Annotated in this window: 97 protein-coding genes, 1 tRNA gene and 1 pseudogene (2 of these 99 cut by a window edge); 59 read left to right on the top strand and 40 right to left on the bottom strand. The window is 71.5% G+C overall.

Annotated features, from left to right (window positions below; translation table 11 throughout):
* A protein-coding gene (locus BM290_RS28990; RefSeq protein WP_093619080.1) for a capsular polysaccharide synthesis protein crosses the window boundary here: on the top strand, window positions 1-458 show its 3' end. 1,399 nt of this gene lie to the left of the window's left edge; only the last 458 of its 1,857 coding nucleotides appear in the window; the start codon falls outside the window, past its left edge; the stop codon is at window positions 456-458.
* 23 nt (window positions 459-481) lie between these two features.
* Here the strand turns inward: BM290_RS28990 and BM290_RS28985 are convergent, their stop codons facing one another.
* From BM290_RS28985 to BM290_RS28970, 4 genes are all read right to left on the bottom strand, one after another.
* Window positions 482-2,071 (bottom strand): LamG domain-containing protein, encoded by a 1,590-nt coding sequence (locus tag BM290_RS28985; protein WP_093619079.1) that lies wholly within the window; start codon window positions 2,069-2,071, stop codon window positions 482-484.
* 908 nt (window positions 2,072-2,979) lie between these two features.
* Window positions 2,980-3,051: transfer RNA gene (locus BM290_RS28980), tRNA-Arg, on the bottom strand.
* A 105-nt stretch (window positions 3,052-3,156) separates the two neighbouring features.
* Window positions 3,157-3,798 (bottom strand): DUF305 domain-containing protein, encoded by a 642-nt coding sequence (locus BM290_RS28975; RefSeq protein WP_239143759.1) that lies wholly within the window; start codon window positions 3,796-3,798, stop codon window positions 3,157-3,159.
* A gap of 2 nt (window positions 3,799-3,800) precedes the next feature.
* Window positions 3,801-4,595: a thioredoxin-like domain-containing protein gene (locus tag BM290_RS28970; protein ID WP_093619078.1), complete on the bottom strand. Its 795-nt coding sequence runs from the start codon at window positions 4,593-4,595 to the stop codon at window positions 3,801-3,803.
* An 86-nt stretch (window positions 4,596-4,681) separates the two neighbouring features.
* Between BM290_RS28970 and argS the strand changes: the two genes are divergently transcribed.
* The 5 genes from argS to thrC are packed head-to-tail and all read left to right on the top strand — an operon-like array spanning window position 4,682 to window position 10,492.
* The gene (gene argS / locus BM290_RS28965) at window positions 4,682-6,343 is read left to right on the top strand and encodes an arginine--tRNA ligase (protein ID WP_093619077.1); all 1,662 of its coding nucleotides are present in this window, start codon (window positions 4,682-4,684) and stop codon (window positions 6,341-6,343) included.
* A 3-nt stretch (window positions 6,344-6,346) separates the two neighbouring features.
* Window positions 6,347-7,732, top strand: a complete 1,386-nt coding sequence (gene lysA, locus BM290_RS28960) for a diaminopimelate decarboxylase (protein ID WP_093619076.1) — start codon at window positions 6,347-6,349, stop codon at window positions 7,730-7,732.
* Window positions 7,729-9,027 carry a homoserine dehydrogenase gene (locus BM290_RS28955; protein ID WP_093619075.1) on the top strand — a complete coding sequence of 433 codons (1,299 nt, stop codon included), beginning with the start codon at window positions 7,729-7,731 and terminating at the stop codon, window positions 9,025-9,027. The genes lysA and BM290_RS28955 overlap by 4 nt, the downstream gene beginning before the upstream one ends.
* The gene (locus BM290_RS28950; RefSeq protein WP_093619074.1) at window positions 9,027-9,395 is read left to right on the top strand and encodes a VOC family protein; all 369 of its coding nucleotides are present in this window, start codon (window positions 9,027-9,029) and stop codon (window positions 9,393-9,395) included. Before BM290_RS28955 ends, BM290_RS28950 begins: the two co-directional genes overlap by 1 nt.
* A 47-nt stretch (window positions 9,396-9,442) precedes the next feature.
* The gene (thrC, locus tag BM290_RS28945; protein WP_093619073.1) at window positions 9,443-10,492 is read left to right on the top strand and encodes a threonine synthase; all 1,050 of its coding nucleotides are present in this window, start codon (window positions 9,443-9,445) and stop codon (window positions 10,490-10,492) included.
* Window positions 10,493-10,631: 139 nt separating this feature from the next.
* On the opposite strand, the gene BM290_RS28940 is transcribed toward thrC, so the two are convergent.
* Window positions 10,632-11,078, bottom strand: a complete 447-nt coding sequence (locus tag BM290_RS28940) for a MarR family transcriptional regulator (RefSeq protein ID WP_239143760.1) — start codon at window positions 11,076-11,078, stop codon at window positions 10,632-10,634.
* 152 nt (window positions 11,079-11,230) lie between these two features.
* Here BM290_RS28940 and BM290_RS28935 point away from each other — a divergent pair, with 152 nt between their 5' ends.
* The 5 genes from BM290_RS28935 to BM290_RS28915 all read left to right on the top strand — a co-directional run bounded on the left by BM290_RS28935 (window position 11,231) and on the right by BM290_RS28915 (window position 20,333).
* Entirely contained in the window at window positions 11,231-14,503 is a 3,273-nt protein-coding gene (locus BM290_RS28935) for an efflux RND transporter permease subunit (RefSeq protein WP_093619071.1), read from the top strand.
* Between the two features lie 62 nt (window positions 14,504-14,565).
* Window positions 14,566-15,822, top strand: a complete 1,257-nt coding sequence (locus tag BM290_RS28930; protein WP_093619342.1) for an MFS transporter — start codon at window positions 14,566-14,568, stop codon at window positions 15,820-15,822.
* 20 nt (window positions 15,823-15,842) lie between these two features.
* On the top strand, window positions 15,843-16,787 hold the full coding sequence (gene thrB / locus BM290_RS28925) for a homoserine kinase (RefSeq protein WP_093619070.1): 945 nt from the start codon (window positions 15,843-15,845) through the stop codon (window positions 16,785-16,787).
* 295 nt (window positions 16,788-17,082) lie between these two features.
* On the top strand, window positions 17,083-19,038 hold the full coding sequence (gene rho / locus BM290_RS28920; protein ID WP_093619069.1) for a transcription termination factor Rho: 1,956 nt from the start codon (window positions 17,083-17,085) through the stop codon (window positions 19,036-19,038).
* 134 nt (window positions 19,039-19,172) lie between these two features.
* Window positions 19,173-20,333, top strand: a complete 1,161-nt coding sequence (locus tag BM290_RS28915; protein WP_093619068.1) for a nitric oxide synthase oxygenase — start codon at window positions 19,173-19,175, stop codon at window positions 20,331-20,333.
* Here the strand turns inward: BM290_RS28915 and BM290_RS28910 are convergent.
* The 3 genes from BM290_RS28910 to BM290_RS28900 are packed head-to-tail and all read right to left on the bottom strand — an operon-like array spanning window position 20,317 to window position 22,888.
* The gene (locus BM290_RS28910) at window positions 20,317-20,937 is read right to left on the bottom strand and encodes an RNA ligase family protein (RefSeq protein WP_239143761.1); all 621 of its coding nucleotides are present in this window, start codon (window positions 20,935-20,937) and stop codon (window positions 20,317-20,319) included. The two genes, BM290_RS28915 and BM290_RS28910, sit on opposite strands and share 17 nt — an antisense overlap.
* 1 nt (window position 20,938) lies before the next feature.
* The gene (locus BM290_RS28905) at window positions 20,939-21,835 is read right to left on the bottom strand and encodes a phosphatase domain-containing protein (protein WP_093619067.1); all 897 of its coding nucleotides are present in this window, start codon (window positions 21,833-21,835) and stop codon (window positions 20,939-20,941) included.
* A gap of 6 nt (window positions 21,836-21,841) precedes the next feature.
* Window positions 21,842-22,888 carry an RNA ligase gene (locus BM290_RS28900; RefSeq protein WP_093619066.1) on the bottom strand — a complete coding sequence of 349 codons (1,047 nt, stop codon included), beginning with the start codon at window positions 22,886-22,888 and terminating at the stop codon, window positions 21,842-21,844.
* A gap of 196 nt (window positions 22,889-23,084) precedes the next feature.
* Here BM290_RS28900 and rpmE point away from each other — a divergent pair, with 196 nt between their 5' ends.
* Together rpmE and prfA are read left to right on the top strand one after the other, a co-directional pair.
* Entirely contained in the window at window positions 23,085-23,309 is a 225-nt protein-coding gene (rpmE, locus tag BM290_RS28895; RefSeq protein WP_093619065.1) for a 50S ribosomal protein L31, read from the top strand.
* 79 nt (window positions 23,310-23,388) lie between these two features.
* The gene (gene prfA / locus BM290_RS28890; protein ID WP_093619064.1) at window positions 23,389-24,477 is read left to right on the top strand and encodes a peptide chain release factor 1; all 1,089 of its coding nucleotides are present in this window, start codon (window positions 23,389-23,391) and stop codon (window positions 24,475-24,477) included.
* Here the strand turns inward: prfA and BM290_RS28885 are convergent.
* On the bottom strand, window positions 24,464-25,834 hold the full coding sequence (locus BM290_RS28885) for an outer membrane protein assembly factor BamB family protein (protein ID WP_093619063.1): 1,371 nt from the start codon (window positions 25,832-25,834) through the stop codon (window positions 24,464-24,466). The genes prfA and BM290_RS28885 overlap by 14 nt on opposite strands.
* Window positions 25,831-27,327: a GGDEF domain-containing protein gene (locus tag BM290_RS28880; protein WP_093619062.1), complete on the bottom strand. Its 1,497-nt coding sequence runs from the start codon at window positions 27,325-27,327 to the stop codon at window positions 25,831-25,833. The genes BM290_RS28885 and BM290_RS28880 overlap by 4 nt, the downstream gene beginning before the upstream one ends.
* Before the next feature lie 115 nt (window positions 27,328-27,442).
* Here BM290_RS28880 and prmC point away from each other — a divergent pair, with 115 nt between their 5' ends.
* The 4 genes from prmC to BM290_RS28860 are packed head-to-tail and all read left to right on the top strand — an operon-like array spanning window position 27,443 to window position 30,487.
* On the top strand, window positions 27,443-28,282 hold the full coding sequence (gene prmC / locus BM290_RS28875) for a peptide chain release factor N(5)-glutamine methyltransferase (RefSeq protein ID WP_239143762.1): 840 nt from the start codon (window positions 27,443-27,445) through the stop codon (window positions 28,280-28,282).
* A 24-nt stretch (window positions 28,283-28,306) separates the two neighbouring features.
* Window positions 28,307-28,951, top strand: coding sequence for an L-threonylcarbamoyladenylate synthase (locus BM290_RS28870; protein WP_093619060.1), 645 nt, complete (start codon window positions 28,307-28,309; stop codon window positions 28,949-28,951).
* A gap of 1 nt (window position 28,952) precedes the next feature.
* Entirely contained in the window at window positions 28,953-29,549 is a 597-nt protein-coding gene (locus tag BM290_RS28865; RefSeq protein ID WP_093619059.1) for an arsenate reductase/protein-tyrosine-phosphatase family protein, read from the top strand.
* Window positions 29,546-30,487: an L-threonylcarbamoyladenylate synthase gene (locus BM290_RS28860; RefSeq protein WP_239143763.1), complete on the top strand. Its 942-nt coding sequence runs from the start codon at window positions 29,546-29,548 to the stop codon at window positions 30,485-30,487. The genes BM290_RS28865 and BM290_RS28860 overlap by 4 nt, the downstream gene beginning before the upstream one ends.
* Window positions 30,488-30,517: 30 nt before the next feature.
* Here the strand turns inward: BM290_RS28860 and BM290_RS28855 are convergent, their stop codons facing one another.
* Entirely contained in the window at window positions 30,518-31,978 is a 1,461-nt protein-coding gene (locus BM290_RS28855) for an SDR family oxidoreductase (RefSeq protein WP_093619058.1), read from the bottom strand.
* Window positions 31,979-32,059: 81 nt separating this feature from the next.
* On the opposite strand from BM290_RS28855, the gene BM290_RS28850 reads away from it, so the two are divergent.
* From BM290_RS28850 to BM290_RS28790, 14 genes are all read left to right on the top strand, one after another.
* Entirely contained in the window at window positions 32,060-33,370 is a 1,311-nt protein-coding gene (locus tag BM290_RS28850) for a serine hydroxymethyltransferase (protein ID WP_239143764.1), read from the top strand.
* 169 nt (window positions 33,371-33,539) lie between these two features.
* Window positions 33,540-33,962 (top strand): hypothetical protein, encoded by a 423-nt coding sequence (locus BM290_RS28845; protein ID WP_093619338.1) that lies wholly within the window; start codon window positions 33,540-33,542, stop codon window positions 33,960-33,962.
* 280 nt (window positions 33,963-34,242) lie between these two features.
* A complete protein-coding gene (locus BM290_RS48640; RefSeq protein WP_239143765.1) occupies window positions 34,243-34,404 on the top strand; it encodes an AtpZ/AtpI family protein in 162 nt (53 codons plus the stop codon).
* A gap of 15 nt (window positions 34,405-34,419) precedes the next feature.
* Window positions 34,420-35,208 carry a F0F1 ATP synthase subunit A gene (gene atpB, locus BM290_RS28840; protein ID WP_093619057.1) on the top strand — a complete coding sequence of 263 codons (789 nt, stop codon included), beginning with the start codon at window positions 34,420-34,422 and terminating at the stop codon, window positions 35,206-35,208.
* Window positions 35,209-35,286: 78 nt separating this feature from the next.
* A complete protein-coding gene (locus BM290_RS28835; RefSeq protein ID WP_093619056.1) occupies window positions 35,287-35,520 on the top strand; it encodes an ATP synthase F0 subunit C in 234 nt (77 codons plus the stop codon).
* 25 nt (window positions 35,521-35,545) lie between these two features.
* On the top strand, window positions 35,546-36,091 hold the full coding sequence (locus BM290_RS28830) for a F0F1 ATP synthase subunit B (protein ID WP_093619055.1): 546 nt from the start codon (window positions 35,546-35,548) through the stop codon (window positions 36,089-36,091).
* Window positions 36,091-36,912, top strand: coding sequence for a F0F1 ATP synthase subunit delta (locus BM290_RS28825; RefSeq protein WP_093619054.1), 822 nt, complete (start codon window positions 36,091-36,093; stop codon window positions 36,910-36,912). The genes BM290_RS28830 and BM290_RS28825 overlap by 1 nt, the downstream gene beginning before the upstream one ends.
* A gap of 75 nt (window positions 36,913-36,987) precedes the next feature.
* A complete protein-coding gene (gene atpA, locus BM290_RS28820) occupies window positions 36,988-38,550 on the top strand; it encodes a F0F1 ATP synthase subunit alpha (RefSeq protein WP_093619053.1) in 1,563 nt (520 codons plus the stop codon).
* 2 nt (window positions 38,551-38,552) lie between these two features.
* On the top strand, window positions 38,553-39,485 hold the full coding sequence (locus tag BM290_RS28815; protein WP_093619052.1) for a F0F1 ATP synthase subunit gamma: 933 nt from the start codon (window positions 38,553-38,555) through the stop codon (window positions 39,483-39,485).
* On the top strand, window positions 39,485-40,927 hold the full coding sequence (atpD, locus tag BM290_RS28810; RefSeq protein WP_093619051.1) for a F0F1 ATP synthase subunit beta: 1,443 nt from the start codon (window positions 39,485-39,487) through the stop codon (window positions 40,925-40,927). Before BM290_RS28815 ends, atpD begins: the two co-directional genes overlap by 1 nt.
* Before the next feature lie 185 nt (window positions 40,928-41,112).
* Window positions 41,113-42,168: an LCP family protein gene (locus BM290_RS28805; protein WP_093619337.1), complete on the top strand. Its 1,056-nt coding sequence runs from the start codon at window positions 41,113-41,115 to the stop codon at window positions 42,166-42,168.
* Window positions 42,169-42,250: 82 nt separating this feature from the next.
* The gene (locus BM290_RS28800; RefSeq protein WP_093619050.1) at window positions 42,251-42,532 is read left to right on the top strand and encodes a F0F1 ATP synthase subunit epsilon; all 282 of its coding nucleotides are present in this window, start codon (window positions 42,251-42,253) and stop codon (window positions 42,530-42,532) included.
* An 8-nt stretch (window positions 42,533-42,540) separates the two neighbouring features.
* The gene (locus BM290_RS28795) at window positions 42,541-43,008 is read left to right on the top strand and encodes a DUF2550 domain-containing protein (RefSeq protein ID WP_093619049.1); all 468 of its coding nucleotides are present in this window, start codon (window positions 42,541-42,543) and stop codon (window positions 43,006-43,008) included.
* Window positions 43,009-43,310: 302 nt separating this feature from the next.
* Window positions 43,311-44,126 carry a PhzF family phenazine biosynthesis protein gene (locus BM290_RS28790; RefSeq protein ID WP_093619048.1) on the top strand — a complete coding sequence of 272 codons (816 nt, stop codon included), beginning with the start codon at window positions 43,311-43,313 and terminating at the stop codon, window positions 44,124-44,126.
* A 178-nt stretch (window positions 44,127-44,304) separates the two neighbouring features.
* Here the strand turns inward: BM290_RS28790 and BM290_RS28785 are convergent, their stop codons facing one another.
* Complete coding sequence (locus BM290_RS28785; protein WP_093619047.1) at window positions 44,305-44,688, bottom strand: VOC family protein; 384 nt, start codon at window positions 44,686-44,688, stop codon at window positions 44,305-44,307.
* Window positions 44,685-45,263 (bottom strand): cob(I)yrinic acid a,c-diamide adenosyltransferase, encoded by a 579-nt coding sequence (locus BM290_RS28780; protein WP_093619046.1) that lies wholly within the window; start codon window positions 45,261-45,263, stop codon window positions 44,685-44,687. Before BM290_RS28780 ends, BM290_RS28785 begins: the two co-directional genes overlap by 4 nt.
* A 42-nt stretch (window positions 45,264-45,305) precedes the next feature.
* Here BM290_RS28780 and murA point away from each other — a divergent pair, with 42 nt between their 5' ends.
* Window positions 45,306-46,592, top strand: a complete 1,287-nt coding sequence (gene murA / locus BM290_RS28775) for a UDP-N-acetylglucosamine 1-carboxyvinyltransferase (RefSeq protein ID WP_093619045.1) — start codon at window positions 45,306-45,308, stop codon at window positions 46,590-46,592.
* A 4-nt stretch (window positions 46,593-46,596) separates the two neighbouring features.
* Here the strand turns inward: murA and BM290_RS28770 are convergent, their stop codons facing one another.
* Window positions 46,597-46,932 carry a hypothetical protein gene (locus BM290_RS28770; RefSeq protein WP_093619044.1) on the bottom strand — a complete coding sequence of 112 codons (336 nt, stop codon included), beginning with the start codon at window positions 46,930-46,932 and terminating at the stop codon, window positions 46,597-46,599.
* Between the two features lie 118 nt (window positions 46,933-47,050).
* Between BM290_RS28770 and BM290_RS28765 the strand changes: the two genes are divergently transcribed.
* Complete coding sequence (locus BM290_RS28765) at window positions 47,051-47,899, top strand: 3-hydroxyacyl-CoA dehydrogenase family protein (protein ID WP_093619043.1); 849 nt, start codon at window positions 47,051-47,053, stop codon at window positions 47,897-47,899.
* A gap of 515 nt (window positions 47,900-48,414) precedes the next feature.
* Here BM290_RS28765 and BM290_RS28760 read toward each other — a convergent pair.
* The 4 genes from BM290_RS28760 to BM290_RS28745 form a co-directional block, all read right to left on the bottom strand.
* Window positions 48,415-49,167: a hypothetical protein gene (locus BM290_RS28760; protein ID WP_093619042.1), complete on the bottom strand. Its 753-nt coding sequence runs from the start codon at window positions 49,165-49,167 to the stop codon at window positions 48,415-48,417.
* Window positions 49,168-49,322: 155 nt separating this feature from the next.
* Window positions 49,323-51,785, bottom strand: a complete 2,463-nt coding sequence (locus BM290_RS28755) for an FtsK/SpoIIIE domain-containing protein (RefSeq protein ID WP_093619041.1) — start codon at window positions 51,783-51,785, stop codon at window positions 49,323-49,325.
* Window positions 51,786-51,823: 38 nt separating this feature from the next.
* Complete coding sequence (locus tag BM290_RS28750) at window positions 51,824-53,161, bottom strand: hypothetical protein (RefSeq protein ID WP_239143766.1); 1,338 nt, start codon at window positions 53,159-53,161, stop codon at window positions 51,824-51,826.
* Complete coding sequence (locus BM290_RS28745) at window positions 53,158-53,778, bottom strand: DUF4126 domain-containing protein (RefSeq protein WP_093619039.1); 621 nt, start codon at window positions 53,776-53,778, stop codon at window positions 53,158-53,160. Before BM290_RS28745 ends, BM290_RS28750 begins: the two co-directional genes overlap by 4 nt.
* A gap of 71 nt (window positions 53,779-53,849) precedes the next feature.
* Here BM290_RS28745 and nucS point away from each other — a divergent pair, with 71 nt between their 5' ends.
* Complete coding sequence (gene nucS, locus BM290_RS28740; protein ID WP_093619038.1) at window positions 53,850-54,509, top strand: endonuclease NucS; 660 nt, start codon at window positions 53,850-53,852, stop codon at window positions 54,507-54,509.
* A gap of 51 nt (window positions 54,510-54,560) precedes the next feature.
* On the opposite strand, the gene BM290_RS28735 is transcribed toward nucS, so the two are convergent.
* The 6 genes from BM290_RS28735 to BM290_RS28710 form a co-directional block, all read right to left on the bottom strand.
* Window positions 54,561-54,947, bottom strand: a complete 387-nt coding sequence (locus tag BM290_RS28735; RefSeq protein ID WP_093619037.1) for a hypothetical protein — start codon at window positions 54,945-54,947, stop codon at window positions 54,561-54,563.
* A 2-nt stretch (window positions 54,948-54,949) separates the two neighbouring features.
* A complete protein-coding gene (locus tag BM290_RS28730) occupies window positions 54,950-58,540 on the bottom strand; it encodes an ALF repeat-containing protein (protein WP_093619036.1) in 3,591 nt (1,196 codons plus the stop codon).
* A 133-nt stretch (window positions 58,541-58,673) separates the two neighbouring features.
* On the bottom strand, window positions 58,674-59,144 hold the full coding sequence (locus tag BM290_RS28725) for a hypothetical protein (RefSeq protein WP_093619035.1): 471 nt from the start codon (window positions 59,142-59,144) through the stop codon (window positions 58,674-58,676).
* Window positions 59,145-59,271: 127 nt separating this feature from the next.
* Window positions 59,272-60,759, bottom strand: coding sequence for a DUF6297 family protein (locus BM290_RS28720; RefSeq protein WP_093619034.1), 1,488 nt, complete (start codon window positions 60,757-60,759; stop codon window positions 59,272-59,274).
* Window positions 60,756-61,406, bottom strand: coding sequence for an ABC transporter ATP-binding protein (locus tag BM290_RS28715; protein WP_093619033.1), 651 nt, complete (start codon window positions 61,404-61,406; stop codon window positions 60,756-60,758). The genes BM290_RS28720 and BM290_RS28715 overlap by 4 nt, the downstream gene beginning before the upstream one ends.
* Window positions 61,407-61,423: 17 nt before the next feature.
* The gene (locus BM290_RS28710) at window positions 61,424-62,917 is read right to left on the bottom strand and encodes an aldehyde dehydrogenase family protein (protein ID WP_093619032.1); all 1,494 of its coding nucleotides are present in this window, start codon (window positions 62,915-62,917) and stop codon (window positions 61,424-61,426) included.
* A 53-nt stretch (window positions 62,918-62,970) separates the two neighbouring features.
* Between BM290_RS28710 and BM290_RS28705 the strand changes: the two genes are divergently transcribed.
* Window positions 62,971-63,297, top strand: a complete 327-nt coding sequence (locus BM290_RS28705) for a hypothetical protein (RefSeq protein WP_093619031.1) — start codon at window positions 62,971-62,973, stop codon at window positions 63,295-63,297.
* Between the two features lie 10 nt (window positions 63,298-63,307).
* The gene (locus BM290_RS28700; protein WP_093619030.1) at window positions 63,308-64,087 is read left to right on the top strand and encodes an alpha/beta hydrolase; all 780 of its coding nucleotides are present in this window, start codon (window positions 63,308-63,310) and stop codon (window positions 64,085-64,087) included.
* On the opposite strand, the gene BM290_RS28695 is transcribed toward BM290_RS28700, so the two are convergent.
* From BM290_RS28695 to mce, 4 genes are all read right to left on the bottom strand, one after another.
* Window positions 64,084-65,184, bottom strand: coding sequence for an AI-2E family transporter (locus BM290_RS28695; protein ID WP_093619029.1), 1,101 nt, complete (start codon window positions 65,182-65,184; stop codon window positions 64,084-64,086). The genes BM290_RS28700 and BM290_RS28695 overlap by 4 nt on opposite strands.
* 80 nt (window positions 65,185-65,264) lie before the next feature.
* Window positions 65,265-66,686, bottom strand: a complete 1,422-nt coding sequence (locus BM290_RS28690; RefSeq protein WP_239143775.1) for a Laminin subunit beta-1 — start codon at window positions 66,684-66,686, stop codon at window positions 65,265-65,267.
* Between the two features lie 232 nt (window positions 66,687-66,918).
* Window positions 66,919-68,238, bottom strand: coding sequence for a coiled-coil domain-containing protein (locus BM290_RS28685; RefSeq protein ID WP_093619027.1), 1,320 nt, complete (start codon window positions 68,236-68,238; stop codon window positions 66,919-66,921).
* Between the two features lie 279 nt (window positions 68,239-68,517).
* Window positions 68,518-69,045, bottom strand: a complete 528-nt coding sequence (gene mce / locus BM290_RS28680; RefSeq protein WP_093619026.1) for a methylmalonyl-CoA epimerase — start codon at window positions 69,043-69,045, stop codon at window positions 68,518-68,520.
* A gap of 81 nt (window positions 69,046-69,126) precedes the next feature.
* On the opposite strand from mce, the gene BM290_RS28675 reads away from it, so the two are divergent.
* Both BM290_RS28675 and meaB read left to right on the top strand, forming a co-directional pair.
* Window positions 69,127-70,311, top strand: a complete 1,185-nt coding sequence (locus BM290_RS28675) for an acetyl-CoA C-acetyltransferase (RefSeq protein ID WP_093619025.1) — start codon at window positions 69,127-69,129, stop codon at window positions 70,309-70,311.
* Entirely contained in the window at window positions 70,308-71,315 is a 1,008-nt protein-coding gene (gene meaB / locus BM290_RS28670) for a methylmalonyl Co-A mutase-associated GTPase MeaB (RefSeq protein ID WP_093619024.1), read from the top strand. The genes BM290_RS28675 and meaB overlap by 4 nt, the downstream gene beginning before the upstream one ends.
* Here meaB and BM290_RS28665 read toward each other — a convergent pair.
* Window positions 71,312-71,893: a PadR family transcriptional regulator gene (locus tag BM290_RS28665; protein WP_093619023.1), complete on the bottom strand. Its 582-nt coding sequence runs from the start codon at window positions 71,891-71,893 to the stop codon at window positions 71,312-71,314. The genes meaB and BM290_RS28665 overlap by 4 nt on opposite strands.
* A gap of 53 nt (window positions 71,894-71,946) precedes the next feature.
* Here BM290_RS28665 and BM290_RS28660 point away from each other — a divergent pair, with 53 nt between their 5' ends.
* The 4 genes and pseudogenes from BM290_RS28660 to BM290_RS28645 form a co-directional block, all read left to right on the top strand.
* A complete protein-coding gene (locus BM290_RS28660) occupies window positions 71,947-73,149 on the top strand; it encodes an FAD-dependent oxidoreductase (RefSeq protein ID WP_093619022.1) in 1,203 nt (400 codons plus the stop codon).
* Window positions 73,150-73,316: 167 nt separating this feature from the next.
* The gene (gene icmA, locus BM290_RS28655) at window positions 73,317-74,990 is read left to right on the top strand and encodes a coenzyme B12-dependent isobutyryl-CoA mutase large subunit (protein ID WP_093619021.1); all 1,674 of its coding nucleotides are present in this window, start codon (window positions 73,317-73,319) and stop codon (window positions 74,988-74,990) included.
* Between the two features lie 122 nt (window positions 74,991-75,112).
* Entirely contained in the window at window positions 75,113-76,063 is a 951-nt protein-coding gene (locus BM290_RS28650) for a tetratricopeptide repeat protein (RefSeq protein WP_093619020.1), read from the top strand.
* 29 nt (window positions 76,064-76,092) lie between these two features.
* A pseudogene (locus tag BM290_RS28645) lies at window positions 76,093-77,007 on the top strand (arginase family protein); the annotation flags it as partial.
* A 2,327-nt stretch (window positions 77,008-79,334) separates the two neighbouring features.
* Here BM290_RS28645 and BM290_RS28635 read toward each other — a convergent pair.
* A complete protein-coding gene (locus tag BM290_RS28635; RefSeq protein WP_093619018.1) occupies window positions 79,335-81,242 on the bottom strand; it encodes a penicillin-binding transpeptidase domain-containing protein in 1,908 nt (635 codons plus the stop codon).
* Window positions 81,243-81,407: 165 nt separating this feature from the next.
* On the opposite strand from BM290_RS28635, the gene BM290_RS28630 reads away from it, so the two are divergent.
* Window positions 81,408-86,279, top strand: coding sequence for an NAD-glutamate dehydrogenase (locus BM290_RS28630; protein ID WP_093619017.1), 4,872 nt, complete (start codon window positions 81,408-81,410; stop codon window positions 86,277-86,279).
* Window positions 86,280-86,678: 399 nt separating this feature from the next.
* Here BM290_RS28630 and BM290_RS28625 read toward each other — a convergent pair whose 3' ends face one another.
* Entirely contained in the window at window positions 86,679-88,364 is a 1,686-nt protein-coding gene (locus BM290_RS28625; protein ID WP_093619016.1) for a glycoside hydrolase family 3 N-terminal domain-containing protein, read from the bottom strand.
* A 170-nt stretch (window positions 88,365-88,534) separates the two neighbouring features.
* On the opposite strand from BM290_RS28625, the gene BM290_RS28620 reads away from it, so the two are divergent.
* The 3 genes from BM290_RS28620 to BM290_RS28610 all read left to right on the top strand — a co-directional run bounded on the left by BM290_RS28620 (window position 88,535) and on the right by BM290_RS28610 (window position 91,557).
* Complete coding sequence (locus BM290_RS28620; RefSeq protein ID WP_093619015.1) at window positions 88,535-89,713, top strand: ROK family transcriptional regulator; 1,179 nt, start codon at window positions 88,535-88,537, stop codon at window positions 89,711-89,713.
* 78 nt (window positions 89,714-89,791) lie between these two features.
* Window positions 89,792-90,667: an ABC transporter ATP-binding protein gene (locus BM290_RS28615; protein WP_373871087.1), complete on the top strand. Its 876-nt coding sequence runs from the start codon at window positions 89,792-89,794 to the stop codon at window positions 90,665-90,667.
* On the top strand, window positions 90,667-91,557 hold the full coding sequence (locus BM290_RS28610; protein ID WP_093619014.1) for a ribokinase: 891 nt from the start codon (window positions 90,667-90,669) through the stop codon (window positions 91,555-91,557). Before BM290_RS28615 ends, BM290_RS28610 begins: the two co-directional genes overlap by 1 nt.
* A 16-nt stretch (window positions 91,558-91,573) precedes the next feature.
* On the opposite strand, the gene BM290_RS28605 is transcribed toward BM290_RS28610, so the two are convergent.
* Genes BM290_RS28605 through BM290_RS28585 form a run of 5 tightly spaced genes read right to left on the bottom strand, consistent with a single transcriptional unit; the run spans window position 91,574 to window position 94,936 of the window.
* On the bottom strand, window positions 91,574-92,497 hold the full coding sequence (locus tag BM290_RS28605; protein ID WP_093619013.1) for a methyl-accepting chemotaxis protein: 924 nt from the start codon (window positions 92,495-92,497) through the stop codon (window positions 91,574-91,576).
* Window positions 92,494-93,036: a PAS domain-containing protein gene (locus BM290_RS28600; protein WP_093619012.1), complete on the bottom strand. Its 543-nt coding sequence runs from the start codon at window positions 93,034-93,036 to the stop codon at window positions 92,494-92,496. Before BM290_RS28600 ends, BM290_RS28605 begins: the two co-directional genes overlap by 4 nt.
* A 51-nt stretch (window positions 93,037-93,087) precedes the next feature.
* A complete protein-coding gene (locus BM290_RS28595; RefSeq protein WP_093619011.1) occupies window positions 93,088-94,047 on the bottom strand; it encodes a methyl-accepting chemotaxis protein in 960 nt (319 codons plus the stop codon).
* A gap of 51 nt (window positions 94,048-94,098) precedes the next feature.
* Complete coding sequence (locus tag BM290_RS28590) at window positions 94,099-94,455, bottom strand: DoxX family protein (RefSeq protein ID WP_239143768.1); 357 nt, start codon at window positions 94,453-94,455, stop codon at window positions 94,099-94,101.
* A gap of 19 nt (window positions 94,456-94,474) precedes the next feature.
* Window positions 94,475-94,936 (bottom strand): DUF6232 family protein, encoded by a 462-nt coding sequence (locus BM290_RS28585; RefSeq protein WP_093619009.1) that lies wholly within the window; start codon window positions 94,934-94,936, stop codon window positions 94,475-94,477.
* 82 nt (window positions 94,937-95,018) lie between these two features.
* Here BM290_RS28585 and BM290_RS28580 point away from each other — a divergent pair, with 82 nt between their 5' ends.
* On the top strand, window positions 95,019-95,792 hold the full coding sequence (locus BM290_RS28580) for an enoyl-CoA hydratase/isomerase family protein (RefSeq protein ID WP_093619008.1): 774 nt from the start codon (window positions 95,019-95,021) through the stop codon (window positions 95,790-95,792).
* A 42-nt stretch (window positions 95,793-95,834) separates the two neighbouring features.
* On the top strand, window positions 95,835-98,093 hold the full coding sequence (locus BM290_RS50120) for an Hsp70 family protein (protein ID WP_239143769.1): 2,259 nt from the start codon (window positions 95,835-95,837) through the stop codon (window positions 98,091-98,093).
* Window positions 98,094-98,101: 8 nt separating this feature from the next.
* Here BM290_RS50120 and BM290_RS28570 read toward each other — a convergent pair whose 3' ends face one another.
* Genes BM290_RS28570 through BM290_RS28560 form a run of 3 tightly spaced genes read right to left on the bottom strand, consistent with a single transcriptional unit; the run spans window position 98,102 to window position 99,224 of the window.
* Window positions 98,102-98,458, bottom strand: a complete 357-nt coding sequence (locus BM290_RS28570; RefSeq protein WP_093619007.1) for a PLD nuclease N-terminal domain-containing protein — start codon at window positions 98,456-98,458, stop codon at window positions 98,102-98,104.
* A 38-nt stretch (window positions 98,459-98,496) separates the two neighbouring features.
* Window positions 98,497-98,850 carry a DUF202 domain-containing protein gene (locus BM290_RS28565; RefSeq protein ID WP_093619006.1) on the bottom strand — a complete coding sequence of 118 codons (354 nt, stop codon included), beginning with the start codon at window positions 98,848-98,850 and terminating at the stop codon, window positions 98,497-98,499.
* Entirely contained in the window at window positions 98,850-99,224 is a 375-nt protein-coding gene (locus BM290_RS28560) for a YidH family protein (RefSeq protein ID WP_093619005.1), read from the bottom strand. The genes BM290_RS28565 and BM290_RS28560 overlap by 1 nt, the downstream gene beginning before the upstream one ends.
* A 413-nt stretch (window positions 99,225-99,637) precedes the next feature.
* Here BM290_RS28560 and BM290_RS28555 point away from each other — a divergent pair, with 413 nt between their 5' ends.
* From BM290_RS28555 to gatA, 9 genes are all read left to right on the top strand, one after another.
* On the top strand, window positions 99,638-100,414 hold the full coding sequence (locus tag BM290_RS28555; RefSeq protein ID WP_093619004.1) for an electron transfer flavoprotein subunit beta/FixA family protein: 777 nt from the start codon (window positions 99,638-99,640) through the stop codon (window positions 100,412-100,414).
* A 20-nt stretch (window positions 100,415-100,434) separates the two neighbouring features.
* On the top strand, window positions 100,435-101,367 hold the full coding sequence (locus BM290_RS28550) for an electron transfer flavoprotein subunit alpha/FixB family protein (RefSeq protein ID WP_093619003.1): 933 nt from the start codon (window positions 100,435-100,437) through the stop codon (window positions 101,365-101,367).
* A 268-nt stretch (window positions 101,368-101,635) separates the two neighbouring features.
* Complete coding sequence (locus BM290_RS28545) at window positions 101,636-102,811, top strand: cysteine desulfurase family protein (protein ID WP_093619002.1); 1,176 nt, start codon at window positions 101,636-101,638, stop codon at window positions 102,809-102,811.
* 9 nt (window positions 102,812-102,820) lie between these two features.
* Entirely contained in the window at window positions 102,821-103,909 is a 1,089-nt protein-coding gene (gene mnmA, locus BM290_RS28540; RefSeq protein ID WP_093619001.1) for a tRNA 2-thiouridine(34) synthase MnmA, read from the top strand.
* Complete coding sequence (locus tag BM290_RS28535; RefSeq protein WP_093619000.1) at window positions 103,902-104,900, top strand: methionine synthase; 999 nt, start codon at window positions 103,902-103,904, stop codon at window positions 104,898-104,900. Before mnmA ends, BM290_RS28535 begins: the two co-directional genes overlap by 8 nt.
* A 69-nt stretch (window positions 104,901-104,969) precedes the next feature.
* Window positions 104,970-107,342, top strand: a complete 2,373-nt coding sequence (ligA, locus tag BM290_RS28530) for an NAD-dependent DNA ligase LigA (protein ID WP_093618999.1) — start codon at window positions 104,970-104,972, stop codon at window positions 107,340-107,342.
* A gap of 125 nt (window positions 107,343-107,467) precedes the next feature.
* Entirely contained in the window at window positions 107,468-109,498 is a 2,031-nt protein-coding gene (locus BM290_RS28525) for a putative bifunctional diguanylate cyclase/phosphodiesterase (protein ID WP_093618998.1), read from the top strand.
* Window positions 109,499-109,523: 25 nt separating this feature from the next.
* Entirely contained in the window at window positions 109,524-109,823 is a 300-nt protein-coding gene (gene gatC / locus BM290_RS28520; protein ID WP_093618997.1) for an Asp-tRNA(Asn)/Glu-tRNA(Gln) amidotransferase subunit GatC, read from the top strand.
* 3 nt (window positions 109,824-109,826) lie between these two features.
* On the top strand, window positions 109,827-111,290 hold the full coding sequence (gatA, locus tag BM290_RS28515; protein WP_093618996.1) for an Asp-tRNA(Asn)/Glu-tRNA(Gln) amidotransferase subunit GatA: 1,464 nt from the start codon (window positions 109,827-109,829) through the stop codon (window positions 111,288-111,290).
* 37 nt (window positions 111,291-111,327) lie between these two features.
* Here the strand turns inward: gatA and BM290_RS28510 are convergent, their stop codons facing one another.
* Window positions 111,328-112,770, bottom strand: a complete 1,443-nt coding sequence (locus BM290_RS28510) for a M1 family metallopeptidase (protein ID WP_093618995.1) — start codon at window positions 112,768-112,770, stop codon at window positions 111,328-111,330.
* 95 nt (window positions 112,771-112,865) lie between these two features.
* On the opposite strand from BM290_RS28510, the gene gatB reads away from it, so the two are divergent.
* The gene (gene gatB / locus BM290_RS28505) at window positions 112,866-114,365 is read left to right on the top strand and encodes an Asp-tRNA(Asn)/Glu-tRNA(Gln) amidotransferase subunit GatB (protein WP_093618994.1); all 1,500 of its coding nucleotides are present in this window, start codon (window positions 112,866-112,868) and stop codon (window positions 114,363-114,365) included.
* Window positions 114,366-114,734: 369 nt separating this feature from the next.
* On the top strand, window positions 114,735-115,343 hold the 5' portion of the coding sequence (locus BM290_RS28500; RefSeq protein ID WP_143133993.1) for a hypothetical protein. It continues 477 nt past the right edge of the window; the window shows 609 of its 1,086 coding nt (coding positions 1-609); it begins with the start codon at window positions 114,735-114,737; the stop codon falls past the right edge of the window.

The following is a 115,343-nucleotide window of genomic DNA, read 5'->3' as shown; positions in this document are numbered from 1 at the left end:
GGGTCGACGCCGCCTGCCTGGTCACCGAGCCGCTGCGGCCGCACATCGACCGGGCACTGGCCAAGGGCAGCGTGTTCGCCTTCACGTACACCGGCCCGTACCTGGTCAACTGGTTCCTGGCGAGCCGCCCCGACAGCTACGTCATGCACCTGTGGCGCGCCGCGTCGTTCCTGTGGTGGGAGAAGCGCGGCGAAATCGTCGACGTGCTCCTGCACCACCACATCTTCGAGATGCTGCACCGGCTGGACGACCGGTTCCGCACCGAATGGGACGCCGGCCTGCGGCTCAACGCGACACCCCCGCACGCGCTGCAGTCGGTGCTGCTCCGGCCGTACGACCCGGAGATGTTCCAGACCATCATGGAAGGCGCTTTCGTGCACAAGCTGCGCCACCAGCTCTCCCCGGCCGCCGGCGGCAGCGAGTCCTACCTGGCCCGCATCATCCGCGGCGACCACTGACCCGCTGCCGTCGGCGTCGACCGTCAGACGGACTGCCCCTGGAAGAGGCGCTGCACGTCCAGATCACTCAGCGCGCCCTGGTACGCGTTGACGTCGTCGACCTCCCCGAAGAGCCATCCGGCCGGCCCGGCCGGGGTGGTCGCCCGGCCGACGAGCAGCGAACCGGCCGCCTGACGGAACTGCCAGGCGGCGCCCAGGTCGACGGTCCCGACCGGCGTTCCGTCGACGTGGAGCCGCGCCTGCCGGCGGGTGGCGTCGACAACGGCGACGAGGTGGTGCCCCCGGTCGAGGTCCGCCGCGGGCGCGCTCGCCGAGACGGTGGCGGAGCCGTCGGTGAGACCGAACACCCAGCGCCCGCCGTCGGCCGGCTCGAACCCCAGGTGGAAGGCGCTCCTGTCCCCGTCGTCCTGGGAGATGACCGTCTGTGCGCCGCGCGCCGGGTCGAGGCGTACCCGGGCCGACACCGTGAACGACTGGCCGGTGAGCAGAACCGGCCCGTCCTGCCACACCGGGTTCGCCGGCCGGCCCACGTTGACCTGGCTATGGCCGTATTCGCGGGTCGCCTCGCCGTAGTGCGGGTCGGAAGGGTCGTCGACCCAGTGCGTGTCGTCGAGTTCGAGCGCGTTGCCGCCGCCGTTCGACACGACGTCGGCGCCCCGCGTCAGGGTGAGCTGCCGATCGAAGGCGGTGCTGTCCGGCGCCGAGCAGAGCGTCGGATCGAGATCCTCCTCGTAACACGGCGTCGCACCCTCGAAGCTCCACCGCCCGACCAGCCACGGCGTCAGCAGCCCCGGTTGATCGAAGCCTCCGGAGGCCGGATCGGACGCGAGCCAGCCGGTGAAGTCCTGCCCGGCCAGCACCCGGTCGTAGATCCGGACCTGCGCCACGTTGCCCTGCCACCAGCCGGTGTCACCACGGCCCAGCCGGAACTCCCCGGCCGGGTCGTTCACCGCGGTGACCCTGCTCACGGTGGCCTCGGCCGTCCCGTTCACCCAGAGGGTGAGGGTCCGCGCGTCGGCGTCGTGCGTCACGGCCAGATGCGTCCACAGCCCGGCCCGCGGCACCGAGACCGACCGCGCGACGGCCACCCGGCCACCCTTGCCGGCCTTCGACGGCATCCGGACCTGCCACCTGTTCGTGGCCTTGTCGTAGCCGACCGTGAGAGTGTCCCGGCCCGCTCCCGCCTTGCCGGCCAGGGTCCGGCTGACGGAGGTGTCGGTGAGCCGTACCCAGGCGGTGAACGAGAACGTCGCGGCGGTGCTGAGCGTGGCGGGCGCCGCCGACAGGTACGACGACCTGCCGTCGAGCGACACCGTCCCGCTCCCGAGAATCCGGGCGTCGTCCTCCCAGCCGATGTTCGTGCCGGTCAGCGGAGTGTCGTCGAGCGCGGGCTGCTGATCGGAGAGCGCCTCCTCCGGTCCCGAGGTCCACGGGTGGGTCTCCAGCCCCCAGATCGCTCGCGGCGACGCGGGCGGACCGGCAAGGGTTGCCGCGGGCGGCGCGGCACTGGCTGCGGTGGCAGTGGCGAGAGGGAGAAGCAAGGCGGCACAGGCCACGGCGAGGCGCGCCGTGATCCCGTGATCAGTACCGGACAGGAGATGGTGGGTTCTCATAGGACCTTCCCCGCGAAGATCGACAGAAGCGCCCCGACACAATCAAGGTCATCGAGTCGTCGGCCGCATCAGTGTGGCAGCGCCCCGCACGTGCGGGGCGCTGCCATCCGCTCACTGACGTCGATCCCGGAAGCTCCCCACGGTCCGCCGCGCAGCACTATCCGGACCAGTCCGCCGAACCCCGCAAAACCGGCCGTGGCACGGCTCGCCGGACGGCTCGCGGCCCAGCGTCCGGCACAACCGCGCGCGGCACGGCCGCCGGACGGCTCACGGCCCAGCGTCCGGCACAACCGCGCAGCGGCTCCCCGCGGCCGATCGCGGTCCGGTGCTGGCACGGCAGTAACCAGCATCGGATCGTGGCCCGGTAAAAGACGCGTGGCGTGCGGCATCAGCTGTGGCGGATTCGCGGTCTCGGTGGGAGACGGCCCGTGTGGCAGTGATCGCAGGTGGAGAGGCCTGGTTGACGGCGCGAGTCGCGCGGCGGTATCCGGCACCGCGTCGCGGCCCGGCGACGGCATGGGCTTTGCCGGCCCGGCGACGTGGGCTGTGCGGCGGTGGCCAGCAGCGGACCGTGGCCTGGCGGCGGTGTGGGTTGTGGCGGTGGCCAGCCGTGGACCGTGACTTGGCGGCGGTGTGGGCTGTGGCGGTGACCGGCAGCGGATCGTGGCCTGCCGAGAGGCGCCGGCCCTGCGGTGGATCGTGGTCCGGCGAGGCTGGTCCGTGGGGCGGTAGCTGCAGCGGACAGTGTGGCGATGACCGAGGTGGATCGTGGCCCCGAAAAGGCGCGGCCCCGCGGCAACCACCGCTACTGGCCGTGACGTGGGGTCTGGGGCCTCGGGCCCCAGGGCAGAAATGAAAGAGCGACCCCGGTCCGCGTTTCCCAGCGGACAGAGATCGCTCATCGCTTGTGCCCCCGGCAGGATTCGAACCTGCGCTTTCGCCTCCGGAGGGCGACGCTCTATCCCCTGAGCTACGGGGGCTCAGTGATGATGAGCCTAGCAGCACCCCCTGCGACCCGGCCAACCGGTATCGCCGAAAACGGACGGGCCGCCGGGAAAACCCGGCGGCCCGTCGATAACGCCTGGTCAGGAGGCGGCGCCGAGCTTCTCCTGGAGGGTCTTCATGTCGGTCATCTCGCGCTGCTGGCTGTTGATGGTCAGCTGTGCGGCTTCGACGACCTCCTTGTCCTTGCTCACCTCGGCGACCTCCTGGGCCATGTGCACGCCGCCCAGATGGTGCTTGATCATCATCTGGAGGAACAGGCGGTCGCCCTCGATGCCGGTGGTCTCGCGGAGTTTCTTCATCTCCTCGGGGGTGGCCATGCCGGGCATCAGGCCGTTGATCACGGCGCCGGCGCCGTCCGGCATCCAGGCCATGGCGGGCTGGTTGCCGGTGGGCTGGAGGTCCCACTCGCGGAGCCAGGCCTGCATCATGCCGATCTGGCCCTGCTGGTTGAGGGCGATGTCGACGCCCATGGTCCGCACTTCGGGGTCGGACGCCTGCGCATACGCGATGAGGCCCATCTCGACGGCCTGGGTGTGGTGGGTCGTCATGTCCCGGGCGAAGCCGGCTTCGGCGGAGTCGTCGGCGGGCAGACTCTCGCCGTGCGGCACCAGGAAGCCGATGGCGACGCCGAGGACGAGCCCCAGCACCAGCGCCACCGGGATCCAGTAACTGAACCGGGAAGGCGCTGGGGCGGGGGTGTCCACGGAGACGGTGGCGGACACGGTCAGCCCTGCGGGGTGCTGCCGGTGACGGAGACGCCGCGGTCGCAGAGAGCGGTCGGGCCCTCGATGGAGGCGTTGACCCGGAGCGCCTTGACGAACTCGTCGATCCGCGGGTCGTCGACCGAGTCGACCTTGAGCTGGTAGCCCCAGGCCTGCAGGGAGACGGCGTTGGTCAGCCCGGGGAACGGGCTCATCATCGCCTTCTCCTTGCCCTCGACCTTTGCGGCCAGGGTGGCGACCTGGTCGGCCGGCAGGTCGGGGCGGTAGGCGATCCACACCGTGCCGTGCTCCAGGCTGTGCACCGCGTGCTCGTTGGGGATCGGCTCGGTGTAGACGACGCCGTTGCAGTTCTCCCAGCTCGGGTTGTGCTCACCGGCGACCGGCGGGGACTGCTCGTACTTGAGGACGCCGCTCTTGTGCTGGCTGCCCTTGACCAGGTCGGGGTTGGTCTCGCGGTAGTTGACCAGGCCGGTGATGGCGGCGGCCCGCTCCTCCCACGGCACGGCCTTGTCCTTGTCGCTCTTGACGGAGGCGAAGACGCCCCAGCCGATGATGCCGACGGCGACGACCACGACGAGGCCGGCGACGGCGATCGGGCCCCAGTTGCGCCCGCCGCTCACCTTGACCGGCGTGACCGGCTTGCGACCCTTGCCGCCCTTACCGCCCTTGCCGGTGGGGCGGGACCCGCCGGGCTTGCCGGCGCCGGAGCCGCCGGAGGGCGGCTTGCCCTGGCCTGTGGTCTTGCCGACCTTGACGGTGGACGGGACCCGTTCGGGCCCCGGGGTGCTCATGCTCATCGTGCCTCGTCGATTCGTCAAAAAGGGAAGGGGCGGGGCTCGGGTGGCCGCCGAACGCCGAAGTCTACCCCCGATAGCATGGCTGAGTGACTCCCGCCAACCTTGCTGACACCGTTCTCTCAGCCGCTCGTGCCGTATTCGAGACGCGCGGACTCGACGTCGCGCTGCTGCCCGCCACGACGACGGTGGAGCGGCCGCGCAACCCCGAGCACGGCGACTACGCCTCCAACCTCGCCCTGCAACTGGGCAAGAAGGCCGGCGTCGCCCCGCGCGAGCTGGCCGCGGCGCTCGCCGAGGAGCTGGGTGGCCGCGAGGGCATCAAATCGGTGGAGATCGCGGGCCCGGGCTTCCTGAACATCCGTCTGGACGCGGCCGCGACCGGTTCGATCGCCAAGCTGGTGGTCGAGGCGGGTTCAGCCTATGGGCGTAACACCGCCCTCGCCGGGCAGAAGGTGAACCTCGAGTTCGTCTCGGCCAACCCGACCGGCCCGATCCACCTGGGCCACACCCGCTGGGCCGCCGTCGGCGACTCGCTGCGCCGCGTGCTGTCGGCCGCCGGCGCCGAGGTGACGAGTGAGTACTACATCAACGACGCGGGCGCCCAGGTGGACCGGTTCGCCCGTTCGCTGTTCGCGGCGGCCAACGGCGAGCCCACCCCCGAGGACGGGTATGTCGGCGAGTACGTCACCGAGATCGCCAAGGTGATCACCGAGGCCGATCCGGGCCTGGTGGGGCAGCCGGCCGAGACCGCGCTGCCGGTCTTCCTGGCCCGTGGTTACGAGCTGATGCTCAAGGAGATCCGGGAGAGCCTGGAGCGCTTCGGCGTGCACTTCGACGTGTGGTTCTCCGAGCAGACGCTGCACAACGGCGGCGCGGTCGAGCACGCCATCGAGGAGCTGCGCAAACAGGGTCACATCTTCGAGGAGGGTGGCGCGGTCTGGCTGCGGACCACCGACTTCACCGACGACAAGGACCGGGTGCTGATCCGGTCCAACGGTGAGAAGACCTACTTCGCGGCCGACGCGGCGTATTACATCAACAAGCGCGAGCGTGGCTTCGACCGTTGCATCTATCTGCTCGGCGCCGACCATCACGGCTACATCGGCCGGCTCAAGGCGATCGCAGCGTGCGCCGGCGACGACCCGAAGCAGAACATCGAGATCCTGATCGGCCAGCTGGTCAACCTGGTCCGTGGCGGGCAGCCGGTGCGGCTGTCGAAGCGGGCCGGCAACATCATCACGCTGGACGAGCTGGTCGAGGCGGTCGGGTCGGACGCCGCGCGGTACTTCCTGGCCCGGTCGTCGACCGACTCGGCGCTGACGATGGACATCGAGGAGATCACCCGGCACGCGCCGGACAACGAGGTGTACTACGTGCAGTACGCCCACGCCCGGATCTGCTCGCTGCTGCGCAACGCCGCGGACATCAACCTGACCCGCGGCGACGACCTCGACCCCGCCCTGCTGTCGCACGAGCGGGAGAACAACCTGCTCAAGACGCTGGGCCAGTTCCCGGCCGTGGTGGCGACCGCCGCCGAACTGCGCGAGCCGCACCGGATCGCGGTCTTCCTGGAGGAGCGGGTCGCCCCCGACTACCACCGGTTCCAGGAGGCGTGCCGGGTGCTGCCCTACGCCGGCGACGAGCCGACCGATCTGAACAGAGCCCGCCTGTGGCTGGTGGAGGCCACTCGTACGGTGCTCGCCAACGGTTTGGACCTCCTCGGGGTCTCCGCGCCGGAGAGGATGTAGGGCATGCGCGCACACGAGGCCGGGGCACTCCACGGTGACCTCGGCAGTCGCGGGCCGGCCTGGCTGCGTACCCCCGAAGATGTGAACGCCCTGGTGCCGCAACTGTGGCCGCGGACCGTGACCAGGACGGACGCCGGGGATCTGCAGATCGGCGGCGTCGGCGTCGCCGATCTGGCGGCCGACTACGGCACGCCGGCCTACCTGCTCGACGAGGACGACCTGCGGGCCCGCTGCCGGGACTTCAAGGCGGCCTTCGCCGAGGCCGACGTCTACTACGCCGGCAAGTCGTTCATCTGCAAGGCCGTCGTCCGGGTGATCGACGAGGAGGGGCTCTTCCTCGACGTCTGCTCCGGCGGCGAGCTGGCGGTGGCGCTGGCGGCCGGTTTCCCTGCCGAGCGGATCGGCTTCCACGGCAACAACAAGTCGGTGTCCGAGCTGCGCCGGGCGCTGGAGGCCGGGGTCGGGCGGATCATCGTCGACTCGTTCCACGAGATCGCCCGCCTGTCCGAGCTGGCCACCGAGCTGAACAAGCGGCCCGGTGTGCTGATCCGCGTCACCGTGGGTGTCGAGGCTCACACCCACGAGTTCATCGCGACCGCGCACGAGGACCAGAAATTCGGGTTCTCGCTGGCCGGCGGGGCGGCGTTCGCGGCGGCGGCGCAGATCCTCGACGAGGGCGTGCTCGACCTGCGCGGCCTGCACTCGCACATCGGCTCGCAGATCTTCGACACCAGCGGGTTCGAGGTGGCCGCCCGGCGGATCCTGGAGCTGCAGGCGCAGATCCGGGACGCGCGTGGCGTGGAGCTGCCGGAGCTGGACCTGGGCGGTGGGTTCGGTATCGCGTACACCACGCAGGACGACCCGTCGACGCCCGGTGACCTGGCCAAGCGGATCAACAAGATCGTCGAGTCGGAGTGCGAGCTGGCCTCGCTGCGCAAGCCGCACCTGTCGATCGAGCCGGGGCGGGCCATCGTCGGGCCGGCGGTCTTCACCCTCTACGAGGTGGGGACGGTCAAGGACGTCGACGGCATCCGGACGTACGTGAGTGTGGACGGCGGGATGAGCGACAACATCCGGACCGCGCTGTACGACGCCTCCTACTCGGCGACGGTGGCCAACCGGCGCAGTGACGCGGAGCCGCTGCTCGCCCGCGTTGTGGGAAAACATTGTGAGTCCGGGGACATTGTCGTGAAGGATGAATTCCTGCCCAGCGACGTGCAGCCCGGAGATCTTCTCGCGGTCCCCGGGACCGGCGCGTACTGCCGGAGCATGGCCAGCAACTACAACCACGTTCCTCGGCCACCCGTGGTCGCGGTTCGCGACGGCGCCGCCCGCGTCATCGTGCGCCGGGAGACCGAGGACGACCTGCTTGCATTGGATGTCGGATGAGCCCCGCCAAATCCGTCCGCCTGGCTCTGCTGGGCTGCGGCATCGTTGGTTCCGAAGTGGTCCGTCTGCTGCACGAGCAGCGTGACGACCTGACCGCCCGGATCGGCGCCCCTCTCGAGATCGCCGGCATCGCGGTGCGGCGCCCCGGCCGGGAGCGCGGCGATCTGCCGGTCGACCCGTCGCTCTTCACGACGGACGCGCTGGGCCTGGTCAAGCGCGACGACGTGGACGTCGTGATCGAGGTCGTCGGTGGCATCGAGCCGGCCCGGACGTGGCTGACCGAGGCGCTGCGGGCCGGCAAGAGCGTGGTCACCGCCAACAAGGCGCTGCTGGCCGAGGACGGCGGGGCGCTGCACGACGCGGCGGCCGACGGCGGCGCGGATCTCTACTACGAGGCCTCGGTGGCCGGCGCGATCCCGCTGCTGCGGCCGCTGCGTGAGTCGCTGCACGGTGACCGCGTGACCGCGGTCACCGGCATCGTGAACGGCACGACCAACTTCATCCTCTCCTCGATGGCGTCGACCGGCGCGGGTTTCAACGAGGCTTTGGAGGAGGCGACCGAGCTGGGGTATGCGGAAGCCGACCCCACCGCCGACGTGGAGGGCTTCGACGCCGCCGCGAAGGCCGCCATCCTCGCCTCGCTCGCCTTCCACACCCGGGTCACCGCCGCCGACGTGTTCCGTGAGGGCATGACCGGGGTGACCGCCGGCGACATGGCCAGCGCCAAGGAGATGGGCTGCACGATCAAGCTGTTGTGCATCGCCCGGCGCACCGCCGAATCGGTGAGTGTCCGCGTGCACCCGGCGATGATCCCGCTGACCCACCCGCTGGCGAGTGTCGGCGACGCCTTCAACGCGGTGTTCGTCGAGACCGAGGCGGCCGGTCCGCTGATGTTCTACGGCCGGGGCGCCGGTGGCCGGCCGACCGCGAGCGCGGTGCTCGGCGACATCGTGGCGGCCGCGCGTAACCGGCTGACCGGCGCCCGCGCGCCGAGCGAGAGCAACTACGCCGAGCTGACGGTCCGCCCGATCGGCGAGTCGCTGACCCGGTACCACATCAGCCTCGACGTGGCCGAGAAGCCGGGCGTCCTGGCCACCGTGGCCGGTGTCTTCGCCCAGCACGAGGTGTCGATCGCCACGGTCCGCCAGTCCGGCCGGGCCGACGACGCGAAACTGGTCATCGTCACGCACAGCGCGCCGGACGCGGCGCTGGCCGCCACCGTCGAGGCGCTGTCCCGGCTGGACATCGTCCGGTCGATCGCGAGCGTGCTGCGTGTCGAGGGGGGTGCCGGCTAGTGCTCGACCACGTGGGCTTCCAGTGCCGGGACCTGGCGGCGAGCGCCGCGTTCTACGACGCGGTGCTGGCGCCCCTGGGCGGCTCCCGGTTGATGGACTTCAAGGTCGCCATCGGGTACGGCACCGACCACCCCGATTTCTGGATCGGTGAGCTGAACGAGGGCGAGGGTTTCGTCGAGGCCCACATCGCTTTCACCGCCGTCGATCGGGCCGCTGTCGACGCGTTCCACCGGGCCGCCGTCGCGGCCGGGGCCGAGGTGCTGCACGAACCCCGCCTGCACCCGGAGTACCACGAGCACTACTACGGCGTCTTCGTCCGCGATCCGGACGGCAACAACGTCGAGGCCGTCTGCCACCGTCCTGAATAATGGCCTGCAAATCCCGAAGACTGACATGCGAATGAAGGAGTACGGCCATGTGGCGGGGCTTGATCGAGGCATACCGGGACCGGCTGCCGGTCTCCGAGGCCACCCCGGTGGTCTCGTTGCACGAGGGCAACACGCCGCTGGTGCCCGCGCCGGTGCTGTCCCAGCGGATCGGCGCTGACGTCTACCTGAAGGTGGAGGGCGCCAACCCGACCGGCTCCTTCAAGGACCGGGGCATGACGATGGCCGTCTCCAAGGCGGTCGAGGAGGGCGCCAAGGCGATCATCTGCGCCTCCACCGGCAACACCAGCGCCTCCGCCGCGGCGTACGCCGCACGCGCCGGCATCACGTGTGCCGTGCTCGTCCCGCAGGGCAAGATCGCGCTCGGCAAGCTGGCCCAGGCCCTGGTGCACGGCGCCCGCCTCCTGCAGGTCGACGGCAACTTCGACGACTGTCTCGCGCTGGCGTCGAAACTGTCCCAGGACTACCCGGTGGCGCTGGTCAACTCGGTGAACATCTTCCGCCTGCACGGGCAGAAGACGGCGTCCTTCGAGATCGTCGAGGCGCTCGGCGACGCGCCGGACATCCACTGCCTGCCGGTCGGCAACGCCGGCAACATCTCCGCGTACTGGATGGGCTACCAGGAGGACTTCGAGGCCGGAAACAGCTCGAAGCTCCCGAGGATGTACGGCTTCCAGGCCTCCGGCGCCGCCCCGATCGTGAACGGCGCGGTGGTCGAGCACCCGTCCACGATCGCCACCGCCATCCGGATCGGCAACCCGGCCAGCTGGACCAAGGCGCTGGACGCCCGGGACGCGTCGGAGGGCCTGATCTCGGCGGTCACCGACCGGGACATCCTGAACGCGTACCGGCTGCTGGCCCGGGAGGTCGGTGTCTTCGTCGAGCTGGGCAGCGCGGCCAGCGTGGCCGGCCTGCTGCAGCAGGCGGAGGCCGGCCGGATCCCGGCCGGCTCGCGGGTGGTCTGCACGGTGACCGGGCACGGCCTGAAGGACCCGGAGTGGGCGATCTCGACCGCCCCGTCGCCGACCGTGATCCCGAACGACGCCCTGCTCGCGGCGAAGGCGCTGGACCTGGCCTAACGCCTCCGGCCTGACGCCTCCGGCCTAACGCCTCCGGCTTTCTCCGGTTTCCGAATCGGCCGCAGCATGATCTGTAAGACTGAGGGTTGTTCAGGACCCACCTTGAGGTCCGGGTCGCGGAAGGCCGTCGACCGCGTCTCTACCGTCCTGAACAATCCTCACCGGCTGCGGCCTCTTCGGCTGCCTGGGATCCCGCCTCACGGACCAGCAACTCCATGGCCTGGGCCACGATCGTCAACTCCTCCGCTGAGAGTCGGCTGAGGAGTTCGCGCTGCTTCGCCACCCCTGCCGTGATGATGCCCTCGATGAGTTCGGTGCCCGCCTTCGTCAGTCCGATCCGGCGAACCCGCCGGTCGTTCACATCCTCCGTGCGCGTGATCAGGTCCTGCACGACGAGGCGGTCGACCATGCCGCTGAGCGCCGCGGCGCCGACACCGAGCATCCGGGCGAGCTCCCCGCCGGCGAGTGTGCCGTGCCGGGAGAGCAGCAACATGATCTTGAGTTGCGACATCGTCAGGTGTGACGAGAAGAGCGGGTCCGACCGGTCGTCGGCGAACAGGTGCTCGAGCTGGATCGACGAACCCATGATGTCCGCGATGAGCTTCTCTTTCTGGCCCAGCGCCTGCTCCTTTTGTGACGTTCCTGTTGCAGGACGGTACCAGGGGGCCCGGTGAAAAACCATTTGTTCGCGTCATGCAAACTATCAATATCGACCGAACGATTCTCGGGGGAGCGCCCATGTCAGCTCTGACACGGCTCAGCCTTGCCAACCGAGGTCTCGTCGCCCTGATCGCCGTGGTGATCAGTGGCTTCGGGCTCTATGCGATCCCGTCCCTCAAGCAGCAGCTCTTCCCCTCGATCGAGCTGCCCGCCGCGTTCGTCAGCGCGGTGTTGCCCGGAGCCTCGCCGGAAACGGTCGAGGAGCAGGTGACCAAGCCGATCGAGGACGCGGTCAAGGGCATCGACGGCATCGACACCGTCACGTCCACCTCCCGCGAGAACGCCGCCAGCGTCGTCGTGATGTTCGAGTTCGGCACGGACATCGAGTCCGCCGTCAACCAGGTCACCACCTCGATCAACCGCATCCAGGCGCAGCTGCCGGAAAATGTGGATCCCCAGGTCTTCGCCGGCGGCACCGACGACATCCCGGCGATCGTGCTCGCCGCGTCCGGCGGCTCCGACGAGTCCGACCTGCTGCGGCGGCTCAACGAGACCGTGGTGCCGGAGCTCAACGGGATCGAGGGCGTCCGCGACACCCAGGTCACCGGCGCCCGCGCCAAGCAGGTCGTGATCACCCCCGACCTGGCGAAGATGGGCGCGGCCGGCATCAACCCGTCGTCGCTGACCACGCTGCTCCAGGCCAACGGCAACTCCATCCCGGCCGGCGCGGTCACCCAGGCGGAGAAATCGCTGACCGTGCAGGTCGGCACCTCGATCACCTCGGTCGACCAGCTCAAGGACCTCTACCTGACCGGCTCGCGCGGCCCGGTCCGCCTCGGTGACGTCGCCGCGGTGGAGAGCAAGCTGCCGGCCGCCGAGTCGTACACGCGGACCGACGGGGTGAACAGCCTCGGCATCGCGGTCACGGCCCGGCCCGACGGCAACCCGGTCTCGATCTCGCACAAGGTCCGCGACCTGCTCGCCGAGCTGCAGCAGGACTCCGGCGCCACGCTCACGGTGATCACCGACCAGGCGCCGTACGTGGAGAGGTCCATCGAGAGCCTGACCACCGAGGGCCTGCTCGGCCTCGCGATGGCGGTCGTGGTCATCCTGGTCTTCCTGCTCAGCGTCCGCTCGACGCTGGTCACCGCGGTCTCCATCCCGCTGTCCGTGCTGGTCGCGCTGATCGCTCTGTGGATCGGCGACTACACCCTCAACCTGCTCACCCTCGGCGCGCTGACCATCGCGGTCGGCCGGGTGGTGGACGACTCGATCGTGGTGCTGGAGAACATCAAGCGCCACCTCGAGTACGGCGAGGAGAAGGTGCACGCCATCCTCGGCGCGGTCCGTGAGGTGGCGGGCGCCGTGGTCGCGTCGACGCTCACCACGGTCGCCGTCTTCGCCCCGATCGCCCTGGTCGGCGGTCTGGTCGGGCAGATCTTCTCGTCCTTCGCGATCACCGTGACGGTGGCGCTGCTGGCCTCGCTGTTCGTCTCGCTGACCATCGTGCCGGTGCTGGCGTACTGGTTCCTCAAGCCGCCGCCCGCCGGCGCCGACAACGAGGCGGTCCGCAAGGCCGCCGAGGAGAAGGAGCTGCGCAGCCCGCTGCAGCGCGGCTATCTGCCGGTGATCCGGTTCGCCACCACCCGGCGCTGGACCACCGTGCTGATCGGCATCGTGGTGCTGATCGGGACGTTCGCGCTCTCCACCCGTCTGGAGACCAACTTCCTCGACGAGTCGGGTCAGGACAGCCTCAACATCAGCCAGGAGCTGCCGCCCGGCACCAGCCTGGCCGCCACCGACGAGGCGGCGAAGAAGGTCGAGGCCGTGCTCTCGGCCCGCGACGACATCACCACCTACCAGGTCACCGTCGGCGGCAACTCGGCCAACCCGTTCGCCGGGGGCGGCGGCGCCGGCACCGCCAGCTACAACGTGGCGCTGGACGAGGACGCCGACGCGGAGAAGGTCTCCGGCGAGTTGCGCGACGAGTTCGCCAAGCTGACCGGCGCCGGAGAGATCAAGATCGGCCAGGAGAGTTCCGGGCTGGGCAGCAGCCAGCTCTCCGTGCAGGTCGCGGCCGCCGACAACGAGGCCCTCGCCACCGCCACCGAGCAGGTCCGGACCGCGATGACCGGGATCTCCGGCGTCACCGAGGTGGACACCACCCTGGTGGCCAGTGTGCCGCGGATCGAGGTCGAGGTGGACCGCAAGGCCGCCGCGGCCGCCGGCCTCACCGAGGCGCAGATCGGCCAGACCGTGGCGGGCACGTTCCGCAGCGTCCCGGCCGGTCAGATCAGCGTCGACGGCGCCGGCGAGGACGTGGTGATCTCGTTCGGCTCGGCTCCGGCCGACCCGGCCGCGCTGCGTGCCCTGCCGCTGACCACCCCCCGCGGCGTCGTCCCGCTGGACCAGGTCGCCGAGGTCAAGGAGGTCGCCGGCCCGCCCACGATCACCCGGACCGGCGGCAACCGCACGGCCAGCGTCACCGGCGCGGTCGTCGGCTCGGACCTCCGCAAGGTCAACGCCGACCTCAAGAAGGCCCTGGACGCCCTGGAGACGCCGCCCGGCGCGGAGATCACGATCGCCGGTGTCGGCGCCGACCAGGCGGAGGCGTTCGAGCAGCTCGGCCTGGCCGTGCTGGCGGCCATCGCGATCGTCTTCATCATCATGGTCGCGACCTTCCACAGCCTGCTGCAGCCGGTGATCCTGCTGGTGTCGATCCCGTTCGCGGCGACCGGCGCGATCGGCCTGCTGCTGATCACCGGCACCCCGCTCGGCGTACCGGCTCTGATCGGTGTGCTGATGCTGGTCGGCATCGTGGTGACAAATGCCATCGTGCTGATGGACCTGATCAACCATTACCGCGCCGAGGGGTACGGGGTGCAGGAGGCCGTGATCGAGGGCGGCCGGCACCGGTTGCGCCCGATCCTGATGACCGCGATCGCCACCATCTTCGCGCTCATCCCGATGGCGCTGGGCCTGACCGGCGAGGGCGGCTTCATCTCGCAGCCGCTGGCCATCGTGGTGATCGGCGGCCTGGTCAGCTCGACCCTGCTGACGCTGGTGCTGGTGCCGACGCTCTACACCCTGGTGGAGAACCGCAAGGAGAAGAGCCGCGCCAAGCGTCTCGCCAAGCGGCTGCGCAAGGGCAAGGGTGACGGCGCCGCCGGACCGAAGCACGCCGCCGACGAGCCGGCCGACGACCTGGTGCCGGCCGCGGTGGCGACGCCGGACTCCAGCGGCGGCGCGCACGAGGCCCCGGCCGAGTCCGGCAGGTCGGCGCTGCGGGGCGTCACCGACCAGTTCGAGGTGCTCAAGATGCCGCGCAAGCCGGCCGGCCCGGCCGAGTAGGCGGTAGCGAAGTCGATGCCCGGTCCCCGGTGGGGCCGGGCATCGCCGTTATGGTCGGGTACGTGCCAGCAGCCTTCTCGGTCCTTACCCGCAATCGTGACTTCCGCCGGCTGTTCGCGGCCGAGCTCGTCGTCTTCGGCGCCGACTGGTTCGTCATGGTGCCGCTGCTCGTGCTGCTCCCGGAGCTGACCGGCGGCGGCACCCTGGGCGCGATGGTGCTGGCCGCCGACACCGGCATCCTGGCGCTGCTGCTCCCGTGGACGGGCACGGTCGCCGACCGGGTGGACCGCCGCAAGATCCTGATCGTCGCCAACGCGGCGGCGTTCCTGTCGGTGCTGCTGCTGTTCGCGGTACGGTCCGCGGCCACCGCACCACTCGCGCTCGTCGCCGTGGGGGCGATCGCGGTGTCCAAGGCCTTCTACTCCCCGGCCGCGTCGGCGGCGCTGCCGAACCTGGTGGACCCGGAGGACCTCGCGGCGGCGAACACGATCGCCGGCTCCGCCTGGGGCACCATGACGGTGGTGGGCGCGTCGCTGGGTGGCGTGGTCAGCAGCGCCTTCAGCCCGTACGCCTGCTTTGCCGTGACCGCCGTCCTGCTGCTCACCGGAAGCCTTCTCACCGCCCTGATCCGACGGCCGATGCAGGCGCCGCGCAGCGGTGGCGGCGAGCCGGCCCGGACCCTGCCCGCCCTGCTGGAGTCGCTGCGTTACATCGGTGGCCGCCCGCGGCTGCGCGCCCTGGTGACGGTGAAGTCCGCGGTCGGGCTCGGCAACGGCGTGCTGACCGTGTTCCCGCTGATCGCGGCGGCGCACGGGGTCGGGGCGCTGGGCGCCGGGCTGCTGTTCGCGCTGCGCGGCGCGGGCGCGCTGGTCGGCCCGCTGGTGATGCGCCCGGTGCTGAACCGGCCGTCCTGGCTGCTGCCCGGCCTGGCCCTGTCCATGGGCCTGTACGGCGTCGGCTATCTCGGTGTCGCCTTCACACCGTGGTTCCCGCTGGTGGCGGCGCTGGTCTTCGTCGCGCACTTCGCCGGCGGCAGCAACTGGGTGCTCTCCAACTTCGCGTTGCAGGGCGAGGTGCCGGACGTGTTGCGGGGCCGGGTGTTCGCCACCGACATGATGCTGGCGACGCTGGCGATCGCGGTCAGCCAGCTGCTCGCGGGCGCGGCCATCGACCGGGTCGACTCCCGCTGGATCATCGCGGGCTGCGCGTCGATCACCCTGACCTACGCGATCGGCTGGCGGATCGCGACCCGTCGGCTCCGCCCGTCGGCCGAGCCGACATTCGGGATTACCGGTACCGGGGAGCTTCCGCCGAAATGATCACGCCCTAGCATGTGGCGATGGGCTCGACCTTCGTCACCGAAACGGTCTCCGTCAGCACGCCGGCGACCAGCGCCAATCTCGGCCCCGGCTTCGACGCCCTGGGCCTGGCGCTGACGCTGCACGACGACCTGTCGGCGCGGGTGACCGACGGCGGTTTCACCGTGACGGTCCGCGGCGAGGGCGCCGGTGAGCTGCCGACCGGCGCCGACCACCTGGTGGTCCGCGCGATGCTCGCGACCTTCGACGAGGTGGGCGAGCGGCCGGCCGGCCTGGCCGTCGAGTGCGTCAACCGGATCCCGCAGGCACGGGGCATGGGCAGCTCGTCGGCGGCGATCGTCGGCGGCGTCCAGCTGGCTCGCGGCCTGATCGCCGGTGGCCTCGACCGGATCGACGACGCGGCCGCCCTGCGCATCGCGGCCCGCCTCGAGGGCCACCCGGACAATGTCGCTCCGTGCCTGCTCGGCGGGTTCACGGTGGCCTGGACCGAGCCGGACGGGGCGCGGGCGGTTAAGCTGACGCCGGCCGAGGGCGTGCGCCCGACGGTTTTCGTTCCGGCTGAGTTGGGGTATACGGCGTCCGCGCGAGCCGCGCTGCCGTCCGAGGTGCCGCACCACGACGCCGCGTTCAACGCCGGGCGGGCCGCGCTGCTCACGCACGCTCTCACGAGTGATCCGTCGCTGCTGTTCGCGGCCACCGAGGACCGTCTTCACCAGGGCTATCGCGCCCCGGGGATGCCGGCCACGGCGGCCCTGGTGGCGGCGCTGCGCTCGGCCGGAGTGGCCGCCGTGGTCAGCGGCGCCGGTCCGACAGTGCTGGCGTTGACCGAGGTCCCGGGCGATTTCGCACCCGGTGCGCACTGGCACAGCGAAGTGCTGGGCGTGGATGACGCCGGTGCTCGTGTGAAAGGGGGTATGGTGGAACACGCCGAGCGGGGTCCTGTTGCCGCAGGTCGCACGAGTTGACTACGCTCAAGACCTAGCACAGCCGCGAAGCAAGCGATCTCTGCGGTTCGGCGCACCCCCGAGATTTCTGGGCCTTCTGGCCTTTCTCAACTCTCATCAAGGCAAACGCCGGGCAGCACCCATGGATCGCTGCACTCGCCGAGACCTACCCGCCGGCACTCGACGGGCAGGGATACCGTCGAGCTGCCGTGCTGCACGAACTCCCGCGCCGCTGTTGCGAAGCGGGTTCCGAGGGCACCCGGCCCAAGGCTGAAGTTCCGGGTGGACTCGGGCTTTTTCCGACGGAAGGAATCCATTGAGCGACACCACCGACGTGACGTCGGGTGTTTCTGACGTCGCTGACGGCGCAGGCACCACCGCGACTGCTACGAAGCGCCGCCGGGGCGGCACCGGGCTGTCCGCCATGCTGCTGCCCGAGTTGCAGAGCCTCGCCGCCTCCCTCGGCATCTCCGGCACCGCCCGGATGCGCAAGGGCGAGCTGATCGCCGCGATCACCGAGCGCCAGAGCGGTGGCGCCCCCGCCGCCGAGACGGCTCCGCGCCCGCGCACCAACGGCTCCGACGCCGTCGCCCAGGCTCCCGCCCAGTCCGCTCCGGCCGAGGCGCCGCAGACCGCGGCCGCTCCGGCCGAGACCGCGCCGGCTCCGGCCGAGCGCCCGTCCCGGAGCCGCCGCGAGCGGGGTTCCCGGGAGAGCGCGCCGCGCCAGCAGGAGACCGCGGCCGCTCCGGCCGAGGCCCCCGCGCCCGCCGTGACGGCCGAGGCCCCGGCGCCCGCGCCTGCGGCCGAGCCCACCGAGCGCCCGGAGCGGGGCGAGCGTCCCGAGCGGGGCGAGCGCAACCGGGACCGGCAGCGCAACCAGCGCGACAACCAGCAGCGCGACGGCCAGCGTGACAACCAGCAGCGTGACAACCAGCAGCGCGACGACCGCGACCGTGGTCCCCGCGACAGCCAGGGTCACGATGACGACGACAACGACGGCGAGGGCGGCCGCCGGAGCCGGCGCAGCCGCTTCCGGGACCGTCGCCGGGGTCGTGACCGTGACGACAACCAGCGTGACGAGCGCGGCGGCGGCCAGCGTGAGGGCCGGGAGCCGCACGTGGCCGAGGACGAGGTGCTCGTCCCGGTCGCCGGCATCCTGGACGTGCTGGACAACTACGCGTTCGTGCGTACCACCGGCTACCTCTCCGGGCCGAACGACGTCTACGTCTCGATGTCGCAGGTCAAGAAGTACGGTCTGCGCCGCGGCGACGCGGTGACCGGCGCCGTGCGGTCCACCCCGCGGGACGGTGGCAACGACGGGCAGCGGCGGGACAAGTACAACCCGCTGGTCCGTCTCGACACCATCAACGGGATGGAGCCGGACGAGGCTCGTCGCCGGCCCGAGTTCTACAAGCTCACCCCGCTCTACCCGCAGGAGCGCCTGCGGCTGGAGACCGAGCCGCACATCCTCACCACGCGCATCATCGATCTGGTGATGCCGATCGGCAAGGGCCAGCGCGCGCTCATCGTCTCCCCGCCGAAGGCCGGTAAGACGATGGTGCTGCAGGCCCTGGCCAACGCGATCACCCGCAACAACCCCGAGTGCCACCTGATGGTCGTGCTCGTGGACGAGCGGCCCGAAGAGGTCACCGACATGCAGCGCACGGTCAAGGGCGAGGTCATCGCGGCCACGTTCGACCGCCCGCCGCAGGACCACACCACGGTCGCCGAGCTCGCCATCGAGCGGGCGAAGCGGCTGGTCGAGCTGGGTCACGACGTCGTCGTGCTGCTCGACTCGGTGACCCGTCTCGGCCGGTCGTACAACCTGGCGGCGCCGGCCTCCGGCCGCATCATGTCGGGTGGTATCGATTCGACAGCGCTCTACCCGCCGAAGCGGTTCCTCGGTGCGGCGCGCAACATCGAGAACGGTGGCTCGCTCACCATCCTCGCGACGGCGCTGGTGGAGACCGGGTCGATGATGGACACGGTGATCTTCGAGGAGTTCAAGGGCACGGGCAACGCCGAGCTCAAGCTCGACCGCAAGATCGCCGACAAGCGGGTCTTCCCTGCCGTGGATGTCTCCGCCTCCAGCACCCGTAAGGAAGAGATCCTTCTGGGCAAGGAGGAGCTGGCGATCATCCACAAGCTCCGCAAGGTGCTCAGCTCGCTGGAGTCCGGCGCTGCCCTGGACCTGCTGATGGACCGGCTCAAGCAGACCCGGACCAACATCGAGTTCCTGATGCAGATCGCCAAGTCCACGCCTGGCGAATAAACGAATAAAAACGACGCAGCCCACCCAAACGGGTGGGCTGCGTCGTTTTTGTCGCACAACATGTCTGATTCGGTCCATCCCGGGTCATGCGAACCTCCGGTATCCCCGCCGCTCGACACTGGAGGAGGCGCCCGATGATCGTGCCCGGCTACCGGGACTGCCCAGCCGAACCATGGGATCCGGGAGCGCCGGTGGACCCCGGCGAGGCCGAGGAGTTCCTGCGCCTCTGCTACACCGAGAACCCCCGCCTCGGGCCGGTCGAGCCGCGGCTCGCCATCGTCCGCGCGCAGATCGCCGCCACCGGGACCTACGTGCACACCACCGACGAGCTGACCCACGGCGCCCGGATGGCCTGGCGCAACGCGAGCCGGTGCATCGGGCGGCTGTACTGGCGCAGCCTCATGGTCCTGGACCGCCGGCGCGCCCGTACCGCCGACGAGATCTACTCCCTGCTGGTGCAGCACCTGCAGACCGCCGGCGACGGCCAGGTCCGGCCGGTGATCAGCGTCTTCGCCGCGGCGCAGCCGGGTCAGCCGTACGCCCGGGTCTGGAACGAGCAGCTGATCCGGTACGCCGGATACCGCGGTGGGGACGGCGTCGCGGTCGGCGACCCGCGGCAGACCGGTCTCACCGACGCGGTCCGCGGCTTCGGGTGGCGGGGCAAGGGGGAGGCGTTCGACGTGCTGCCGCTGGTCATCGAAACCCCGGGCGAGGGGGTACGGGTCTACGAGCTGCCGGAACGTGCGATCCGCGAGGTGCCGCTCGGCCACCCCGAGTTCGGCTGGTTCGCCGAGCTGGGACTGCGCTGGCACGCGGTTCCGGCGATCGCGAACATGCGCCTCACGGTCGGCGGCGTGCACTACCCGCTCGCCCCGTTCAACGGCTGGTACATGGGCTCCGAGATCGGCGCCCGCAACCTGGCCGACGCCGACCGCTACGACCTGCTGCCGCTCGTCGCCGCGCGGATGGGCCTGGACACCAGCCGGGAGTCGACGCTCTGGCGCGACCGGGCGCTGGTCGAGCTGAACCGGGCGGTGCTGCACAGCTTCGAACGCGCCGGCGTCAAGATGAGCGACCACCACACCGAGTCGCGGCGGTTCCTCACGCACCTGCGCAACGAGGAGAAGGCGGGCCGCCGGGTGCCCGCCGACTGGACGTGGATCGTCCCGCCGCTGTCCGGCGGCATCACCCCGGTCTTCCACCGCTACTACGACGAGTTCGACCAGCGTCCCGCCTTCTACCTCGACGACGAGGCCGTCGAGCTGGCCCGCGGCTGCCCTAGGCGAACTCGTTGAGGGCGAAGTCGTCGCGATGACGCCAGGACGCCTCGGTACGGACGTGGTCGGCCCGCACCCACTTGAGCAGCTTGCGGTCGAACTCGGCGGCCGGGATGCGGCCGGCCGCGCGCACCACATACCCCTCGGAGGTCTCGCTGTCACGCTGGGCGGCCCAGGCGGCGCGGGCCTCGGAGAGGCTCCCGCCGCGGTAGAGGACCGGGACCACCGGCAGCTCCAGGCGGCGCGCCCAGTCCACCGTGTCGTCCCAGCCGAGCAGCGTGTTCGTCTCGTCCCAGATGCCGAAGACCAGGAAGACGCCGGGCAGATCACGGTAGGCGACGCTGCGGCGAGCCCACATGGACTCGCCGCAGACCCGCCAGTCGTCGGGTATCCGGTACGCCGTCATCGCCCACAGCGCCTTGGCCGGCCGGTCCCAGGCCTGGGTGCCGGAGTCCAGCGAGCGGGCGAACATGGTGTCGCGGGTGAAGGTGAGGTTCCCGCCGTCCATCTTCTCGGTCACCACGAGCTCGCCGTCCAGCCAGGACAGATCGTGCTGGACGCGATCGTCGTCGGTCGCTCCCGGCGAGTCGGGCAGATGGAACGTCCGCGGGTACTTGATCACCCTAGAAATCCCCCTCCGCCACCTGGAAGACGGTCAGGCCGAGTTGCCGCCACATACGTACCACCTGTTGACGGTCGTCGAACACCCCCACGATCCGCCAGCGATCATTGACCTCACGGTCGAAGATCTCCCGCTTGACGATCGCGTCCTTCCGGCTGTCGCCCTCGGGCCGCATGAAGAGCGCCTCGTACGGCACCCCGACGAACAGCTCCAGCCAGGCCTCGGTCTCCGGACGGCACACCTCGTCCCGCCCGGAGCAGAAGACGATCGCGTGGCCGGCCGCGTGCATCGCCCGGACCGCGGTCACCACCGCCGGGTTCGGCTCGTCCTCGCCGACCCGTCCCCAGTCGTACGGGCTCCGGCCGTTCATCAGCGCGACCGTCCCGTCGATGTCCACCAGCACCGCCTGCGGCAGCTCCGGATCGGGCCGGTAGACGACGCCCGGCCCGCCCGGATCGACGAACGGGACCGGCAGCGGCAGGTTCTTCCCGGCCAGATAACGCTGGTGCATGCGCCGGATCGCGTCCTCGCCGACCCGCTCGTCCTCGGGCCGGCCGACGTCACGCCGCACACACTCGTCGACCGGCACGTCGGTGAAGTCGTGCACCTCGAACGACGCGTTGTACCGCGCGGCCATCTCGGCCCACTCCCGGACCGTCTTGGCCCGCATGTTGGTGTCGTCGACGATGACGCTGCCACGGGCACGCAGCAGCGCCTCGACGGCCGCCCGCTGCGCCCGGGTGACCTGCGCCTCGGCGTGCTGGGTGTAGAGCCGCTGCCCGTGCAGCATCCGGCGCAGGTCGTCACGGTTGACCCGGACGACGTCCGGCTGCAGCTTGCGGGCGAACGTCGTCTTGCCGGAAGCCGGCAGGCCCCGGGTGATGAGAAGTCGTGTCATCGGGGGTCACTCCTTGACTGCCGGCCGGGCGCGCTGCCACAGGCCGGGACGGTAGTCCTTGCCGTCCAGCCGCAGGAAGAGCTCGGCACGGTACTCGGTACGCAGAGCCTGCGCCGCGAACTCCTTGCGGCCCCAGCCCGGCGGCAGAGAGGTGACGATCGTCTCGTACGCGGCCTCGACCGCCGCCGCCCGCGTGTCGACCTCGGCGGTCAGCTCCTCGGCGACGCCCCGGACCCAGACGTGGAACTCGTCCGGGAGCGGCTCGGTGAGCGCCTCCAGATCACCGCCGTTGGCGAGGATCTCCCACACGGTCCGTGGCGTGAGTCCCGTCACCAGCCGGTGCAGGCGTACGTAGTCCGCGTACTTGATCTTCACGCGCTCGTCGGCGTCCACGAAGTGGACGACCAGGCCTTCCCGGCCGTCCCGCGGCGGGGCGGCCAGCGCCTCGGCGAACGTCGCGTAGGTGAACGACTCCACCACCGGCCCCGGCCACTCCGGCACCGCCTCCGGCCCGAAGGTCCGGCCGGTCGCGATCTCCACGGCGCCGAGCAGCACCAGGTCGTCCAGGCCCTGGTAGTCCACGACGATCCGGTTGCCCGGGTAGATGATCTCCACGAGCACGGTCAGGCCGGCCGGCGGGACGAACGACGCGTACCGGCCGCGCAGCACCTCGGTGGCGTGCAGCGCCTGGTCGGAGGCGAACGAGCCGCGGGTGGCGACCGCCCAGCCGGACCCGTCGTGGTAGAGCACGCCGAGGCTGCCGTCCATCTTGTCGGTCACGCTGACCTTCGCGCCCGGATCGAGGACCGGCGCGTGGCTCTCCGAGTGGTTGAAGAACTTGGTCAGCGGCCGCGCCACGATCCGGCCGTCCGCGTCGACGATCAGGCCCCGGCACGCCAGCGTGATCGGGCTCCACGCCGCGGAGTACTGGCAGTGCTCGGTGTAGTTGTAGATCTCGAACGGCAGGCGGGGATGACGCTGCTTGCGGACCAGCCCGGCGTCGACCGCGGAGGCCAGCTCGGCCGGATCGAAGACGTCGTGGAGCAGCGTCATGGCAGTGCCTTCCAAGGGTGGGAATGCCGGGAGGGACGCTCACGTTAACCAGCATGAATCCAGTTGCGCCTCCTGATTTCCGGCCGGTACGGGAGGCATGGCAGACTGGTACATCGGCCAGTAAGGGTTCCGGTTCACGTCTCTGCTCATCACAGGCGACCCGGCGACCCGCACTTTCGAGAGGGACCGAGAAGACATGAAGAGCGGCATCCACCCGGAGTACGCGACCACCGAGGTCATCTGCTCCTGCGGCAGCACCTTCACCACCCGTAGCACCGCCAAGGGCGGCGAGATCCGCGTCGAGACCTGCAGCGCCTGCCACCCGTTCTACACCGGCAAGCAGCGCGTCCTCGACACCGCGGGCCGGGTTGCGAAGTTCCAGGCGAAGTACGCGAAGGTCACCGCCGCGAAGAAGAAGTAACTGCTTCAACGGCGCCCGTCCCGGATTCCGGGGCGGGCGCCGTTCGCATGTGGTCCGCTGTCCTGGTTGGGAGAGAACGATGAGCAACGACCGTCTTAGCACCCTTCTCGCCGAGTACGCGGACCTGGAGAAGCGGATGGAGGACCCGTCGATCCACGCCGACCAGGCGCTGGTCCGCCGGGTGGGCCGCCGGTTCGCGGAGCTGGCGCCACTGAACACCGCCCACCAGGAGCTGGAGGCGGCCCGCGCCGACCTGGCCGCCGCCAAGGAGCTGGCCGCCGAGGACCCGGCGTTCGCCTCCGAGGTCGAGGCGGTCGCCGCGATGCTGCCCGCCCTGGAGGAGAAGCTCGGCGAGATGCTGATCCCGCGCGACCCGAGCGACGCCAAGGACGTGATCATCGAGATCAAGGCGGGCGAGGGCGGCCAGGAGTCCGCGCTGTTCGCCGGCGACCTGCTGCGCATGTACACCCGGTACGCGGAGCGCCGCGGCTGGGTGGTCGAGGTGATCGACTCGCAGGAGTCGGACCTGGGTGGCGTCAAGGACATCTCGGTGGCGGTCAAGACCAAGGGCGTGCCGGAGGGCGGTCACGGCGTCTGGTCCCGGCTCAAGTGGGAGGGCGGCGTGCACCGGGTGCAGCGGGTCCCGGTCACCGAGTCGCAGGGCCGCATCCACACCTCGGCCGCCGGCGTGCTGGTGCTGCCCGAGGCCGAGGACGTCGACGTCCAGATCGAGCCGGGCGACCTGCGGATCGACGTGTTCCGCTCGTCCGGCCCGGGTGGCCAGTCGGTCAACACCACCGACTCCGCGGTCCGGATCACCCACCTTCCCACCGGCACCGTGGTGAGCTGCCAGAACGAGAAGAGCCAGCTGCAGAACAAGGAGTCGGCGATGCGTATCCTGCGCTCCCGGCTGCTGGCGGTGGCCCAGGAGGCGGCGGACGCGGCGGCCGGCGACGCCCGCAAGGCCCAGGTGCGTACGGTCGACCGCTCCGAGCGGGTCCGCACCTACAACTTCCCGCAGAACCGGATCACCGACCACCGCATCGGCTACACCGCCTACAACCTGGACCTGGTGCTCGGCGGCGAGCTGGACGGCGTGCTCGACGCGCTGGCCGGCGCGGACCGGACCGCCCGCCTCGCCGGTGACACGGAGTTCAGCCGGCGGTAGAGACGGTCAGCCGGTCGCCGAGCGAGCAGACGATCCAGCGCCCTCGCTCGGCGCAGTAGGCCCGATCACCGTCCGGGATGACACCGAGGACGATGCTCCGCCCGGTTCCGGTGTCGAGCCGGCTCACGACGCCGAGATCCGGGGCGATCTGCCGCACCAGCGTGGCGGCGCCCTCCTCCTCGTCCATGGCGAGGACGCTACCGCTGCCGCCCGGGCCGATCACCCGCCCGGTCGCCGCATCGACCACGGACTGCCGGGGTTTCTCGTCGGTGCCGGCGATCAGCAGGCGGTCCCCGCCCGGGATGTGGCCGATGAACTGGCCGCCCGTCATGTCCCAGCGTCTCGTGCCGGTCTCCGGCTCGACCGCCTCGAAGAGTCCCTGAGCGGTGTTGACGCAGACCAGTGGGCCACAGTCCTGCACGTTCGCCCATCCGGTGGTGTCCCGGGCCCAGAGGCGGGCCAGATCGTCGGTCCGGTAGACGGTGATCCGGCTCTGATCGCCGCTCGTGTCCAGGCCGGTGTCGACGACGACGATCCGGTCGGTCACGGCACTGAGATTGCTGCCCGCGCCGGTGTCCGGCGACCTCCGCCGCCACGGCACGGAGCCGGATGTCACCACGGCGCCGTCGGCGTAGCGCAGCACGGTCAGGGCGCCCTGCTGCGAGGCGGTGACGACCCGGACCGGCTCGTCGCCGCCGAACTGGACCACCAGGGTGTCGGCCTGCTCCGGCGCACGCCGCTCCCAGACGACCGAGCCGTCCCGGACGCGGACCAGCCGGAGCCAGGTGATCGTGCCGTCCTGCTCCCGCTCGGACATCAGCACGGTGTCGCCGGTGCCCTCCCAGTGATACTCACCGGCACGTTTCCACAACTGCCTGCCGGTGGCCGCATCGAGGGCCGTGGTCGAGCCGGCATAGGAGAAGCTGACGATGCCGCCGCCCGGCGACTTGACGTCGATCGCCTGCTCGTCGCCGGCCATCAGCAGCACCCCGGACTGTGATGTCACGCCCAGCCAGGCCGAGCCCGAGCCGGTGTCCTGCCGCCAGCGCACCGCGCCGGTCCGCAGGTCGTAGGCGGTCATGGTGGTCCCGCCCAGCTCGGCGTGACGCAGATACACCGCATCGTCGTCGATCGCCATCGACTCCGGGTAGGGGGACGGCACCGACCAGATCTCTCGCAGCACCGGCGGCTCGGCGAGCCCGGAACCGCCGAGCAGCAGGACGACCAGCGCCGAGATCACCGTCTTCGCCAACCGGCCGACGCGGATCCGGCCGAACTCCGGGCGTCCGCCGGGATAGTCGTCCGGCTCCTCCGGCCGGGAGGTGACGTCGCCGAGGTCGATCACCGACGCGGTCACGTGGGTTTCCGGCTCGCCGCGGCGGCTGCCAGCGCCGCGCTCAGCCCCCGCCCGTTGGCGCCCACCTCGGACCAGCCCGAGGCCAGGCCGATCGAGGTGCCCGGCACCAGGGCCTGCCAGTTCTCGGTGGTGGCGGCCGCGCCGATCCGCCGGGCCACCTCGGCCGCCTGGTGCGGGCCGGCACCCGGAAGGACCAGCACGAACTCGTCACCGGCGAACCGGGCCACGAAGTCACCGCGCCGCATCACCCGGTGCAGCACCCCGGCGATCCGTTGCAGCACCAGGTCGCCGCAGTGCCGGCCGTGCCGCAGGTTGACGGTGGTGAAACCGATCACATCGCAGACGCCGACGGCGGCCCGCTCGCCACGGGACAGCAGCGTTTCCACATAGCGCTCCAACTGGCGGCGATTGGGCAGGCCGGTGAGGGGGTCGGTGAGGGTCTCGTCACCGTATCGCCCGGGGTCGCGGTGGGTCTCCTGCGCGTCCAGGCGAGCCGCCACCCCGTCCAGATAGCCGTCCCGGAGCTGGTCGATGCGCAGGGCGGCGAGGCGGAACGCATACCGGTCGGCGGCGTGCGCCGCGGCGTGGTCACCTGCGCTGGCGTGACAGATGCTGCGCAGCCGGGCCGGCTCCGCGGGGCCCAGCACCTCCGCCGAGACCGGCACCGCGGCCAGCATGGACAGCGCCTGCTCCGGCCGGCCACCCGCTATCGACAGGCAGACCGAGCCGAGATGCCGCAGGTCACGGGTCCGCGCGCTGTCGCCGCCACCGGTAAGCCAGCGTGCCGCCTCCGGCCCGGTGGGCTCGCCGAGCGCGGCGCGGCGGGCCAGCGCGTAGCCGTACACCGTCCGGCTGCCCGGCCGCAGCCGGTCGGTCGCCAGATATCGGGACAGCTCGGCGTCCATGTCACGCAGCACCCGCAGGCAGCCGTCGGTGTCGCCGTGATGGTCGAGGGCGACCGCGTTGCGCAGCCGGATGCCCGGCGCGGCGAACACCTCGGGCGCCACTCCGGCAGCCGCGCCGATCTCCCTGGCCTGCTCCACAGCGGTCAGCGCCTGGCCGTGGAACCCCAGGTAGGAGTAGGCCATGGCGAGGTCGTGCCAGCCCCAGGCGGTCTCCGAGTCACGCTCCGGGACGGCGGCCAGCGCACGGGCCGCCTGCACCAGGTGGGTCACCCCACGGTCCAGGTTGCTCTGCAGGTGGGCGCCGAGCGCGGCGAAGGCGTGCATCTGCCCGCGCAGGTAGGGATCGGGCACCTCACGGACCGCCTCCGCGGCGGCGGCCATCGCGGCGGCCAGCTCGCCGATGCGGCCCAGGTTGATCAGTGCGCCGAAACGCTGGACCAGCGCGTACGCCCGGGTGGCCGGATCCGAGGCGGAGGCGAGCACCCGGTCCAGGATCGGCAGAGCCGTCGCCGACTGCCCGTTCTGCTGGAGCTGACCCGCGTGGCGCAGCTCATCGACGTGTTCCGCGAGCTGGTCCAACCAACTCACCAGGCGCCTCCCACGGCATCGGCGGGTCGCCGGCGGGCCCGCGTGCGCGACGTCCCATGATTATGCCGTGACACCGCGACACGAACACCCCCGCGAAGGCACGGATCGGGCTCGCTTGGCGCCGGAGCTGGCAGCGGCCGCCGCCGATCTGGCGCGGGCCGGGGTGGCGTCGCCGCGGGTCGATGCCGAGCTGCTCGTCGCGCACGTGCTCGGGGTGCCCCGGGGCCGGCTGCTGCTGATCGACGCGATCCGGCCCGAGGAGCTGGCCCGCTTCCGGGAGCTGGTCGAGCGGCGGGCCGGGCGGGTCCCGCTGCAGCACCTGCTGGGCACCGCGGCGTTCCGGCACGTGGAGCCGGCCGTCGGCGACGGGGTCTTCGTGCCCCGGCCGGAGACCGAGCTGCTGGCCGGGTGGGGCATCGAGCGGACCGGGCCGGGAGCGCTCGTGGTCGACCTGTGCAGCGGCAGCGGCGCCATCGCGATCGCGATCGCCGACGAGACCGGTGCCGAGCGGGTGATCGCCGTGGAGCGGTCCGCGGCGGCGCTGGCCTGGCTGCGCCGCAACACGTCGGCCTACCCGGTGGTGGAGGTGGTGGCCGGGGACGTCACCGATCCCGGGTTGCTGTCCGATCTGCACGGCCGGGTCGACGTGCTGCTGTGCAATCCGCCGTACGTGCCGGACGGCACCGCGGTCCCGCCGGAGGTCGCCGGCCACGACCCGGCCGAGGCGGTCTTCGGCGGCCCGGACGGCCTCGACGTGATCCGGCCGGTGATCGCGCTGGCCGGCGCGCTGCTCAAACCGGGCGGATCAGTCGGCATCGAGCACGACGACGTGCACGGCGAGGCGGTTCCGGAGCTGCTCCGGGCGGACGGCCGGTTCATCGAGGTGACCGCCCACGACGACCTCACCGGCCGCCCGCGCTACGCGACCGCCCGCCGCCGGTGGGACAGCGCGTAGCCGCATGGCACACTGCATCTCGTGATGCTCTACGACTGCGCCACCGTCGCGGACCGGGACCGCGGCGTCGCCGCCGCTGTCGAGGCGGCCAAGAGCGGCGAGCTCGTGGTCTTCCCCACCGACACGGTGTATGGGGTGGGCGCCGACGCGTTCGCCACGCACGCGATCACCCAGCTGCACCATGCCCGTGGCTCGGACCGCCGGGTGCCGCCGCCGGTCCTGGTCGGATCCCGGCACACCCTGGACGGGCTGGTCTACTCGCTGCCCCGGGCGGCCCGCGAGCTGGCCGACGCGTTCTGGCCCGGCGCGCTGACCATCATCGTGGAGCACTCGCCCAGCCTGCAGTGGGATCTCGGCGACACCGGCGGGCAGGTGGCCGTCCGCATGCCGCTGCACCCGGTGGCGCTGGAGGTGCTGCGCGAGGTCGGCCCGATGGCCGTGACCACCGCCAACAAGCTCGGCTCCCCGGCCCCGCTCACCGCCGACGACGCCCGCGACCAGCTGGAGTATGCGGTGCGCGTCTACCTGGAGGCCGGGCGCGCCGCCGACCCGGCGCCCAGCACGATCGTCGACGTCACCGGCGACGTCCCCCGCATTCTCCGGGCCGGCGCGATCCCGCTCGAGAAACTCCGTGACGTGGTCCCGGACATCGTCGATGGGCAGGACTGAGTTGGCTCCGTTCACTGTTCTGCACGTCTGCATGGGCAACATCTGCCGGTCCCCGATGGCCGAGCGGCTGCTGGCCCGGGCCGTCCGGGAGCGGGCCGGCGACGCCGACGGCGCCCAGCTGCTGCGCAGTGTCAGCGCCGGCACCGGCGGCTGGCACGAGGGCGAGGAGATGAACCCACCGGCCGCCCGGCTGGTCCGCGCCCGCCGTGGCTCCGACGAGAATTTCCTGGCCCGCAAGCTGCGCGGTGACTTCATCGACGAGGCCGACCTGATCCTCACGGCCACCGCCGATCAGTACGACTACGTGGTGGCGCTGCGTCCCGACGCCGCCGCCCGCACGTTCGTGCTCGGCGAGTTCGGCCGGCTGCTCGGCGCCGTCGACACCGCGGCGCTGCCGCCCGCCGAGCCGAAACCGGAGGCGGTGCACACCCGAGGCGCCGCGATCGTCGAGGCGGTGGCCCGGTTGCGCGGGACCGAGGTGTCCCAGCCCGGCGACGATCTCGACGACCCGTGGGGCCGCGGCGACCAGACGTTCCAGCGCGTGGCGGACGAGATCGAGGACACCACGATGCCGCTCGCCGCGCTGCTCCTGCCGTGACTCTGTCCTCGATCGCCCGTCCCGACGCCGAGGGACTGCGCCGGGCCGTGGAGATCCTGCGCGCCGAGTCGGTGGTGGCCTTCCCCACCGAGACGGTCTACGGCCTGGGCGCGGACGCCTTCTCCGCGAAGGCGGTCGGCGAGATCTACCGGCTGAAGCAGCGGCCCAGCTGGAACCCGTTGATCGTGCACGTGGCCGACGTGACGGCGGCCCGCGCGCTGGCCGAGGTCTGGCCCGCCACCGCCGACGATCTCGCGGCCCGTTTCTGGCCCGGGCCGCTGACCCTCGTCGTCCGGCGGGCCCGGCACCTGCCCGGCATCGACACGGTGGCCATTCGCGTACCCGCCCATCCGGTCGCCCTGGACCTGCTGAAAGCCTCCGGCCTGCCGCTCGCCGCGCCCAGCGCGAACCGCTCCGAGAGCATCTCGCCGACCACCGCCGAGCACGTGGTCCGCAGCCTGCCGGACGTGCCGCTGGTGCTGGACGGTGGTCCCTGCTCGTGGGGCATCGAGTCGACGGTCCTCGACGTGACCGGCGACGTGCCGCGGCTGCTGCGGCCGGGCGCGCTCGGCTTGCGGGCGCTGCGGGACGCGGCCGGCCCGATCGCGCTGCCCGATGCCGAGACCGCGGACGGCGAGGCCCGGCCGTCACCCGGGATGAGCCGGCGGCACTACGCCCCGCGCGCGAAGGTCGTTCTCTGCAAGGACGTGCGAGACGTGGAACGGTCCGCTCTGGCCGGGCCGGTCGGGATTCTGGCGTACGAGGGCGGTGACGCCGCCGAGATCCTCCCGTCCGACCCGCGTGGTTACGCCGCCGACCTGTATGCCGCGCTGCACCGCCTGGACGACGCCGGGTTCGCGACGATCCTCGTCCAGGAGCCGCCGCAGACCGAGGACTGGCTGGCCGTCCGCGACCGGCTGTCCCGCGCTGCGGCCTGACGTCTCCGCCCGGCCGCCCGCGACCGTCCGTCACCCGCCGCCGGACGCCTCCGCGGTCCGGGTGATGTTGCGGGCCATCCCGTTGAAGACGACGCCGTGGAAGGGCAGCACCGACGCCCAGTAGAGGTGGCCGCCCAGCCCGCGGGGCAGGAACACCGCCCGCTGCCGGTAGACGCTGCCGCCGTTGCCGTCCGGTTCGGCGCGCATCTCCAGCCAGGCCCGGCCGGGCACCCGCATCTCGGCCCGCAGGCGCAGCAGCGTGCCCGGCTCGATCTCCTCGACCCGCCACCAGTCGAGCGCCTCGCCGACCCGCAGGTGTTGCGCGTCGCGGCGACCCCGGCGCAGGCCGACCCCGCCGGCCAGCCGGTCCAGCCAGCCACGCACCGACCAGGCCAGCGGGAACGAGTACCAGCCGTTCTCCCCGCCGACGCCCTCGATGACCCGCCACAGGTCACCGGCGCTCGCGTGCACCGGACGGGACCGCTCGTCGACGTAGACACTGCCGCCGGACCAGTCCGGGTCGCTGGGCAGCGGCTCCGCCGACGGGTTCAGGCCGGACGCGGTGGACCAGCGGGTCTCCACGTCGGCGTCCCGGATCTTGCCGAGGGCCAGGCGTACCGCCTCGTCGAAGCCGAGCGGCGGGGGACCGGGCAGCAGCTCGGCGATGTCGTTCTCGTGCGCCACCGCCTCGTGGATCAGGCTGGCCACCAGCGGCCGGGCGATGCTGTTCGGCACCGGGGTGATCAGTCCGACCCAGTGCGCGGAGAGCCACGGGCTGAGCGGGCGGAGCGGCACGATGACCCGGCGGGGGAGTCCGGCCACCCGGGCGTACCCCTGCATCATCTGGGTGTAGGTCAGCACGTCGGCGCCGCCGATGTCGAAGCCGCGGCTCACCTCAGGCGGCAGTCCGGCCGCGCCGATCAGGTAACGCAGCACGTCCCGTACCGCGATGGGCTGGATCCTGTTCTTGACCCACCGCGGGGTGACCATGACCGGAAGGCGCTCGGTGAGATACCGCAGCATCTCGAAGGACGCCGAGCCGGAACCGATGATCACCGGGGCGCGCAGCACCACCGTCGGCACGCCGCTGTCCAGCAGGATCCGGGCCACCTCGGCCCGGGAGCGCAGGTGGGCCGAGGGTCGCTCGTGGGCGGGCGGCTCCGGGCCGCCGAGATAGATGATGCGGCGTACGCCCGCCGCGCGCGCCGCCGCCGCGAAGTTCTCCGCCGCCTCCCGGTCGAGCCGTTCGAAGTCCGGCCGTCCCAGCGAGTGCATCAGGAAGTACGCCACGTCGACGCCCTCGAACGCGGCCGGCAGGGTCTCCGGGCGGGAGAGATCGGCCTCGACGATCTCGGTCCGCCCGGCCCACGGCACGTCCCGCAGCCGCCCGGCGCTGCGTGCCAGGCATCGCACCTCGTGTCCCGCTTCGAGAAGTCTGGGGGCCAGCCGCCCCCCGATGTAGCCGGTCGCACCGGTCACCAAGCACCGCATAACTGCAGACTGTGCCCACGAACCGGGGGTCACAAGCCATATGCTCGGTTCCGGAAGGCTCCTCGATCTCGGGAGGCCAGCGTGGGCACCTTCTGGGGGCCGGACTTCGCGATGCTCGAACGCGAGGATCCGGAGATCGCGTCCGTGCTCCTCGACGAGGTGGCACGCCAGCGGGACACGCTCCAGCTGATCGCGAGCGAGAGCTTCACCTCACCGGCGGTCCTGACGGCGCTCGGGTCGACGCTGGCCAACAAGTATGCCGAGGGCTATCCGGGGCAGCGCTACTACGGCGGGTGCGCGCACGTGGACCGGGCCGAGGCGCTGGCCGTGCAGCGGGCGCAGGACCTGTTCGGCGCCGAGCACGTCAACGTTCAGCCGCACTCCGGGGCGTGCGCCAACCTGGCCGCCTACGCCGCGCTGGCCGAGCCCGGCGACGTGGTGCTGGCGATGGGCCTGCCGCACGGCGGACACCTGACGCACGGCAGCCGGGCGAACTTCTCCGGCAAGTGGTTCCACCCGATCGCCTACCGTGTCACCCCGGACACCGAGCTGATCGACCACGACGAGGTACGTGATCTCGCGCTGGCCCACCGTCCGAAACTGATCATTTGCGGCGCCACCTCGTACCCCCGGCTGATCGATTTTGAGCGCTTCCGGCAGATCGCCGACGAGGTGGGCGCCTACCTCATGGTCGACGCGGCGCACTTCATCGGCCTGGTGGCCGGGCGGGCGGTGCCGTCGCCGGTGCCGTATGCCGACGTGGTCACCGGCACCACCCACAAGGCACTGCGCGGCCCCCGCGGCGGCATGATCATTTGTCGGTCCGAACTGGCCCAGCGGATCGACAAGGCGGTCTTCCCGTTCGCCCAGGGCGGCCCGATGATGCACGCGATCGCGGCGAAGGCGGTGGCCTTCCGGGAGGCCGGGACCCCGGAGTTCCGCGGCTACGCCAACCAGACGGTGCGCAACGCCCGGGCGCTCACCGCCGGCCTGGCGGCGGAGGGGCTGCGGCCGGTCACCGGCGGCACCGACAACCATCTCGCGGTGCTCGATCTGCGCGAGGTGGGCGTGACCGGCCGGGAGGCCGAGGCGCGTTGCGCGCGGGCGGGCATCGCCCTCAACAAGAACCCGGTGCCGTACGACCCGGAGCGTCCCGCGGTGGCGTCCGGCATCCGGGTGGGCACGCCCAGCGTCACCTCGCAGGGGATGCGGGAGAGCGAGATGCGGCAGATCGCCGGGCTGATCAGCCGGGTGGTGTGCGACGGGGTGGACACCACAGCGGGCGAGACGGTGATCCGCGACGCGGCGGCCGAGGTCGCCCAGATGGTCGGCGGCTTCCCGCCGTATCCGCTCGCCGCGGAATTGCCGGTCGATTCCGCGTTCGCGCGCTGAATCGGGCGCGGGCGAATTCCCGGGAAGATTTCCGGGAACGCCGCCTTAACGAGCCTTAACCGGCGGTGGATTGATTCGCGGGGTGATCCGGGCGCGGTGATAGCGTGGCGCGCTGCGGAGCGTCGTGGCTCGCTCCGGGTTTTCTTCTCTGGGGGTTGTGGTGAGTCAGGTGCCGACCGAGGAACGTCCGGCCCCGCCGGAGAATCCGGGGTGGCGGATCGAGCATCTGCCGCTGCTCTCCGCGGTCTCCATGGCGCTGCTGCTCTGTGCCGGTTCGGCGGGCTTCCTGGCCGGCGGCCCGGACGCGGCCGTGGGCGCGGCGGCCGGAGTGCTGATCGTGACTCTCAGCTACACGATGTCGACCCTGGTCATCGCTTGGGCGGACACCGTCCGGCCGGCTTTGCTGATGCCCCTCGGGATGCTGACTTATGTGGTGAAATATTCCTTGTTGGGAGTCATCCTGGCGATCGGCGTCACCATCAAGTGGCCCGGCTGGGTCGCCCTCGGCTGGGGCATCGTCGCCGCCGTCGTGGTCTGGACCGGAGTCCAGGCCTGGTGGGTGCACCGTCGCGTGGTCCGCAAAGTGATCTAGAGCACCTCATTTGTCCTGGTCAAGGCTGTGAGAACCGGGCAAGCCACCACTATCCGGTGACCTTCTCGCCCGTGCCGTGTTCCGATTTGGCGCGACAGGAGTACCGTGTCCAGTCAGTTGCGAGACCCCTGACGCCTGGACGACTACGGTTGTGCGGGGGGTCCCGCTTAGCTTCGTGTTTCCTGCTGATATCGTTCGGGCCGTCATGACCGGCCAGAAACCTCCCCCCGAATCTCGCGGTGACGACGGTTCGAACCCGCCTCCTGACTCAGGTGCGGGCATGACCGCACTGTCGTATCTCATCGCGGGCATTCTGTCCTGGGGTGGGATCGGCTGGCTTGTCGACCACTTCGTCGGAACCACGGGCATTTTCGCCGGCATCGGCGCTGTTCTCGGGGTCGCCGGTGGTGTGTACCTCATCGTGCGCCGACTCGGTGCCTGACAGGAAAGGGCTACGGTGACCGGTCAGTCGATCGTCCTCGCAGCGGATGTTCCGTTCCCGCCGAGCGTCGAGGACTTCTACCTGCCCAGCATCTACCCGTGGGGGCAGCACGACCTCTGGTTCACCAAGATCACCGTGCTGGTCTGGGTGGCGGTCGCGGCGATCATCGTCTTTTTCCTGATGTCGTACCGGAAGCCGCAGCTGGTGCCGACGAAGAAGCAGTGGCTCGCCGAGAGCATCTACGGCTTCGTGCGCAACAACATCGCGGTCGACATGATCGGCCCGCAGGGCGTGCGCTTCGCGCCGTACCTGACCACGCTCTTCATGTTCATCCTGGTGAACAACTTCTTCGGCATCCTGCCGCTGGTGCAGCTCTCGCCGATGTCGCACATCGCGTTCCCGGCGGTGCTCGCGGCGATCACCTACGTGATGTTCATCTGGGTCGGCATCAAGAAGCACGGCATCGCGTATTTCGTGCACGCCGTCAAGCCGAACGCTCCGGTCGGCATCCTGCCGCTGCTGATCCCGATCGAGATCTTCTCGAACTTCCTCGTGCGGCCCTTCTCGCTGGCGGTTCGTCTCTTCGCCAACATGTTCGCGGGCCACATGCTGCTGCTCGTGTTCACGCTCGGCGGCTTCGCGATGATCAACGCGAACGCTCTCCTGGCACCGATCTCGCTGCTGTCCTGGGTGCTCACCATCGCGCTCACCTTCCTCGAGTTCATGGTGATCTGCCTGCAGGCCTACGTCTTCACGGTGCTGACCGCGAGCTACGTGCAGGGCTCGCTCGCCGACGAGCACTGAGCAATACCTGATCTCCTAGCAACACCCCGTTTGTCGTCCCGCGTGACAGCCACGCGAGATTCCAGGAGGAACTGAGAAATGACTCTCGCCGAAGTTTTCGGTAGCACCGCTGCCATCGGTTACGGTCTCGCTGCCATCGGCCCCGGCGTCGGTGTCGGTCTGGTCTTCTCGGCCTACATCCAGTCGACCGCCCGTCAGCCGGAGTCGTCCCGTCTGACCCTCCCGTTCGTCTGGATCGGCTTCGCCGTCATCGAGGCGCTCGCGCTCCTCGGCATCGCGTTCGGTTTCATCTGGCAGGGCACCGGGCTCTGATCTAGACCTCGACTAGGAGGTTCCCATGATCGACCTTTACCTGGCCGCGGCAGAGGGCGCCGAGCCGCACAACCCGATCATCCCGCTCTGGCAGGAGATCGTCGTCGGCTCGGTCGCTTTCGCGGTGCTCTGCTTCGTGCTGATCAAGTTCGTCTTCCCGCAGATGGAGAAGACGTTCCAGGCACGGGTGGACGCCATCGAGGGTGGCCTCAAGCGCGCCGAGACCGCCCAGGCCGAAGCGAACCAACTGCTCGAGCAGTACAAGACGCAGCTCGCCGAGGCCCGGACCGAGGCCGCTCGCATCCGCGACGAGGCCCGGGCCGACGCCGAGGGCATCCGTCAGGACGTGCTGGCCAAGGCTCGCGAGGAGTCGGACCGCATCATCGCGGCCGGCAACGAGCAGCTCGCCGCCCAGCGTGAGTCCATCGTGCGGGAGCTCCGTTCCGAGGTCGGCACGCTGGCGGTCGACCTGGCCGGCAAGATCGTCGGCGAGGCTCTCGCTGACGAAGCCCGTACCCGTGGCACTGTCGAGCGGTTCATCAACGACCTCGACTCGGCCGGGCGGCGCTGATGACGTCGAGCGTAAGCCGCGAGGCCTACGGCGAGGCGTCGGAACAGCTCGCCGCGAACACCACCGCGGCCACGGCCCCGCAGCTGGCGACGGTTGCCGACGAGATCCTGTCGGTGGCCGGCCTGCTGCGGGCCCAGCCCCGGCTGCGCCGTGCGCTGACCGACCCGTCCCGGCCCGGCTCCGACCGTGCCGGGCTGCTGAAGTCGCTGCTCTCGGGCAAGATCTCCGAGGTCGCGGTGAACGCGGTGGCCGCTCTGGTGGCCGGCCGCTTCTCGCGCCCGACCGAGCTGCTCGACGCCACCGAGCGGCTGGGCGTCGACGCCCTGCTCGCCTCGGCGGAGCGGGACGGCAAGCTCGGCGACGTCGAGGACGAGCTGTTCCGGTTCAGCCAGATCGTCTCGGGCGACTCCGCCCTGGCCGTCACGCTGAGTGACGCGGGTGCTCCGGTCGAGCGCCGCGTTAAGCTGGTTCAGGACTTGCTCAAGGGCAAGGTGCACGTGGCCACCGGCCGCCTCGTCGAGGTGGCGCTGACCGGCTTCGGTGGCCGCGGCTTCGAGGCTTCGCTGACCCGGCTGGTCGAGGCGACCGCCGCGAAGCGGGACCGCGAGGTGGCGTATGTGACGGTGGCGAAGCCGCTCACCGATGCCGAGGAGCAGTCCCTGGCCGCGAAGCTGTCGACCGTCTACGGCCGTCAGGTGTCGCTGAAGGTGGACGTGCAGCCCGCCGTTCTCGGTGGTGTCAGCGTCCGGGTCGGTTCCGACCTCTACGACGGCACGGTTCTGCGCAAGCTGAACGCAGCCAAGCAGGCGTTCGCTAAATAGTCTTTTCCCCTCGATTCCGATCGAGAAGCCCCCTCGGCGGCGGTGACGTCCCGAGCTAGACAGAGAAGGCAGAGGATGGCCGAGCTGACCATCTCCTCGGACGAGATCCGGGGGGCGCTAGAGCGCTACGTCTCGTCCGCTACGACCGACCTCACCCGTGAAGAGGTCGGCATCGTCTCCGACGCGGGCGACGGCATCGCGCATGTCGAGGGTCTTCCCTCGGTGATGGCGAACGAGTTGCTCGAGTTCGCCGACGGCACCCTGGGTGTCGCGTCGAACCTCGACGTCCGTGAGATCGGCGCCGTGATCCTGGGTGACTACGCGAACATCGAGGAGGGCCAGCCGGTCAAGCGCACCGGCCGCGTCCTCTCGGTCCCGGTGGGCGACGCCTTCCTGGGCCGCGTGGTCGACGCCCTGGGCAAGCCGATCGACGGTCTCGGTGAGATCCCGAACGAAGGCTTCCGCGAGCTCGAGCTGCAGGCGCCGAACGTGATGGCGCGGCAGCCGGTGAAGCAGCCGCTGCAGACCGGCATCAAGGCGATCGACGCCATGACGCCGATCGGCCGTGGCCAGCGCCAGCTGATCATCGGCGACCGTAAGACCGGCAAGACCACGGTCGCGATCGACACGATCATCAACCAGAAGGCGAACTGGGACTCCGGCGACCCGGAGAAGCAGGTCCGCTGCATCTACGTGGCGATCGGCCAGAAGGCCTCCACCGTCGCCAGCATCCGGGGCACCCTGGAGGCGCAGGGCGCGCTGCAGTACACGACCATCGTGTCGGCGCCGGCGTCCGACCCGGCCGGCTTCAAGTACATCGCCCCGTACACCGGCTCGTCCATCGGACAGCACTGGATGTACAACGGCAAGCACGTCCTGATCGTCTTCGACGACCTGACGAAGCAGGCCGAGGCCTACCGTGCCGTGTCGCTGCTGCTGCGCCGCCCGCCGGGCCGTGAGGCGTACCCGGGTGACGTCTTCTACCTGCACTCCCGCCTGCTGGAGCGCTGCGCCAAGCTCTCCAACGAGCTGGGTGGCGGCTCGATGACCGGTCTGCCGATCATCGAGACCAAGGCCAACGACATCTCGGCCTTCATCCCGACCAACGTGATCTCGATCACCGACGGTCAGATCTTCCTCGAGACCGACCTGTTCGCCTCGGGTGTGCGTCCCGCCATCAACGTCGGCACCTCGGTGTCCCGCGTGGGTGGTTCGGCGCAGGTCAAGGCGATGCGTACGGTTTCCGGCCGGCTCCGCCTCGACCTGGCCCAGTTCCGTGAGCTGGAGGCCTTCTCGGCCTTCGCCTCCGACCTGGACCGCGCGTCGCGTGCCCAGCTCGAGAAGGGCGTCCGCCTGGTCGAGCTGCTGAAGCAGCCGCAGTACTCGCCGTACTCGACCGTCGACCAGGTCATCTCGATCTGGGCCGGCACCACGGGGCAGCTCGACGACGTCGCCGTCAACGACGTGCGCCGCTTCGAGCAGGAGTTCCTGCAGTGGTTCAAGCAGCACAACAGCGACGTCTACACGGCGATCGAGTCGACCAACCTGCTGAGCGACGACAACATCGAGAGCCTCAAGGCCGGTGTGGTCGAGTTCAAGAAGGTCTTCCAGGGCGGCTCCACCGAGAGCGGTAGCTAGGCATGGCCGGTCAGGTACAGGCGCTGCGGCGGCGCATCCGGACCGTCAAGTCGACGAAGAAGATCGCCAAGGCGCAGGAGCTGGTCGCCACCAGCCGTATCGCCAAGGCGCAGGAGCGGGTGAACGCCTCCCGGCCGTACTCGGTGGCGATCACCAAGGTGCTGGGTGCCCTGGCATCGAACGCTTCGGTCGACAATCCGCTGCTGGTCGCGCGTGAGCGCGTCCAGCGGGCGGGTGTCCTGCTGATCACCAGTGACCGGGGCCTGGCCGGCGCCTACAACGCCAACGCCATCCGCACCGCCGAGCAGCTGATCGCTCAGCTGAAGTCGGAGGGCAAGGACGTGGCGTTGTACATCGTGGGCCGGAAGGGCGTCGGGTACTACAAGTTCCGCAACCGGCCGGTGGCCGCGAGCTGGACCGGGTTCTCCGAGCGCCCCTCGTTCGCCGACGCCAAGCGCATCGGTGACGCGTTGATCGAGGGCTTCGGCGCCGGTTCCGCGACGGAGGGGACGTTCGGGCCGGAGGGCATCGCGGGTGTGGACGAGCTTCACATCGTGAGCACCGAGTTCAAGTCCCTGATGACGCAGAGCGCCAACGCGAAGCCTCTCGCGCCGGTGCAGGTCGAGGAGCAGCAGGAGGAGAAGTCCTCCGAGCCGCGTGCGGCGTACGAGTTCGAGCCGGACGCCGACGAGCTGCTCGACGCGCTTCTGCCGAAGTACCTCAACACGCGTATCTACGCGGCGTTGCTGGACTCGGCGGCCAGTGAGTCGGCCTCGCGCCGGCGGGCGATGAAGAGCGCGTCGGACAACGCCGACGACCTGCTCAAGCGGTACACGCGCGAGATGAACTCCGCGCGGCAGGCTGCGATCACCCAGGAAATCAGTGAGATCGTCGGCGGCGCCAACGCGCTGGCCGCGGCGGGAAGTGATGTGTGATGACTGCTGTAGCTGAGCCCACCAAGGCGGAGACCGCTGTCGGCCGCGTCGTCCGGGTCATCGGCCCGGTCGTCGACGTCGAGTTTCCCCGTGACTCCATGCCCGCGATCTTCAACGCGCTGCACGTTGAGGTCACCCTCTCCGAGGGCACCAAGAAGCTGACCATGGAGGTCGCCCAGCACCTGGGTGACAACCTGCTCCGCGCCATCTCGATGCAGCCGACCGACGGCCTGGTCCGGGGCTCCGCGGTCACCGACACCGGCGCGCCGATCTCGGTGCCCGTCGGTGACGTGACCAAGGGCCACGTGTTCAACGCCCTCGGCGAGGTGCTCAACGTCGACCCGTCGACGCTGGACATCCAGGAGCGCTGGGCGATCCACCGCAAGCCCCCGGCGTTCGCCGACCTCGAGCCGAAGACCGAGATGCTGGAGACCGGCATCAAGGTGCTCGATCTGCTCGCGCCGTACGTGCGTGGTGGCAAGATCGGCCTGTTCGGTGGCGCGGGCGTGGGCAAGACCGTGCTCATCCAGGAGATGATCATCCGGGTCGCCCGTAACTTCGGTGGCACCTCGGTGTTCGCCGGCGTCGGCGAGCGCACCCGTGAGGGCAACGACCTCATCCTGGAGATGGACGAGGGTGGCGTTCTGGACAAGACCGCGCTGGTCTTCGGCCAGATGGACGAGCCGCCGGGCACCCGTCTGCGGGTCGCCCTGACCGCTCTGACCATGGCGGAGTACTTCCGTGACGTCCAGAACCAGGAGGTGCTGCTCTTCATCGACAACATCTTCCGGTTCACCCAGGCCGGTTCCGAGGTCTCCACCCTGCTCGGCCGTATGCCGTCGGCCGTGGGTTACCAGCCCACCCTGGCCGACGAGATGGGCGAGCTGCAGGAGCGGATCACCTCGGTCCGGGGCAAGGCGATCACCTCGCTGCAGGCGATCTACGTGCCCGCCGACGACTACACCGACCCGGCGCCGGCCACCACCTTCGCCCACCTGGACGCGACCACCAACCTCGAGCGGTCGATCTCCGACAAGGGCATCTACCCCGCCGTGGACCCGCTGGCCTCCAGCTCGCGGATCCTGGCGCCCGAGTTCGTCGGCGCCGAGCACTACACGGTGGCCCGTGAGGTCCAGCGGATCCTCCAGAAGTACAAGGACCTGCAGGACATCATCGCCATCCTCGGTATGGACGAGCTGTCCGAGGAGGACAAGGTCACGGTGCAGCGGGCCCGCCGCATCGAGCGGTTCCTGTCGCAGAACACCTACGCGGCGGAGCAGTTCACCGGCGTCCCCGGCTCGACGGTCCCGCTGAAGGAGACCATCGAGGCGTTCAAGAAGATCGCCGAGGGTGAGTACGACAACTACCCGGAGCAGGCCTTCTTCATGTGCGGTGGCCTCGAGGACCTCGAGAAGAACGCGCACGAGCTGATGAAGGGCTGACGATACGTCGGTTCTTCGCCAGAGCCGCGCCGGTGGACACCGGCGCGGCTCTCGCGTTCCCGGGGTACCCCTGCAACGGCATTTATGCAGCTCAACGCGGGTATGCTGGCCCTGTGCCACAGTCGTCGAGGAAGCGCCGGGCACCCATGTGGGCGAGGCTCTGTGCCGGCTTCGGGTGCGTGCTCATGGTCAGCAGCGGCGGTGTTCTGGTCACCGGCCAGGCCCTCGTCGCGCGATACACGGGCCAGATCGACGCCGGCGGCAGCCTGATCGGCGACCCGGCGTCCGGCGCGCGCCGCGACGACGCCGGCATCAAGGGCCCGCTCAACATCCTGCTCGCCGGCATCGACCCGCGTGACGCCTCGCAGGCCCCCCGCTCCGACTCGATCATCGTGGCGCACGTGCCGGCGTCGATGGATCAGGTCTTCCTCTTCTCCATCCCCCGCGACCTGTATGTGCAGATCCCGGCGTTCTCCCCGACCGGATTCCTCGGCACCACCGCGAAGATCAACTCAGCGATGTCGTTCGGCAGCGACGTCGGCAACGGCACGCACGACGTCGCACAGGGCTTCCAGCTGCTCGCCAGCACCGTCAGCGCCTTCACCGGCATCAACGGCTTCGACGCCGGGGCGATCATCAACTTCGGCGGGTTCAAGAAGATCGTCGACGCCATGGGTGGCGTCACCATGACGATCGACCAGAACGTGCGGTCCGAGCACCTCCAGCCGGACGGCACACCCCGTCCCAAGAGCGCGGGCTGCGCCGGTGGGGGCTGCGACCATCCGTACATCGGGCCGCAGAAGGTCTACAAGAAGGGCACCTACCACCTGCAGGCGTGGGAGGCGCTCGACTACGTCCGCCAGCGGTACGGGCTGCCCAACGGCGACTACGACCGGCAGCGGCACCAGCAGCAGTTCATCAAGGCCATGGCCGAGCAGGCGATGAGCCGCGACGTGGTGACCGACCCCGCCAAGCTGCTCGCCGTCCTCGACGCCGCCGGTGACTCGCTGACCTTCGACGGTGGCGGTGACAGCGTCATCGACTGGGGGCTCGCGCTCAAGGGCATCAACACCGCCGACATGACGCTGATCAAGCTGCCCGGCGGAGGGCTCTTCCAGAACGGCGCCTACCTCGGGGAACAGCTGGACCCGTCGGTCACGCGGTTCTTCCAGGCCGTCGCGGAGGACCGGATCGCGCCGTTCCTGCTCGACAACCCGACCTACGTCGCCCACGACGGGTGAGGCGGTACCCCCGTTACCACGCCGGCGTTCCGCGCCGACTAGACTTCACCCCATCGGTTCGTAGCATCTGAGGGGAAACAGCGTGGCCAACCAGCTGCACGTCGAGGTCGTCGCCGTCGAGGAGAAGGTCTGGGTCGGAGAGGCCGAGATGCTCGTCGCGCGGACCACCGAGGGTGAGATCGGTGTGCTCCCGGGTCACGCGCCGCTGCTCGGCCTGCTCAAGGAGCCGTCCCAGGTGCGGGTCAAGCTCGCTGGGGGCGACCAGCTGACCTACGACGTGGCCGGTGGGTTCCTGTCCATCGACGCCAACGGCGTGACCGTTCTCGCCGAGAGCGCGACGCCCGCCACGCCCGAGTCCCACTGACACCGGCGATGCGGATTCTGGAAATCGTCGGAATCTGCGTCGTCGCGCTGCTCGCGCTCCTCTTCGCGATCTTCTTCCGCCGCCGGCTTCTCATGCTCGGCGGCGGAACCATTCGCCTGCAGGTGCACATCAATACGATCGTCCCCGGCCGTGGCTGGTCGCCCGGCCTGGGCCAGTTCGTCGGTGACGAGCTCCGGTTCCACCGCATGTTCAGCCTCGCCATCCGGCCCAAGCGCGTCCTCGACCGTCGGTTCCTCACGGTGGAGGAGCGACGCCTGCCCGCCGGGCCCGAGCGGCTCGCCATGCCCGGGCACTGGGTGGTCCTCCGCTGCCGGACCGCTGATTCCGAGATCGAGATCGCGATGGCCGACACCACGGTCACCGGCTTCCTCTCCTGGCTCGAGGCCGGCCCGCCCCGCGACCCCGGCAGCCTTCGCGGCCGCCCGGTTTTCGGCCCCCGCCCCATCGAGGGCTGAGGCGGCCTCTGCGAGGGCTGAGGCGGCCTCTGCGAGGGCTGAGGCGGCCTCTGCGAGGGCTGAGGCGGCCGTTTCGCGGGCTGAGGCGGCCTCTGCGAGGGCTGAGGCGGCCGTTTCGCGGGCTGAGGCGGCCTCTGCGAGGGCTGACCACGCCTTTGTCGAGGGGCTGGCCCGGTCCCTTCGAACGCTGATCCGGTCCCTTCGAGGGCTGATTTCGCCGCTTCAGCTGTCGGTGCCGGGTTGTGGCCGCCTGTCGTGGATTGGCCGTCGCCCGTGGCCGGCCGGTTTCGTACCGTCGGCCTATGCGGATCAGAATCGTCGACGCCTTCACCGACCGTCCGTTCGCCGGGAACCCCGCCGGAGTGGTGGTCCTGGAGGGCGACGCGTACCCCTCCGACGAGTGGATGCTCCAGGTGGCCGCCGAGGTCAAGCACGCTGAGACGGCGTTCGTGCGCCGGCTGCCCGACGGGTCGGAGACCGGCTGGGCGCTGCGCTGGTTCACCCCGGCCGTCGAGGTGGCGCTCTGCGGGCACGCCACGCTCGCCACCACGCACGTGCTGCACCGGGCCGGGCTCATCGAGGGGCGGGCCACCTACGGGACGCTCAGCGGCGTGCTGACCGCCTCCGTCGCCGCCGACGGGCTGATCACCCTCGACTTCCCGACCGCGCCGCTCAGCCCGATCGACGCCGACCCGGAACTCGTGGCGGCGCTCGGCATCGACCCCCGGACCGTGCTGCACACCGGGCCCAACACCGACGACCTGCTCTTCGAGGTGGCCGACGAGAAGACCGTCCGGGCCCTCGAACCCGATCTGCGTACGGTTGCCCGGCTCACCCGGCGAGGAGTCATCGTCACCGCGGCCGCCGCCGGCCCGGCGTCCGGCTACGACTTCGTCTCCCGCTTCTTCGCGCCGGCCGTGGGGGTCGACGAGGATCCGGTCACGGGTAGCGCCCACACGGCGCTCACGCCGTTCTGGGCGGAACGGCTGGGGCGCACCGAACTGACCGGTTATCAGGCGTCGCCGCGGGGCGGGCTGGTCCGCGTCGCCCTGAAGGGCGACCGCACCCACCTGAGCGGCCACGCCGTCACCACCCTCGACGGCACCCTGCTCCCTTGACGAGACCCCGGCCGTCCGCCGCTCCACGGCGGTCAGGGCACACGCCGGTGAGGGACGCACAAGCCCGGCGGGCGCGCCGGCGGCCGGACGGGCCGCTCGCGTCGCGCTGTGGCCACGGGCGGCGTGGGGTGCGGTCGGGTGCGGCCGACGGCGTACCGAAGAGGGCTCTGGAAAGGGGTCAGGTTTCGGCGACCAGCTCGACTTCGTAACCCCACGCATCGGTGAAATAGGCGGCGTAGCAGTCCGGCCCGCCGGCGTGCGGGTACCGGTCGGCGAACAGCGGGGACCAGCCGTGCTCCGGCGCGGCGGCGGCCAGGCGGTCGACGGCGGCCGGCGGCCCGGCGTGGAAGGCCAGGTGGTTGAGGCCGGGCGCCAGGCGGTCGTGGGCCGGGCCGGAGAGGGCGGGGGACTGCTCGAGGACGAGGTACAGGCGGTCGTGCTTCCAGGAGCGGCCGGCCGGCCACTCCTGGAACGGGGTCCAGCCGAGCGCGTCCAGGAGCCAGCCCCACGGCCGGAGGGCGCCCGGCAGGTCGGGAACCCACAACTCGATGTGGTGGATCATCGCTTCCGGTCGCCGCCGGGGACCCAGGTGACGTCGCCGGACGGGTTGGCCACGCGGGACAGGATGAACAGCAGGTCGGAGAGGCGGTTCAGGTATTTGAGCGGCAGCGTGCTCGTCCGGTCCGGCTCCAGCTCGTAGAGGGCCCACGCGGTGCGCTCGGCGCGGCGGGCGACGGTCCGCGCCACGTGCAGCAGCGCCGCGCCGGGGGTGCCGCCCGGGAGGATGAAACTGTCCAGCGCGGCGAGCCCCTCGTTGAACTCGTCGCACCACCCCTCCAGCCTCGTCACATAGTCCTCGGTGATGCGCAACGGCGGGTACGGCGGATCGTCGCTCAGCGGGTTGCCGAGATCGGCGCCCAGGTCGAACAGATCGTTCTGGATGATGCCGAGCACCTGCCGGACGTCGTCGGACAGGTCGCCGAGCGCGATCGCGACGCCCAGCGCGGCGTTGCACTCGTCGGCGTCGGCGTAGGCGGCGATCCGCGGCGCGGTCTTCGGCGCGACCTCGTTGTTGACCAGTCTGGTCTGTCCGCCGTCGCCGGCCCGGGTGTAAATGCGGGTGAGATGCACAGCCATGCGCCCCACCCTACGAGGCGCGGGTGGGCGCGGGACCATACGATGGCCCGCGTGGATGTGATCAGGGTGAAGGGCGGGGCGCGCCTCGCCGGCGACGTCACTGTGGGCGGCGCGAAGAACTCGGCACTCAAGCTGATGGCGGTCGCGCTGCTGGCCGAGGGGCGCAGTGTGGTGTCGAATGTGCCCCGGATCACCGACATAGCCATCATGGCCGAGGTGCTGCGGCGGCTGGGCTGCGATGTCACGCTCGACGGCACCGAGGCGATCATCGACGTGCCCGCCGAGCCGGGCAGCGAGGCCGACTACGACCTGGTGCGGCGGCTGCGCGCGTCGATCTGTGTGCTCGGGCCGCTGCTGGCCCGCCGCGGATACGTGCGGGTGGCTCTGCCCGGCGGCGACATGATCGGGTCGCGTGGTCTCGACATGCACGTGTCCGGCCTGGCCCGGATGGGTGCGGAGATCTCCGGCGAGCACGGGTTCGTGATCGCGTCGGCGCCCGGCGGGCTGCACGGGGCGAAGATCTGGCTGGACTTCCCGAGCGTCGGCGCCACCGAGAACATTCTGATGGCCGCGGTGCTGGCCAAGGGCGTCACGGAGATCGACAACGCGGCCCGGGAGCCGGAGATCGTCGACATCTGCGACATGCTCACCGCGATGGGCGCCCGGATCGAGGGCGCCGGCTCGTCGACGCTGATCGTCGAGGGGGTGGAGTCACTGCGGCCGGTGCGCCACCAGACGATCGGCGACCGGATCGTCGGCGGCACCTGGGCGTTCGCGTCGGTGATGACCCGTGGCGACGTGACAGTGCAGGGGGTGCGGCCCGAGTTCCTGGACATCGCGCTGGACAAGCTGGTCACCGCGGGCGCGACCGTCGAGCCGGGGGACAACCGGTTCCGGGTGCGGATGGACGAGCGGCCACGCGGCGTGGACATCGTGACGCTGCCCTACCCGGGGTTCGCGACCGACCTGCTGCCGATGGCGCTGGGGCTGGCCGCGGTGGCCGAGGGCTCGTCGCTGATCACCGAGAACATCTTCGACGGCCGGTTCATGTTCGTGAACGAGATGGTGCGCCTGGGCGCCGACATCCGGACCGACGGGCACCACGCGGTCGTCAACGGGCGGGACAGGCTGTCCGGGGCGCCGGTCAGGGCCACCGACATCCGGGCCGGGGCGGGCCTGGTCATCGCCGGCCTGTGCGCCGACGGCGTGACCGAGGTCGGCGAGGTGCACCACATCGACCGCGGCTACCCGGACTTCGTCTCCGACCTGGAAAATCTCGGCGTCGAGGTCGAGCGGACCGATGTGCCGGAGCCGACCTTCGACTTCTGAGGGGTCACAGGGAGGCCACCAGCCGGCGGGCCTCCTCCACCTCTTCGGAGAAGACCAGCACACTCACCCGGCCGTCGCGCCGGGTCGCCTTGGTGGCTCGGATGCCCGCGTCGGACAGCAGTCGCCGGATCTCGTCGGCGACCTCGGTCTCGTCGGTGACGGCGGCGGGCCACAGCAGGCCGTAGTCGTCCGGCTCCCCGAAGATCGTCAGACCGTCGGGAGCCGTCTCGGACGTGACGGTGGGTTGCAGGCCCATGCGCCAGAACACGGCGCCGAGGAATCCGACCAGACCGACGGCGATCAGCGGTCCGATGAGGTACCAGCCGTCGCTCGTGGCCATGCGCACAGTCTCGCACCGTAGTGACGCGTCTTCCGGTGATTCGCCCCGATCGAGAGCCGTGCTGAACTTACGTTAAGGAACGCCGCTAAACTGACTGCCTCACACGAAGGAGTGGAACATGGCAGGTCGTCTCGCGGTCATCGGTTCCGGATTGATGGGCTCCGGCATCGCCCAGGTCTCAGCGCAGGCCGGCTGGCAGGTCACCATGCGGGACGTCGACGACGCCTCGCTCAACCGCGGCATGAGCGCGATCAAGGACTCGCTGAGCCGGTTCGCCGCGAAGGGCAAGATCGCCGAGGCCGACGTCGAGGCCACCCTCGCCCGGATCACCCCCACCACCGACCTGGACGCGGCCGCCGACGCCGACGTGGTGGTCGAGGCCATCTTCGAGAAGGTGGAGGCCAAACACGAGGTCTTCAAGGCCCTCGACAAGATCTGCAAGCCCGGCGCGATCCTCGGCACCAACACCTCCGCCATCCCGATCACCCAGATCGCCACCGTCACCAGCCGACCGGAATCGGTCGTCGGCATCCACTTCTTCTCTCCGGTCCCGATGATGAAGCTGGTCGAGCTGGTCCGCGGCTACCAGACCTCCGACGAGACCCTCGCGGCCGCCCGCAACTACGCCGAAGAGGTCGGCAAGACGTGCGTCGAGGTCAAGCGCGACGTCGCCGGGTTCGTCTCCAACCGGCTCTTCTCCGCGATCCTCGTCGAGGCCATCCAGCTCGTCGAGTCCGGCGTCGTCTCCGCCGCCGACCTGGACACCGTCATGAAACTCGGCTTCGGCCACGCGATGGGGCCGCTCGCCACCGTCGACCTCACCGGCCTCGACGTGATGCTCAACGCGACGAGCAACATCTACCGCGACACCGCCGACGAGAAGTTCTTCCCGCCGGAGCTCCTGCAGCGCATGGTCACCGCCGGCGATCTCGGCCGCAAGACCGGCAAAGGCTTCTACAGCTACTGATCCCTTTCGGTCTGCGGTCCTGTCACCGTCGGCCTGCAGCCGTGTCTCCGTTCGGCTGTTGGCCGTGTCGCCGCCAGCCTTTCGGCCTTGTCACCGCCGGCGTAGGCGCCGGGTGCCGCCAGCCTTTTGGCCTTGTCACCGCCGGTGTAGGCGCCGGGTGCCGCTCCTCGGCGCCCGGCGCGGTCCGCCGGTTCTCCCAACCCCGCAGTGGTACGTGCCACCCCTCCCACAACCGCACCACCCCGTCCCCCGCCTCCGGCGGCTACCGCCCGCCACCCCGGTGTCCCGATCCCGGCCACCGAGCCGCCTCGACGTCCTCACCGCGGACAGCGCTCGTGGTCCTGGTCCCCGCGCTCTGGCGCTGAACGCCGTTGCGGGGCGCCCGCCCGCCGGCCCCGCGCAGCCGGCGTCGTATCGCGGCGCTTGTTGGAGCGCCGACCGGCGGCGGGCGCTGTCTCGATGCAGTTTTTGCCGCGCTGGGTGCTGGTTGAGGTGCGTCGGTTGACCGGAAGTGGTCAGCGGGTCGCGGCGAAGGACAGGGACAGCAGGGTGGCGGCCAGCATGCCGCCGAGCAGGGTCAGGCCGATGCCGCCGATGTCCATGCGGGCGCGCATGCGGCTGTGCGTGAGGTAGGCGGCCAGGGGCACGCCCGCCGACGGGGCCACGAGGAAGGTCAGCCAGCCGAGGCCGCGGATCACCGGGCCGCCCCAGAGTGCATTGTCACCGAACGTGACCAGTCCTGCGGCTACCAGGCCGGTGGCGAAAGCGCTGAGCGCGCCGATCAGGGGCAGCAGCGGGAGTGCCCAGCGGGGGAGTGTGCCGCCCGGCGGGTGGATGGTGACGTCGATGCGGTCGGCGGCTCGGGAGAGCAGCGCGCGCGGGGATTGGCGGCCGGCCGGGACGACGTCCTCGCCGGGTTCCGGGCGGCGCTGCAGGGCGACGCGGGGCATCGCCTCGACGGGGGCCGGGTCGGGGAGTTCGCCGATGGCGCGTACTCGCAGGCCACGGGCTCGGCGGAGCTGGTCCCAGAGGCGGGCGGCCTCGCGGTCGACGTCCAGTACCTGGGCGGCGGCGGCGCCGGCCCAGCGGTCGGCGGCGAGTGCCTCCCCCTCGGCGCGGGCCAGCTCGCCGGCGGCTCGGGCGGCGTTGTCCTGGTAGGCCTGTTCGGCGTCGTCGAGTTCGGCGTCACGGCGGCGGGTGACGTCGGCCAGCGCGCTCACCATCAACTGATAGTCACGACCGAGCGGCTGACGATCACGCGTGGTCACTGATCACCTCGAAACTGCGGGCCGGCGGCGGGGATGCGTGGTCATTGCGGAGGCTGCGGACCAGTGGCGGGGAAGGGTGGTCATTCCGGAGGCTGCGGACCGGCGGCAGGGAAGCGCGGTCGTCCCGAGGGCCGCGGGCCGGCGGCGGGGAAGCGTCACGTGTGGTCACTGTTCACCTCGTACGGGATGATCACTTCGGGTGTGCGGTGCACGGATCGGTCGAAGAACAGGGCCCGGCGCGGCCGTGGGCGCCACAGTGGCCCGCCCGGCTGGGGGTACAGGGGGGCCAGGTCGGCGCCGTGCACGTCGAGGGCGACCCAGGCGCCGATCGGGTCGAAGCGGCCGGCCAGGTCGTCGCGGAGGCGGCTGACCGAGCGCCACCAGCCGAGCATGTGCACCCGCCGGGACGGCCCGGTCTCGAGGAGCGCGCGCAGGGCCGGACGGTGCCGCGGACCGGCCGCTTCGAGTCCGTATCCGATCAGGTATCGGGGCACGTCGGAGGCGGCCGGGTCGAAGTGGACGTCGGAGGCGTCGTACCAGTCGGCGGCGGGGAGTTCGGCGACGAGCCGGGCCGCCGAGCGTTCCGCGGACGCCTCCAGGCAGATGATGCTGAAGTAGGCGGGGCCCTGGGCGGCCAGGGACAGGGCGGCCGCGGCGAGCACGTCGCACGCCTCGTCGGCGCGGGCACCGATGACCGCCAGGTTGCGTCCGGGCATCCGGCCGAGGCGTACCCTCGCGGGCCGGGCCGACACGTCGATCCGTTCGCCGAGCACCGCGCCGGGCGAGGATCCGACCGGGGCGCCGGCGTCGGGCACCCGCCCGGACGGCCGGTACGCCGACGGCAGCCGGGGCACCGCGTCCGCGTCGAACAGCCGCGGCTCCTCGCAGCCCAGCGGCCGGGACCGCCACAGGCGCCGCTGGGTGGCCCGCCATCCGGCCGGATCGCCGGCGTCCGGCAGGCGCACCACCCGGTTCGCGCCGGCCAGCCCGGACTCGGTGTTGACGACCGCGTGCCGGGCCGGGATGACCGACGCGGCCAGGTTGTCGTCGGCGAGGATCCGGCTCGCCTTGGGCAGGGCGATCCGCAGCGTGAACGGGGCGATCAGCGTGGGCCGGCCCTGCAGCGCGCGCAGGCCGTCCGCGTCGCGGGTGGCGAGGACCAGGTGGATGCCCTGGTCGCCGCCGCGCCGGGCGAGGTCTTCGAGGAGCCCGGCCGCCTCGTCGGCGATGGCGTCCCGGCCGTCGAGCAGCACCGGGAACTCGTCGAGGACAGCGACGACGCGAGGCCGGTCGTCCGGGTCGGCACGGCGGGCGGTCCGGGCCCGCAGTTCCTCACCGAGATGCCGGAGTACGGCCAGACCGAACTCCCGGTCGTTCCTGACGTTGACGCCCGCGAGCCGGACCTGCGGCAGCCAGCTGGGGTCGCGGGGGCCGGGGACGTACCGGGAGAACGACCCGCCCTCCTTGAAGTCGAGCAGGTAGAGGGCGAGTTCACCGGGCCCGTAGCGGGTGGTGAGGGAGCCCAGCCAGGTGTAGATCAGGTTGGTCTTGCCGGAGCCGGACGGCCCGCCGATCAGCACGTGGGGCAGGTCGTCGCCGAGCGGGATCTCGACGAGCGCGCCGTCGGTGCTGTCGCCGATCGGGGCGGGCAGGCCGTACCGGGCGGATTCGTCCCACAGGCGGGCCGGCTCCAGGTCGGCGAGCCGGGCCGGTGGCGGGCCCGGCCGTTGCCGGTCGGCGACGTCCCGGCAGAGTGCGGCCGGTGGTGGCGGGTCGAGCTGCACTTCGAGACGCCCGAGCGACGCGCACGCGGCGACCCGGTCGTGCACCACGATCCGTTCCACCGAGGGGTGGTCCGGCAGATCCAGGCCGCGGACGACCAGATGCACCCCACGGTCCACCCCGGTACGCGCGATCCGGTCCAGTTGCGCCCGCTGCGCCCGGGTCATCTCGTCGCCGGTGGCCCGGTCGCCGAGCAGCACGACGAGCCGCCAGGCCTCGTGGTCGTCGGCGTGGCAGAGCTCCTCGAGCAGCGACCCGAACCCGCCGGCTCCGACGTACCGGGGTCCGAGCTGTCCGAACGCGCCACGGCTCTCCGGGTCGTAGACGATCAGGTCGACGTCGCCGGGCCGGGTGCTGCCGAGGGCCCGCAGCAGCAACCCGGTGATCAGCTCGTCGAGGGTGGTGGCGGGACCGGTCAGGTGCAGGTGGGCGCGGTCGAGCAGGGGGATGAGCGCGGGCAGCGCGGCGGTCTCGTCGAAGGTGATGGTCCCGATCCGCAGCAGCCCGGGTGTGGTGCCCGGGTCGGGTTCGCTGGGCGCCCAGAACCGCCACGGCGCCCCGGCCGCCCCGGTGGCGCTCATCGTGGCCAGTCCGCGCAGGTGTCCGGCGAGGCGGGTGGCCTCGCCGCGGTAGCGCTGCTGGATGTCGTCGCGGGCGGCCTCCCGGGCGGCGGCGAGCTGGTTGAGGCAGGTGGCGTACGCCTCCCGCACCAGCCGCCGCCGGTGCTGGGCCTCGCCGCGGGCCGACTCGGCGGCGGCGAGGACCGCGCGGGCGGTGCCGCGGGCTTCGGCGAGCTCCTGCCGCACCGCGGCGACCAGCGCGTTGCGGTGGCTCATGGTCGGGGATATTAGCCCTAAATGACCTTTTATGGTGTTTAGGTGGTGCGTGTCGTGATCTCGGCTGACGGCAGCGCGCGGCGCCGGCCCACCACATCGATCCACAGCTGCTCGGCCACCAGCATGGCCGCCTCCCGCTGCCACTGCTTCGTGACGTCCTGCGGCACATACCGCTTGAACCAGTCGACGGCCAGCCGCGCCTCCCGGCTCACCCCGTCGGTGCGCAGCCGCCGCGCGTACGGATTCAGCCCCAGCACGCAGCAGAACTGCAGGACGTTGTAATACCGCCACTCCTCGGTCGTCCCGAACGGCCCGGCCGGCCGCATCGACGACACGCACTCGCGCAGCACCGCGCGCAGCTCCCGGGCCCGGGCCCGCGGCTGGTCCTCCCGTCCGGCCAGCCGCCGCTCCACCGCCGGGAGGTCGGTGAGCGGGCTGCGGGCCAGCCGGTTCAGGTCGCCGAAGTCGTTGAGCGCACGCCGGGTCATCCGCAGGAACTCCGGCTCCCCGATGGTGTCGAGCCGCCGCTGCTCCCGCCGCCGCAGCAGCGCGTCCGCGTTCAGGAACAGCGCCGCCCGGTCGGCCCGCAACGGCTGGTCGTCGGCGAGCGCGACCCGGTCCAGCGCCCGGCGCGCCTGGGAGCCGAGCCCGGCCAGCGCCGAACCGGCGGCCAGCACGACGAACTGCAACAGCGCCAGCCCGTCGTGCCCCCGTACCAGCCACAGTGTCACGCCCGTCGGGATGCCGACCAGCACCAGCACCGCGAGCTGGGCGACCATCGAACGCCGCAGGTCGGGCCGCAGCCGCTCACCGGTCTCGCTCGCGTGCGCCACCGCCATCAGGTAGCCGACCACCAGCAGGTCGAGGCCGAGGGCGGCGATCGCGGCGAGCTCGCCCGAGCTGGTGAACAGCAGCAGCACCAGCGCCGCCGTGCAGAGCACCGCCATCACGGTGAGCGCGAGCGGCAGCATCCTCGGCGTGATCTGCTCGCGCAGCCGCCACATCAGGCTCAGCGCGCCGACCATCGGGGCGAGCACCACGAGCCGGCCCGCCTGCGGCAGAAAAATGATCATCAGCAGGAAGGCCGCGCCGAGGAGCAGCGCGCCCCGATCGATCGGCCGCCGCTCGGACGGGGTCAGCGGCAGCAGCGCCACCACGGCGCCGGCCCAGCACAGCGCCGGGATGCAGAGCAGCACCTCGGCGGTGGCCGACACCGGCCAGACGGTCCAGGCGGCCACTCCCAGCGCATACGACACCAGCGCCGTCGCCGTCCACCGGAGGGTCGGCCTGCTCGGATCACGGCCGAGGAGGAAGCAGGCGAGCCAGCAACTCAGGGCGAAGGCGGGTACGGCGATCGCGGGCACCCCGAGAGTCAACCAAACAGGTGACGGGTCTCGACACTCCCGGCCCGGTCCCGCTTACGGCGCCGTCTCCGGCGGACCACCCAGACCGCCGCCCACACGAGCAGGCCGAGACCCACCAGGACGAGCACCGGAAGCACGATGGCCAGCACCGACATCACCACACTGCCGATGTCCTCGGCGGTGCTGGCGACCGGCGCGCCGAAACCGGCGGTGGTCACATTGACCACCGGCCGGGACGCCGCCTTGAGACCGTGCACGACGAGCGCGATCACCCCGCCCGCGACGACCGGGGCCCACTGGTGCGAGGTGAAGAACGCGCCCGGATCGGCGACCGTCACCGTCTCCGACGCCGAGCCGGCCCCGAACGCCAGGCCACCCGCGGTCGGCCGGACGAACGTCTGCACGATGTCGTTGACGTGATCGACCACCGGCACCTTGTCGGCCACCATCTCGATCGCCAGCAGGAACGCCAGGATCGTCAGCGTCCAGCCGTTCTCCAGCCACGCCGACCCGGACGGCAGGTCGATCGCCGAGGTGTAGCGGGCCAGCAGACCCATGGTCAGCAGGGGGATGTAGGCGTTCAGCCCGGCCGACGCGGCCAGACCGGTACCGGTCAATGCTTCCAACACGCTCCCAGGATCGCACCGCCGCGCTCGTGCCGCCCGCCGGGCAGGCGAGGAGCGTCAGGTACCGTCGCGGGGTGCGTCTGGTCATCGCGAAGTGCTCCGTGGACTATGTCGGCCGTCTCTCCGCCCACCTGCCCCCGGCGGTGCGGCTCCTGATGGTCAAGGCCGACGGGTCGGTGTCGATCCACGCCGACGACCGTGCCTACAAGCCGCTCAACTGGATGAGCCCGCCCTGCAAGCTGCAGGAGGCCCCCGGCGTGTGGAAGGTGGTGAACAAGGCAGGCGAGGAGCTGCGGATCACCCTGGAGGAGGTCTTCCAGGATTACTCGTACGAGTTGGGCGTCGACCCCGGCCTGGTCAAGGACGGTGTCGAGGCGCACCTGCAGGAGCTGCTGGCGAAGCACCCGGAGACCTTCGGCGAGGGCTTCACCCTGGTCCGCCGCGAGTTCATGACCGCGATCGGCCCGGTCGACCTGCTTCTCAAGGACGCCGAGGGCGGCTCGGTCGCGGTCGAGGTCAAGCGCCGCGGCGAGATCGACGGCGTCGAGCAGCTCACCCGTTACCTCGAGCTGATGAACCGCGATCCGCTCCTCGCCCCGGTCCAGGGCGTCTTCGCCGCTCAGGAGATCAAGCCACAGGCCCGGGTCCTGGCCACCGACCGCGGCATCCGCTGTGTCGTCGTCGACTACGACGCCCTGCGGGGCATGAAAAAAGACGAGCTGACCCTTTTCTAGTACGGCCACGAGTGGCTCCGGGCGGAGCGCAAACTCCGCCCGGAACCGTTCTCACCCCGCTGCCGGCGGGTTCGGGTCGTGGGACAGCAGAGCCGGATCCGGCAGATCGGTCGGCTGGTCGTCGGAGATCCAGCCGTACTCCAGGCAGCTCATCCGCCCGTCCCGGATCCACAGGAGCAGCTCGCCCTGTGGCACGTCGCCCTCCCAGACGAAGGTCCGCGTGGGGAACAGCGCCTCTCCCGTGGTGTCGAGCGGCACGTCACCGGTCACGACGAGATCGAACTCGGCGGTCTCGGCGCGATAACCCGGCGTGCGGGCGGAGTCCAGCTGGGCGCGCAGTGCGGCCGCGCCCGGCTCGTTCACGTCGAGCAGATATGCCAGGACTCGGCGCTCCGCCTCGGTGAGTGGCCGCAGGGGCCGGTCGACGTCGGTTGTCATGGTCAATTCTTACCGGGGAACTTGGCGCGGATGAAGGCCGTGCTGATGCGGATCACACCGTTCACGACCGCGCCGCGGATCGTGACGACCTCGCCGCGGATCGTCCGGTCCACCTCGAAGGTGCCCTGCTTCGGCATGTCGCAGCTGCAGTTGTCCAGGCTGTTGACGATCTCGTCCATCGCCTTCTCTTTGCTGCCGGCCGCAGCGACGATGTCGTCGAACCCGTGCTTGTCGACGAAGACGTGGTTCATCACCTGGTCCTTCTGATTCGCCTTGCGCGACTGCTCCATCATCTCTTCGCCGAGCGAGGTGCACCCGTCGTGTGCCGCGGCCGCGAAGGAGACCGCCTTGGTCGCGGCCTTGCCGCAGCCCTTGCGGAACTTGTTCAGCTCGCGCAGGAGCTCGGTGCCCTTCTTGCCGCCGGCCGCCCAGCCCAGACCCGGCGCCATGGCCAGCAGGCTGGTCAGGGCTCCTTCGGTGTCACCCTCGAGGTAGGAGACCAGGGCGTCCAGGGCGTCGCACGGCTCGCCGACCACCGGGATGAAGCCGCAGACCGTCAGAACGATGTGCGTGACGAGGACCGCCTGCTTGCTCTTCTCGTCGAGCTCGGCGAGGTAGAGCGGCATGACCTGCTCGCAGGCCTCGGCCTTGCCGAACGTGATGGTGCAGAAGTTCTCACCGGTGGCGATGGCGTGCAGGAGCTCGTCGCCGTCGCACCGGATGCCCATCGAGTAGAGCCGGTAGTCACCGCAGTGCTGCTGGATCGCCTTGTCCGAGGCCCGGCGTGCGGCCTCCTCCTTGGCCCGCAGCTCCAGCGAGATCTTGAGCGCGTCCACGGCCGCCTGGGCAGCCTCGTCCTTGCTCTTCAGCGCGTCGTCGGCGGACTTCTTGGCCCGGTCCGCGGCATCGCGGGCCTGCGCCGCGGAGTCGCGGGCCGCCGCGGCCGAGTTGCGGGCCCGGGACGCGGCAGCGGTCGCCTCGGCAGCGCTCGCCTTGGCCGCGGCCGCCGCGTCCTTCGCCGTCTTGGCGGAGGCCGCCGCCTGCTCGGCCGACTTCTTCGCCGCCTCCGCCGACTTCTTGGCGTTGTCGGCGTACACCAGCGCGTCCGCGGCGGACTGCTTGGCCATCTGCTCGTACTGCTTGGCCAGGTCGCTCGCCTGACGTGCGGTCGCCGCCGCCTGGGCCGCCACCGCCGCCTGCTGCTTGGCCTCGGCGGCCGCCTTCGCCGCGTCGTTGACCAGGGCCTGGATCTTTGCGGCGTGGGCCGCCGCCTCCTCGTCCCGCTGCCGCGCCTTGTACTGCGTCGACTCGAGGAAGTGCTTCGCGTAGGACCGCGGTCCGGAGAGCGCCACCTGCGCTGCGGCCTTGAGCTCCGGGCCACCGGCCGACGCCAGCTGGCCGATCTGGATCCGGGCGTCCTGGTTCGCCGCCACATACTGGCCCGTACGCAGGAAGGCGTGCAGATCAGCGGCACTGCCGTTCAGCGCGGCCTGACCGGCGGCCTTCATCGCGGGACCACCGGCGGTCATCAGCTGACCGACCGTCACCCGGTCGTCCCGAACCTTGTCCGGGTAGCTCCGGGTGCGCAGGAATTCGCGCACCTGGGTGACGCTGCCGGCCGCCGCGCTCTCGGCCGCCGTGGCCTCGGCAGCCCGCTCGGAGCTGTCGGCGATGACACCGACGGCCTCGCGATCGTCCTGCTCGGCGGCGATCGGCAGTGTCGTGCGGACGAACTGGATGACGTCGGACTCGGTGCCGAGCAGTGCCGTCTCCGCCGCCACCGCGGTCCACGGCCCGCCCTCCCGCATCAGGGTGACAGCGGCCTGCCGGCCCTTCGCCACCGCGACATCCACAGGGGTGTCGGGAGCTGCCGCCTCGGCGATGAGGGCCTGCGTCTCCGCGTCGCGGCGCTGTGCCGCCTCGGTGTCCCACCGAGCCCTGGCGAGTTCGGCCTGCTCCTGCTCGTAGGCGTCCTGCGCGACCAGCAGGTTCTCGGACATCTGCGCGTCGATCCGGGCCTGGTCGGCCTCCCGGGCCAGCGCCGCGATCCGGCCGGCCTCGGCGGCGGCGTTCGCCGCCACGTCGGCTGCCTTGATCGCGTTCTCCGCGTGGAGACGGGCCTGCTCCGACGCCTTGGCCGACCTGCCGGCGTTGACCGCGGCCAGATCCGCGGCGGCCGCGGCCCGCTCGGCGTGCGTCGCCGCGTCGTTGGCGAAGGTCTGCGCGTTGCCCGCCGCGGTGGCCGCCTGCCGCGCGTACTTCTGGGCCGCGGCTGACGCCTTGGACGCCTCGGCGGCCTTGCGGCGAGCTTTCGCGGCTGCCCGGTCGGCCTCGGCGGAGTCCGCTCCGGCCTGGTCGGCGTAGCCGCCGGCCTCGGTGGCCGCGTTGGCGGCCGCCACCGAGTTCTGCACAGCCGAGTCGGCCGCCGTCGCGGCGTTCGCCGACGCCTCGGCGGCCGCCTTCGCCTGGCCCGCGGCGACCGCCGCGGTGCGGGCGCTCGCCGCCACGGCCCGCGCGTTCTGGGCTGCGACCTTGGCGTCGTCCGCCTTCGTCGCGTCGGTGGCGGCGGCGAAGGCCGCCTTGTCCGCCCGGCTCGCCGCGTCGCCGGCCTTGGCCGCCGCGGTGGCGGCCCGCGCGGCGGCGTTCGTCGCCGTCCGCGCCGCGGCGTTCGCCGCGTTGGCCGCCGACACCGCGGTCTGTGCCGCGTCCGCGGCCCGCTGCGCGGCGTCGGCCGCCCGCTTGGCCGCCTGAGCCGCCTTGATCGACGAGTCCTTGGCCGCGGCGGTCTCGCGCGCCGCCTGCTCGGCCGCCGCCTTCGCCAGCCGTGAGGTCTCCACGGCGCTGGCCGCGGCGTCCTTCGCCTGCTGGGTCTCCCGCGCCGCCACATTGCCGGCCTCGACGGCCTGCTGCGCCAACTCGGTGACGGTCTGGAGCTCGGTGTCCCTGGCGCGGGCCACGTGCTGGCCGTAGCTCAGGAACTCCTCGACGTCGGCGTCGGTGCCGTTCAGCGCGGCCTGCGCGGCGGCCTTGAGGTACGTGCCGCCACCGGTCGAGATCTGTCCGACCAGCACCCGGTCGTCGTGACGCTGCGCCACGTAGCGCTGCTCCCGCAGGAAGACGTCGACGTCGTCCACGGTGCCGCTGAGCGCGAGTTGGGCCAGCCGCTTGACCTCCGGACCGCCGTTCGCCGACGCCTGGCCGGCGCGGACCCGTTCGTCCCGCTGCCACGCGGTCTCCCAGCCGGCGGTCAGGAACGTCACGCGGTCCGCGGCGGTGCCGGAGAGAGCCTTCTCCCCGGCCGTCCGCATCGCGGTGCCGCCGAGTCCGATGTAGGCCTCCACCGAGGCCCGGTTGTCGAGATCCTGCGCCTCCGGGAGGCCGGTCTCGAAGAAGGCGCGGACATCGGAGTCGCCACCGAGCAGCGCGGCCTCCGCACGGCGGCCGACGTTCGTGTCGGCGACCATCGCGAGCTCGACCGCCCACGTACGCATGTCTCGGGTGGTGATCTGTGGTTCGTCGATCTCCTCGGCGTAGCCGGGAGACGGCACGGCGAGGAGAGTGGCGGAAACCAGGGCGCTCAGCAGCGCCGTCAATAAGACTCTAAAAGATGACAAAAAGGGCTTCGGAGGATGCACGGAAGTCTCCTGAGGTGCGGCGTGACCAGAATTCAGGCAGCACACATCGGCGTGGACCCAGGTGGGTCCACGCCGATGGATCGGGAACAGATCAGGCGCGGATCTCGAGCACCGTCGCGGACGGCAGGTTCTCGGCCTCGCCGATGGTCGTCCAGTAGTTCTCCGGCACCTGCTTGGTCGCGGTCTGCTCGACGCCGTCGTACTTCAGCTCCGCCTCGAGGGGCTGGTTCTCGCTGAAGATGTAGGTGGCCCGCTTGATCTCCAGCGACAGGTAACCGTGGTCACCCCGCACCTGGAAGCACACGTAGTCGGCGAAGTCGTACGACTCCACCTTGATCACGTCGCCGGCCACGTTGCAGTCGACGAAGAGGATGTTGCCGTCACCGGAGATGAGCTTCAGCCCGTGATCGGCCAGAATCTTGTCGCGGCCCGGGTACGAGAAGTCCTCGACCAGACTCGCCGGAGTTGCCGTGTCCTCCGCCGCCATGGCGAGCGTGCCGCCGCCGACCGCAACCGCCACACCGGCCGCGGCCAGCGCCGAAGCCTTCCACAAGAACCGCATGTTGGAACTCCCCGTAGACGCATGACAGACCGAGCTGTCATGACTGTCGATCAAACCGGCAAAATCATAGTTGATGACCGATGCCCCGCATCGCCCCACGCCTATCGCTGACGTCACAAACTCGCCGTCACTTCGCGAGGCCGACGCGCTCCGGATCGGTGGTCCAGGAGAGGTAGGCGCGGATGCCCAGGGCCGCCGCGCCGGTCTGGACGGCGACCGTGGTCCAGGTGGCCGGCAGGTGCTGGAGCAGGGGGAGCGCCGTGGGGAGGGCGAGCAGCAGCAGGTCCACACCGGCGAAGGCGTAGACGATCGGGCCGGTCGGGACCGAGCCCATCGGGGTGTCGATCGGGATCAGGTCGTTGCGGACGAAACCGGCCCGGGCCGCCCGGATGGCCACGGCGCCGCCGATCGCGCCGAGGGCCGGGCCGAGCGCCCACCAGGGGCCCGGCGGCAGCGCGCCGGCCGCCTGGAGCAGGCCGAGGGCGGTCGTGGCCCAGACGGCGCCGAGGACGGCCGGCAGCCACAGCCGCTGCTGCACCACCTGGCGTGAGGTGAGGCCGAGCATACGGAGCAGCACCGGGTTGCCGGCGTCGGTCTTGATCGTGGCGGTGGTGGCCTTCGCCGCGATCACCATCCCGGCGAGCAGGGCGATCACCAGCACCCAGCGGGGCACCGAGATCAGCAGCAGCGGCAGGGCGGTGGACGCGGCGGTCCACAGCAGACGGGCCGGGCGGCGCCGGGCGAGCAGCAGGTCCTGGCCGGTGAGCGGGGGCAGGCGGCGGGGGAGCCGGGCCGAGCGCAGCCGCCGGGACGCCCAGTAGCGGCGCTCCAGCATCTCGGCGAAGAACGACGGCTCGATCCCGTAGACCGAGTCGGCGAGTGTCCCGGCGGTCTTGGCGGACTCCAGGATCGCGTCGTTGGGTGTGCGGGCGAGGTCGCGTACCCCCAGAAGCAACGCCGCCAGAGCGAGGACCGCCAGGGCGCCGGTGACCGTGACCACGACGGACGCCGCGGCTTCGCCCGCGAGGGCAGGCGGCGTCCAGCCGACCGCCTCGGCGACCAGACCGGCCAGGCCGAGGGCGAGCGCGATCCGGGCGACGGTGTCGGTGAGCGAGGCGAGTCGCGGCCGCGACTGCGCGGCAGAGGCCAGGAGCGTCAGGAGTACGCCGGCGAGCGCGCCCGTGGCCACCAGGAGGATCGATCCGGCCGCGACCGTGTTGCCGAGGATGCCGAACGCCGCGGCGCCGCCGGCGACGGCCGCACCGAGAGCCGCGGCGAGCAGTGACGGCGCCAGCAGTCTCGGCCGGCTGACCGGTGCGGTGAGCAGGAAGTACGCGGCCGGGCGGGTGACCGAGACCGGTCCGAGCCGGCGCAGCGCCAGGAAGATCAGCCCGGTGCTGCAGGCGGCCGTGGCGAGTGCGCCGACACCGCTGAGGTGGGGCACGAGCGGGCTGAAGACGGCCCGCAGCGTGTCCTGCGCCATCACCGACAGCACGGCGATCGAGAAGACGACCGTGTAGACGGTGGTCAGCATGTCGCCGCGGTCCCGGTGGGAGGCCTGCGCCTTGCGGATCCAGCGCCGGACCGGCCGCAGCGCGACGACCGCCGCCGTCATGCCGGGCCCGGCCCGGTGAGCTGCTCCATCGACACCAGGTCGGCGCCGGAGGCGGCCGCGAACTTGTCGTCGTGGCTGGCCAGCAGCAGCGAGCCGCCGCCGGCGAGATAGTCGGCGAGCATCCCGGCGACCATCGCCCGGCCCTCCGGGTCGAGGCGCTGCTCCGGCTCGTCCAGGATCAGCAGCGAGCTGGGCCGCAGCAGCACCAGGGCCAGCGTGAGCCGCTGTTTCTGGCCGGACGACAGCGACGGCGGGATCGCGTCGGCGTGCCCGGCCAGCCCGAACCGGTCGAGGGCCTCGTCGATGCCGGACGAGTCCGGGTCCTGGCCGTGCGCCCGGCACACCAGCTCGGCGTGCTCGCGGGTGGTGAGCCCCGGATACCAGGTCGGTGGCTCGACGGTGGTGGCGACGGCCCGCCAGAACCCGGGACTGTCGCCGGGCACGGCGCCGAAGACGCGGACGCTGCCCGCGCCGGGTTGCTGCAGACTGCTCACGCAGCGCAGCAGTGTGGACTTGCCGATGCCGTTCTCACCGGTCACGCAGACGCCGGCGCCGGCCGGGACGGTCAGTCCCACATCCACCAGCACCGGCGTCGAGCCGTAACTCACGTGCAGACCATCGACCTCGACCGCTGGGTGATCAACCACTCACCCAGCCTAAGCGGCTAGGGCTTGCGGCCGTACAGCAGGCGCAATGCCTTCACGATCTGCTGGACCTGCGCGGGCGTGCGTTCGAAGGTCATCGCGGGCAGCAGTGACGGGCCGCGGCGTACGGTGATCGCCTTGGCCCTGGCGAACTCGCGCAGGCCGTCCTCGCCGTGGATGCGCCCGAAGCCGGACTCGCCGACCCCGCCGAACGGCAGGTTGCCCATGCCGACGAAGGTGAGCGTCCCGTTCACGGCCACCATCCCGGACCGCAGCCGGCGGGCGATGCGGATCGCGTTCTTCTTGCCGAAGACCGAGCCGCCCAGGCCGTACGGCGTGTCGTTGGCCTTCTGCACGGCCTCGTCGGCGTCGCGCACCCTGGTGATCGTCAGCGTCGGCCCGAAGGTCTCCTCGCGGATCTCCGACGAGTCCTCCGGAACGTCCACCAGCACCGTCGGCGCGACGAACGGCGCCTGCACCGCCCCGGCGCCGCCGAGCACCGCCTTGCCGCCCTTGGCCAGCGCGTCCTCGATGTGGTCGCGGATGATGTCGAGCTGCTTGGGCATGGTGATCGGGCCGATCTCCTCGCCGGTGCGCAGCTTGCCCGCCTTGGCCACGACCGCCTCGACGAACCTGTCGTAGACCGGCTCGACCGCGTAGACCCGCTCGATGCCGATGCAGGTCTGCCCGGCGTTGGTCATGGCGCCCCAGACGGCGGCCTCGGCGGCGGCTGCCACGTCGGCGTCCGCGTCGACGATCAGCGCGTCCTTGCCACCGGCCTCCAGCACCACCGGCACCAGATTTTCCGCGCAGGCGGCCATCACCTTCTTGGCGGTGGCCGTCGAGCCGGTGAACGCCACCTTGTTCACCCCGGCCCGGCACAGCGCCCCGCCGACGTCGCCGAGGCCGTGCACCGCCTGCAGCACCGGGTGCTCCGGGACCACCTCGGCGAACGTGTCGGCCAGCCACTGCCCGACGACAGGCGTGTACTCACTCGGTTTGAAGACGATGGCGTTGCCGGCCGCCAGCGCGCCGCTGATCGGGCCGACCGGAGTGACGATCGGATAGTTCCACGGGCCGATCACGCCGACCACGCCGTACGGCTGGTACTCCAGGTGGCCGGAGTGCTCGGCGACCAGGATGCGGGTGCGCACCCGGCGCGGACCGAGCACCTTCTTGGCGTGGCGGGCCGCCCAGTCCAGGTGCTCGACGGCGGCGACCGCCTCGATCGTGCCGTCGGCCAGCGGCTTGCCGGACTCGGAGCGGACCAGCTCGGCCAGCTCGTCGATCCGCTGGACGATCAGGGAGCGCCAGCGCAGCAGCCGGGTCTTCCGGCCGTCGAAGCCGAGCCCCTGCCACCACACGGCGGCCTCCCGGGCGCGTTCGACGGCCGCTACGACGGCCTTCTCGTCGGCGACCGGCACGCGGCCGGCCTCCTCACCGGTGGCCGGGTTGGTGGAGATCAGCCAGCCGTCATCGATCACGGGGAGGCCGGGAACGTGAGTCGCCGTCATGTCCCGAGTCTAGGATGATTGTTACCGGCGAGTCACTACGTACGCTTGACCTCGTGAGCCCCCGCCGTAACCGCCCCCGCCGCCCGTCCGACGACGAGCCGAGCCCGGACCGTCCCGGGATCACCGAGCAGCGCGTCCAGCAATGGCAGGACGGCGAGTGGATGGTGCGCTCCATCTTCGGCGCGGCGGCCGTCAAGACGTACCGGTGTCCCGGCTGCCTGCAGGAGATCCGCCCCGGGGTGGCGCACGTGGTGGCGTGGCCGGCCGACGGCTGGGGCGACATGGCCGACCGCCGTCACTGGCACACCGGTTGCTGGCGTGGCCGTGACCGGCGTGCTCCCGGGGTGGAGCGCTCGCGCAACGCCCCCCGATACGGGTGACAATCTCTTCATGAGCAACAACCAGATCCGTGCCAACTCGATCCTGCCGGCCCACCGGGAGGACATCGAGCTGCACACCGCGGACGGCGTCACCCTCGTCGGGGAGCTGGCCAGGCCGCTCGACCGTGAGCCGGTGGCCACCCTCGTCTGCCTGCACCCGCTGCCCACCCACGGCGGGATGATGGACAGTCACGTCTATCGCAAGGCGGCGTGGCGGCTGCCCGCCCTGGCCGGTCTCGCGGTGCTGCGCTTCAACACCCGCGGCACCAGCAGCGTCCGCGGCACCAGCGGCGGATCGTTCGCGAAGGCGGTCGACGAGCGTTTCGACGTGGCCGCCGCGATCGAGTATGCGGAGTTCGCCGACCTGCCGGACATCTGGCTGGTGGGCTGGTCGTTCGGGACCGACCTGACCCTGATGTACGGGTTGGACCCGGCCGTCACCGGCGCGATCCTGCTCTCCCCGCCGCTGCGGTTCTCCCGGCCGGAGCACCTGGCCGCCTGGGCCTCCGACGGCAAGCCGGTGACCGCGCTGATCCCCGAGTTCGACGACTACCTGCGTCCGGACGAGGCTGCCGCGCGTTTCGCCGCGATCCCGCAGGCGGAGGTCGTGCCGATGCCCGGCGCCAAGCACCTGTGGGTCGGTGACGCCGAGAAGGTGCTGGACGAGATCGTCCGCCGGGTGGCCCCCGGGGTGCCGACCCCGCTGCCGACGACCTGGGACGGCCCGATGGAGACCGGTGACGCGACCGCGTATGCCGACCGGACGGTCGCGGCCTTCGACAAGATCTAACGCTCCTCGAGGCTCGGCAACGTCACCTCCCGCATGATCAGCTGGATGGCGGCCACCATCGGGATCGCGACCAGCGCGCCGATCACGCCGAACAGGCCGACCCCGAGCAGGGCCGCCACCAGCGCCGCCACGTCACTGACCCGGACCGAGCGGCGCATCACCCGCGGGTAGATCAGATAGTTCTCGATCTGCTGGTAGACCAGGAAGAACACCAGGCAGGCGATCCCGTCGGTCAGTGACGAGGCCAGCCCGACGAGGCTGACGACCACCGCGCCGAGGGTGGCGCCGATCTGCGGGATCAGGTCGCAGACCGCGACCACGACGGCCAGGGCGAAGGGGTACGCCAGCCCCAGCGCCAGTGCCAGCGCGAAGGTGCTCATCCCGGCCAGCACCGCGATCGCCAGCGCACCCACCATGTACGCCCCGACCTTGGTCAGGATCTCGTCGGTGAGCAGCGACACCCGCTCCCGCCGAGAGGCCGGGACCAGGCGATACCCGGTCGCCTTGATCCGCTCGAACGAGGCCATGAAGTAGATCGTCAGCACCAGCACGGTCAGGATGTTGAAGATCGTGCCGAACAGCAGCCGGGCCCCGCCGACGACGCCACCCAGGGCGTTCGTGATCGTCCCGGCGTTCACCGCGCCCTGCACCCGGTTCGCGATGTCGTAGCGCTGCACCAGCTCGTTGACGGTCTGGCTGCGGCGCAGGCTCTCCACCACGTCCGGCGCGTTGTTGATCAGCTCGGTGGTCTGGGTGACCAGCGGCGGGATCAGAGCCACGATGCCGCCGACCAGCAACCCGACCACGGTGAGCGCCACCACCGCGACCGCCGCGCCCCGGCGCAGCCCCCAGCGGCGCAGCCGGGTCACCGCCGGGTTGAGGCCGATCGCCAGGAACAGCGCGATGAAGATCAGGACAAGCATCGAGGCGGCGTTGCGCACCCCGAGGAACAGCGCGTACGCCACGATCACGCCGAGCCCGAAGAGGAAGCCGAGCAGGAACGGGTTACGCCGGTTCAGTGGCGGCCCGGGTTCGCCGTACGGCTTCTCCGGCGTCTCCTCCGGTGGCTCCTCCTCGACGGGCGGCTCGGCGGACATCGGACCTCCTCGATCACCTGATCCAGCGATCGGAGGCTATCGCCGCCGAGCGCGGCCCACCACCGGGAACAACCCTGATGTCACTCCGCGTCGGCGGGCACCCGGGTGGGCTGCGGCACGGTGACCTTCGCCGAGGCGGTCACCTTGCCGGTCTGCTTCTCGGCCGCCGGCTGCGACTGGACCGCCGCCGGCTGCGGCTGGACCGCCACCGGCGCCGGCTCCGGCTTCTCCGCCGGCTTCTCCTGCTCCTCCGGGTCGGCGGCGGCCGCCAGCACCGCTGCCGCGGCCAGCTCCGCCACCCGTTTCGCCTCTTTCTGCACCTGGCGGCGGACCTCGGCGGCGTGCCGCTCGGCGGCCTCACCGGCGCGCTGCGCCTCGGACACCCGCTTCAGCTCCGACTCCAGCTGCTGCTGGGTCTCGGCGAGACGCTGGCGGACCCGCTCGGCCTCGGTCTCGGCGGCCTGCGCCTGCTCCAGGGCCGCCACCCGGCGCTGCTCGGCCTGCGCCACCTCGGCGGTGGCGGCCTCCAGCTCGCGCCCGGCCTGGGCGATCTTCTCCTGCTGGGCGGCGATCTCCTTGCGGACGGCCGTCGCCTGGTCGTCCGAACGCCGGAGGACCTCCTCGGCATACTTGTCGGCCTCGCTGCGCAGGTCGGCGCACTGCTTCTCGACGCCGGCCCGCATCTGGCCCAGCTCCTCGATCACCGAGTGCCGGCGCAGCGCCAGCTCGTGCTCGACGGACGCCTTCAGGTCGGCCAGCTCCCGCTCGGCCTCGGCCCGCTGCGCGGCGACCTCCTGGGCGGTCTTGTCCCGCAGCGCCTTGATCTCCTGCTCGGCCTGCACGCGGGTGGACTGCACGTAGCCGTCCACCTCGGCCCGCGCCCGTGCGGCGTCCTGGGTGGCCTGGTCGACCAGGTGCTTGCCCTCGTTGCGGGAGCGGGCCAGGACCGCCTCGGCCTCCTTGCGCATCTGCTCGCCGGCCTGGCGGGCGGCGGCGAGCGCCTTGTCGGAGGCGGCCCGCTTCGCGGCGTCGGCCTTCTCCTCCTCGGCGCGGCGCGCGGCCAGGGCGATCTCGAAGTCGCGGATGCCGTTGTGGGCGTGCGCCTCGGCCTCGGCCCGGATCCGCTCGGCCTCGGCCAGGCGGGAGGCGATGTCGTCGGTCGCGGAGGCCTTGATCGCCTCGGCCTGCTCCTCGGCCAGCGCCAGGATCTGCTCGACCCGCGGGCCCAGGTGCCGGAACGACACCTCGCCGCTTATCCCGGAGTCACGCCGCGCCTGACTCAGCTCCGCCTGCAGGCCCTTTATCTGAGCCGTCATCGCCTGCATCTGCGAGTAGGCCTGCTCGCGGTCGGCGAGGAGGGCGGCGATCTCGTTCTCCGCCCGGGTGACGTATCGCTCGACCTGCTTGCGCTCGTAACCCCGCAGGGCGGTCTCGAAGCTGGGTTCGGTGGCCGAATCTCCGCCGAGACCGAGAATTTCACCGCCGTGCGACATGCTTTCCATCCTCACATACGCATCGTCCCGTGGCGTGTCGATACACACCGGTTTGGCAGAGACGATGCGGGTAGTTGTGATCTGTCTGACCTCGGCTCGATAAACCCAGGCAAGCGCGAAACGAGTCAGGCCGTACCGGAGAAACTCCGATACGGCCTGATTTCGTCATCGAATGCCGGCCCCTGTCAACCGTCGCGCACTCGCGGCGGCTCCGCAACCGGAGAGAGACGAGGCTCTCGGCTCAGGAATTCGTCTTGGCGGCCACCGGCTCGTCCGCGGTCTCCTCCGCCTCGTCCTGCTCGGGAGCCCGCTGAACAGGGGCGTCGGCGGGCTTGGGGGCGGCGGCGGCCACAGCGGCTGCGGCGGCCGGCGCGGCGGCGCCACCGACGCCCGGCACCAGGCCGGACAGGCCGGAGAGCATCTGCCCGAGCTGGTTGGTGACGGCGTCCTTCTGACGGGTCAGGTCCTCCACCTCGCGGCGGGCCGCCTGGGTGGTCAGCTCGGCCTCCTGGCGGGCCTCGCTGAGCAGACGGTTCGCCTCCTGGCGGGCCTCGGTGACGGTCTTGTCGGCCAGCGCCCGGGCCTTCTCCACGGTCTCGGACGAGTGACGCTCGGACTCGATCCGGCGGCTCTCGGCGCGCTGCTCGATCTCCTTCGACCGGTCCTCGGCGGCGCGGGCCCGCTCCTCGGCCTCGGCCACCATCTTCTGGGTGGCGGCGACCTGCGCGGCGTGCCGCTGCGACTCCTCGGCCTCGGCCTTCTCCCGGCGCTCGGCGATCTCCAGGGCCAGCGACTGCAGGTCCTTCTCGCGCTTGTCGCGGGCGTCGCTGAGCAGCTTGGTGGCCTCGGCGCGCTTCTCCTCGGCCTCGCGGCCGGCCTTGGCGCGGGCCTGGGTGATCTCCCGCTCGGCGGTGGCCCGCAGCGACGCGACCTCACGCTCCACGGTCGATTTCAGCTCGGCGACCTCGTGCGCCGTGACGGTCCGCAGCTGCTTGGTCTCGCGGTCGGCGTCGGACCGCAGCGTGTCGGCCTCGCGCCGGGCCTGCACCCGGGTCTCCGCGGCTTCCCGCTCGGCGTGCGTGCGGACCTGGCCGGCCTCACGCTCGGCGGTCGCCTTCATGGCGGCGGCCTCGGCACGCGCCTTGTCGGTGATCTCCCGGGCCTCGAGACGAGCCGCGGAGAGAATGCCCTCGGACTCCCGCTTCGCCTCGTTCCGGTGATCGTTCGCCTGTTCCTCGGCGAGCCGCAGGATCTGCTCCACCCGGGTGCCCAGCCCGGAGAGCGTCGGCCTGTTGTTCTCCTCCAGCAGCTTGTTGCTGTCGGCCAGTTTCTGCTCGAGCGCGTTCAGCCGCTGCTCGGCCTGGCGCAGGCGACGCTGTGCGTCGTTCATCCGCTGCTCGGCCTCGCCGCGGGCAGCCTCGGACTGGTTCAGCGCGGCGAGCAGCCGGCCGATGTGTCCGTCGACCTGGTGGCGGTCGTAACCGCGCAGGACGACCGTGAAATCGTGCTGCGAGTTGGCGGTCTCGAAGAAGGCCAGGTTCTGATCCTGCTGCTGGGGCATTGCGCCATCCTGGCGAAGAGGAATCGGACATGCAAGAGCCGATGGGCATCCGGACCGCATCGTAGATCAGCTTCGACCTGGAGCGCAGACCGCCCCCGGGCCGTTCGGGGAGGACCGTCGGCTCACCGGTCGGCCCCGCGTCGTCCCGCTGTCACCTGCCCACTCGGGGCTTCGGGGGATTCCGGTCCGGTGGCCGCGGTCGTCGGCCCTGCTCAATGGCCCCGATCCTGCCAGGCGGGCGGGTCCGCGTCAGGTCGATTCACCCGTGCGAGGTACGCCTCACACCGGCTCCACCAGCTCCACCAGCACCCCGCCGGCGTCCTTGGGATGCACGAAGTTGATGCGTGAGCCCGCGGTGCCCCGTTTCGGCGTGTCGTAGAGCAGCCTCAGGCCCCGGGCTCGCAGAGCGGCCGCCGCGGCCTCCACGTCGGCCACCGTGTAGGCGAGTTGCTGCAGGCCGGGACCGCTGCGGTCGAGGAACCTGGCGATCGCCGAGCCGGGCCGCGCCGGGGCCAGCAGCTGGAGCCGCGGACCGGCGCCGTCGCCGACCGCGAGCATCGCCTCCCGGACGCCCTGCTCCTCGTTCGTCTCTTGATGCACACAGTGCAAACCGAAGGTCTCGGCATAGAAGCGCAGCGCTTCGTCGAGATCGGCCACCGCGATTCCCACGTGGTCGATCCGGAGCAGGCCGACATCGGAGAAGGCGCCTTCCCCGGCGTGGCGTGGGCCCGCCGGCCCGCCGCCGGGCTGCAGAGGGTTCACTGTGACATTCTCGGCCGTCGTGCCGCTCGATGTGTCGTCGGTCATGGGGCTAGTCTCGGACCTGACCCATCGTTAAGGCCACTCCGGGTGTCTCCCCCGCCCGGTCCCGCAGATCGGATCACGACCGTGACCAGCTCCGTCATCGTCAGCGGCGCCCGGACCCCGATGGGGCGCCTCCTCGGAAACCTCAAGCACCTGCCCGCCACCGCCCTCGGCGGGCACGCCATCGCGGCCGCCCTGAGCCGGGCCGGCGTCGAGCCCGGGCGCGTCCAGTACGTGATCATGGGCCAGGTCCTGCAGGCCGGCTGCGGCCAGATCCCGGCCCGCCAGGCCGCCGTCGCCGCGGGCATCCCGATGTCCGTGCCCGCGCTCACCGTCAACAAGGTGTGCCTCTCCGGCCTCGACGCGATCGCCCTGGCCGACCAGCTGATCCGGGCCGGCGAGTTCGACATCGTGGTGGCCGGCGGCATGGAGTCGATGACCAATGCGCCGCATCTGCTGACCGACCAGCGCGCGGGCCGTAAGTTCGGTGACGTGCTGGTGCGAGACCACACCGCGTTCGACGGCCTGATGGACCCCTGGGCGGGCATCTCGATGGGAGAGTCCACCGAGGCCAGTGGCGCCCGCTTCGGCATCACCCGCCAGGAGCAGGACGCGTTCGCCGCGCAGAGCCACCAGCGGGCCGCCGCCGCCCAGCGGGACGGCCGGTTCGCCGAGGAGATCGCGCCGGTCCCGGCCGGCGGGCGCAACGCCACCGGGCCGATCGACGGCGACGAGGGCGTCCGCCCCGACACCACCGGGGAGTCGCTGGCCCGGCTGCGCCCCGCCTTCACCCCGGACGGCACGATCACCGCCGCCAGCTCCTCGCCGATCTCCGACGGCGCCGCCGCCGTGGTCGTGATGAGCCGGGCCAAGGCCGAGGAGCTGGGGCTGACCTGGCTCGCCGAGATCGTGTCGCACGGCAACGTGGCCGGGCCGGACAGCTCGCTGCAGTCCCAGCCGGCCAACGCCATCAAGCACGCGCTCGACAAGGCCCGCCTCTCCGTCGAGGACCTCGACCTGATCGAGATCAACGAGGCGTTCGCCCAGGTGGTCATCCAGTCCGCCCGCGAGCTCAAGGTCGACGAGTCGATCGTGAACGTGAACGGTGGCGCGATCGCCCTCGGCCACCCGATCGGCATGTCCGGCGCCCGCCTGGTGCTGACCCTGGCGCTCGAGCTGAAGCGGCGCGGCGGCGGCCTCGGCGCGGCCGGCCTGTGCGGCGGTGGCGGCCAGGGCGACGCCCTGATCATCAAGGTCCCCGCGGCGTGACGGTTTCGTCGTCCCCGGCCGGCGCCGCCGCGTCTCCCGCGGTGGGCGGCGGCCGGCGGTCCCGTGACGTGCCCTCCCTGGTCGCCAAGGCCCGGGAGGGCGACGCCCGGTCCGTGGCGCGGTTGATCAGCCTGGTCGAGAACGACGATCCCGCTCTGCCCGAGGTGGCCGCCGCGATGGCGTCGCACGCCGGCCGGGCCCAGGTCGTCGGCCTCACCGGCGCGCCCGGGGTCGGCAAGTCCACCACGACGAACGAGCTGGTCCGCGCCCTGCGTGAGACGGGGAGCCGGGTCGGCGTGCTGGCCGTCGACCCGTCCAGCCCGTTCACCGGCGGCGCCATCCTGGGCGACCGGATCCGGATGCAGGACCACACCGCCGACTCCGGGGTCTACATCCGCTCGATGTCCAGCCGCGGGCAGCTCGGCGGCCTGTCGGCGGCGACACCGCAGGCGGTCCGGGTGCTGGAGGGCGCCGGCTGTGACGTGATCCTGGTCGAGACGGTCGGTGTGGGCCAGGCCGAGGTGGAGATCGCCTCCCTCGCCGACACCACGCTGGTGCTGCTCGCTCCCGGGATGGGCGACGCTATCCAGGCGGTGAAGGCGGGTGTGCTGGAGATCGCCGACGTCTTCGTGATCAACAAGGCGGACCGGCCCGGCGCCGACGCCACCTACCGTGACATCCAGGGCATGCTCGCGCTCGGGGAGCGTGCCCCGGGCGAGTGGCGGCCCCAGGTGGTCCGTGCGGTCGCCGCCCGGAACGAGGGCATCGACGACGTGGTGGCCGCCATCGGCAAGCACCGCGAGTGGCTGGAGAGCACCGGCAACCTGCAGCGCCGCCGGGAGCACCGGGCGTCGGCGGAGATCTCGGCGCTGGCGCTGGGCACGCTGCGGGCCCGGATGGGCGACCTGCGCGGCGGCACGGCGCTGCCGGCCCTCGCCGCCCGGGTGGCGAGCGGTGAGATCGACCCGCACGCCGCCGCCGCGGAGCTGCTGGCGAGCCTCTAACCGAAACGGGCCAGCGTCTCCTCGATGAGCGTGCGGTCCCAGTCGAGCGTGCCCTCGTCGAGCTCGGCGATGAGGGCGCGCAACCACCCGATCTCGGCGCGCAGCATGCTCGCCCGGTACTCGTCCTCGATCAGGAACAGCCGGGGCAGGCCGGGCGGGGCCTGCGCGTCGATGGCCCCGGCCCGCTCGGCCAGCTTCTCGACGCGGCGTTCCAGCAGCTCCCGTGTCTCGGCCGGAGTGAGCATCGGCAGGAACGCCAGCGCCACCGGGAACTCCGGGAACTCGCGGGCCGGCTCCGGCAGCATCTCGAGCAGCCAGCGGCGCAGGCTGGCGGCGCCCTCCTCGGTGATCTCGTAGACGGTCCGTTCTGGGCGGCCGGCCTCCCGGGTGGTGCCGCCGGGGCGGGCCAGTCCCTCCCGTACCAATCGATCGAGGGTTTGGTAGACGCTGTTGCGCTGCGCGACGTTGACCAGCTGGTCCTGACCGCGCTCCCTGATCACCTGCTGCATCCGGTACGGGTGCATCGGCGCCTCCACCAGTAGTGCCAGCAGAACCATCGCCAGGGGAGACCGCTTCATGCGGCTCAGCTTAGGGGTTGACGGTTCTTAGTCATGTCATCAATAGTCATTCTATGACTACACGAGAGCTGGATGCCATCGTCATCGGTGGCGGCATCGCCGGGACCGCCGCCGCCATCGCCCTCCGGATCGCCGGCCGTCGCCCGGTGATCCACGAGGCCCACGGACCGGGCGACGCCGAGCGCGGGGTCTTCGTGACCATCGCGGTGAACGGGGTGAACGCGCTGCGGTCCCTCGGCGCCGACCCGGCCGTCGTGCTGGCGCGCGGGTTCGCCACCCCGCGGCTCGCGCTGCGCCGCGCGTCCGGCCGGCTGCTGGCCGAGTTGCCGCTCGGCGGCCCCACGCCGGACGGCACGGTCACCACCACGATCCGGCGGGCCGACCTCTACGCGGCGCTGCGGGCCGAGGCCGAGCGGCAGGGGATCGAGATCGTGTACGGCCACCGCCTCGTCACCGCCCGCTCCGGCCCGCACGGCGTCACCGCGGAGTTCGCCAACGGCCGCGCCGCCACCGGCGACCTGCTGGTCGGCGCCGACGGGCTGAACTCGCGTACCCGTACCGCCATGGATCCGTCCTCGCCGGCGCCGCACTTCCTCGGCCTGCTCGACACCGGGGGTTTCACCGACGCCCCGGTGGATCCCGCGCTGGTCCCGCCGCCCGGGGTCATGCAGATGTCGTTCGGCCGGAAGGCCTTCTTCGGCTGGGCCGCCGCTCCGGACGGCCGGGTCTGGTGGTTCGCCAACCCGCCGCGCAAGCGTCCGGTCGAGCCCGGCGAGTTCACCGCCGAGAGCTGGCGGGCCCATCTGCTGGGGCTGTTCGAGGGTGAGCCGGGCGGTGACCTGATCCGGGCCACCGGCGAGATCCTCGGCCCGTGGAGCACCCGCGACCTGCCCCGGGTGCCGGTCTGGCACGACGACCGGATGGTGCTGGCCGGCGACGCTGCCCACGCCGTCGCGCCGTCGTCCGGGCAGGGCGCGTCGATGGCGCTGGAGGACGCCGTGGTCCTCGGCCACAGCCTGCGCGAGCACCGGGACCAGGCGGCGCTGGCCGCGTACGAGGCGGCGCGCCGTCCGCGGGTGGAGAAGGTGGTCGCGCACGGGCGCCGCAGCAGCAGCACGAAGGTGGCCGGGCCGGTCGGCGCGGCGATCCGGGACGCGATGACGCCGTTGGTGATGCGGATGCTGCACCGGCGCGGGGACCCGCAGGCGTGGATCTTCGAGCACCGGGTGCCGGTGCTCGCGCGGGCGCCGCGGTGAGTGGTGAGGCCCCGGCGGCGTTGGCGGGCGCCACCGGGGCCCGGAGGGGAACTGCCTGCCGCCAACTCTGGTTTCCGGTCCGGCCGGGCGGCAACGGGGAAAACCCTTGCTGTGAGCGACCTGAAGAATCCTTAGCGATCGTTCAGTTCTGATCTAACATGGCAGGTATGGATGCAGCCGAGATCCACGCCGGCCGGGAGCGCTGGCAACGACGCTACGATGCGGCCCGCAAGCGGGACGCCGACTTCACCACGCTCTCCGGGGCGACGGTGGAACCGGTCTACGGGCCACCCGAGGGCATCGCCTACCCCGGCTTCGAGCGGATCGGATGGCCCGGCGAGTTCCCGTTCACCCGAGGGCTGCACCCCACCGGCTACCGCGGGCGGACCTGGACGATCCGCCAGTTCGCCGGCTTCGGCAACGCGCGGCAGACCAACGAGCGCTACAAGATGATCCTGGCCGCCGGCGGTGGCGGGCTCAGCGTCGCCTTCGACATGCCCACCCTGATGGGCCGCGACTCCGACGAGCCCGAGGCGCTCGGCGAGGTCGGCCACTGCGGTGTCGCCATCGACTCGGCCGCCGACATGGACGTGCTCTTCGAGGGCATCCCGCTGCAGGACGTCACGACCAGCATGACCATCTCGGGCCCGGCCGTGCCGGTCTTCTGCATGTATCTGGTGGCGGCCGAGCGGCAGGGCGCCGACCTCTCCCGTCTGGACGGGACGCTGCAGACCGACATCTTCAAGGAGTACATCGCGCAGAAGGAGTGGCTCTTCGCCCCCGAGCCGCACCTGCGCCTGATCGGCGACCTCATGGAGTACTGCGCCCGGGAGATCCCGCGCTACAAGCCACTGTCGGTCAGCGGCTACCACATCCGGGAGGCCGGCTCGACCGCCGCACAGGAGCTGGCGTACACGCTGGCCGACGGTTTCGGGTATGTCGAGCTCGGCCTGTCCCGCGGCCTCGACGTCAACACGTTCGCGCCCGGCCTGAGCTTCTTCTTCGACGCGCACGTCGACTTCTTCGAGGAAATCGCCAAGTTCCGCGCCGCCCGCCGCATCTGGGCCCGGCACCTGCGCGACGACTACGGCGCCACCAGTGAGAAAGCACTGTGGCTGCGGTTTCACACCCAGACCGCCGGTGTCTCGCTGACCGCCCAGCAGCCGGTCAACAATGTCGTGCGGACCGCTGTCGAGGCCCTGGCCGCGGTGCTCGGCGGCACCAACTCGCTGCACACCAACGCCCTCGACGAGACCCTCGCCCTGCCCACCGACGAGTCCGCCGAGATCGCCCTGCGCACCCAGCAGGTGCTCATGGAGGAGACCGGGGTGGTCAACGTGGCCGACCCGCTCGGCGGATCGTGGTATGTGGAGGCCCTCACCGACCGCATCGAGGCCGAGGCCGAGGAGATCTTCACCCGGATCCGTGAGCTCGGGCACGACGGCAGCATCACCGCGGGCATCCTGCGTGGCATCGAGGACGGGTGGTTCACCTCGCACATCGCCGAGGCCGCCTTCGCGTACCAGCAGGCGCTGGAGAAGAACGCGAAGAAGGTCGTCGGCGTCAACGCGCACACCGGCACGGTCGCCAAGGACCTGGAGATCCTCCGGGTGTCCCACGAGGTCGAGAAGGTCCAGGTCCGCGACCTGACAGGCCGCAAGGACAACCGCGACGGGGTACGGGTGAAAGCCGCCCTGGAACACCTGATCACGGTGGCCCGTACCGGGGAGAACATGATCCCCGCCATGCTCGACGCCGCCCGGGCCGAAGCCACCCTCGGCGAGATCTGCGGCGTCCTCAAGTCCGAGTGGGGCATCTACCGGGAGCCGCCGCGCTTCTGAGCCGTCCGTTCCCCGCCGCCGTGGGGTCGCCCGGCGGCGGGGCGTGGACGGGTTGTGACGTCCGATATCGGCGGCCTGGTGGCGGCGCGAACAGGCGTGACAGCGTGCGAGACTAGGTAACCATGAGCGACCCACGGACCACTCCGTCGATCTTCACCCGCGGCGCGGTCGATCTCAGCGCGCTGCGCCCCTCGGCGCCGGCCAAACCGGCCGCGCCGAGCCGTCCCGCCGCCCCGGCCGCGCCGGCCGGTGAGGTTCCCGGCGCCGTTCCGGGCTCGGTGCCCGGCGCCATTCCCGGGGTCACCCCGGATGTGATCATCGATGTCACCGAGGCCGATTTCCAGTCCGTTCTGGAGCGGTCCCTGACCACGCCGATCCTGCTGGACTTCTGGGCCGACTGGTGCGAGCCCTGCAAGAAGCTCTCACCGGTGCTCGAGAAGCTGGCCGTGGAGTATGGCGGCTCGTGGATCCTCGGCAAGGTCAATGTGGATGAGAACCCGCGTCTCGCGCAGGTCTTCCGCGTGCAGGGCATCCCGCAGGTGACGGCGCTGATCGGTGGCCAGCCGGTCGAGGGCTTCAGTGGCGTCCTCGGCGAGAGCCAGGTCCGGCAGTATGTCGATGCCGTTCTCAAGGCGGCCGGTGTCAGTGTGGCGGCCCCCGAGGACCCGCGCCTCGACGCCGCCGACGACGCTCTGATGACCGGTGACCTGGATGCGGCCGAGGCGGCGTATCGGAAGATCCTCGCCGAGTCGCCCGCCGACGCGGCCGCCGAGTCCGGCCTGGCCCAGGTGGAGCTGTACCGGCGGATCGCCGGCGTCGACCCGTCGGCCGCCCTGGCCAAGGCCGGGTCGGACCCTGACGACGTCGAGGCGCAGCGGCTCGCCGCCGACATCGAGGTGCTCAGCGGGCAGGCCGCCGAGGCGTATGCGCGGCTGATCGCCCTGATCAGGAAGACGGCCGGTGACGACCGTGACGCGGTGCGTAAGCATCTGCTGTCGCTGTTCGCCGTCGCCGGGCCGGACGACCCCGCGGTCGCCGGCGCAAGACGTGCGCTGGCCAGCGCACTCTTCTAAGCTGCGGCTTCTCAACGAAGGGGGGCGTCGTGCGCCGCATCGCCGTTCTGGACGCACCGTCCAATCTCGGCCTGCGCCCGCCGACGGCGACGTCGGTGCCGGGCTGCGCCAAGGCGCCCGGCGCCCTCCGCGACCAGGGTCTGCTCACCAAGCTCGGCGCCCGTGACGCGGGCTGCCTCACCCCGCCGCGGTATGACCCGGGCGACTGGCGTCCCGGCGACGGGGTCGCCCACGCCGCCGAGATCGCGGCCTACTCCCGCGCGCTCGCCGACCGGATCGGCGCGATCATCGACGGCGGCGAGTTCCCGGTGGTCCTCGGCGGCGACTGCTCGATACTGATCGGTTCCGGCATCGCCATGCACCGCCTCGGTGACGCGGTCGGCGGGCGGATCGGCCTGGTCTTCGTCGACGGCCACTCCGACTTCCGGCACCCCGGCAACGCGTCCTACGTCGGCGCCGCCGCCGGCGAGGATCTGGCGCTCGTCACCGGCCGCGGCCAGGCCGACCTGGCGGCGATCGAGTCCCGCCGGCCGTACTTCCGCGACATCGACGTGGTCGTCCTCGGCATCCGCGCCCAGGATGAGTACCGTCTCGACCTCCAGGCCGCCGGCATCGTCACCCGCCCGGTCCCGGCCCTGCGCGCCGAGGGCGCCGCCCGCAGCGCCCAGTGGGCCCGCGACCAGCTCGTCGACTGCGCCGGTTACTGGGTGCACGTCGACGTGGACGTCCTCGACCCGGCCGTCATGCCGGCCGTCGACGCGCCCGATCCCGGTGGCATCGCCTTCCCCGAGCTGGAGCTCCTGCTCACCGGCCTGGTCGAGTCGCCGCACTGCCTGGGCGTCGAGATCACCGTCTTCGACCCGGACTACGACCCGGACGGCCGCTACGCGTCCGAGATCACCTCCGCTGTGGTCAGCGGTCTCTCCCCGGTCCGCACCACACCCCTGCGCCCCGACCTGGCCGCGGCCCGCCGCGATCTCGACAAGCCATCCAGCCGCCCGGCCGACCGCCTCTCCCGCCCCTCGGACCGGCTCTCCCCGTCGGCCGGCCGTCTGTCCCGCCCGGCCGCATCCGGCGGCCCGGCCGCCACGACCTCGTCCGCCGGCTCGGCAGCCACGGCACCGTCCACCGACCTCGCGGCCTCGGCTTCCTCCGCCGACCTTGCGGCCTCGGCCTCGTCCATCGGCCCCGCAGCCTCGGCCTCCTCCGCCGGCCTCGCCGCCCTGGACGCTTCCCCGAACTCGGCTTCCGCGGCAGGTGCCTTGTCCGCCGAGTCCGCCCACGGCTCCGTGCTCGCGGCCCCGTTTGCCGAACGCACAATCACGGACGGGCACTCGACGAGCGGCACCGCGGCCACCGATCCGGATGACGGGCCGGACCCTTTCGCCGCGACCGCCTCGGACATTGCCCCACCGTTCTCAGCGGGCACGGATCTCGACGCTTCCGATGAGATTTCGATCGACCACACAGCGCCGGTCACACGAATCTCGATAGAGATCCAGAGATCCACCGCCCCGGCCGCACCCGATTCCATTGCCGTCCCCGTGCCCGACCTGGTTCATGCCGCGGCCACGGACGCCGCTCCACCGGATTCGGATCGGGACGACGTGACTTCGGAGACCGCCTCGGGAGTAGCGCCGGGTTCGGATGTGGCTGACGGGACACCGGAGGCCTTCTCGGAAGTTGTGTCGGATTCGGACCTGGTCGGCGCGACGTCGGAGGCTTCCTCGGAGGTCGTGCCGGATGCCGCGCACACGAATGCGGACGCCGCGGTACTTCCCGATTCCGATGCGGTCGCCGAGATGCCGGACGATGCCTCGGCCGTCGCTGCCATTCCGGATTCGAACGGCACCGATCCGGCACCCGATGCTGCTCGTGCGGATTCTGACGGAACTGCTCCGGTGCTCGACGGTGTGCTTTCGGATGCCGTCTCCGAGCCCTTTCCTGCCGGCCGTGGTGTTGTTGCGGCCCTTCTCTCCGGTCGTGGCGGTGCCCGGCCGGATGATCCCCGGGTGGCCGACGCCGATTCGGAGACCGATGACTCTGAGCGCGACGCCGACAGGGCCGCGTCGGCCGGAAGCGCCGGATCAGCAGCTCCGGGCATCGAACCGGCGTCCACCGCGGAGGTCCCCGACAGCCGGGAGGAGACGGTGGCCGCAGGTGTGACCACCGCCGTGGAGGAAGGGGCCGAGCCGGTCGGGCGCGGCCTTTCCGGCTACACCCGGTCCGATGCCGACTTCGTGCTGGCCGTGGCACTCGCGACGGGCCACGCGCCGGTCCCGCCGACCTCCGCCGCAGTCCAGGTACCGCCCGATGATCTCGACGACGCGGACGCGACGGCGACAGAACAGCCGACCGTCAGCCCGGACGAGACGCCAGCCGGCTCGGTCAACGGAAGCCGCGCAGCTCAACGCTCCCGAAACGATGCGGGCAACAGGTTCACCAACAGACTGAGCCGGACCCTTTCCAGTGACGTGATCCCGTCGACCAGCGCCGAAGGAGCTAACTCGGTCACCGGCGGCGAAGGCGACTCCATCTCCGGCGGCGAAGGCCACTTCGTTTCCGGCGGTGGGGGTGACTCCGTCACTGGCGGCGAAGGCGATTCCGTCTCTGGCGGCGAAGGCGATTCCGTCTCTGGCGGCGAAGGCGACTCCGTTTCCGGCGGTGGGGACAACTCGGTTACGGACGGCGGAGGCAACCTTTTCGGTGATGAGGCCTCCTTGGCGGATGCCGAAACCGATGCCGTCGGTACCGGTCCCGCCGGCGTCGACTCCGAACTCGAAACGGCGACCGAGGCCGATGCCGAGCCGCTCCCCGAACCGACCGGCAGTGAGCCACCCGGCGTCGAAACATCCGGCATCGAAACATCCGGCGATGAACCGACCTGCATCGAAACGTCCGGTGGTGAGCCGACCGGTGGTGAGCCGACCGGTAGTGAGCCGACCGGTAGTGAGCCGACCGGTAGTGAGCCGACCGGCAGCGAACAGGCCGGCAGTGAGCCGACCCCTGCTGAACCGGCCCATACCGAAGCGGCCCGTGCTGAACCGGCCCGCGTCGAGGCGGAGCGGGGCGAGGTGCGCCTACTGTCCCGGCCGCTCGGGTCGGCGCCGCTGCTCGACTCCGAGCCGCTGCCCGCGACCCGCCCGGGCATGCTGCGCCCCCGCCCGCCCGTCGACGGCAGCCTCGGCCCGTCGGCGGCCGGACCGGGTTCTCTCACCGGGTTCCCGCCCGGGGTCGCCTAGAACCTCACGATCCGCCGCCGGCGATCGGCCTATTTGCTGAGGGCGGTCAGGAAGCGCTGCACCACCGGGACGGCGGCTTCGGAACCCGCGCCACCGTTCTGGACCATCACGGCGAAGGCGATGTCGCCCTGGTAGCCGACGAACCAGGAGTGGGTGTCCTCGGAGCCGGTCTTGAATTCGGCGGTTCCGGTCTTGCCGTGGACCGCTCCGCCGGGGACGTTGCGCAGCGCCGTGGCCGTGCCGTCGGTGACGACCTCACGCATCATGGCCCGCAGACCGGTGAGGGCGTCCTGGTCGAGCTTCGGACCGGCGGCCGCCGCGGCGGCGGGCGCCGGGTCGAGGACCAGTTTCGGCTGCTGGAACTGTCCTTTGGCGACGGCCGCGGTGGCGCCGGCCATGGCGAGCGGGCTGACCACGGTGCTGCCCTGGCCGAAGACGGCGGCGGCCAGCTCGGTGGCGGTCCCGCCGTCGGAGACCTGGCCGGAGTACGCCTCGACGCCGAGATCCCAGGTGCCGCCGAGGCCGAGGGCGCCCGCCGCCTCCTGCAGGCCGGCGGCGGTCAGCTTGGGGGCGAGAGCGGCGAACGCGGTGTTGCAGGATTTCGCGAAGTCCACATGGAACGGCACCTTGCCGAGCGCCTGGTCGTGGGAGTTCTTGAATTCACGCCCGTCCACCGTGACCGTTTTAGGACAGTCGACGGCGGTGTCTGCGGTAATGGCGTCGCGGGCGAGCAGCCCGTACGCCGAGATCATCTTGAACGTCGACCCCGGGGGGACCTGGCCGGTGAAGGCGGTGTTGACGCCGCCGGGCTCGGGCCCGTTGGCCGAGGCCAGCACGGCGCCGTCGCTGACCCGGATGGCGACCAGGGAGCTGGGCTGCTTCTCGGCGGCGAGCGCGGTGTCGGCGGCGTTCTGCACCTTGGTGTCGAGCGTCACCTTGATGGGTTTGCCGGCGACCGGCTCGCTGGTGAAGAGCTTGGTGTCCTCGGTGGCGCCGTCGGCGGCCTCACGGGCGATCACCACGGAGAGGCCGGCGGTGCCGCGCAGGACGTCGTCGTACTTCTCCTGGAGGCCGCCGTGCCCGGCCTCGTCACCGGCGAGGAGCACTCCCGGCTTGGCGGCGAGGTCCTCCTCGGTGGCCGGGTCGACGGTGCCGAGCAGGGCGCGCGCGAAGGCCCGGGTGGGTGCGAGCTGCCGGGTCTCGTCGCGGAAGACGGTGCCGGGCAGTGGCCGTACCTCTGACCGGATCTTCTGATAATCGGACTGCCGGAGGCTGATCAGGTCGAGGAAGGCGCCGGGGTCGGCCTTGTCGACGCGGTCCTTGAGGTCGCTCAGGTCCACGTCCACATTGATCTTGGCGAACGCCGCGGCGAGGTCCTTCTGGAGCTGGGGCAGGTCGGTGACCCGCTCCGGGCTGACCCCGACGATCGTCACTTTCTGTGGCCCGACCAGGGTCTTCCCGCCGGCGTCGAGGATGCCGGCGCGGGTGGCGGCGACGCGGCGCAGGCGCAGTTTCTCGCCGGCGGCGAGGTCGGGCTGGACCACGGAGGGCTCCCAGACCACGCTCCATCCGTCCTTGCCGGCCTTGGTGGCGCGCACCGTGCTGCGGTAGCTCCACTCGACCCCGCCGGGCAGGGTCCACTTGACGGTGATCGGTGTGCTGGCGTTGTCGCCGTTCTCCTCGGTGGCGCCGGCCGTGGTGACCGCGAGCGGCTGGCCGGTGAGGTCGCCGTAGAGCCCGTTGATCTGGCTCAGCACGTCGGCCGCGGCGATCTTGCCGCCGGCCGCGGTGACGAAGCCGACGTCGTCGAGCTTCCCGCCGCTCCACCCGCTGAGGAACGCCGTGACGGCGTCCTCGGCCGGGTCCGAGGAGCAGGCGGTGAGTCCGCAGGAGGCGGCGAGCAGCAGTGCGGCCAGGCCGGCGGAGGAGCGGCGCATGAGGGTCCCTTCGGTGGGTAGCTGAACGAACCGTAATAAACAGATGCCCGTTCGGCTGTCCCGCGTATGGGCACACCGGGGGTGTGAGGGTGACGGGGGACTGGCTCTAGGCTGTCCTCGACACGTTCGAGCCCACAGTGCCGTGGGTGAGGGGAGCGCCGGACCATGGCTGTCGCCGACGAGGCAGCGACCGATTCTGATCAGACCGCGTTGTTGGTTGACGAGGTGCCGAACGCCGAGCGGCTGGTCGCCCAGGCGATCGAGCTCGCGGGTGAGGACCACAACACCGCATCGCTGGTGAGCCGCTTCTGGCGGTTCGCGCCGGATGAGGAGCTGATCGGATACACGCCCGACGAGATGTTCTCGGCCGCGGTGGAGCACCGCGAGCTGGCTCGTAATCGTCTGCCCGGTGAGCTGAAGCTCGCCATCACCGAGCCGAGCGGCCCGCAGGCGCACAGCGTCCTGCGGATCGTGACCGACGACATGCCGTTCCTGGTGGACTCGGTGATCGCGCTGCTGACCGCCCACAATCTGCAGGTCTACCTGATGGTGCACCCGCTGATCGTGGTGCGCCGCGAGCCGCTCGGCGCGCTCGCCCAGCTCGAGGCGGACGTCGAGGCCGACGACGCCATCGAGGGCGATCTTGTGGAGAGCTGGATCCGGATCGAGATCGACCCGGTGCGCCGCCCGGAGGCCCGCGAGCAGTTGCTCAACGAGGTGCGGCGGGTGCTCACCGACGTGCGTGACGCCGTCGAGGACTGGCCGCGGATGCGCCAGCGGGCCGTCGTCATCTCCGACGAGCTGGCCGCCGCCCGTGGTTCGGATCGGGGCCTGCCGGTGCCCGACAAGGACGTCACCGACTCGATCGAGCTGCTCAAATGGCTTGCCGACGACCACTTCACGTTCCTGGGCTACCGGGAGTACCGGCTGGACGACGGCGTCCTGACCGCGGTCCCGGGCACCGGGCTGGGCATTCTGCGCGGGGCCAGCAAACCGCGCCGGCTGGCCGCCGAGATGGCCGCCGAGATCTACGAGCGGGCCATGGAGAAACGGCTCCTCGTGATCACCAAGGCGAACTCGCGGGCCACGGTGCACCGTTCGGCGTACCTCGACTACATCGGCGTGAAGCTGTTCAACGACGCCGGCGAGGTGGTCGGCGAGCGCCGCTTCCTGGGCCTGTTCTCCAGTTCGGCGTACCGGACGAGCGTGCGTCAGCTCCCGGTGGTCAAGCGCAAGGTGCAGGAGGTGATGGACCGTTCCGGACTGTCACCCCGTGGCCACTCCGGCAAGGACCTGCTGCAGATCCTCGAGACCTACCCGCGCGACGAGCTCTTCCAGATCAAGACCGATGATCTGTACGAGGCGGTCATCGGCGTTCTGCGGATGGCCGGGCGCCGGCAGTTGCGGCTGTTCCTGCGGCGCGACGGCTACGGCCGGTTCATCTCGTGCCTGATCTACCTGCCACGTGACCGGTTCACCACCGGCAACCGGCTGCGCATGCAGGAGATCCTGCTCCGCGAGCTGAACGGGGTGGGCGTCGACTACACGACCCGGGTCACCGAGCGGATGCTGGCGCGGGTGCACTTCATCGTGCGGACCGACCCGGCAGCCCCGCCCGGTCAGCTGGAGCCGAACGAGCTGGCCGAGCTGCTGGCCGACGCGACCCGGATGTGGGACGACGACTTCTCGCTGGTGCTGGAGCGCAAACTCGGTGACGAGCAGGCCCGGCGGCTGTTCCTGCGATACTCCTCGGCCTACCCGGAGAGTTACAAGAACACCCATACGCCGTACGAGGGGATGCAGGACCTGGCGAAGCTGGAACTCCTGGAGGAGCCCGGCCAGCTGTCCATGCACCTGTTCCGGCGTCGCCGTCTGGGGCCGGACGGCACTCCCACGCCGGACGAGCGTGACGTCCGCTTCAAGGTGTACCGGTACGGCGAGCCGATGATGCTGTCCGCGGTGCTGCCGGTGCTGCACTCGCTGGGTGTCCGGGTCACCGACGAGAGGCCGTACGAGATCCGCCGCCCCGACGGTGTCATCTACCTCTACGACTTCGGCCTGCTGCCGCCGAGCGGCCACCGCGAGCTGGCCGAGGTCCGCCCGCAGGTGGAGAACGCGTTCGCGGCCGCCTGGCGGGGCGAGGCCGAGGTGGACGGCTTCAACGAGCTGGTGCTGCTGGCCGGCCTCACCTGGCGGCAGGTGGTGGTGCTGCGCGCCTACGCGAAGTATCTGCGCCAGACCGGCAACGTCTTCTCCGAGCGATACCTGGAGTCGACCTTCACGCAGTACCCGGAGATCGCCGGGCTGCTGGTGAAACTCTTCGAGGTCCGGTTCTCACCGCATCTCACCGTCGGCGAGAGCGAGCGGGCCCGGCAGGCCGGCGAGGTCCGCGACCGGATCACCGAGCTGCTCGACCAGGTGGAGAGCCTCGACCAGGACCGGATCCTGCGTTCCTACCTCACCCTGATCGAGGCGACCCTGCGGACCAGCTTCTTCCAGCGCGGGCCGGAGGGGCGGCCGAAGTCCTACGTGGCCTTCAAGCTGGACCCGCAGGCCATCCCGGACCTGCCGCAGCCACGGCCCAAGTTCGAGATCTTCGTCTACTCGCCGCGATTCGAGGGCGTGCACCTGCGGTTCGGCGCTGTCGCGCGGGGCGGTCTGCGCTGGTCGGATCGGCGCGAGGACTTCCGTACCGAGGTGCTCGGCCTGGTCAAGGCGCAGATGGTGAAGAACTCGGTGATCGTCCCGGTGGGCGCCAAGGGCGGTTTCGTCCTCAAGCAGAAACCGGGCGACCGGGACGAGGCGGTGGAGTGCTACAAGCGCTTCATCACCGCGCTGCTCGATGTGACCGACAACATCCTGGCCGGCAAGATCGTCCCGCCGAAGGACGTGGTCCGGCACGACGGTGACGACCCGTACCTGGTGGTGGCGGCGGACAAGGGCACCGCCACGTTCTCCGACATCGCCAACGAGATCTCGGTCGGCAAGGACTTCTGGATGGGCGACGCGTTCGCCTCCGGCGGCTCGGCCGGTTACGACCACAAGAAGATGGGCATCACCGCCCGCGGCGCGTGGGAGTCGGTCAAGAAACACTTCCGCGACCTGGGCGTCGACACCCAGAGCGAGGATTTCACGGTGGTCGGCGTCGGCGACATGTCCGGCGACGTCTTCGGCAACGGCATGCTGCTGTCGCAGCACATCCGGCTGGTCGCGGCCTTCGACCACCGCCACATCTTCCTCGATCCGGATCCCACGGCCTCGACGTCGTACGCGGAACGCAAGCGCCTGTTCGACCTGCCCCGCTCCTCCTGGGACGATTACGACAAGTCCCTGATCAGCGAGGGCGGCGGCGTCTATCCGAGGTCGGCGAAGTCGATCCCGGTCAGCCCGCAGGTCCGCGAGCGGCTGCAACTCGGCGACGCCCCGGTGATCAGCCCCGGCGACCTGATGCGCGCGATCCTCAAGGCGCCGGTCGACCTGTTCTTCAACGGCGGCATCGGCACCTACGTGAAGGCGGCCTCCGAGTCGCACGCCGAGGTCGGTGACAAGGGCAACGACGCCATCCGGGTGAACGGCGCCGACCTGCGGGTCAAGGTGGTCGGCGAGGGCGGCAACCTCGGCCTCACCCAGCGCGGGCGGATCGAGTTCGCCCGGGCCGGCGGCCGGGTGTTCACCGACTTCATCGACAACTCGGCCGGTGTGGACTGCTCCGACCACGAGGTCAACATCAAGATCCTGCTCGGTGGCGCGGTCGTCGACGGCGAGATGACCATCCCGGAGCGCGACGAGATGCTCGCCGCGATGACCGACGAGGTCGGCGAGATGGTGCTGCGCGACAACTACGAGCAGGCCATGGCGCTCGGCAACGCCCGCTCACAGGCGCATTCGCTGCTCCCGGTGCACCGGCGCATGCTCAACTCGCTGGAGCAGCGCGGTGAGCTCAACCGGGAGCTGGAGGCCCTGCCGACGGACAAGGAGCTCGCCGTCCGCTACGAGAACGGCGAAGGGCTCACCGCTCCGGAGTTCGCGGTGCTCCTGGCGTACGTCAAGATCAGCCTGGAGCGTGAGGTGCTCGCCGACGAGCTGGTCGACGAGGCCTGGACCAGCGCGGTCCTCACCGAGTACTTCCCGACGCCGCTGCGCGAGCGGTTCGCCGGCCGGATGGCCGGACATCGGCTGCGGCGCGAGATCATCTCGACGTCGCTGGTCAACGAGGTGGTCAACCGCGGGGGTACGTCGTTCGTCTACCGTGCCATGGAGGAGAGCGGGGCGTCCGCGGCCGACGTGATCCGGGCGTACGTGGTGATCCGCGACGTCTACGGGCTGCCGGAGATCTGGGCGGCCGGCGAGGCGCTCGACAACGAGGTGCCGACCGCCGCGCAGACCCTGGTCTTCCTGGAGACCCGGCGGCTGCTCGACCGGGCGGTCCGCTGGCTGGTCAGCACCCGCCGTTCACCGATCGACGTGGCCGGCGAGATCGCCAAACTGCGTCCCGGCGTCGCCGACCTGCTGCCCCGCCTCCCGCAGGTGATCGTCGGCGGGGAGCGCCGCTCGCTGGAGAGCCAGGCCGAGGAGCTGGCCGGCAAGGGCGTCCCGGAGAAACTGGCCGAGACGGTGAGCCGGGTGTTCTACGGCTTCGGCCTGCTCGACATCCTGGAGACGGCGTCCGGGATCGACCGGGACCCGGGCGAGGTGGCGCAGGTCTACTTCGTGCTCTCCGAGCGGTTCGGGGTGGACAAGCTGCTCTCGCACATCTCCCGGCTGCCGCGGGGCGACCGCTGGCAGACCCTGGCCCGGATGGCGCTGCGCTACGACCTGTATGCCGCGCTGGCCGCCCTGACCGCCGAGGTGCTCCAGTCGACGCCGTCGACGGCCGCCCCGGAGGATCGGGTGTCGGAGTGGTCCCAGGTCAACGCGGCCTCGATCGCCCGCGCGTCCAACGCCATGGGCAACGTGGAGGACACTCCCGCCGAGTTGGCGGCGCTCTCGGTGCTGCTGCGCCAGATCCGTACCCTGGTCAAGACGTCAGCGGCCTGATCGGCTTTTTTGGTGAGCCGGACTTCGGCGGGCAGCTCCCGAAGCCCTGCCGAAATCCGGCTCACCGTCTGCGCCGCGGAGTCGAACTGGTCCCGAGCCGAGTTCCGCGACGTTTCCCCAGACCCACCTTCTGGCCATCACGCTAGGTGACGTGGCAACGCGGAGGGAAGCGCAGCGTAGGCGGATTGACCGTTCGGTGGGTCCGTTTCGCCCAGAAGTTTCGCCCATTACCGGACAGTCGTGACGACAAGCGCACCCCTCGTCACGCACCGTGATGCGGCCCTCGTTCCGGCACCGCTTCCGGCGGTGTCCCGGATCGCTCTCGGCCGCCCCGGCGCGGCTGGTCCTCGATGCTGTCGCGGGTGGGCCACGACGGCATCGAGAACGAGCCGGCTGGTTTCAGGGGTGTGCCGGCGCAGCCGGGACGGCTCCGGCGACCAGGCCGAGAGCCTCGGCCGCGGCGCGGCTGTTGGCCAGGGCGGCGCCGTGGGTGATCACGAAGGCGTCCACGCCGGTCGGCCGCCACGCCGACGGCCAGCCCATCTCGACCACGCCCACCGGGCGGTCGGCGGCCAGCTTCTCGATCAGGGTCCGGGCCGCGGGGGAGTTGTGCAGGCGTCGGCCGACGACCACGATCGGGCGGTCGCCGGCACGCTCCGTGATCGACTCGACCGTCGCGTCGGCGGCCACCACCTCGATCTCCTCGGCGGTCGCCAGGTGCGGCGCGAGACCCCACGGCACCTTGCCCTCGGCGATCGAGTACCCCGCGACGAACCGCACCACGAGCGGGTTCCGCAGCCGGTCGTCCGACCCCTCGAACCGCATCCCCTGGCGGGCGGCCTCCACCCCGAGCGCGACATCGGGCCGGCTCGCGGGGGAGGGGTCCGGGTTGCGGGTGGCTGTTGTGGCCGTGGCCGGGCTCGCGTCGGAGGGATTCGGGCTGCGGGTGGCTGTTGTGGCCGCGGCCGGGCCCGCGGCGGAGGGGGCCGGGGTGTGGCGGGCCGGCGTGGGTGCGCCGGCTGCTTCGGGCGTACCCATGGCGGCTGGTTCTGTCTTGGGGTCTGCCGTTGTCGTGGTCCTGGGCGGCGGGCCGCTCCCGGCGGCCAGGTCGGCGGTGCGTTCGGCGGCGTTCTCCAGGCGGGTCAGGGGGAGGCGGCCGTCGCGGGTGGCGGTGGCGATCTCGGTGGCAACCGCTTCGACGAGTTCGAGGGTGACGACGGCGCCGATGCAGAGCAGGTCGGCGCCGGCGGCCAGGGCGGCGACGGCGGCGCGCGGGATGCTTCCGGCAGCGCCCGCCGCGCCGCGCATCTCCAGGGCGTCGGTGACGATCGCTCCGCGGAAGCCCAGCTCGTCGCGGAGGAGCCCGTTCAGCGCGGACCGGCTGAAGGTGGCCGGACCGTCGCCGGTCAGCTGCGGCACCCGGATGTGGGCGCTCATCACGGACCGCACCCCGGCCTCGACGGCGGCGGCGAACGGCGGCAGATCCCGGGAGCGCAGCAGGGACAGTGGCACGTCGACGGTCGGCAACTCCAGATGGGAGTCGGTGACGGTGGCGCCGTGCCCGGGGAAGTGCTTCGCGCAGGCCGCCACCCCGCTGGACTGGAGGCCGGTGACGGCGGCGGCGGTGTGCCGTGCGACGAGCGCCGGATCCGCCCCGAACGACCGGGTGCCGATGATCGGGTTGTCGTCGGCGGTGTTGACGTCGACGGTCGGCGCCAGGTCCAGGTTGATGCCGGCGGCGGCCAGGTCGGCGCCGATCGCGGCGTACACCCGGCGGGTCAGGTCCAGGTTGCCGGCGGCGCCGAGGGCGGCGTTTCCGGGGTACGCGCTACCGGTCCGGTGCCCGAGCCGGGTGACGTCGCCACCCTCCTCGTCGATCGCGATCAGCACGTCCGCGCGGGCCGACCGCAGCTGGGCGGTCAGATCGGCGACCTGTCCGGGATCGACCACGTTGCCGCCGAACAGGGTGTGCCCGGCCAGCCCGTCGAGCAGGAGATCGCCCGCCCACGACGGCGCGACGGCCCCCGGGAACGCGGCGAGAAGGGTGCGCAGGGCCAGCCGGCGGAGGCCCGGGTCGATCGCCATGGTGTCCTTCCGATGCGCAACTCTGGCCGCGAGGGGCCACGAGCTGCCATGATCGCTCGGAGTCGATAGCCACCTTCCGGTCGGCGACATTGCCTACCGTTACGCTGCGGCTGCGTGTCGTGCGTCGACACTGTAACAGGAAAGAATCCTTAGTATTAGGGGACTGAGTTATGGCCGCCACTCGCCTACCGGGCACACCCCGGTTGCTGCGCGCTCTCAACGACCGCGCCGCGCTGGACCTGCTGCTCACCCGAGGCCCGCTCACCCGGGCCCAGCTCGGCGAGATGACCGGCCTCAGCAAGGTCACCGCCTCGCAGCTGGTGGAACGCCTGGAGGAGCGCGGGCTGGTCCGCCGGGTCGGCGAGCAGGCCGGCGGCCGCGGTCCGAACGCCCAGCTCTACGCGGTCACCCCGGGCAGCGCCCACGTCATCGGCGCCGAGGTCGGGCCGGACGGGGTCGTCGCCGCCTGTGCCGACATCACCGGCGCCGTGATCAGCCGCGTCGAGCAGAGCACCAAGGACACCGACGACCCGGTCGGCGTCGTGCACAACGCCGTCGTCCAGGCCGCTGGTGAGGCCGGCGCCGACATGTCCTCGGTCCGCCGCGTCGTGCTAGGCACCCCCGGCCTGGTCGATCCCCAGTCCGGCGAGATCTCGTTCGCTCACGACCTGCCCCGCTGGCACCGCGGCCTCCTCGCCGACCTGCGCCGCGACCTGAACATCCCGGTCTTCTTCGGCAACGACGTCAACATGGCCGCGGTGGCCGAGTCGAGCACCGGCGCCGCCGCCGGAGTGACCGATTTCGCCCTGGTCTGGATCGGCCGGGGCGTCGGTCTGGCCACGGTCATCAACGGCCGTCTCCACCAGGGCGCCACCGGTGCGGCCGGGGAGATCGGCTACCTGCCGGTCGGTGGGGCCGAGGTGCCGCACAACGCGTCCCGGCGCGGAGTCAAGGGCGCGTTCCAGGCGATCGCCGGCGCCGACGCGGTCAAGGCCATCGGCAAACAGTTCGGCTTCCGTGGCGCCGAGGCCGCCGACGTGGTGCGTGCCGCCGTCGCGGCCGGCCCGGCCGGTGAGCCGGTCCTCGACGAGCTAGCCCGCCGCCTCGCCCTCGGCGTCGCCGCCACCTGCGCGGTCCTCGACCCGCCGCTGGTCGTCCTGGCCGGTGAGGTCAGCCGGGCCGGCGGCCCCGCCCTCGCCGACCGGGTGGAACGCGAGGTCGCCGCGATCACCCTCGTCTCCCCGAAGGTCGTGGTCACCGGCGTCGCCTCCGAACCGGTCCTGCACGGCGCGCTCCGCACGGCCCTCGACGCCGTCCGCGACGAGGTCTTCGGCTCCACCACCGACTGACGGCGCCGCCCGGCCGGCGGGTGGCGCCGGATCGGTGACGCTGATCCGGCGGTGGCTGCCGGCTGGGGATTTGCACCCGTGGGGCGGGTCACCGGCACGCCGTCCGGCCGGCGGGGGCGGACATGGTTGGATGGACGCGTGCGCGAGGCTGCCGTATCCATTCCGCCCGACGAGGACACCGTCATCGCCTTCGACCGCGTGAACGTGGTGCGTGGGGGCAACTACCTGATCCGTGACCTGTCCTGGCAGGTCGAGCTGGACGAGCGGTGGGTGGTGCTCGGCCCGAACGGCGCGGGCAAGACGACCCTGCTCAACCTGGCGTCCGCCCGGCTGCATCCGACACGCGGTAACGCGTACGTCCTGGGTGAGAAGCTGGGCCGGACCGATGTGACCGAGCTGCGGACCCGGGTGGGCATCACCACCGGCCGGTTCGCCGATCAGGTGCCGCCGTCCGAGCGGGTGCTCGACGTGGTGGTGACGGCCGCGTGGTCGGTGGTCGGCCGCTGGCGGGAGAGCTACGACCCGCAGGACGAGGCGCGGGCCAGGGAGCTGCTCGATCAGCTCGGCATCGGGGCGTTCGCCGAGCGTGAGTTCGGCACGCTGTCCGAGGGGGAGCGCAAGCGCACCCAGATCGCCCGCGCGCTGATGACCGATCCCGAGCTGATGCTGCTCGACGAGCCGACCGCGGGCCTGGACCTGGGCGGCCGGGAGACGCTGATCGGCCACCTCACCGAGCTGGCCCTCGATCCGGACGCCCCGGCCATGGTGCTCGTCACCCACCACGTGGAGGAGATCCCGCCGGGCTTCACCCACGGTCTGCTGCTCAGGGAGGGCACTGTCGTCGCGGCGGGCCTGCTCGGCGAGGTGATGACCGCGGAGAACCTGACGAAGACCTTCGGGCTGCCGCTGATCGTCGACCGGTTCGGCGATCGGTACACCGCACGGGCCGGCTGATGACCCGGGTCGTCGTCGCGGGCAGCGCGAACATGGACCTGGTCGGGCTGGCGCCGGCCCTCCCCCGGCCGGGTGAGACGGTGCTCGGCGACGACTTCGTGATGACCCCGGGCGGCAAGGGCTCCAACCAGGCGATCGCCGCGGCGCTCGCCGGCGGCGAGACGGTCTTCCTGGGAGCCATCGGCTCCGATTCCTTCGGCGTCACCCTCAACGCGCGGTTGGCGTCGGCCGGTGTGGGCGTCGATCTGGTACGGACCAGCTACGGCTCGTCCGGGGTGGCCGTCATCATGGTGGACCGCGCGGGGGAGAACTCCATCCTGGTCAGCCCGGGGGCCAACCGCACCTTCGTCGGCCTCACCGGCGAGGAGACGTCCGCGATCGGCGCCGCCGACGTGCTGCTGTGCCAGCAGGAGATCCCGATGGCCACGGTGCACGCCGCGCTGCGGGCCGGCCGGGCCGCCGGCACCCGCACCATTTTGAACGCGGCGCCCGCCCGGGTGCTGCCGTCCGGTCTGCTCGACGAGGTGGACCTGCTGGTCGTCAACGAGACCGAGGCACGGGCCATCACCGGCGGCGACGATCCGGATGTGGCGGCGCTGCTGGCCCTGGTGCCCCGGGTGGTGCTGACGCTCAGCGGCAACGGCTCCCGGTATGCCGACCGGGACGGCGCCGACGTGCACGTCCCTGCTTTCCGGGTGGAGGTCGCCGACACCACGGCGGCCGGTGACGCCTTCACCGGCGCGCTGGCCGTGGCCTGGGGTGAGGGCCGCGACCTGATCGACGCGGTCCGCTGGGCGAACGCCGCCGGGGCCGCGTGTGTCCGCCGGGTGGGCGCCAGCAACGCCCTGCCCACCAGGTCCGACATCGAAGCGCTGTACGCCGGGGCCTGACGGCGTCGTGCCCGGGTCAGGCCCGGGCGGCGGTGAGGAAGCGTTCGACCTCGGTACGCAGGACGGTGGCCAGTTCGGACAGGCCGGTCGTCTCGTGCGCGGTGTCCCCGTCGACGGCCGCGGCGATGCCGTCGATCAGGGTGCTCATCTCGCGGATCCGGTCGGTGACGGCGCGCAGCACCCGTACCGCGTCCTCGGAGGCCGCCTGCACCGCGTCGACCTGGTCGATGATCTCGCCGCTGGATTCGCCGGTCTCGTTGGCGAGGGTCTTGACCTCGTTGGCGACCACGCTGAACCCGCGTCCGGCGGCCCCGGCCCGGGCGGCCTCGATGGAGGCGTTGAGCGAGAGCAGCTGCGTCTGCATCGCGACCCGGTTGATCAGGTCGACGGCCTTGCGGATCTGGCCGGAGGAGCGGCGCAGGTCGTTGACGGTGCCGAGCCCGCGTTCGGCGTCGGTGACCGCGGCCCGGGCGAAGCCGGCCAGGCCGTTCGCGGAGCGGCCCATCTCACCGGCCGAGGTGGCGATGCGTTCGGAGAGGGCCAGCACCGCGGACTCCAACTCGTCGGCGAACGTCAGCCGGGACTCGGCGGCCGCGGCGATCTCGTCGGCGTTGCGGCTCATCGCGTCGCCGGACCGGCCGATCTCCTCGGCGGCCCGGCGGTACGCCCCGCCCATCCCCCCGGAGAGGAACCGCCGGTAGAAGTTGCCGGCCGCCCCGGCCGCGGACGCCGCCCCGGCCTCCCGCACGAACGCGTCGGTACGATCCAGCAGCTCGTTGATGGCCGAGCGGGCCTCGACGAAGGCGTCCGAGTCGCCGAGCCGGGGCACACGCGCCTCGAAGTCCCCGCCGGCGGCGCGGCGGCAGACGTCGGCTATCGCGTACATCGCCTCGTCGTCACCGTTCCCCGCGGGCGCCGAAAGGGCCGGGTGGTGAGTCATCGGGCTCCTCCCGCGGACAGGTCCCAGACCAGCTCGTCGTAGGTGCGGTTGCGTTCGGCGAGGATCTGCTGGAGCGCGGCGTGGCCGGCGGCGACCGCGTCCTGCGGGCGGTCGTGGCGGCTCTCGGCGGCGCGCAGCACCCGGTACAGGTCGTCGGCGGCGGTGACCGCGCTCCGGGACGGGACCCGGCGGTTGGAGTGGTAGCCGACGACCCGGCCGGTGTCGTCATAGGAGGGTGTGACATGCGCGAACACCCAGTAGTGGGCACCGTCGGCGGCGAGGTTCACCACGTAGGCGAACATCTCCCGCCGGTCCTTGAGGGTGTCCCAGAGGAGTTTGAACACGGCACGTGGCATGTCCGGGTGCCGGATCAGATTGTGTGGCTGTCCGAGCGCGTCCTCCTCGTGGAGGGCGGACATGCGCAGGAAGACGTCGTTGGCGTAGGTGATGGATCCCCGCGGGTCGGTCTTCGTGACGATCAGCTCATCCTCGCTGAAAGTGCGTTCGCGACCGGTGGGCCGTACCCGAGTGTTTTTCATGGTGATCTGATTTTGCAGGTTTAACGCCGAAAAGTTGGCCTTATCAGGACATCAGGACTCGCGAATGGTCGTGACGAACCGGGAGACCTCGGCCCGCAGCACCTCGGCCAGCTGCGACAGCCCGGCGTTGTCGGTGTGCCGCCCGCCGTCGACGGCCAGCGCGATGCCCTCGACCAGGCCGCTCATCTCGCGGATCCGGTTGGTCACCGCCTCCAGCACGCCGATCGCGTCGGCCGCCGACTGCTGCACCGTGTTGACCTGGTTCATGATCTGCTCGCTGGAGGCGCTGGTCTCGTTGGCGAGGTTCTTCACCTCGTTGGCGACCACACCGAACCCGCGCCCGGCCGAGCCCGCCCGGGCCGCCTCGATCGTCGCGTTCAGGGCCAGCAGCCGGGTCTGTGCAGCCACCTGATTGATCAGGTCCACGGCGTGCCGGATCTCGTCCGAGGAGGACCGCAGCGACGACACCGTGCCCAGGCCGCGTTCGGCGTCGGTGACCGCGACGCGGGCGAAGTCGGCCAGCCCGTTCGCCGACCGGCCCATCTCGGTCGCGGCCGTCGCGACCTGTTCGGAGACGGTCAGCACCGCCGACTCCAGATCGTCGGCGAGCGCCTGCCGCTGCCGGGCCGCCTCCGCGAACTGGGCCGCCGTCCGGCTCATCACCTGGTTGGAGTGGGTGATCTGCTCGGCCGCCGCCCGGAACGTCCCGGCCAGCCCCTGAGTCAGGAACCGCCGGTGGAACCGGCCCTCGGCAGCGGCCGCCGACGCGGCGCCGGCCTCCCGGACGAACGCGTCCACGTGATCCAGCAGGCCGTTGACCGCCGAACGGAACCGGACCGCCTGCTCGGAGCCGCCGAGCACCGGGACCCGGGCCTCCATGTCGCCGGTCGCGGCGCGCTCACACACCTCGATGACCAGCCGTACCGCCTGATCCCGGGCGAGCGGCTCGTCCGTCTGCGAATCACCTGTCGCGCGGCGTGCGCGGTGCGGCCGTACCCCGATGCCTCTCATGATGTCCTGATCGTCGCTAACCAGGACACTTTGCGCCTGGAAACGCCCGAATCAGCGGGCCACCCGAAGTGCCCAGGCGATCAGCGGCGCCTGCAGCGGCAGCCGCCCGTAGGCGATGGCCCGTTTCGCCGGTGAGGCGTGCCGCCAGTCCGCCGCCATCCGCACGTTCGCCGGGAAGACCGCCACGAACAGCGCTGCCGCGGCCAGCCCACCGGCCCGGCGGGTGCGCGGGTGCGCGACGGCGGCGGCCACCGCCAGCTCGGCGACGCCGCTCAGATACGTCCAGGTGCGAGGGGACCCGGGCAGGGAACGCGGCACGATGCCGTCGAACGGTTTCGGCGCCACGAAGTGCAGCACCCCCATGCCGCCGAGCATCGCCGCCAGCCCGGCGGCATCCCGCCTCACCACGATGCGCTCGCGAACTCGCTCATCGGCGCACCGCCGGCTCCAGGGCACGCTGCAGGGCCCGGTAGATGCGACCGAACCGCTGGGCGTTGTTCGTCCGCATCAGCAGGACGTCGCCGCCGCGGACCCGGCCCCAGATCTCCAGGGTCCGGCTGCCCCGGTCGTACGACCGGTCGACGCGCTCCAGCATCAGATCGGCGACCGGCACCACGGCCAGGCCGACCAGGATGCCGCCGACGACCATGGCCACCGTGGTCCCGAGTGACATGTCCAGCAGCAGCGCCACCAGCACGGCGAGCGCGCCCACCAGCAGCGGCAGGAGCACGGCCAGGCCGAGCGCGCCCCGCCAGGCGATGACGCCCCAGGAGCGGGCGCCCTTCGTATACCAGACCTGGATCAGCTCGGGCAGCCGGAACTCGCGGCCGTTCATCCAGACGCCGGATGACGTGATCAGCACTTCCGGATCCCGGTAGTACGTGGTCATCTTCTTCCTCCCCAGGGACCCCAATCTAATCCCTACCCGTCGTAGGCTGGCGGCGAAACGACTCGATGACAGGGAGGTCCGGGTGGGCGAGTTCGTGCGGCTCGAAGTGACGGACGGCATCGGCACGATCCGGCTCGAACGGCCACCGGTGAACGCGCTGAACACCCAGGTCCAGGAGGAGTTGCGGGCCGCCGCGCACGCCGCCGCGGCGGACGCGTCAGTGCGGGCCGTGGTCGTGCACGGCGCCGGGAAGCACTTCGCGGCCGGCGCCGACATCACCGAGTTCACCAGCGTGACGTACCAGGAGATGGTGGCCCGGGTGCACGCGCTCTCCGGGGCCTTCGACACGGTCGCCCGGATCCCGAAACCGGTCGTCGCCGCGATCACCGGCTACGCCCTGGGCGGCGGCTGCGAGCTGGCCCTGGCCTGTGACTGGCGGGTGATCGCCGAGGACGCGAAACTCGGCCAGCCGGAGATCAAGCTCGGCCTCATCCCGGGCGCGGGCGGCACCCAGCGGCTGGCCCGGCTGATCGGCCCGGCCAAGGCGAAGGATCTGATCTTCTCCGGCCGGATGGTGGACAGCGCGGAGGCGCTGCGGATCGGCCTGGCCGACCGGGTGGTTCCGGCCGCCGAGGTGTATGCGGCGGCGGTCGACCTGGTCCGGCAGTACACGACAGGCCCGGCCCTGGCGTTGCGCGCCGCGAAACAGGCCGTCGACGGCGGGCTGAACGGTGACCTCGCGTCCGGCCTGGCGCTGGAGTCGCACCTGTTCGCGGGCCTGTTCGCCACCGACGATCGGCTCGAAGGCACTACCGCGTTCGTCGAGAAGCGGGCCCCCGAGTTCACCGGCAGGTAGTGGATCGCCCGGATGCGGGCAGTCATTGCCTAGACTGCGGACATGTCCATCGACCAGGGTGGTCCGAAGCGGTACGCCCTCGGCGTCGACTTCGGCACCTCGAACACCGTCGCCGTGGCGCGATGGCCGGACGGTCGCGCCCGCCCGATCCTGGTCGACGGTTCCCCGCTGCTGCCGTCCGCCGTCTTCGCCGACTCCGGCGGCAACCTGCTGGTCGGGCGGGATGCCGTGCACAGCGCGCGCCTCGACCCGGCCCGGTTCGAGCCCAACCCGAAACGGCGGGTCGACGACGGCCTGGTGCTGCTCGGTGAGCGCGAGTTCGAGACGGTCGACCTGATCGCGGCCGTCCTGGCCCGGGTCGCCGAGGAGTGGCACCGGGCGGTCGGGCCGTATCGTCCGGAGGTCACCCTCACCTGCCCGGCCACCTGGGGCGCCACTCGCCGTACGCTGCTGGCCGACGCCGCTGCCCGGGCCGGTCTGGAGGGCGCCCGCCTGGTCGCCGAGCCGGTCGCCGCGGCCACCTACTTCGCCGAGGTCCTCGGCCGTGACGTGCCGATCGGGTCGGTCGTGATGGTGCACGACTTCGGGGCCGGCACGTTCGACGCCAGCGTCGTCGCGCGGACGTCGTCGGGGTTCGAGGTCCTCGCCGTCGACGGCCGGGACGACATCGGTGGCCTGGACGTGGACGCCGCGGTCGTCGAGCACCTGCGCACCGATGAGTGGGGCCGCCTGATGGAGCCGGCCACCGTCGAGGAGCGCCGCGCCCGCCGCCAGCTCTGGGACGACGTGCGGATCGCCAAGGAACGCCTCTCCCGCGCCCAGTCCGCCGACTTCGTGGTCCCGCTGCTCGACGTCGAGGCGCATCTGACCCGCGAGGAGCTGGAGACGGTCGCCCGGCCGGTGCTGGAGCAGACAGTTCAGATCACGCAAAATCTCCTGCGCTGGGCGGATCTTCCGGAGGGTCGCCTCGCCGGGGTGTTCCTGGTCGGCGGCGCCAGCCGGATCCCGCTCGTGGCGACGCTGCTGCACCGCGCGCTCGGCGACCCTCCGGTCGCCATCGAGCAGCCCGAGCTGGTCGTCGCCGAGGGCAGCATCCTGGCCGGAGCCGCCCTGCTCACCACCGAGCCGGCCGCGCCCGGCCCGACCGAAGAGCTGCGGCTGCCGTCGAAATACCTGCCGGTCAAGGCGGAGGAACCGGCCGGTGACGCCGCCGGGCCGGCCGATCGCCCCGCGCCGCCGCTGGACGACCGCCCGACGGTGGCCGCGAAGTCGCTGCTGGACGATCGGCCGACGGTGGTCGCCGCGAAATCGCTGCTGGATGATCGGCCGACCGTGGTGGCCGCGAAATCGCTGCAGGACGATCGGCCGACGGTCGTCGCGCCCAGGTCGCTGCTGGACGGCCGGCCCACGGTCGTCGCGAAGCCGCTGGACGACCGGCCCACGGTGGTCGCCGCGAAGCCGCTCGACGACCGGCCCACCGTTGTCGCGTCGAAGGCTCAGATCGAGGCGGACCGGCCGACCGTGCTGGTGGACAAGCCGGTGCTGCGGCCCGCGACCACGCCGGTGCCGGCCGTGGCGTCCGAGCAGGCGCCGGCCGGGCACGTGCCGGTCGAGGTGGCCCTCGCCGGCGCCGAGGCGGACGCCGGGATCGAGCCGTCCGCCGAGACGGTCAAGACGCCGTCGGCAGCCGTGATTCCGGCGCAGCCCGGGCCGGCCCGCGCCGCCGACGCCGGGGCGCTGCCGCAACGGCAACCGCGTCCGGACGGGCCCACGGGCGCCGGACCGGGCCGTGGCCCCAGCCGGCCGGCACGTCCGTCCGCCCCGGACACCCCGCCGCATCTGCGGCCGCCGGTCGACCCGTGGCCGCACGCCGCCTCCGTGACGTGGCGCCCGGACCCGGACGCGACCGTCGCCACCAGCCCGCCGGAGTACGAGAGCCGGACACCCGTACCCCCGCAGCGCAAACCCGGACCACCGGCCCGCCCGCAGCGTGCCCAGCAACCCGTGGTGATCCACTCCCGTCCGGTCTCACCGGCGGTGGGCTCGGCCCGCCCGGTGTCCCCGCCGCCGCGCGCGACGGCCGCCGTGCCGCAGCCCACGCCGGAGCCGGCCCTGGTCCGCCGCCCACGCCGGCGCGGCCGGATCCGCCGCGCGCTCCAGATCCTGCTCAGCCTCGTAGTGATGATCACCGTGCCGATCGCGGCGCTGGTCCTCGCCTTCGGTTGGGGCAACGACGCCACGATCGAGCAGGACGCTGTCGACGTCTTCAAGCAGATCGCGGAGCTGCTCGGCCTGCGCTGAGGTGGGGGTCAGGGGCGGTCCTGCTGCTCGTCGTCCTGATGGATCTCCCGCTCCTGATGGATCTCCCGCTCCCACTGGGCCAGCAGCTCCCGGTCGCGGCGTGACTGCTCGTCGCCGCCCATGGATCGCAGGAAGTCGGGATCGTCGTCGGGGGAGGCGGGCCGCCGGGAGGGACGGGCGCCGCGATCGATCGGCCGGCCCGCGAAGAGGTAGATGATCGGGCCGGCGATCGGGACCAGCAGGACCACCAGGATCCAGACGGCGCGCGGCGCGTTACGCACCCGCTCGGCCGACAGGACGCTGATCAGAGCCAGGACGAGCAGCACGAGCGCCGCCCCGGCCAGGAGGATGAACAACCGGACCATGCCGCAATGATGCCTCTCCCGCGCCGGGACGGCGACGATCAGAGCATGACAACCCCACAGCCGAGCACCGCCAGAGCCGCCACCAGGACGGCGTAGGCACGGACAGGCCGTGGCGCCGGGCTCGGGAATCGCGTCCGCAGATCGCGTCCCCGGTACAGCGCGATGCCGACGACCGCGGCCCAGACGGCCATCGCGGCGGCGGCGAGGAGCCACTCGGCCGGTCCGGCGCCGGGCGCGAACGCGGGCCGCACGGTGAGCAACGCCACCGCCGCCGCGGACAGACCGGTACGTCGCCACGCGAGCCGGGTCCGCTCGGCGGAGGCGCCCGGGTCACGGCGGACGCCCGCACACGCCCCCGGGTCCCGGACGTGCTCGGCGCAGGGGCCGCTCATCAGAACACCTGGATCAGGACCGCGACGATGATCACCACGGCGCCGGCCGCCACCGCCATCGCCAGCACCGCCGGGAACCGGGACCGCGGCAGATCCGTGCCCAGCCGCATCGCGCGCTCGGTGCGCGCCCAGTGGTCGACGGCCCGTAACGCGACCAGCGCGCCGAGCACCAGCAGCAGGACGGCGATGATCTCGCGGAGGTGGGCCACCGGCAGCGGGGGCAGGAACTGTGCGCAGGCCAGCCCGCCGGCGAGCAGGGCCAGGCCGGTGCGGATCCAGGCGAGGAAGGTGCGCTCATTGGCGAGCGAGAAGCGATAGTCGGGGGTCTTGCCGGTCTCTGACGTGTCGAACCATTGCCTCAGCCCACCGAACACGCTGCCGATTATTGACCTATCGGGTCAAGAAGGTGGTGCCAGAGATTGCGGACTTCGTCACTCACGCAGGCTTCCCGGGGCCGTCCGCACAGGCACCATGGTGAGTCGGGGCCCGCTCGACCATGGGACTGCGGCTTCGGTTGATCGGGGCGTGAGGGAGTATGGGTCGTGGATGGGTTCATGCCCTCCACAAGTGAGACGTTTTGCCCGGACATGTCTGACACCTCCTCATCGCCCACTGTAGCGATCGAGATCGCCATGCGGGTGAGGTGTGTCACTCTGGGTGGCCGGCAACAGTGAAGCTACTGGCGGGTAACCTGGCTGACATGTCCGCCGCCCCGGCATCGTTCCGGCGCTGAAGGACAGGGTCGACCGCAACGGTGCGTTCAATACAGGAGGGTCGTAGGAGCGCGATGAACATCGTCGTACTGGTGAAGCAGGTGCCCGACTCCGGTGCCGAGCGCACCCTTAGCGCTGATTTCTCGGTGGACCGGGCCTCGTCGAGCAACGTCATCAACGAGATGGACGAGTACGCCATCGAGGAGGCGTTGAAGATCAAAGAGGCGCACGGCGGCGAGGTGACCGTCCTCACCGTCGGCCCGGCCGGCGCGACCGACTCCATCCGCAAGGCCCTCTCCATGGGACCCGACAAGGCCGTCCACGTCCAGGACGACGCCCTGCACGGCTCCTGTGCGGTCGCCACCTCCAAGGTGCTCGCCGCCGCGCTGCGCACCCTGAGCCCCGACCTGATCCTCAGCGGCGCCGAGTCCACCGACGGCCGCGTCCAGGTCGTCCCGCACATGCTGGCCGAGCTGCTCGGTGTGGCCGCGCTCACCGGCGCCCGCAAGCTCACCGTGGACGGCTCGCAGCTGACCGTCGAGCGGCAGACCGACGAGGGCTACGAGGTCGTCACGGCCGCCACGCCCGCGATCGTCAGCGTGTGGGACACCATCAACGAGCCGCGGTACCCGTCCTTCAAGGGCATCATGGCCGCCAAGAAGAAGCCGGTGCAGGCGCTCACCCTGGGCGACCTGGGCATCTCCGGTGACGAGGTCGGCTTCGCCGGCGCCACCAGCCAGGTGCTGGAGTTCAACAAGCGCCCGGCCCGCACCGGTGGCGCCAAGGTCGTCGACGAGGGCAACGGTGGCGAGCAGCTCGTCTCGTACCTCGCCTCCGAGAAGTTCGTCTGAGTCCGAGGGGATAGCGAAAAATGGCTGAAGTACTGGTCGTCGTCGAGAACGGCGTCAAGAAGGTCACCCTCGAGCTGCTGACGATCGCCCGTGGACTCGGGTCAGTCTCGGCCGTGGTGTTCGGCGAGGCCGACACCGCCAAGCTCGGTGAGTACGGCGCGGAGAAGATCTACGCGGCGTCCGGTGAGGACGTCGAGGGTTACCTGGTCGCCCCCAAGGCCACCGTGATCGCCTCGCTCGTGCAGCAGGTGCAGCCGGCCGCCGTGTTGCTCGCCTCCACTCAGGAGGGCAAGGAGATCGCCGCCCGCCTGGCGATCAAGCTGGACAACGGCCTGCTCACCGACGCGGTCGAGGTCGCCGCCGACGGCACCGCCACCCAGGCCGTGTTCGCCGGTTCGGCGCTCGTCAAGTCCAAGGTGACCAAGGGCCTGCCGATCGTCACCGTCCGCCCGAACTCGGTCACCCCGGAGCCCGCCGCCGCGTCACCCGCCGTCGAGCAGGTCACCGTCGCCGCCTCCGAGACCGACAAGCTGACCAGGGTCGTCGAGCGGGTCGCCGAGCAGAAGGGCTCGCGCCCCGAGCTCACCGAGGCCGGCATCGTGGTCTCCGGCGGCCGCGGCGTCGGCAACGCCGACAACTTCAAGCTGGTCGAGGAGCTGGCCGACCTGCTCGGCGGCGCGGTCGGCGCGTCCCGCGCGGCGGTCGACTCGGGCTACTACCCGCACCAGTTCCAGGTCGGCCAGACCGGCAAGACGGTGTCGCCGCAGCTCTACGTGGCGCTCGGCATCTCCGGCGCGATCCAGCACCGGGCCGGCATGCAGACGTCCAAGACGATCGTCGCGGTCAACAAGGACGCCGAGGCCCCGATCTTCGAACTCGCCGACTTCGGCGTGGTCGGCGACCTGTTCAAGGTGGTCCCGCAGGCGGCCGACGAGATCCGCAAGCGCAAGTAACACCAGCATGTGGTCACGGCCCGGCGGTTCTCCGCCGGGCCGTTCCGTTTTGTGGGGTACGCCACCCGCCGCCCATCGCGTGGCCACCGCATTCGGCCCGGCGGGCGTGGGTCGGCCGGGAGCGGGCAGCCACCTCGCGGGGGATCGGCGAGACCTGTGGGTTGCGGTCGGGGGCGGGGTGGCCGTACCGGCGGAGGGGTGTGGTGTTGATCTTCTGGGGGAGGACGCGCGCGGGCGGTGACCGGAGGACGGCCTAAGCTTGAGGGCGATGGCCTACCTCGATCATGCGGCTACCACGCCGATGCTTCCCGCCGCGCTCGACGCCTATGTCGCGGCGGCCCGTGAGCTTGGAAATCCGTCGTCGCTGCATGCGGCGGGGCGGGGCGCCCGGCGGCTGGTGGAGGAGTCGCGGGAGCGGATCGCCGCGGCGCTGGGTGCGCGGCCGTCCGAGGTGGTGTTCACCGGGGGAGGCACCGAAGCGGACAATCTTGCTGCCAAGGGGATCTTCTGGGCGCGCCGCGATGCCGATCCGCGAAAGCGGCGTGTGGTCGCGTCGGCGGTGGAGCACCACGCCGTTCTGGATGCGGTCGAGTGGCTCGGGCGGCACGAGGGCGCGGAGATCGTCCTGCAGCCGGTGGACGGGGCCGGGCGGGTCGATCCGGCGGCGTTCGCCGCGCTGGTGGCCGCGCACGGTGACGAGATCGCCGTGGTGAGCGTGCAGTGGGCCAACAACGAGGTCGGCACGGTGCAGCCGGTGGCCGAGCTGGCGGCGATCGCGGCGCGCGCGGGTGTGCCGTTTCACACCGACGCGGTGCAGGCGGTCGGGCAGGTTCCGGTCGACTTCGCCGGCAGCGGGGCCGCCGCCCTGACCCTCACCGGGCACAAGGTGGGCGGGCCGGTCGGCGTGGGCGCGCTGCTGCTCGGGCGGGACGTGCCGTGCACGCCGCTGCTGCACGGCGGCGGCCAGGAGCGGGACGTGCGGTCCGGGACGCTGGACACCCCGGGCGTGGTGGCGTTCGCCACGGCGGTCGAGGCCGCGGTCGCCGAGCGGGCCGAGCACGCCGTGACGGTCGCCGCGCTGCGTGACGATCTGGTCGGCCGGGTGCGGTCCGCGATTCCGGACGCGATTCTCAACGGCGATCCCGCCGACCGGCTGCCGGGCAACGCGCACTTCTCCTTCCCGGGTTGCGAGGGCGACGCGTTGCTGCTGCTCCTGGACGCGCAGGGGATCTACTGCTCGACCGGTTCGGCCTGCTCGGCGGGGGTGGCGCAGCCCAGCCACGTGCTGCTCGCGATGGGCGCCGACGACGGGCGGGCCCGGTCGTCGCTGCGTTTCAGCCTCGGCCACGACAGCACCAAGGCGGATGTGGACGCGCTCCTGGCGGCCCTGCCCGGCGCCGTGGAGCGGGCCCGGCGGGCGGGGGCCTGGAAGACGCCCGGATAGGCTTGCGTCATGCGAGTTCTTGCGGCCATGTCGGGTGGTGTCGACTCCGCGGTCGCGGCCGCCCGCGCCCGGGATGCCGGCCATGACGTCACCGGGGTGCACCTGGCGCTGGCGCGTAATCCACAGACCTTCCGGACCGGTGCGCGCGGCTGCTGCACGCTGGAGGACTCCCGCGACGCGCGCCGTGCCGCCGACGTGATCGGCATCCCGTTCTACGTGTGGGACATGGCGGAGGAGTTCCACGAGAGCGTGGTCGACGACTTCGTGAGCGAGTATGCGGCGGGCCGTACGCCGAATCCGTGCCTGCGCTGCAACGAGAAGATCAAGTTCGCCGCGGTGCTGGACCGGGCGGTGGCGCTCGGCTTCGACGCGGTGGTCACCGGCCACCACGCCCGCCTGGGCGCCGACGGCCTGCTGCGCCGCAGTGTCGACCTGCCGAAGGATCAGTCCTACGTGCTGGCCGTGCTGACCCGTGCGCAGCTCGACCGGGCGGTCTTCCCGCTCGGCGACTCGACGAAGGAGCAGGTCCGCGCCGAGGCGGCGGCGCGTGGCCTGGCCGTCGCCGACAAGCCCGACTCGCACGACATCTGCTTCATCTCCGACGGCGACACCCGCGGGTTCCTGGAGAGCCGGCTCGGGTCGGCGCCGGGTGACATCGTCGACGGGCGCACGGGGGAGAAGCTGGGCACCCACAACGGGGCGTATGGCTTCACCGTCGGCCAGCGCAAGGGCCTGGACCTGCGGGTTCCCGCCGCCGACGGCCGCCCTCGCTATGTGCTGTCGATCACTCCCGTCTCCAACACGGTGACCGTCGGGCCGCGTGAGGACCTCGCGGTCGACGTGGTCACGGCGGATCGCCCGATCTGGCACGCCTCATCGGACATCTCGGACTGTGAGGTGCAGCTCCGTGCCCACGGCGAAGTCGTCGGGGCCTCCGTCGCGGTCACGTCCGAGTCTCTGGTGGCGACGCTGAAATCGCCCGCTCGGGGCGTTGCCGCCGGCCAGGCGATCGTGGCCTACCGGCCCGACCCGGCCGGCGACATCGTGCTCGGCTCGGCGACGATCACGGCCGGTTCCCGGGCGTCGACGCATGCCTGACTTCCCGTGGGGGCCGGGCGTCGCCACCGGCATCGGGTCGCTGCCCGGCACCGACATCGCCGAGGCGCAGCGGATCGTCCTGGGTGAGCTGCCCGGTCTGCCCCATCTGCCCGAGCTGCCCGCGCGCGGTCCCGGCGCGGACATGATCGGGCGTGCGGCCGGGTTCCTGGTGGAGCTTCCGGTGCAGCTCTACGCCGGTCGGTGGCAGATCAGCTCCAAACCCGGCAAGGACCTTCGGCGTACGGCGGACCTGCTCGAACGCGACCTGGACCAGCTCACCGAGCAGGCCGACGGGTACTCCGGGCCACTCAAGATCCAGTCGGCCGGGCCGTGGACCCTCGCGGCGAGCCTCGACCTGCCGATCGGCGGCCGGATGCTGCGTGACCCGGGCGCGGTCCGGGACCTGACCGACTCGCTCGCCGAGGGGCTCCGCCGGCACGTCGCCGACGTGCGCAAGCGGGTGCCCGGCGCCACGGTTCTGCTGCAGCTGGACGAGCCGTCGCTGCCGGCCGTGCTGGCCGGGCGGGTGCCGACCGAGAGCGGCCTCAGTGCGTACCGGGAGGTCGACGGCCCGGACGCGGCGTCCCGGCTGCGGACCGTGGTCGAGGCCGTCGACGCCCCGGTGATCGTGCACTGTTGTGCGCCGCAGGTCCCGCTGCCGGTGATCCGGGACGCCCGCGCCACGGCGGTCGCCGTCGACCTGTCGCTGCTCAAGGAGCTGGACCCGCTGGGCGAGGCGATCGAGGCCGGGCTGGGACTGTTCGCCGGCGCGGCGCCGACCGTGCCGGCGGCCGGTGCGCGGCCCCCGGAGTCGAAGCAGATCGCCGAGCGGGTGAGCACCCTGTGGCGGCGGCTCGGCTTCCCGGCGGCCCGCCTGCCCGAGCAGGTGGTGATCACCCCGGCGTGCGGGCTGGCGGGCGCGCCGCCGGCCTACGTTCGCGCGTTGCTCACGGCGTGCACGGAGGCCGGCCGCCGGATCGCCGAGGTCTGAGGGCGGAAAGTGTCAGGGGGTGGGGCTAACGTGCCACCTAGATATCCCTGACACGGAGGTTCGGTTCCAGTGGCTACACCCGAGGCTTCTTCCCGGCATGCCGAGCTGGCCGATGAGATCCGCGAGCACCAGCACCGCTATTACCAGCTCGACGCGCCGACGGTGTCGGACGCCGAGTTCGACCTGCTGCTGCGCGAGCTGGAGGCGCTGGAGGCGGAGTTCCCCGAGCTGCGCACCCCCGAGTCGCCGACCCAGACGGTCGGTGGCACGGTCTCCGGCGACTTCCCCAAGGTCGAGCACGCCGAGCGGATGATGTCGCTGGACAATGTGTTCAGCCTCGACGAGCTGGCGGCCTGGGCCGAGCGCGCCGAGCGTGACGCCGGCGGGCCGGTGCGGTTCCTCTGCGAGCTCAAGATCGACGGCCTGGCGATCAACCTGACGTATGAGAAGGGTGTGCTGGTCCGCGCCGCCACCCGGGGCACCGGGCGGGTCGGCGACGACGTGACACCCAACGTGCGCACCATCGGCGACATCCCGGAGCGGCTCACCGGCGACGACCTGCCCGATCTGCTCGAGGTGCGCGGCGAGATCTACTTCCCGGCCGAGGCGTTCGCGGCGCTCAACGCGATGCTCGTCGAGCAGGGCAAACCCACGTACATGAACCCGCGCAACGCCGCGTCGGGCAGCCTGCGGCAGAAGGATCCGCGGGTCACCGGCTCGCGGGGGCTGGGCATGGTGGTGCACGGTCTCGGCGCGCGTGAGGGGTTCAGCCCGGCGTCGCAGTCGGAGGCCTATGCGGCGATGAAGGCCTGGGGGCTGCCGGTCAGCTCCCGGTGGAGACTGGTCGATGACCTGGCCGGGGTGCGCGAGTTCATCGACCACTACGGCAAGCACCGGCACGACGTCGAGCACGACATCGACGGTGTGGTCGTCAAGATCGACGAGGTGGCGATCCAGGGGCGGCTGGGCTCGACGAGCCGCGCGCCACGGTGGGCGATCGCGTACAAGTATCCGCCCGAGGAGGTCACCACCAAGCTGGTCGACATCCAGGTCAATGTGGGCCGCACCGGCCGGGTCACGCCCTACGCGGTGGTGGAGCCGGTGGTGGTGGCCGGGTCGGAGGTCGAGTTCGCCACCCTGCACAACGCGCAGGAGGTGGTGCGCAAAGGCGTGCTGATCGGCGACACGGTGGTGCTGCGCAAGGCCGGCGACGTGATCCCGGAGATCCTCGGGCCGGTGCTGGAGCTGCGGCCGGCCGACGCGCGGGCGTTCGTGATGCCGACCGAGTGCCCCGACTGCGGCACGCCGCTGGCCCCGGCGAAGGAGGGCGACATCGACATCCGCTGCCCGAATTCGCGGTACTGCCTCGGGCAGCGCCGGGAGCGGCTGACGTATGTCGGTCACCGCAACGTCCTCGACATCGACGTGCTGGGGGAGAAATCGGCCCGGGCGCTGATCGACTCCGGGGTGATCTTCGACGAGGGCGACCTGTTCGACCTCACCGAGGAGGATCTGCTGCGGGCGCCGTTCTTCGTGAAGAAGGACGGCACTCTCGGGGCCAACGCGACCAAGATGCTGGCCAGCCTGGCCGAGGCGAAGTCGCGGCCGCTCGCCCGGATCCTGCGGGGGCTGTCGATCCGGCACGTGGGGCCGGACGCGGCGGGAGCGCTGGCGCTGGAGTTCGGCTCGATGGCGGCGATCGAGGAGCTCATCGAGAGGACGTCCGCAGCTCCGGCCGCGGATGCCGGCTCTCCGGAGCTGTCCGCTCCCGGCGACGACTCCCTTTCCGCGTCCGGCTCGCCGTCAGCGCCGGAGGGGGACGCGTCGGAGGGGGACGCGCCGGAGGGGGACGCGCCGGAGGGGGACGCGCCGGAGGAGGCCGCGCCGGAGGCGGACGCGTCGGAGGGGGACGCGCCGGCGGATGCGGCATCGATGGACGCTGTCGTCGAGGAGGCGGCGGCCAAGAGGCGAGCGGCCAAGCCCGTCGACCCGCTCGCCGAGGTCGAGGGTGTCGGGCCGACCATCGCGCAGAGCCTGCGGGAGTGGTTCGCTGTCGACTGGCACCGGGAGATCGTCCGGAAATGGCGGGCGGCCGGCGTCGTGATGGCCGACGAGCGGGTCGAGACCGGGCCGCGCACGCTGGACGGTCTGACCGTGGTGGTCACCGGCACGCTGGCCGGTTACACCCGGGACCGGGCGGCCGAGGAGATCACGTCGCGGGGCGGCAAGGTGAGCGGTTCGGTGTCGAAGAAGACCGGTTTCGTGGTCGTGGGGGAGAACCCGGGCAGCAAGTACGACAAGGCGATGGCCCTCAAGGTGCCGGTGCTCGACGAGGCCGGGTTCGCGGTGCTGCTCGCCGACGGTCCGGAAGCGGCTCGCGCGGTCGCCGAGACGGCCCCGGATGCGGCGGGTGTGGTCGTTGAGGTGACCCCGGAAGGGTGAAACGTCACGGATCCTACGTTCAAGAGGTAAGGGGCTTCTAACTACGTATAGGTGCTTTAGGGCAAAAAACCCCATATGGATCTATGGTGTATGCGATTGGTGATCGAGGCCATCGTGGAGGTCGCATGGATGCCGCTCGCCCACGGACGGACGACCGGCGGCACCGGCGCACGGTGATCGTCTCCACGGCCTCGGCCGTCGTCGCGGCCCTGGCCCTGCTGCTCGGGTCACCCGCGGCGCTGCCGGCGGCCTTCTGGGCGACGGCCCTGCTCGCCGTGGTGGTCGACGCCCGGCCCTATGCGGTTCCCGGCCGCCGGGCCAGCGCGGTGATCCTGCCGTCCATCTGCTTCACCTTCGCGGTGGCGCTGGCCTGGGGCGCGGCTCCGGCGATCGCGGTGCAACTGGTCGCGGTGGCCGTGGCCGGGGCACGGATGCGGCAGTCGTTACGGCGTACCGTGCATCTGGGTCTGCAGCATGTGGCCGCGCTCGCCGCGGCAGCGGGAGTGGCCGGCCTGGGCCGGTTGCGCATCGACTCCAGCCCCGATCTGTGGGACGCCATGGTCATCTGCGTGGCCGCAATCGCCTGGATCACCGCCCGGCACGCGGTCGCCGGCCTGGTCCGCGGTCTCACCTCGGACAACCGGGGGCCGGCCCGGCGCCGGCGCAGTCACGCCGACCTGCTCGCCTCGGCGGCGCTGCTGCTGCTCGGCCCGGTGGTGCTGGTGGCGACCCTGGTCAGCCCGGCCCTGCTGCCGCTGGCCCTGCTGGCCCCGCATGCCGTGCACCGGATGGTCCGCTGGGCCGGCGAGTCGGAGCGGGCCACCCGGTTCGACCCGCTGACCGGCCTGCCGAACCGGCGAGCGCTGCAGACCGCTATCGCCGAGCGCCCCGCCGACCGGCGCCGCGCCCTGCTGCTGCTGGACCTGGACCGGTTCCGCACCGTCAACGACGCTCTCGGCCACGCCGCCGGCGACCGGTTGCTGAGCCGGGTCGCCGACCGGCTGACCGGGGTGGTCCCGGCCCACGATCTGGTGGTGCGGCTGGGTGGGGACGAGTTCGCGGTGCTGGCCACCCGGGTCGAGGACCCGGCGGCGGCCCGCCGGATCGCCCAGCACCTGACCGAGGCGCTGAGCCGCCCGTTCCCGCTGGACGGCACCCCGGTCGAGTTGAGCGCCTCGATCGGGATAGCGCTGCAGTCCGGCCGCCGGGACGGCAGCACCCTGCTGCGCGAGGCGGAGTCGGCGATGTATGAGGCGAAGCAGCGTGGCGACCAGGTGGCGGTGCACGGCCCGGAGGCGGCCAAGCTCACGCCCGACCGGCTGAGCCTGGTCGCCGACCTGCGGACCGCGCTGCGCCGGGAGCCGCCGGACGACGGGATAGTCCTCTATTACCAGCCGCAGATCGCGATCGCGACCGGTGAGGTGGTCGGGGTGGAGGCGCTGCTGCGCTGGCGGCACCCGAGGCGCGGCACGATCGGGCCGGAGGAGCTGCTGCGCGCGGCCGAGCCGACGCCGGTGATGCGCCTGCTCACCGCCCGGGTGCTGGAGGAGGTGGTGGAGCAGCTGGCGGCGTGGCGGGACGGCGGCGCCCCGCTGCGGGCGGCGGTCAACGTGAGCGCCCGTGACCTGCACGCCGGGGACATCGCGGACCGGGTCGGCGCGCTCCTCGACCGGTACGGCGTGCCCGCCGACCTGCTGCAGCTGGAGATCACCGAGAGCGCGCTGATGGCCGACCCGCACCGGGTGCTGGAGACCACCACCCGGCTGTCCCGGATGGGGGTGGCGATCTCGCTGGACGATTTCGGCACCGGTTACTCGTCGCTGCAGCACCTGCGCCGGCTGCCGCTGTCCGAGGTCAAGATCGACCGCTCGTTCGTGCTGGGCATGGCCGGTGACTCCGGGGACGCGGCGATCGTACGATCGGTGGTCGGCCTGGCCGAGGCCCTCGGCCTGCGTGCCGTCGCGGAAGGTGTCGAGGACGAGGTGACCTGGCGTCTTCTGGCCGCCGCGGGCTGTCACACGGCGCAGGGCTGGTTCCACGCGCGCCCGATGCCGGCCGCGGATCTGCGCGAATGGCTGGCCCGGTACCGCCCGGTCCGACCCGGGATTCGCGGCGAAATAGACTCTGTGGGCACATCTCCAACGTCAAGTAACTGAGACACTCAATCAGCAAGGGGGCAGGATGGCCGCCATCTCCCGCGAAGAGGTAGCGCACCTGGCGCGCCTGTCGCGGCTCGCCGTGACCGAGGAGGAGCTGGACCGATTCGCCGGCCAGCTCGACGTGATCCTGCAGTCGGTCGCCCGGGTCGGTGAGGTGGCCGCGGAGGACATCCCGCCGACCTCGCACTCGGTCCCGCTGACCAACGTGTATCGCGAGGACGTCCCCGCGCCGAGCCTGGCGCAGGACGCGGCGCTGTCCGGCGCGCCGGACGCCTACGAGGGCCGCTTCCGCGTGCCGCGGATCCTGGACGAGGAGGACTGACCGGTGAGTGACCTGACCAGGCTTTCCGCCGCCGACCTCGCATCGAGGATCGCCTCGCGGGAGGTCTCCGCCGTCGAGGTGGCGACCGCCCATCTGGACCGCATCGACGCCGTCGACGAGCGGGTGCACGCGTTCCTGCACGTCGACCGGGAGGGCGCGCTCGCCGCGGCCGCTGCCGTCGACCGGGGCGAGATCACCGGCCCGCTGGCCGGCGTGCCGATCGCCGTCAAGGACGTGGTGACCACCAAGGGGCTCCCGACCACCGCGGCGTCCAAGATCCTCGAGGGCTGGACGCCGCCGTACGACGCGACGATCGTCGAGCGGCTCAAGGCGGCCGGCATGCCGATCCTGGGCAAGACCAACATGGACGAGTTCGCGATGGGCTCCTCCACGGAGTACAGCGCGTACGGCCCGACGAACAACCCGTGGGACCTGGGCCGCATCCCGGGTGGCTCGGGCGGTGGCTCGGCGGCGGCGCTCGCCGCGTATGAGGCCCCGCTGGCCATCGGCACCGACACCGGCGGCTCGATCCGTCAGCCGGGCGCGGTCACCGGCACGGTCGGCGCCAAGCCGACGTATGGTGGCACGTCCCGCTACGGCCTGATCGCGTTCTCCTCCTCGCTGGACACCCCGGGCCCCTGCGGCCGGACCGTCGAGGACACCGCCCTGCTGCACGCGGTGATCGCCGGCCACGACCCGCGCGACTCGACCTCGATCCCGCAGCCGGTGCCGGACGTGGTGGCCGCCGCCCGCCGGGGCGCCACCGGTGACCTGACCGGCGTGAAGCTGGGTCTGGTCAAGGAGTTCGCCGGCGACGGCTCCGAGCCCGGTGTGCTGGCCGCGTTCCGGGAGTCGCTGGAGGCGCTGGTCAAGCTGGGCGCCGAGGTCGTCGAGGTGTCCTGCCCGCACTTCCAGTACGCGTTGCCCGCGTACTACCTGATCGCCCCGAGCGAGTGCTCGTCGAACCTGGCTCGCTTCGACGGCGTGCGGTATGGCCTGCGCTCCGGCGACGACGGCAGCCGGTCGCTCGAGGAGGTCATGTCGCTGACCCGGGACGAGGGCTTCGGCCCCGAGGTGAAGCGGCGCATCATCCTCGGCACCTACGCGCTGTCGAGCGGCTACTACGACGCCTACTACGGCCAGGCGCAGAAGGTCCGGACGCTGATCACCCGGGACTTCCAGGCCGCGTTCGAGCAGGTGGACGTGCTGGTCTCGCCGACCACGCCGTTCGTGGCGTTCCCGTTCGGGTCGCGGACCAGCGATCCGTACCAGATGTATCTCGCCGACCTGTTCACGATCCCGACGAACCTGTACGGCGGCCCGGCCATCTCGGTCCCGTGCGGTCTCTCCGAGGGGCTGCCGGTCGGCTTCCAGATCATGGCCCCGACGCTGGCCGACGACCGGATGTACCGGGTCGCCGCCGCGCTGGAGTCGGCGGTCGGCACCTTCACCCCGCCGGCGCTCTGACGGTTCGCGAGGGGGCCACACGGCCCCCTCGCGAGCGTCAGGCCGGGGTGGTCGGCGAGTCCAGCCAGCTGTCGATCAGCTTGGTGAAGTCCTTGCCGGTCTGCTCGTTGACGAACGCGGTGAACGAGGCCCGGTCCTGGTTGGTGTTGCGGTTCTTCGCCACCCAGGCACTGGCCAGCTCGAAGAACTTCTTGTCACCGAGCGCGTCGTTCAGCTCCTTGAGCATGGCGGCCGGGCAGATGTAGACGTTGCTCTCGGCGAACGTGCCGGCCGTCGGCTTACCGGGCGGGCCGACCCGCTTGCGCAGCTTGGCGTCGGCCTCCCGCAGATACTTCTCCAGGTACGCGTCGTCGAAGCCGTACAGCTCCTGCTCGTACAGGTTCTGCACGTAGGTGGCGAAGCCCTCGTTGAGCCAGAGGTCGGTCCACGTCACCGGGGTGACCGCATTGCCGAACCACTGGTGGGCGTACTCGTGGACGAGCACGGCCTCGAAGTCCTTGGGCTCGCTGTCCTTGAACGCCTCCCGGCCCATGCTGAGCATCTGCTGCGTCTCCATGGCGGAGATGGAGCCGTTCATCAGGGCGCCGGCCGAGGGGAACGGGTACGGCCCGAACCGCTTCTCCAGCCACTCGATCAGCTGTGGCGTCTTCTTCAGCGTGCTCAGGTAGCGGTCGTCGCTCTTCGGCACCACGAAGTTCGTGATCTTCAGTCCGTGCGGACCGGTCTGCTCGATCCTCTTGTACCTGTCGACGGCGAGGGTGGTCACGTACGCCGCCACCGGGTCCGCGCTGGCGTAGTGGTAGGTGTTGCCCTCCACCTTGCCGGGTGTGCCGTTCGCCGCCGCGGCCCAGCCCGGCGGGACGGTCACCGCCAGGTCGTAGAGCGCCTCGTCGGACGGGTGCTCGTTGACCGGGTACCAGGTGAGCGCGCCCCACGGCTCCTGCATGGTCCAGAGGACGCCGTCCTTCGACGATCGCATGCCGATGCCCTCGGACGCGTCGCCGCGGTGGGACGGCATCTCCACCTGCTTCGGCGTGCCGTGGTAGGCGACGGTCAGCGTCACCGGCCGGTCCGCGGTGACAGCGGCCGGCACGACCAGTTTCTCCTTCGCCACGGTGCCGGTGGCCGGCTTCTCGTCGACGGTGACCCTGTCGACGGTGAGCCCGGTGAAGTCGAGCCTGATCTCGCTCGCGTCGGCGACCGGGCGGATCCGGAGGGTGGCCGTCCCGGTGAGCACCCCGGTGTCCGGCTTCCAGTCCAGCTCCAGTCCGTAGTGCAGGACGTCCAGACCGGGATTGCCCTTCTCCGGGTAGAGCTTGTCGGCCACCGGGGTGGACCGTCCGGCCGCCCAGGGGCGGTAGTCGGTCTTCGGCTCGTCGGCGGCGGAGCTCACCGGCGCGGGCTTATCGTCGTCGGCTTTGGTGCAGCCGGTGATGAGGAGTGTCGCGGCCAGTGCGGCGACGGTCGAGGTGCGGCGCATGGGGTAGATCTTCCCGGGCGGATGCGAAGTCTGTCAGACCGGGCGACTAGGCTTGGCCCCTGACCCGATGTCCTTGAAGCCGGAGCCGCACGCACATGACGACCATCGCGCTGCCGTCCTACGAAGACGCCACCAGCCGTTACGAGACGGTGATCGGCCTGGAGACGCACGTCGAGCTGGGCACGCAGACCAAGATGTTCTGCGGCTGCAAGACCGACTTCGGCGCCGAGCCCAACACGCAGGTCTGCCCGGTGTGCCTGGCCCTGCCCGGCGCGCTGCCCGCGATGAACGGCGCGGCCATCGAGGCCACCATCCGGATCGGCCTCGCGCTCAACTGCGACATCGCCGAGTGGTGCCGGATGGCCCGGAAGAACTACTTCTACCCGGACATGCCGAAGAACTTCCAGACCTCGCAGTACGACGAGCCCCTCTGCGTCGACGGCCACGTGGACGTCGTGGTCGACGGCAAGGAGTACCGGATCGGCATCGAGCGGGTGCACATCGAGGAGGACACCGGCAAGACCCTGCACGTCGGCGGGGCCACCGGTCGCATCCACGGCGCCACCGAGTCGCTCGTCGACTACAACCGCGCCGGCATCCCGCTCGTCGAGATCGTCACCAAGCCGGTCCCCGGCCTCGGTGAGCTGGCCCCCGAGGTCGCCAAGGCCTACGTCGCCGAGCTGCGCGACATCATCCGCTCCCTCGGCGTCTCCGACGTCCGGATGGAGCAGGGCTCGCTGCGCTGCGACGTCAACACCTCGCTCAACAAGCCGGGCGAGGAATGGGGCACCCGTACCGAGACGAAGAACGTCAACTCGCTCCGGTCGGTCGAGCGGGCCGTCCGCTCCGAGGTGATCCGGCAGGCCGGCGTGCTCGACGGCGGCGGCAAGATCACCCAGGAGACGCGGCACTTCCACGAGGACCGGGGCGACACCAGCCCGGGCCGCTCCAAGGAGACCGCCACCGACTACCGCTACTTCCCCGAGCCCGACCTGGTGCCGATCGCGCCGGACCCGGCGTGGGTCGCCCAGCTCAAGTCCGAGCTGCCGGAGAAGCCGAGCACCAAGCGCGCCCGCCTCCGTGAGGAGTGGGGCATCTCCGAGCTCGACATGCAGTCGGTGGCCAACGCCGGCGCCGTCGAGCTGATCGAGGAGACCATCGCCGCCGGCGCGTCCCCGGCCGGCGCCCGCAAGTGGTGGATGGGCGAGCTGGCCCGCCGCGCCAACGAGCTCGGCATCGAGCTGTCCGCGGCCGGCGCCACCCCCGCCCAGGTCGCCGCCCTGCAGAAACTGGTCGACGAGGGCAAGCTCAACGACAAGCTCGCCCGCACCGTCCTGGAGGGCGTCGTCGCCGGCGAGGGCGACCCGGCCGAGGTGATGGCCGCCCGCGGCCTCGAGGTGGTCAACGACACCGGTGCGCTCACCGCCGCCGTCGACGAGGCGATCGCCGCCAACCCCGACATCGCCGACAAGATCCGCGACGGCAAGGTGGCCGCGGCGGGCGCCCTGGTGGGCGCGGTCATGAAGACCACGCGAGGCCAGGCGGATGCCAAGACCGTCCGCGAGCTCATCCTCGCCCGGCTCGGCGTTTCTTAAACCCCTTCAGCTGTACGGGTCGCCCGGTTCCGTTGTCAGCGGAGCCGGGCGTCGCGTTTTCCGGGTCGTCGGTCGGGTGGAGGGTCCACCGTCCGCCGGTCTCGTTGCGGTCCCGGAGGCTGGTCGGGCCCGGCGCACCCATGATCCGCGCCGGACACGGTGACGGGTCCTCGTTGTCGTTTCGGACAAACTGGATGGCGATGAGACAGGAAGACATCCGACCCGCCGAAGGCCGGCAGAGGGATGCCGGTGCCCACTTCCCGGGCGGTCGTTGATCTTCGATCTCCGTGACATCCGGGTTTCGCCGTACCGGGGGACTTCGCGGCGTTACGTCGTCATGGGCGCCATGAGGTGGCATAGCCTGCCCCGGTGGCAGTGCACTCCGCGGCGGTCCGCCGCTCCCGGCGATGGCTCACCGTCGCGTTGACAGCCGCCCTGGCTGTCGGCCCTGGGACGTTCCCCACGCCGGCGCTGGCGGGGAACGCCCACCTGCCCCGGCCGGGTGACAGGCAACTCACCGTCGGCGGCCCCGGTGTCCTGCTCGATCTGACCGGGCCGGCCACGCTGGGCTTCCAGGCGTCCGCGGGTCAGCGGCTCACCGTGCTCGCCCAGCGCCGGACCCTCACCGCCGACGACAACACCGACCTGACGATCGTCCGCGACGGCGCCACCGTGGCCGAGGGCACGCTGATCGTCACGTGGGCCAGCGCCAGCGTCGACTTCACCGCGCCGGCCGCCGGGGCGTACACCGTGCGAATCAGCCCCCGCGCCGCCAAGGAGCGCGGAACCCTGCTGGTCAGCCTGGTCGGAGCGTCCTCCGGCACGCTGGCCCTCCGCGGCCCGTCCCGGACGGTGACGATCGCCAAGGCCGGTGAACGCGCGATCCTCACCTTCCCGGCGACCGCCGGCCAGCGGCTGACCCTGGTCGCGCGGCGCGGCACACTGCCCAAGGACGAGTACACGAATCTGGACATCCAC

Origin of the sequence: Actinoplanes philippinensis, from assembly GCF_900113015.1 — a bacterium.
GTDB classification, from domain to species: domain Bacteria; phylum Actinomycetota; class Actinomycetes; order Mycobacteriales; family Micromonosporaceae; genus Actinoplanes; species Actinoplanes philippinensis.
This window is presented reverse-complemented; position numbering and strand designations above follow the sequence as displayed.

Coding starts and splice junctions, on each gene's coding strand:
- BM290_RS28765 (WP_093619043.1), top strand. CDS start 47,051: ATGGCAGGTCGTCTCGCGGTCATCGGTTCCGGATTGATGGGCTCCGGC.
- BM290_RS28650 (WP_093619020.1), top strand. CDS start 75,113: ATGAGCGACCCACGGACCACTCCGTCGATCTTCACCCGCGGCGCGGTC.
- BM290_RS28570 (WP_093619007.1), bottom strand. CDS start 98,458: ATGGTCCGGTTGTTCATCCTCCTGGCCGGGGCGGCGCTCGTGCTGCTC.
- thrC (WP_093619073.1), top strand. CDS start 9,443: ATGTGGCGGGGCTTGATCGAGGCATACCGGGACCGGCTGCCGGTCTCC.
- BM290_RS50120 (WP_239143769.1), top strand. CDS start 95,835: ATGTCCATCGACCAGGGTGGTCCGAAGCGGTACGCCCTCGGCGTCGAC.
- BM290_RS28690 (WP_239143775.1), bottom strand. CDS start 66,686: ATGGAAAGCATGTCGCACGGCGGTGAAATTCTCGGTCTCGGCGGAGAT.
- icmA (WP_093619021.1), top strand. CDS start 73,317: ATGGATGCAGCCGAGATCCACGCCGGCCGGGAGCGCTGGCAACGACGC.
- BM290_RS28870 (WP_093619060.1), top strand. CDS start 28,307: ATGCTCTACGACTGCGCCACCGTCGCGGACCGGGACCGCGGCGTCGCC.
- BM290_RS28915 (WP_093619068.1), top strand. CDS start 19,173: ATGATCGTGCCCGGCTACCGGGACTGCCCAGCCGAACCATGGGATCCG.
- BM290_RS28935 (WP_093619071.1), top strand. CDS start 11,231: ATGTCAGCTCTGACACGGCTCAGCCTTGCCAACCGAGGTCTCGTCGCC.
- BM290_RS28900 (WP_093619066.1), bottom strand. CDS start 22,888: ATGACGCTGCTCCACGACGTCTTCGATCCGGCCGAGCTGGCCTCCGCG.
- BM290_RS28610 (WP_093619014.1), top strand. CDS start 90,667: ATGACCCGGGTCGTCGTCGCGGGCAGCGCGAACATGGACCTGGTCGGG.
- BM290_RS28815 (WP_093619052.1), top strand. CDS start 38,553: ATGGCCGGTCAGGTACAGGCGCTGCGGCGGCGCATCCGGACCGTCAAG.
- BM290_RS28595 (WP_093619011.1), bottom strand. CDS start 94,047: ATGAGAGGCATCGGGGTACGGCCGCACCGCGCACGCCGCGCGACAGGT.
- BM290_RS28835 (WP_093619056.1), top strand. CDS start 35,287: ATGACTCTCGCCGAAGTTTTCGGTAGCACCGCTGCCATCGGTTACGGT.
- BM290_RS28735 (WP_093619037.1), bottom strand. CDS start 54,947: ATGACAACCGACGTCGACCGGCCCCTGCGGCCACTCACCGAGGCGGAG.
- BM290_RS28785 (WP_093619047.1), bottom strand. CDS start 44,688: ATGATCCACCACATCGAGTTGTGGGTTCCCGACCTGCCGGGCGCCCTC.
- BM290_RS28780 (WP_093619046.1), bottom strand. CDS start 45,263: ATGGCTGTGCATCTCACCCGCATTTACACCCGGGCCGGCGACGGCGGA.
- BM290_RS48640 (WP_239143765.1), top strand. CDS start 34,243: ATGACCGCACTGTCGTATCTCATCGCGGGCATTCTGTCCTGGGGTGGG.
- BM290_RS28550 (WP_093619003.1), top strand. CDS start 100,435: ATGGCTGAAGTACTGGTCGTCGTCGAGAACGGCGTCAAGAAGGTCACC.
- BM290_RS28535 (WP_093619000.1), top strand. CDS start 103,902: ATGCCTGACTTCCCGTGGGGGCCGGGCGTCGCCACCGGCATCGGGTCG.
- BM290_RS28905 (WP_093619067.1), bottom strand. CDS start 21,835: ATGACACGACTTCTCATCACCCGGGGCCTGCCGGCTTCCGGCAAGACG.
- BM290_RS28940 (WP_239143760.1), bottom strand. CDS start 11,078: ATGGGTTCGTCGATCCAGCTCGAGCACCTGTTCGCCGACGACCGGTCG.
- gatC (WP_093618997.1), top strand. CDS start 109,524: ATGGCCGCCATCTCCCGCGAAGAGGTAGCGCACCTGGCGCGCCTGTCG.
- BM290_RS28625 (WP_093619016.1), bottom strand. CDS start 88,364: ATGGCGATCGACCCGGGCCTCCGCCGGCTGGCCCTGCGCACCCTTCTC.
- BM290_RS28795 (WP_093619049.1), top strand. CDS start 42,541: ATGCGGATTCTGGAAATCGTCGGAATCTGCGTCGTCGCGCTGCTCGCG.
- mnmA (WP_093619001.1), top strand. CDS start 102,821: ATGCGAGTTCTTGCGGCCATGTCGGGTGGTGTCGACTCCGCGGTCGCG.
- BM290_RS28725 (WP_093619035.1), bottom strand. CDS start 59,144: ATGCGGTTCTTGTGGAAGGCTTCGGCGCTGGCCGCGGCCGGTGTGGCG.
- BM290_RS28955 (WP_093619075.1), top strand. CDS start 7,729: ATGAGCCCCGCCAAATCCGTCCGCCTGGCTCTGCTGGGCTGCGGCATC.
- BM290_RS28855 (WP_093619058.1), bottom strand. CDS start 31,978: ATGCGGTGCTTGGTGACCGGTGCGACCGGCTACATCGGGGGGCGGCTG.
- BM290_RS28790 (WP_093619048.1), top strand. CDS start 43,311: ATGCGGATCAGAATCGTCGACGCCTTCACCGACCGTCCGTTCGCCGGG.
- lysA (WP_093619076.1), top strand. CDS start 6,347: ATGCGCGCACACGAGGCCGGGGCACTCCACGGTGACCTCGGCAGTCGC.
- prfA (WP_093619064.1), top strand. CDS start 23,389: ATGAGCAACGACCGTCTTAGCACCCTTCTCGCCGAGTACGCGGACCTG.
- murA (WP_093619045.1), top strand. CDS start 45,306: ATGGCCCGCGTGGATGTGATCAGGGTGAAGGGCGGGGCGCGCCTCGCC.
- BM290_RS28720 (WP_093619034.1), bottom strand. CDS start 60,759: ATGACGGCGGCGGTCGTCGCGCTGCGGCCGGTCCGGCGCTGGATCCGC.
- BM290_RS28700 (WP_093619030.1), top strand. CDS start 63,308: ATGAGCAACAACCAGATCCGTGCCAACTCGATCCTGCCGGCCCACCGG.
- BM290_RS28685 (WP_093619027.1), bottom strand. CDS start 68,238: ATGCCCCAGCAGCAGGATCAGAACCTGGCCTTCTTCGAGACCGCCAAC.
- thrB (WP_093619070.1), top strand. CDS start 15,843: ATGGGCTCGACCTTCGTCACCGAAACGGTCTCCGTCAGCACGCCGGCG.
- mce (WP_093619026.1), bottom strand. CDS start 69,045: ATGACCGACGACACATCGAGCGGCACGACGGCCGAGAATGTCACAGTG.
- BM290_RS28825 (WP_093619054.1), top strand. CDS start 36,091: ATGACGTCGAGCGTAAGCCGCGAGGCCTACGGCGAGGCGTCGGAACAG.
- BM290_RS28565 (WP_093619006.1), bottom strand. CDS start 98,850: ATGAGCGGCCCCTGCGCCGAGCACGTCCGGGACCCGGGGGCGTGTGCG.
- BM290_RS28555 (WP_093619004.1), top strand. CDS start 99,638: ATGAACATCGTCGTACTGGTGAAGCAGGTGCCCGACTCCGGTGCCGAG.
- BM290_RS28525 (WP_093618998.1), top strand. CDS start 107,468: ATGGATGCCGCTCGCCCACGGACGGACGACCGGCGGCACCGGCGCACG.
- atpD (WP_093619051.1), top strand. CDS start 39,485: ATGACTGCTGTAGCTGAGCCCACCAAGGCGGAGACCGCTGTCGGCCGC.
- BM290_RS28605 (WP_093619013.1), bottom strand. CDS start 92,497: ATGACTCACCACCCGGCCCTTTCGGCGCCCGCGGGGAACGGTGACGAC.
- BM290_RS28630 (WP_093619017.1), top strand. CDS start 81,408: ATGGCTGTCGCCGACGAGGCAGCGACCGATTCTGATCAGACCGCGTTG.
- BM290_RS28545 (WP_093619002.1), top strand. CDS start 101,636: ATGGCCTACCTCGATCATGCGGCTACCACGCCGATGCTTCCCGCCGCG.
- BM290_RS28710 (WP_093619032.1), bottom strand. CDS start 62,917: ATGACGGCGACTCACGTTCCCGGCCTCCCCGTGATCGATGACGGCTGG.
- BM290_RS28985 (WP_093619079.1), bottom strand. CDS start 2,071: ATGAGAACCCACCATCTCCTGTCCGGTACTGATCACGGGATCACGGCG.
- BM290_RS28665 (WP_093619023.1), bottom strand. CDS start 71,893: ATGAAGCGGTCTCCCCTGGCGATGGTTCTGCTGGCACTACTGGTGGAG.
- BM290_RS28755 (WP_093619041.1), bottom strand. CDS start 51,785: ATGAGCCACCGCAACGCGCTGGTCGCCGCGGTGCGGCAGGAGCTCGCC.
- BM290_RS28585 (WP_093619009.1), bottom strand. CDS start 94,936: ATGACCACGTACTACCGGGATCCGGAAGTGCTGATCACGTCATCCGGC.
- BM290_RS28695 (WP_093619029.1), bottom strand. CDS start 65,184: ATGTCCGCCGAGCCGCCCGTCGAGGAGGAGCCACCGGAGGAGACGCCG.
- BM290_RS28970 (WP_093619078.1), bottom strand. CDS start 4,595: ATGAGCATGAGCACCCCGGGGCCCGAACGGGTCCCGTCCACCGTCAAG.
- BM290_RS28620 (WP_093619015.1), top strand. CDS start 88,535: ATGGCCGCCACTCGCCTACCGGGCACACCCCGGTTGCTGCGCGCTCTC.
- BM290_RS28830 (WP_093619055.1), top strand. CDS start 35,546: ATGATCGACCTTTACCTGGCCGCGGCAGAGGGCGCCGAGCCGCACAAC.
- BM290_RS28660 (WP_093619022.1), top strand. CDS start 71,947: ATGACTACACGAGAGCTGGATGCCATCGTCATCGGTGGCGGCATCGCC.
- BM290_RS28770 (WP_093619044.1), bottom strand. CDS start 46,932: ATGGCCACGAGCGACGGCTGGTACCTCATCGGACCGCTGATCGCCGTC.
- BM290_RS28805 (WP_093619337.1), top strand. CDS start 41,113: ATGGTCAGCAGCGGCGGTGTTCTGGTCACCGGCCAGGCCCTCGTCGCG.
- rpmE (WP_093619065.1), top strand. CDS start 23,085: ATGAAGAGCGGCATCCACCCGGAGTACGCGACCACCGAGGTCATCTGC.
- BM290_RS28635 (WP_093619018.1), bottom strand. CDS start 81,242: ATGCGCCGCTCCTCCGCCGGCCTGGCCGCACTGCTGCTCGCCGCCTCC.
- atpA (WP_093619053.1), top strand. CDS start 36,988: ATGGCCGAGCTGACCATCTCCTCGGACGAGATCCGGGGGGCGCTAGAG.
- BM290_RS28600 (WP_093619012.1), bottom strand. CDS start 93,036: ATGAAAAACACTCGGGTACGGCCCACCGGTCGCGAACGCACTTTCAGC.
- gatB (WP_093618994.1), top strand. CDS start 112,866: ATGACGACCATCGCGCTGCCGTCCTACGAAGACGCCACCAGCCGTTAC.
- BM290_RS28510 (WP_093618995.1), bottom strand. CDS start 112,770: ATGCGCCGCACCTCGACCGTCGCCGCACTGGCCGCGACACTCCTCATC.